General features: G+C 57.8%; 118 protein-coding genes, 1 tRNA gene, 3 pseudogenes and 1 riboswitch (1 of these 123 only partly in view). Of the genes and pseudogenes, 61 read left to right on the top strand and 61 right to left on the bottom strand.

The genetic code is table 11. The features are described from left to right. The first annotated feature begins 38 nt into the window (after positions 1–38). Positions 39–1,199 carry a tyrosine-type recombinase/integrase gene (locus ACZ1G7_RS16875; protein ID WP_472660542.1) on the top strand — a complete coding sequence of 387 codons (1,161 nt, stop codon included), beginning with the start codon at positions 39–41 and terminating at the stop codon, positions 1,197–1,199. A gap of 367 nt (positions 1,200–1,566) precedes the next feature. Here ACZ1G7_RS16875 and ACZ1G7_RS16870 read toward each other — a convergent pair whose 3' ends face one another. The 7 genes from ACZ1G7_RS16870 to ACZ1G7_RS16840 all read right to left on the bottom strand — a co-directional run bounded on the left by ACZ1G7_RS16870 (position 1,567) and on the right by ACZ1G7_RS16840 (position 9,522). After that, positions 1,567–2,493: an electron transfer flavoprotein subunit alpha/FixB family protein gene (locus ACZ1G7_RS16870; RefSeq protein WP_472660541.1), complete on the bottom strand. Its 927-nt coding sequence runs from the start codon at positions 2,491–2,493 to the stop codon at positions 1,567–1,569. Next, positions 2,493–3,251 (bottom strand): electron transfer flavoprotein subunit beta/FixA family protein, encoded by a 759-nt coding sequence (locus ACZ1G7_RS16865; protein WP_472660540.1) that lies wholly within the window; start codon positions 3,249–3,251, stop codon positions 2,493–2,495. Before ACZ1G7_RS16865 ends, ACZ1G7_RS16870 begins: the two co-directional genes overlap by 1 nt. A 168-nt stretch (positions 3,252–3,419) precedes the next feature. Further along, positions 3,420–4,448 (bottom strand): TAXI family TRAP transporter solute-binding subunit, encoded by a 1,029-nt coding sequence (locus tag ACZ1G7_RS16860; protein WP_472660539.1) that lies wholly within the window; start codon positions 4,446–4,448, stop codon positions 3,420–3,422. A gap of 3 nt (positions 4,449–4,451) precedes the next feature. Beyond that, a complete protein-coding gene (locus tag ACZ1G7_RS16855; protein WP_472660538.1) occupies positions 4,452–6,374 on the bottom strand; it encodes a TRAP transporter permease in 1,923 nt (640 codons plus the stop codon). 230 nt (positions 6,375–6,604) lie between these two features. Beyond that, the gene (locus ACZ1G7_RS16850) at positions 6,605–7,387 is read right to left on the bottom strand and encodes an enoyl-CoA hydratase/isomerase family protein (RefSeq protein ID WP_472660537.1); all 783 of its coding nucleotides are present in this window, start codon (positions 7,385–7,387) and stop codon (positions 6,605–6,607) included. Between the two features lie 99 nt (positions 7,388–7,486). Next, positions 7,487–8,317, bottom strand: coding sequence for an IclR family transcriptional regulator (locus tag ACZ1G7_RS16845; RefSeq protein WP_472660536.1), 831 nt, complete (start codon positions 8,315–8,317; stop codon positions 7,487–7,489). Next, on the bottom strand, positions 8,314–9,522 hold the full coding sequence (locus ACZ1G7_RS16840) for a CaiB/BaiF CoA transferase family protein (protein WP_472660535.1): 1,209 nt from the start codon (positions 9,520–9,522) through the stop codon (positions 8,314–8,316). Before ACZ1G7_RS16840 ends, ACZ1G7_RS16845 begins: the two co-directional genes overlap by 4 nt. Positions 9,523–9,654: 132 nt before the next feature. Between ACZ1G7_RS16840 and ACZ1G7_RS16835 the strand changes: the two genes are divergently transcribed. The 7 genes and pseudogenes from ACZ1G7_RS16835 to ACZ1G7_RS16805 form a co-directional block, all read left to right on the top strand. Further along, on the top strand, positions 9,655–10,827 hold the full coding sequence (locus tag ACZ1G7_RS16835) for an acyl-CoA dehydrogenase family protein (protein WP_472660534.1): 1,173 nt from the start codon (positions 9,655–9,657) through the stop codon (positions 10,825–10,827). Between the two features lie 9 nt (positions 10,828–10,836). After that, entirely contained in the window at positions 10,837–11,886 is a 1,050-nt protein-coding gene (locus tag ACZ1G7_RS16830) for an acyl-CoA dehydrogenase family protein (protein ID WP_472660533.1), read from the top strand. Further along, on the top strand, positions 11,883–12,665 hold the full coding sequence (locus ACZ1G7_RS16825; protein WP_472660532.1) for an oxepin-CoA hydrolase, alternative type: 783 nt from the start codon (positions 11,883–11,885) through the stop codon (positions 12,663–12,665). The genes ACZ1G7_RS16830 and ACZ1G7_RS16825 overlap by 4 nt, the downstream gene beginning before the upstream one ends. Positions 12,666–12,674: 9 nt before the next feature. Continuing rightward, complete coding sequence (locus tag ACZ1G7_RS16820) at positions 12,675–13,646, top strand: NAD(P)H-dependent flavin oxidoreductase (RefSeq protein ID WP_472660531.1); 972 nt, start codon at positions 12,675–12,677, stop codon at positions 13,644–13,646. A 56-nt stretch (positions 13,647–13,702) separates the two neighbouring features. After that, positions 13,703–14,881, top strand: a complete 1,179-nt coding sequence (gene bktB / locus ACZ1G7_RS16815) for a beta-ketothiolase BktB (RefSeq protein WP_472660530.1) — start codon at positions 13,703–13,705, stop codon at positions 14,879–14,881. A gap of 46 nt (positions 14,882–14,927) precedes the next feature. Further along, positions 14,928–15,377: a MaoC family dehydratase gene (locus tag ACZ1G7_RS16810; RefSeq protein WP_472660529.1), complete on the top strand. Its 450-nt coding sequence runs from the start codon at positions 14,928–14,930 to the stop codon at positions 15,375–15,377. 187 nt (positions 15,378–15,564) lie between these two features. Beyond that, positions 15,565–15,835: pseudogene (locus tag ACZ1G7_RS16805) on the top strand (tyrosine-type recombinase/integrase); the annotation flags it as partial. A 152-nt stretch (positions 15,836–15,987) separates the two neighbouring features. On the opposite strand, the gene ACZ1G7_RS16800 reads toward ACZ1G7_RS16805, so the two are convergent. Next, on the bottom strand, positions 15,988–16,776 hold the full coding sequence (locus ACZ1G7_RS16800) for a ChbG/HpnK family deacetylase (RefSeq protein WP_472660528.1): 789 nt from the start codon (positions 16,774–16,776) through the stop codon (positions 15,988–15,990). 428 nt (positions 16,777–17,204) lie between these two features. Between ACZ1G7_RS16800 and ACZ1G7_RS16795 the strand changes: the two genes are divergently transcribed. After that, complete coding sequence (locus ACZ1G7_RS16795; protein ID WP_472660527.1) at positions 17,205–19,313, top strand: hypothetical protein; 2,109 nt, start codon at positions 17,205–17,207, stop codon at positions 19,311–19,313. Here the strand turns inward: ACZ1G7_RS16795 and ACZ1G7_RS16790 are convergent. Continuing rightward, positions 19,310–19,882: an RloB domain-containing protein gene (locus tag ACZ1G7_RS16790; protein ID WP_472660526.1), complete on the bottom strand. Its 573-nt coding sequence runs from the start codon at positions 19,880–19,882 to the stop codon at positions 19,310–19,312. The two genes, ACZ1G7_RS16795 and ACZ1G7_RS16790, sit on opposite strands and share 4 nt — an antisense overlap. Then, positions 19,882–21,099: an AAA family ATPase gene (locus ACZ1G7_RS16785; RefSeq protein WP_472660525.1), complete on the bottom strand. Its 1,218-nt coding sequence runs from the start codon at positions 21,097–21,099 to the stop codon at positions 19,882–19,884. Before ACZ1G7_RS16785 ends, ACZ1G7_RS16790 begins: the two co-directional genes overlap by 1 nt. Before the next feature lie 259 nt (positions 21,100–21,358). Here ACZ1G7_RS16785 and ACZ1G7_RS16780 point away from each other — a divergent pair, with 259 nt between their 5' ends. The 7 genes from ACZ1G7_RS16780 (at position 21,359) to ACZ1G7_RS16750 (ending at position 26,788) form a co-directional block, all read left to right on the top strand. After that, positions 21,359–22,543, top strand: a complete 1,185-nt coding sequence (locus ACZ1G7_RS16780; protein ID WP_472660524.1) for a hypothetical protein — start codon at positions 21,359–21,361, stop codon at positions 22,541–22,543. 344 nt (positions 22,544–22,887) lie between these two features. Then, entirely contained in the window at positions 22,888–23,571 is a 684-nt protein-coding gene (locus ACZ1G7_RS16775) for a hypothetical protein (RefSeq protein WP_472660523.1), read from the top strand. Continuing rightward, positions 23,504–24,109: a hypothetical protein gene (locus ACZ1G7_RS16770; RefSeq protein WP_472660522.1), complete on the top strand. Its 606-nt coding sequence runs from the start codon at positions 23,504–23,506 to the stop codon at positions 24,107–24,109. Before ACZ1G7_RS16775 ends, ACZ1G7_RS16770 begins: the two co-directional genes overlap by 68 nt. Positions 24,110–24,268: 159 nt before the next feature. Further along, positions 24,269–24,928 (top strand): hypothetical protein, encoded by a 660-nt coding sequence (locus tag ACZ1G7_RS16765; protein ID WP_472660521.1) that lies wholly within the window; start codon positions 24,269–24,271, stop codon positions 24,926–24,928. An 81-nt stretch (positions 24,929–25,009) separates the two neighbouring features. After that, the gene (locus ACZ1G7_RS16760) at positions 25,010–25,222 is read left to right on the top strand and encodes a helix-turn-helix domain-containing protein (protein WP_472660520.1); all 213 of its coding nucleotides are present in this window, start codon (positions 25,010–25,012) and stop codon (positions 25,220–25,222) included. Positions 25,223–25,231: 9 nt separating this feature from the next. Further along, positions 25,232–25,657: a helix-turn-helix domain-containing protein gene (locus tag ACZ1G7_RS16755; RefSeq protein ID WP_472660519.1), complete on the top strand. Its 426-nt coding sequence runs from the start codon at positions 25,232–25,234 to the stop codon at positions 25,655–25,657. A gap of 93 nt (positions 25,658–25,750) precedes the next feature. Further along, a complete protein-coding gene (locus ACZ1G7_RS16750) occupies positions 25,751–26,788 on the top strand; it encodes a tyrosine-type recombinase/integrase (RefSeq protein ID WP_472660518.1) in 1,038 nt (345 codons plus the stop codon). Positions 26,789–26,952: 164 nt separating this feature from the next. Here the strand turns inward: ACZ1G7_RS16750 and ACZ1G7_RS16745 are convergent, their stop codons facing one another. Further along, positions 26,953–27,360 (bottom strand): response regulator, encoded by a 408-nt coding sequence (locus ACZ1G7_RS16745; protein WP_472660517.1) that lies wholly within the window; start codon positions 27,358–27,360, stop codon positions 26,953–26,955. Positions 27,361–27,564: 204 nt separating this feature from the next. On the opposite strand from ACZ1G7_RS16745, the gene ACZ1G7_RS16740 reads away from it, so the two are divergent. Next, positions 27,565–29,535, top strand: coding sequence for a sensor histidine kinase (locus ACZ1G7_RS16740; RefSeq protein WP_472660516.1), 1,971 nt, complete (start codon positions 27,565–27,567; stop codon positions 29,533–29,535). Positions 29,536–29,584: 49 nt separating this feature from the next. Beyond that, positions 29,585–29,950 carry a response regulator gene (locus ACZ1G7_RS16735; protein ID WP_472660515.1) on the top strand — a complete coding sequence of 122 codons (366 nt, stop codon included), beginning with the start codon at positions 29,585–29,587 and terminating at the stop codon, positions 29,948–29,950. A gap of 314 nt (positions 29,951–30,264) precedes the next feature. On the opposite strand, the gene ACZ1G7_RS16730 is transcribed toward ACZ1G7_RS16735, so the two are convergent. The 8 genes from ACZ1G7_RS16730 to ACZ1G7_RS16695 all read right to left on the bottom strand — a co-directional run bounded on the left by ACZ1G7_RS16730 (position 30,265) and on the right by ACZ1G7_RS16695 (position 40,049). Further along, positions 30,265–30,354 (bottom strand) — tRNA-Ser (locus ACZ1G7_RS16730). A 77-nt stretch (positions 30,355–30,431) separates the two neighbouring features. Continuing rightward, a complete protein-coding gene (locus tag ACZ1G7_RS16725; protein ID WP_472660514.1) occupies positions 30,432–32,753 on the bottom strand; it encodes a DUF3772 domain-containing protein in 2,322 nt (773 codons plus the stop codon). Positions 32,754–32,820: 67 nt separating this feature from the next. Then, positions 32,821–33,855 (bottom strand): cysteine synthase A, encoded by a 1,035-nt coding sequence (locus ACZ1G7_RS16720; protein ID WP_472660513.1) that lies wholly within the window; start codon positions 33,853–33,855, stop codon positions 32,821–32,823. Positions 33,856–33,940: 85 nt separating this feature from the next. Then, positions 33,941–35,071, bottom strand: a complete 1,131-nt coding sequence (locus ACZ1G7_RS16715; RefSeq protein ID WP_472660512.1) for a gamma-glutamylcyclotransferase — start codon at positions 35,069–35,071, stop codon at positions 33,941–33,943. After that, positions 35,062–35,502 carry a TrgA family protein gene (locus ACZ1G7_RS16710; protein WP_472660511.1) on the bottom strand — a complete coding sequence of 147 codons (441 nt, stop codon included), beginning with the start codon at positions 35,500–35,502 and terminating at the stop codon, positions 35,062–35,064. Before ACZ1G7_RS16710 ends, ACZ1G7_RS16715 begins: the two co-directional genes overlap by 10 nt. A gap of 34 nt (positions 35,503–35,536) precedes the next feature. Continuing rightward, complete coding sequence (locus tag ACZ1G7_RS16705; protein ID WP_472660510.1) at positions 35,537–36,757, bottom strand: class I SAM-dependent methyltransferase; 1,221 nt, start codon at positions 36,755–36,757, stop codon at positions 35,537–35,539. A 106-nt stretch (positions 36,758–36,863) separates the two neighbouring features. After that, the gene (locus tag ACZ1G7_RS16700; protein ID WP_472660509.1) at positions 36,864–38,276 is read right to left on the bottom strand and encodes a cryptochrome/photolyase family protein; all 1,413 of its coding nucleotides are present in this window, start codon (positions 38,274–38,276) and stop codon (positions 36,864–36,866) included. Positions 38,277–38,372: 96 nt separating this feature from the next. After that, a complete protein-coding gene (locus ACZ1G7_RS16695) occupies positions 38,373–40,049 on the bottom strand; it encodes a BCCT family transporter (RefSeq protein WP_472660508.1) in 1,677 nt (558 codons plus the stop codon). Between the two features lie 201 nt (positions 40,050–40,250). On the opposite strand from ACZ1G7_RS16695, the gene ACZ1G7_RS16690 reads away from it, so the two are divergent. Beyond that, the gene (locus tag ACZ1G7_RS16690) at positions 40,251–41,174 is read left to right on the top strand and encodes a LysR family transcriptional regulator (protein WP_472660507.1); all 924 of its coding nucleotides are present in this window, start codon (positions 40,251–40,253) and stop codon (positions 41,172–41,174) included. 118 nt (positions 41,175–41,292) lie between these two features. Here the strand turns inward: ACZ1G7_RS16690 and ACZ1G7_RS16685 are convergent, their stop codons facing one another. Then, positions 41,293–41,463, bottom strand: a complete 171-nt coding sequence (locus tag ACZ1G7_RS16685; protein ID WP_472660506.1) for an abscisic acid-deficient protein Aba4 family protein — start codon at positions 41,461–41,463, stop codon at positions 41,293–41,295. Between the two features lie 341 nt (positions 41,464–41,804). On the opposite strand from ACZ1G7_RS16685, the gene ACZ1G7_RS16680 reads away from it, so the two are divergent. Beyond that, positions 41,805–42,251 carry a MarR family winged helix-turn-helix transcriptional regulator gene (locus tag ACZ1G7_RS16680; protein ID WP_472660505.1) on the top strand — a complete coding sequence of 149 codons (447 nt, stop codon included), beginning with the start codon at positions 41,805–41,807 and terminating at the stop codon, positions 42,249–42,251. A gap of 148 nt (positions 42,252–42,399) precedes the next feature. Here ACZ1G7_RS16680 and ACZ1G7_RS16675 read toward each other — a convergent pair whose 3' ends face one another. The 5 genes from ACZ1G7_RS16675 to ACZ1G7_RS16655 form a co-directional block, all read right to left on the bottom strand. Further along, complete coding sequence (locus ACZ1G7_RS16675; protein WP_472660504.1) at positions 42,400–42,816, bottom strand: hypothetical protein; 417 nt, start codon at positions 42,814–42,816, stop codon at positions 42,400–42,402. 78 nt (positions 42,817–42,894) lie between these two features. Then, positions 42,895–43,302: a hypothetical protein gene (locus ACZ1G7_RS16670; RefSeq protein ID WP_472660503.1), complete on the bottom strand. Its 408-nt coding sequence runs from the start codon at positions 43,300–43,302 to the stop codon at positions 42,895–42,897. Further along, on the bottom strand, positions 43,299–43,784 hold the full coding sequence (locus ACZ1G7_RS16665; RefSeq protein ID WP_472660502.1) for an SRPBCC family protein: 486 nt from the start codon (positions 43,782–43,784) through the stop codon (positions 43,299–43,301). The genes ACZ1G7_RS16670 and ACZ1G7_RS16665 overlap by 4 nt, the downstream gene beginning before the upstream one ends. Continuing rightward, on the bottom strand, positions 43,777–44,115 hold the full coding sequence (locus ACZ1G7_RS16660) for an ArsR/SmtB family transcription factor (protein ID WP_472660501.1): 339 nt from the start codon (positions 44,113–44,115) through the stop codon (positions 43,777–43,779). The genes ACZ1G7_RS16665 and ACZ1G7_RS16660 overlap by 8 nt, the downstream gene beginning before the upstream one ends. A 235-nt stretch (positions 44,116–44,350) precedes the next feature. Next, positions 44,351–44,887, bottom strand: coding sequence for a winged helix-turn-helix transcriptional regulator (locus tag ACZ1G7_RS16655; RefSeq protein ID WP_472660500.1), 537 nt, complete (start codon positions 44,885–44,887; stop codon positions 44,351–44,353). Between ACZ1G7_RS16655 and ACZ1G7_RS16650 the strand changes: the two genes are divergently transcribed. Continuing rightward, complete coding sequence (locus ACZ1G7_RS16650; protein ID WP_472660499.1) at positions 44,886–45,236, top strand: VOC family protein; 351 nt, start codon at positions 44,886–44,888, stop codon at positions 45,234–45,236. The two genes, ACZ1G7_RS16655 and ACZ1G7_RS16650, sit on opposite strands and share 2 nt — an antisense overlap. A 10-nt stretch (positions 45,237–45,246) precedes the next feature. Then, positions 45,247–45,645 (top strand): hypothetical protein, encoded by a 399-nt coding sequence (locus ACZ1G7_RS16645; protein WP_472660498.1) that lies wholly within the window; start codon positions 45,247–45,249, stop codon positions 45,643–45,645. Positions 45,646–45,844: 199 nt separating this feature from the next. Here the strand turns inward: ACZ1G7_RS16645 and ACZ1G7_RS16640 are convergent, their stop codons facing one another. From ACZ1G7_RS16640 to ACZ1G7_RS16630, 3 genes are all read right to left on the bottom strand, one after another. Next, positions 45,845–47,776 (bottom strand): ATP-binding protein, encoded by a 1,932-nt coding sequence (locus tag ACZ1G7_RS16640; RefSeq protein ID WP_472660497.1) that lies wholly within the window; start codon positions 47,774–47,776, stop codon positions 45,845–45,847. A gap of 37 nt (positions 47,777–47,813) precedes the next feature. Beyond that, positions 47,814–48,944, bottom strand: coding sequence for a hypothetical protein (locus tag ACZ1G7_RS16635; RefSeq protein WP_472660496.1), 1,131 nt, complete (start codon positions 48,942–48,944; stop codon positions 47,814–47,816). Between the two features lie 292 nt (positions 48,945–49,236). Then, positions 49,237–50,313, bottom strand: a complete 1,077-nt coding sequence (locus tag ACZ1G7_RS16630) for a hypothetical protein (RefSeq protein ID WP_472660495.1) — start codon at positions 50,311–50,313, stop codon at positions 49,237–49,239. 182 nt (positions 50,314–50,495) lie between these two features. On the opposite strand from ACZ1G7_RS16630, the gene ACZ1G7_RS16625 reads away from it, so the two are divergent. The 3 genes from ACZ1G7_RS16625 (at position 50,496) to ACZ1G7_RS16615 (ending at position 54,095) form a co-directional block, all read left to right on the top strand. After that, positions 50,496–51,482 carry a P1 family peptidase gene (locus ACZ1G7_RS16625; protein ID WP_472663753.1) on the top strand — a complete coding sequence of 329 codons (987 nt, stop codon included), beginning with the start codon at positions 50,496–50,498 and terminating at the stop codon, positions 51,480–51,482. Positions 51,483–51,663: 181 nt separating this feature from the next. Beyond that, positions 51,664–52,203, top strand: coding sequence for an RNA polymerase sigma factor (locus tag ACZ1G7_RS16620; protein WP_472663752.1), 540 nt, complete (start codon positions 51,664–51,666; stop codon positions 52,201–52,203). After that, a complete protein-coding gene (locus tag ACZ1G7_RS16615; RefSeq protein ID WP_472660494.1) occupies positions 52,200–54,095 on the top strand; it encodes a vWA domain-containing protein in 1,896 nt (631 codons plus the stop codon). The genes ACZ1G7_RS16620 and ACZ1G7_RS16615 overlap by 4 nt, the downstream gene beginning before the upstream one ends. Before the next feature lie 104 nt (positions 54,096–54,199). On the opposite strand, the gene ACZ1G7_RS16610 is transcribed toward ACZ1G7_RS16615, so the two are convergent. The 5 genes from ACZ1G7_RS16610 to ACZ1G7_RS16590 all read right to left on the bottom strand — a co-directional run bounded on the left by ACZ1G7_RS16610 (position 54,200) and on the right by ACZ1G7_RS16590 (position 56,799). Next, positions 54,200–54,757, bottom strand: a complete 558-nt coding sequence (locus ACZ1G7_RS16610) for a F0F1 ATP synthase subunit B (protein WP_472660493.1) — start codon at positions 54,755–54,757, stop codon at positions 54,200–54,202. A gap of 4 nt (positions 54,758–54,761) precedes the next feature. Further along, on the bottom strand, positions 54,762–55,328 hold the full coding sequence (locus ACZ1G7_RS16605; protein ID WP_472660492.1) for a F0F1 ATP synthase subunit B': 567 nt from the start codon (positions 55,326–55,328) through the stop codon (positions 54,762–54,764). A gap of 80 nt (positions 55,329–55,408) precedes the next feature. Next, positions 55,409–55,645, bottom strand: coding sequence for a F0F1 ATP synthase subunit C (locus ACZ1G7_RS16600; protein ID WP_472660491.1), 237 nt, complete (start codon positions 55,643–55,645; stop codon positions 55,409–55,411). Positions 55,646–55,694: 49 nt separating this feature from the next. Further along, on the bottom strand, positions 55,695–56,402 hold the full coding sequence (locus ACZ1G7_RS16595; protein WP_472663751.1) for a F0F1 ATP synthase subunit A: 708 nt from the start codon (positions 56,400–56,402) through the stop codon (positions 55,695–55,697). 43 nt (positions 56,403–56,445) lie between these two features. Further along, the gene (locus tag ACZ1G7_RS16590) at positions 56,446–56,799 is read right to left on the bottom strand and encodes an AtpZ/AtpI family protein (RefSeq protein WP_472660490.1); all 354 of its coding nucleotides are present in this window, start codon (positions 56,797–56,799) and stop codon (positions 56,446–56,448) included. Positions 56,800–57,014: 215 nt separating this feature from the next. On the opposite strand from ACZ1G7_RS16590, the gene ACZ1G7_RS16585 reads away from it, so the two are divergent. After that, entirely contained in the window at positions 57,015–57,515 is a 501-nt protein-coding gene (locus ACZ1G7_RS16585) for a VOC family protein (protein ID WP_472660489.1), read from the top strand. Here the strand turns inward: ACZ1G7_RS16585 and ACZ1G7_RS16580 are convergent. Beyond that, entirely contained in the window at positions 57,512–58,408 is an 897-nt protein-coding gene (locus ACZ1G7_RS16580) for a LysR substrate-binding domain-containing protein (protein WP_472660488.1), read from the bottom strand. The genes ACZ1G7_RS16585 and ACZ1G7_RS16580 overlap by 4 nt on opposite strands. Before the next feature lie 105 nt (positions 58,409–58,513). On the opposite strand from ACZ1G7_RS16580, the gene ACZ1G7_RS16575 reads away from it, so the two are divergent. The 3 genes from ACZ1G7_RS16575 (at position 58,514) to ACZ1G7_RS16565 (ending at position 59,395) form a co-directional block, all read left to right on the top strand. Further along, complete coding sequence (locus ACZ1G7_RS16575; RefSeq protein ID WP_472660487.1) at positions 58,514–58,717, top strand: hypothetical protein; 204 nt, start codon at positions 58,514–58,516, stop codon at positions 58,715–58,717. 37 nt (positions 58,718–58,754) lie between these two features. Next, positions 58,755–59,081, top strand: coding sequence for an ArsR/SmtB family transcription factor (locus ACZ1G7_RS16570; RefSeq protein WP_472660486.1), 327 nt, complete (start codon positions 58,755–58,757; stop codon positions 59,079–59,081). A gap of 68 nt (positions 59,082–59,149) precedes the next feature. Beyond that, the gene (locus ACZ1G7_RS16565; RefSeq protein WP_472660485.1) at positions 59,150–59,395 is read left to right on the top strand and encodes a hypothetical protein; all 246 of its coding nucleotides are present in this window, start codon (positions 59,150–59,152) and stop codon (positions 59,393–59,395) included. Here the strand turns inward: ACZ1G7_RS16565 and ACZ1G7_RS16560 are convergent. The 4 genes from ACZ1G7_RS16560 to ACZ1G7_RS16545 are packed head-to-tail and all read right to left on the bottom strand — an operon-like array spanning position 59,373 to position 62,844. Further along, complete coding sequence (locus ACZ1G7_RS16560) at positions 59,373–60,272, bottom strand: DMT family transporter (protein WP_472660484.1); 900 nt, start codon at positions 60,270–60,272, stop codon at positions 59,373–59,375. The two genes, ACZ1G7_RS16565 and ACZ1G7_RS16560, sit on opposite strands and share 23 nt — an antisense overlap. Further along, positions 60,269–61,561, bottom strand: coding sequence for an NAD(P)/FAD-dependent oxidoreductase (locus ACZ1G7_RS16555; RefSeq protein WP_472660483.1), 1,293 nt, complete (start codon positions 61,559–61,561; stop codon positions 60,269–60,271). The genes ACZ1G7_RS16560 and ACZ1G7_RS16555 overlap by 4 nt, the downstream gene beginning before the upstream one ends. Next, positions 61,551–61,952 carry a VOC family protein gene (locus ACZ1G7_RS16550; protein ID WP_472660482.1) on the bottom strand — a complete coding sequence of 134 codons (402 nt, stop codon included), beginning with the start codon at positions 61,950–61,952 and terminating at the stop codon, positions 61,551–61,553. Before ACZ1G7_RS16550 ends, ACZ1G7_RS16555 begins: the two co-directional genes overlap by 11 nt. A 10-nt stretch (positions 61,953–61,962) precedes the next feature. Beyond that, positions 61,963–62,844, bottom strand: coding sequence for a LysR family transcriptional regulator (locus ACZ1G7_RS16545; protein ID WP_472660481.1), 882 nt, complete (start codon positions 62,842–62,844; stop codon positions 61,963–61,965). Between the two features lie 113 nt (positions 62,845–62,957). Here ACZ1G7_RS16545 and ACZ1G7_RS16540 point away from each other — a divergent pair, with 113 nt between their 5' ends. The 12 genes and pseudogenes from ACZ1G7_RS16540 to trmD all read left to right on the top strand — a co-directional run bounded on the left by ACZ1G7_RS16540 (position 62,958) and on the right by trmD (position 70,320). Continuing rightward, a complete protein-coding gene (locus ACZ1G7_RS16540) occupies positions 62,958–63,530 on the top strand; it encodes an FMN-dependent NADH-azoreductase (protein ID WP_472660480.1) in 573 nt (190 codons plus the stop codon). 41 nt (positions 63,531–63,571) lie between these two features. Then, positions 63,572–63,931, top strand: coding sequence for a DoxX family protein (locus ACZ1G7_RS16535; protein ID WP_472660479.1), 360 nt, complete (start codon positions 63,572–63,574; stop codon positions 63,929–63,931). Between the two features lie 171 nt (positions 63,932–64,102). After that, a pseudogene (ffh, locus tag ACZ1G7_RS16530) lies at positions 64,103–65,598 on the top strand (signal recognition particle protein). After that, positions 65,595–66,113 carry a GNAT family N-acetyltransferase gene (locus ACZ1G7_RS16525; RefSeq protein ID WP_472660478.1) on the top strand — a complete coding sequence of 173 codons (519 nt, stop codon included), beginning with the start codon at positions 65,595–65,597 and terminating at the stop codon, positions 66,111–66,113. The pseudogene ffh and the gene ACZ1G7_RS16525 overlap by 4 nt, the downstream one beginning before the upstream one ends. After that, positions 66,110–66,640: a GNAT family N-acetyltransferase gene (locus ACZ1G7_RS16520; protein WP_472660477.1), complete on the top strand. Its 531-nt coding sequence runs from the start codon at positions 66,110–66,112 to the stop codon at positions 66,638–66,640. Before ACZ1G7_RS16525 ends, ACZ1G7_RS16520 begins: the two co-directional genes overlap by 4 nt. Beyond that, positions 66,640–66,933 carry a chorismate mutase gene (locus ACZ1G7_RS16515; protein ID WP_472660476.1) on the top strand — a complete coding sequence of 98 codons (294 nt, stop codon included), beginning with the start codon at positions 66,640–66,642 and terminating at the stop codon, positions 66,931–66,933. Before ACZ1G7_RS16520 ends, ACZ1G7_RS16515 begins: the two co-directional genes overlap by 1 nt. A gap of 42 nt (positions 66,934–66,975) precedes the next feature. Continuing rightward, positions 66,976–67,404, top strand: coding sequence for a 30S ribosomal protein S16 (rpsP, locus tag ACZ1G7_RS16510; RefSeq protein ID WP_472660475.1), 429 nt, complete (start codon positions 66,976–66,978; stop codon positions 67,402–67,404). A gap of 3 nt (positions 67,405–67,407) precedes the next feature. Next, a complete protein-coding gene (gene bluB, locus ACZ1G7_RS16505; protein WP_472660474.1) occupies positions 67,408–68,037 on the top strand; it encodes a 5,6-dimethylbenzimidazole synthase in 630 nt (209 codons plus the stop codon). Positions 68,038–68,041: 4 nt separating this feature from the next. Then, positions 68,042–68,185 carry a hypothetical protein gene (locus ACZ1G7_RS16500; protein ID WP_472660473.1) on the top strand — a complete coding sequence of 48 codons (144 nt, stop codon included), beginning with the start codon at positions 68,042–68,044 and terminating at the stop codon, positions 68,183–68,185. Further along, the gene (gene rimM / locus ACZ1G7_RS16495) at positions 68,182–68,688 is read left to right on the top strand and encodes a ribosome maturation factor RimM (protein ID WP_472660472.1); all 507 of its coding nucleotides are present in this window, start codon (positions 68,182–68,184) and stop codon (positions 68,686–68,688) included. The genes ACZ1G7_RS16500 and rimM overlap by 4 nt, the downstream gene beginning before the upstream one ends. Before the next feature lie 66 nt (positions 68,689–68,754). Further along, positions 68,755–69,459, top strand: a complete 705-nt coding sequence (locus tag ACZ1G7_RS16490; protein ID WP_472660471.1) for a hypothetical protein — start codon at positions 68,755–68,757, stop codon at positions 69,457–69,459. A gap of 36 nt (positions 69,460–69,495) precedes the next feature. Next, positions 69,496–70,320 (top strand): tRNA (guanosine(37)-N1)-methyltransferase TrmD, encoded by an 825-nt coding sequence (gene trmD, locus ACZ1G7_RS16485; protein ID WP_472660470.1) that lies wholly within the window; start codon positions 69,496–69,498, stop codon positions 70,318–70,320. Positions 70,321–70,330: 10 nt separating this feature from the next. Here trmD and ACZ1G7_RS16480 read toward each other — a convergent pair whose 3' ends face one another. Beyond that, positions 70,331–71,134, bottom strand: coding sequence for a hypothetical protein (locus tag ACZ1G7_RS16480; RefSeq protein WP_472660469.1), 804 nt, complete (start codon positions 71,132–71,134; stop codon positions 70,331–70,333). A gap of 491 nt (positions 71,135–71,625) precedes the next feature. On the opposite strand from ACZ1G7_RS16480, the gene rplS reads away from it, so the two are divergent. The 6 genes from rplS (at position 71,626) to ACZ1G7_RS16450 (ending at position 76,161) form a co-directional block, all read left to right on the top strand. Continuing rightward, positions 71,626–72,012, top strand: coding sequence for a 50S ribosomal protein L19 (rplS, locus tag ACZ1G7_RS16475; RefSeq protein WP_472660468.1), 387 nt, complete (start codon positions 71,626–71,628; stop codon positions 72,010–72,012). Between the two features lie 11 nt (positions 72,013–72,023). Then, positions 72,024–72,245, top strand: coding sequence for a 50S ribosomal protein L31 (gene rpmE / locus ACZ1G7_RS16470; protein ID WP_472660467.1), 222 nt, complete (start codon positions 72,024–72,026; stop codon positions 72,243–72,245). 252 nt (positions 72,246–72,497) lie between these two features. Next, positions 72,498–73,193 (top strand): SMI1/KNR4 family protein, encoded by a 696-nt coding sequence (locus ACZ1G7_RS16465; protein ID WP_472660466.1) that lies wholly within the window; start codon positions 72,498–72,500, stop codon positions 73,191–73,193. 239 nt (positions 73,194–73,432) lie between these two features. After that, complete coding sequence (locus ACZ1G7_RS16460) at positions 73,433–73,813, top strand: hypothetical protein (protein WP_472660465.1); 381 nt, start codon at positions 73,433–73,435, stop codon at positions 73,811–73,813. 322 nt (positions 73,814–74,135) lie between these two features. Next, positions 74,136–74,903, top strand: a complete 768-nt coding sequence (locus tag ACZ1G7_RS16455) for a hypothetical protein (RefSeq protein ID WP_472660464.1) — start codon at positions 74,136–74,138, stop codon at positions 74,901–74,903. Between the two features lie 445 nt (positions 74,904–75,348). Further along, positions 75,349–76,161, top strand: a complete 813-nt coding sequence (locus ACZ1G7_RS16450; RefSeq protein ID WP_472660463.1) for a division plane positioning ATPase MipZ — start codon at positions 75,349–75,351, stop codon at positions 76,159–76,161. Here the strand turns inward: ACZ1G7_RS16450 and ACZ1G7_RS16445 are convergent. After that, positions 76,158–76,304: a hypothetical protein gene (locus ACZ1G7_RS16445; RefSeq protein WP_472660462.1), complete on the bottom strand. Its 147-nt coding sequence runs from the start codon at positions 76,302–76,304 to the stop codon at positions 76,158–76,160. The genes ACZ1G7_RS16450 and ACZ1G7_RS16445 overlap by 4 nt on opposite strands. Before the next feature lie 245 nt (positions 76,305–76,549). On the opposite strand from ACZ1G7_RS16445, the gene ACZ1G7_RS16440 reads away from it, so the two are divergent. The 3 genes and pseudogenes from ACZ1G7_RS16440 (at position 76,550) to ACZ1G7_RS16430 (ending at position 81,824) form a co-directional block, all read left to right on the top strand. After that, a complete protein-coding gene (locus ACZ1G7_RS16440) occupies positions 76,550–77,080 on the top strand; it encodes an ImuA family protein (RefSeq protein WP_472660461.1) in 531 nt (176 codons plus the stop codon). Further along, entirely contained in the window at positions 76,995–78,491 is a 1,497-nt protein-coding gene (locus ACZ1G7_RS16435; protein WP_472663750.1) for a Y-family DNA polymerase, read from the top strand. The genes ACZ1G7_RS16440 and ACZ1G7_RS16435 overlap by 86 nt, the downstream gene beginning before the upstream one ends. Next, a pseudogene (locus tag ACZ1G7_RS16430) lies at positions 78,488–81,824 on the top strand (error-prone DNA polymerase). The gene ACZ1G7_RS16435 and the pseudogene ACZ1G7_RS16430 overlap by 4 nt, the downstream one beginning before the upstream one ends. Positions 81,825–81,964: 140 nt before the next feature. Here the strand turns inward: ACZ1G7_RS16430 and ACZ1G7_RS16425 are convergent. The 15 genes from ACZ1G7_RS16425 to miaB form a co-directional block, all read right to left on the bottom strand. Next, the gene (locus tag ACZ1G7_RS16425) at positions 81,965–83,602 is read right to left on the bottom strand and encodes a calcium-binding protein (protein WP_472660460.1); all 1,638 of its coding nucleotides are present in this window, start codon (positions 83,600–83,602) and stop codon (positions 81,965–81,967) included. Between the two features lie 198 nt (positions 83,603–83,800). Then, positions 83,801–84,412, bottom strand: a complete 612-nt coding sequence (locus tag ACZ1G7_RS16420) for a (d)CMP kinase (RefSeq protein ID WP_472660459.1) — start codon at positions 84,410–84,412, stop codon at positions 83,801–83,803. Further along, entirely contained in the window at positions 84,409–84,813 is a 405-nt protein-coding gene (locus ACZ1G7_RS16415) for a GFA family protein (protein WP_472660458.1), read from the bottom strand. The genes ACZ1G7_RS16420 and ACZ1G7_RS16415 overlap by 4 nt, the downstream gene beginning before the upstream one ends. Next, positions 84,810–85,298 carry a hypothetical protein gene (locus tag ACZ1G7_RS16410; protein WP_472660457.1) on the bottom strand — a complete coding sequence of 163 codons (489 nt, stop codon included), beginning with the start codon at positions 85,296–85,298 and terminating at the stop codon, positions 84,810–84,812. Before ACZ1G7_RS16410 ends, ACZ1G7_RS16415 begins: the two co-directional genes overlap by 4 nt. After that, entirely contained in the window at positions 85,295–86,647 is a 1,353-nt protein-coding gene (gene aroA, locus ACZ1G7_RS16405; RefSeq protein ID WP_472663749.1) for a 3-phosphoshikimate 1-carboxyvinyltransferase, read from the bottom strand. Before aroA ends, ACZ1G7_RS16410 begins: the two co-directional genes overlap by 4 nt. A 192-nt stretch (positions 86,648–86,839) precedes the next feature. Next, entirely contained in the window at positions 86,840–87,550 is a 711-nt protein-coding gene (gene trmB / locus ACZ1G7_RS16400) for a tRNA (guanine(46)-N(7))-methyltransferase TrmB (RefSeq protein WP_472660456.1), read from the bottom strand. 64 nt (positions 87,551–87,614) lie between these two features. Beyond that, the gene (gene metK, locus ACZ1G7_RS16395) at positions 87,615–88,781 is read right to left on the bottom strand and encodes a methionine adenosyltransferase (RefSeq protein ID WP_472660455.1); all 1,167 of its coding nucleotides are present in this window, start codon (positions 88,779–88,781) and stop codon (positions 87,615–87,617) included. A gap of 6 nt (positions 88,782–88,787) precedes the next feature. After that, positions 88,788–88,837, bottom strand: a riboswitch (SAM-SAH riboswitch). A 35-nt stretch (positions 88,838–88,872) separates the two neighbouring features. Then, positions 88,873–90,366, bottom strand: coding sequence for an apolipoprotein N-acyltransferase (gene lnt / locus ACZ1G7_RS16390; RefSeq protein ID WP_472660454.1), 1,494 nt, complete (start codon positions 90,364–90,366; stop codon positions 88,873–88,875). Then, entirely contained in the window at positions 90,363–91,259 is an 897-nt protein-coding gene (locus tag ACZ1G7_RS16385; RefSeq protein ID WP_472660453.1) for a hemolysin family protein, read from the bottom strand. Before ACZ1G7_RS16385 ends, lnt begins: the two co-directional genes overlap by 4 nt. Positions 91,260–91,302: 43 nt before the next feature. Further along, a complete protein-coding gene (ybeY, locus tag ACZ1G7_RS16380) occupies positions 91,303–91,788 on the bottom strand; it encodes an rRNA maturation RNase YbeY (RefSeq protein ID WP_472660452.1) in 486 nt (161 codons plus the stop codon). Between the two features lie 52 nt (positions 91,789–91,840). Further along, positions 91,841–91,975, bottom strand: a complete 135-nt coding sequence (locus ACZ1G7_RS16375; protein WP_472660451.1) for a hypothetical protein — start codon at positions 91,973–91,975, stop codon at positions 91,841–91,843. 118 nt (positions 91,976–92,093) lie between these two features. Continuing rightward, positions 92,094–93,107 (bottom strand): PhoH family protein, encoded by a 1,014-nt coding sequence (locus ACZ1G7_RS16370; RefSeq protein WP_472660450.1) that lies wholly within the window; start codon positions 93,105–93,107, stop codon positions 92,094–92,096. A 142-nt stretch (positions 93,108–93,249) separates the two neighbouring features. Beyond that, on the bottom strand, positions 93,250–93,549 hold the full coding sequence (locus tag ACZ1G7_RS16365) for a hypothetical protein (protein WP_472660449.1): 300 nt from the start codon (positions 93,547–93,549) through the stop codon (positions 93,250–93,252). A gap of 13 nt (positions 93,550–93,562) precedes the next feature. Beyond that, the gene (locus ACZ1G7_RS16360; protein ID WP_472663748.1) at positions 93,563–94,123 is read right to left on the bottom strand and encodes an OmpA family protein; all 561 of its coding nucleotides are present in this window, start codon (positions 94,121–94,123) and stop codon (positions 93,563–93,565) included. Positions 94,124–94,269: 146 nt separating this feature from the next. After that, positions 94,270–95,583, bottom strand: a complete 1,314-nt coding sequence (gene miaB, locus ACZ1G7_RS16355) for a tRNA (N6-isopentenyl adenosine(37)-C2)-methylthiotransferase MiaB (RefSeq protein WP_472660448.1) — start codon at positions 95,581–95,583, stop codon at positions 94,270–94,272. A 111-nt stretch (positions 95,584–95,694) separates the two neighbouring features. Between miaB and ACZ1G7_RS16350 the strand changes: the two genes are divergently transcribed. Beyond that, a complete protein-coding gene (locus tag ACZ1G7_RS16350; RefSeq protein ID WP_472660447.1) occupies positions 95,695–96,552 on the top strand; it encodes a hypothetical protein in 858 nt (285 codons plus the stop codon). Positions 96,553–96,641: 89 nt separating this feature from the next. On the opposite strand, the gene ACZ1G7_RS16345 is transcribed toward ACZ1G7_RS16350, so the two are convergent. Further along, the gene (locus ACZ1G7_RS16345; protein ID WP_472660446.1) at positions 96,642–98,942 is read right to left on the bottom strand and encodes a polysaccharide lyase family 7 protein; all 2,301 of its coding nucleotides are present in this window, start codon (positions 98,940–98,942) and stop codon (positions 96,642–96,644) included. Positions 98,943–99,105: 163 nt separating this feature from the next. After that, the gene (locus ACZ1G7_RS16340; protein WP_472660445.1) at positions 99,106–99,774 is read right to left on the bottom strand and encodes a GntR family transcriptional regulator; all 669 of its coding nucleotides are present in this window, start codon (positions 99,772–99,774) and stop codon (positions 99,106–99,108) included. Between the two features lie 344 nt (positions 99,775–100,118). Here ACZ1G7_RS16340 and ACZ1G7_RS16335 point away from each other — a divergent pair, with 344 nt between their 5' ends. The 5 genes from ACZ1G7_RS16335 to ACZ1G7_RS16315 all read left to right on the top strand — a co-directional run bounded on the left by ACZ1G7_RS16335 (position 100,119) and on the right by ACZ1G7_RS16315 (position 104,331). After that, on the top strand, positions 100,119–101,093 hold the full coding sequence (locus ACZ1G7_RS16335; protein WP_472660444.1) for a TRAP transporter substrate-binding protein: 975 nt from the start codon (positions 100,119–100,121) through the stop codon (positions 101,091–101,093). Between the two features lie 76 nt (positions 101,094–101,169). Then, positions 101,170–101,703: a TRAP transporter small permease gene (locus tag ACZ1G7_RS16330; protein WP_472660443.1), complete on the top strand. Its 534-nt coding sequence runs from the start codon at positions 101,170–101,172 to the stop codon at positions 101,701–101,703. Positions 101,704–101,705: 2 nt separating this feature from the next. After that, positions 101,706–102,992 carry a TRAP transporter large permease gene (locus tag ACZ1G7_RS16325; RefSeq protein WP_472660442.1) on the top strand — a complete coding sequence of 429 codons (1,287 nt, stop codon included), beginning with the start codon at positions 101,706–101,708 and terminating at the stop codon, positions 102,990–102,992. A gap of 18 nt (positions 102,993–103,010) precedes the next feature. Further along, on the top strand, positions 103,011–103,436 hold the full coding sequence (locus tag ACZ1G7_RS16320; protein ID WP_472660441.1) for a GlcG/HbpS family heme-binding protein: 426 nt from the start codon (positions 103,011–103,013) through the stop codon (positions 103,434–103,436). Positions 103,437–103,452: 16 nt separating this feature from the next. Further along, positions 103,453–104,331: an NAD(P)-dependent oxidoreductase gene (locus tag ACZ1G7_RS16315; protein ID WP_472660440.1), complete on the top strand. Its 879-nt coding sequence runs from the start codon at positions 103,453–103,455 to the stop codon at positions 104,329–104,331. Between the two features lie 36 nt (positions 104,332–104,367). Here the strand turns inward: ACZ1G7_RS16315 and ACZ1G7_RS16310 are convergent, their stop codons facing one another. After that, complete coding sequence (locus ACZ1G7_RS16310; protein ID WP_472660439.1) at positions 104,368–104,997, bottom strand: LysE family translocator; 630 nt, start codon at positions 104,995–104,997, stop codon at positions 104,368–104,370. A gap of 293 nt (positions 104,998–105,290) precedes the next feature. Between ACZ1G7_RS16310 and ACZ1G7_RS16305 the strand changes: the two genes are divergently transcribed. After that, positions 105,291–107,024 (top strand): ankyrin repeat domain-containing protein, encoded by a 1,734-nt coding sequence (locus tag ACZ1G7_RS16305; protein WP_472660438.1) that lies wholly within the window; start codon positions 105,291–105,293, stop codon positions 107,022–107,024. A gap of 27 nt (positions 107,025–107,051) precedes the next feature. Here the strand turns inward: ACZ1G7_RS16305 and ACZ1G7_RS16300 are convergent, their stop codons facing one another. Then, complete coding sequence (locus tag ACZ1G7_RS16300) at positions 107,052–108,527, bottom strand: winged helix-turn-helix domain-containing protein (protein WP_472660437.1); 1,476 nt, start codon at positions 108,525–108,527, stop codon at positions 107,052–107,054. 185 nt (positions 108,528–108,712) lie between these two features. Here ACZ1G7_RS16300 and ACZ1G7_RS16295 point away from each other — a divergent pair, with 185 nt between their 5' ends. The 4 genes from ACZ1G7_RS16295 (at position 108,713) to ACZ1G7_RS16280 (ending at position 110,441) form a co-directional block, all read left to right on the top strand. Continuing rightward, positions 108,713–109,345: a hypothetical protein gene (locus tag ACZ1G7_RS16295; protein ID WP_472660436.1), complete on the top strand. Its 633-nt coding sequence runs from the start codon at positions 108,713–108,715 to the stop codon at positions 109,343–109,345. A gap of 26 nt (positions 109,346–109,371) precedes the next feature. Beyond that, positions 109,372–109,896, top strand: coding sequence for a class I SAM-dependent methyltransferase (locus ACZ1G7_RS16290; RefSeq protein ID WP_472660435.1), 525 nt, complete (start codon positions 109,372–109,374; stop codon positions 109,894–109,896). Beyond that, the gene (locus ACZ1G7_RS16285) at positions 109,893–110,189 is read left to right on the top strand and encodes a hypothetical protein (protein WP_472660434.1); all 297 of its coding nucleotides are present in this window, start codon (positions 109,893–109,895) and stop codon (positions 110,187–110,189) included. The genes ACZ1G7_RS16290 and ACZ1G7_RS16285 overlap by 4 nt, the downstream gene beginning before the upstream one ends. Before the next feature lie 84 nt (positions 110,190–110,273). Beyond that, entirely contained in the window at positions 110,274–110,441 is a 168-nt protein-coding gene (locus ACZ1G7_RS16280) for a hypothetical protein (protein ID WP_472660433.1), read from the top strand. Between the two features lie 158 nt (positions 110,442–110,599). On the opposite strand, the gene ACZ1G7_RS16275 is transcribed toward ACZ1G7_RS16280, so the two are convergent. Together ACZ1G7_RS16275 and ACZ1G7_RS16270 are read right to left on the bottom strand one after the other, a co-directional pair. Then, positions 110,600–111,412, bottom strand: coding sequence for a VPLPA-CTERM sorting domain-containing protein (locus ACZ1G7_RS16275; protein ID WP_472660432.1), 813 nt, complete (start codon positions 111,410–111,412; stop codon positions 110,600–110,602). 26 nt (positions 111,413–111,438) lie between these two features. Then, on the bottom strand, positions 111,439–111,606 hold the 3' portion of the coding sequence (locus ACZ1G7_RS16270; RefSeq protein ID WP_472660431.1) for a hypothetical protein. The gene runs 9 nt beyond the window's last position; the window shows 168 of its 177 coding nt (coding positions 10–177); the start codon falls outside the window, past its right edge — the gene reads right to left on this strand; it ends in the stop codon at positions 111,439–111,441.

The raw sequence follows: 111,606 nt of genomic DNA, 5'->3' as shown, positions 1-111,606 counted from the left end.
AAATCAGGAAAAAGTGTGGGAATAAATGTGGGAACGACATGACCTTGAGTGCGCAAAAAGTAAAGACGGTAGGACCCGGCCGCCACGGCGACGGGCGCGGGTTGTTCCTCTACGTCAAACCTTCTGGGGCGCGGTCGTGGGTGCTTCGGTATCAGGTCCGAGGGCGGCGACGGGATTTGGGTCTTGGCTCTTTTCCAGACGTGACACTTGCGATGGCTCGCGACCGTGCGACCGAAGCCCGCCGGATGATTGCCGAAGGCGAGGACCCGATTGCAAATAAACAGCAAGCCAAGCCCAAAACGTTCAAGGATGCGGCGCTCGAATTGATCGCAAGCAAGCGCCCCGGCTGGAGGAGCGTCAAACACGCTGCGCAATGGACATCGACACTCGAAACCTATGCTTTCCCCAAGTTAGGGCAGATTCAAGTCGCTAAGATTGAAACCGCTGACGTGATTTCCGCGCTTACTCCGATCTGGTCTGCCAAACCGGAGACAGCAAACCGTGTGCGGCAACGCATAGAAGCGGTGCTTGATTACGCCGCTGCGCTCGGCATCCGCACCGGTGACAACCCAGCCCGCTGGCGTGGGCATCTGGATCACCTATTGCCAAAACCCAAAAAGGTACGCGCGGTCAAACACCACCCCGCCTTGCCTCATGCGGAAGTAGCGGACTTCATGGCGCTACTGGAAACCCGAAAAGGTGTGGCGGCGCGGGCTTTGGGCTTCACCATCTTAACGGCGGCACGATCTGGAGAAACCCGTGGCACGACTTGGGCCGAGATCGACCTTGAGGCGAAGGTCTGGACAATCCCAGCAGATCGCATGAAGGCGGGCAAGGAACACCGCGTCCCGCTTTCCAACGAAGCACTTGCCAAGCTGGGTGACAAACGTGGAGACGACAAGCTGATCTTCGAAAGCGAAACCAAACCCGGCAAACAGATCTCCGACATGAGCATGACCGCCGTTTTGCGCCGCATGGAACGCAAGGACATCACCGTCCACGGCTTCCGCTCGACCTTCCGCGATTGGGCGGGCGAGACCACCGGTTTCCCACGCGAAGTGATCGAAGCGGCGCTGGCGCATGGCATCAAGGATAAGGCAGAGGCGGCCTATGCAAGGTCGGACCTGTTCGACAAGCGGCGTAACCTTATGGACGCTTGGGCGAACCGCACTGGAAACCGCAAATCTTCGCCAAACTAGTTAGCCTGAACTCGGAAAATCCGGCCCAGCTGGTATACTCTCACATCTGAATGGATCGAACCCAATCAAGTAGGGTATGCGACCTTGGATGCTGCGCGACATCAATTCAGTCCGGCCCATTGCGGACCTTCGCCCCCGGTTCAAGATGCTGCAATTGCAGCTCGCAAAGCGGACATAGCCCCGTGAGCACAGCATTTTGGTATGCTGCATGACTGCATCGCGAGACAAAGCGGGAATTTATTTGGTTCAATCCAACGTCCGCTATCAACACTTTGAAACAGCAACAAGCTCGCCAAAGCAGTACGAGAAAGAACAAACTTCCAGAAATTGATTCCAATTTCTTATTGGTGACACTTGGCGTCGGCGGTCAGAGCTTTTCGAGCAACTCAGGCACGGCCGTAAAGAGGTCCGCCACGAGGCCGAAGTCTGCCACCTGGAAGATCGGTGCTTCTTCATCCTTGTTGATCGCGACGATGACCTTGCTGTCCTTCATGCCCGCAAGGTGCTGAATTGCACCAGAAATTCCGACCGCGACATAGAGATCAGGTGCCACGACCTTGCCAGTCTGGCCCACCTGCCAGTCATTCGGGGCATAGCCCGAGTCGACGGCGGCGCGGGAGGCGCCCACGGCGGCGCCAAGTTTGTCGGCTAGTTTTTCGATCAGCGCAAAGTCTTCCTCAGAGCCGATACCTCGGCCGCCAGAGACCACAACGCCGGCCGAGGTCAGTTCGGGCCGATCGCTTTTAGCCACCTTGTCTTCCACCCAGGAAGACAGGCCCGGACCAACCGCCGCGCTCACGGTTTCCACCGCCGCGGAACCGCTTTCAACAGCCGCATCGAATGTTGCCGTACGGAAAGTGACCACCTTCTTGACGTCATTGGATTTGACCGTCTGGATTGCGTTGCCTGCGTAGATCGGACGCTCGAACGTGTTGCCGTCGACAACGGCAGACACGTCGGAGATCATCATCACGTCCAGCAGGGCGGCCACGCGGGGAATTACGTTCTTGGCGTCGGTGGTGGCGGGTGCCACGATGTGCTCATACTCATCGGCCAGCGATACGATGAGAGCAGCTGTGGATTCTGCAAGGCGGTGACCCAGCGAGGCGTCTTCAGCGACCAGCACCTTGGACACACCGTCTATCTTGGCGGCAGCCTCACCTGCCGCGGCGGCAGAGCGACCGGCGGCCAGAATGGTCACATCACCCAGTTCTTTGGCTGCGGTCACGGCCTTGGCAGTGGCATCCATCGCCAATTCGCCATCGTTTACTTCTGCGAGAAGAAGAACAGCCATTACACAGCCCCCGCTTCTTTGAGTTTCTCTACCAGCTCCTCAACAGAGCCGACCTTGATGCCAGCGGTGCGCGCCTCTGGCTCTTCGGTCTTCACGATTTCCAAACGGTTGGAAACGTCTACGCCGTAGTCTTCGGGCGTCTTTTCATCCAACAGCTTTTTCTTGGCCTTCATGATGTTGGGCAGCGAGGCATAGCGCGGCTCATTGAGGCGCAGGTCCACGGTGATGACGGTGGGCATGGAGACCTCAATGGTCTGCAGACCGCCGTCCACTTCGCGAGTGACCTTGGCCTTGTCGCCAGTGAATTCGACCTCAGAGGCGAAGGTGGCCTGGGACCAACCCATGAGCGCAGACAGCATCTGACCAGTGGCGTTCATGTCATTGTCGATGGCCTGCTTGCCGCAAAGCACGAGGCCCGGCTGCTCTTCTTCCACGACCTTGGCGAGGATCTTGGCCACGGCCAGCGGTTCGATGTCATTGTGCACGTCATCGGTCGCAACCACGAGGATCGCCCGGTCGGCACCCATCGCAAGTGCTGTGCGCAGAGTTTCCTGAGACTGCTTGGCGCCGATGGAAACAGCGACAACTTCGTCGGCCTGACCGGTTTCTTTCAGGCGGATCGCCTGTTCGACGGCAATCTCGTCAAACGGGTTCATCGACATTTTCACGTTGGCAAGATCGACTCCGGAACCATCCGCTTTCACGCGGACCTTCACGTTGTAGTCAATCACGCGTTTGACGGGAACAAGCACCTTCATTCATTGACTCCAATCTTTTTTGCGGGGTTGAATTGTCTGCTTCGGTCATAAGATCGGCTGGCGCTGGAATCTGCATGATCAGCCATTTAGGCGGTTAAAAGCCCCCCACCCGCAAGGTGGGGGGAAAGACCCCGTTGCCCCCGGGAATGAGAGCAACGGGTCGTCGCGTTACTTGGCTTCTGGTGGGATCAGCCCTTCTGGCACATCGATACCTGCTTCGACGTAGTACTTATATGCCCCAACATGCAGCGGTGCGTTCATCTGGGACAGGCCGTTCTCAGGGGTGATCACTTTCATCCACTGAGCGGCGGCAACCAGATCATCGCTGTTTTCAAAGATAGCTTTGGTGATGTTATAGCCGTCCTCTTCGGACAACCACTTATTGGTGCCCAAACCGACGATTGTGTTCACCAGGCGAACCGGCTCTTCGTTGACGAGACCGCTGTAAGAGCCCGGCTCGAGCATCGTGAACTCACGGCCCGGGATGTTGAAGGATTTCTGGATCGCTTCGCTTTCGACCTTGTCGTCAGGGATGCCCAGAACCCGGAACTTGCCAAGCGCGGAAAGCTGCTGCAGCTCGGCGCTCGGGATGGGAGCAGCTGTGAAATAGACGTCGATCTGACGGTCTTGGAACGCTTGTTCAGCGGAAGACCAGTCGACGCTGATCGCCTCAAAATCGCTCTCCGGGTCAAATCCGGTCACGCCGGTGATGATCGCACCGATCGTTGCGCGCGCGGCTCCGGAAGGTGGGCCGATGAAGACTTTCTTGCCTTTGATTTCAGCCAGCGAGGTGATGCCGGAATCTTCCCAGACGATTGCGTGATAGGCTCCAAACGGATAGTTCAGGATGCTGCGCAGGTTGCCGAAAAGCTCGGGCGCGTCGGCCATGTCTTTATACATGCGGGTACCGTCACGGAGGAAACCGTTGATCGAAACCGCCGTCACAAAGAGGTCAAGCTGTTGGTTTGCAGCCTCGACGGCCTGGCGCGTCGCGGCAGAGCCCGTTGAAAGCTGGGTCGCGTAGCCATGCTCCTCTTTCAGGATTTGCGTAACCGCGATGGAGAACACGGTGGTGGGCGATGATTGCCCCAGCGATGCCATCCGAAGATTTTTGTTCTGAGCTGTCGCAGTTGAGCCGAGCGATATGGCGATCGCCGCGGCCGCAATGACGCCTTTTTGCACGATACGTTGAAACATGGGTTAGGACTCCTCCAGTTGGTTATCAGTGGTTTTGGTAAGACTGGCCGTCGCGGCAAGCTGCGGGCTACGATGCACAGCGAGAAGCGCGATGGTCAGGACGATGAAAAGGTATTGCAGCTGCGGGATCTGGATGATCAGACCGATGGCAAGGCCAATACGGATCACGCGACCCAGAAGGCTCAGCCGCTGCCCGGCAAAGCCTGCCGCACCTGTGTTGAGCATCCAGATGGCTAAAGCAAGCGCCACGCAGACGCGGATGAAGCTTGCGAGATCGAAGTCGAGCACCAGCAACAGCGAGGGCTCGTAGATGAAAATGAATGGGATGATAAACCCGACAATCGCCAATCGGACCGAGACGAACGCCGTCCGCATCGGGTTCGATCCCGCGATTGGAGCAGCGGCAAAGGCACCGATGGCCACTGGCGGTGTGATGGCCGACAGCACGCCGAAGTAGAGCACGAACATATGCACCGCGATCAGCTCTGCGCCAAGATTGGTAACCACCGGGCCCAACACCAGCACGATGATGATATAAGCCGGTAGCGTGGGCATCCCCATGCCCAATACGAGGCAGGCGAAGGCGGTAATAATCAGCGACCAAAGCAGGGAGTCCTCGCTAAGCGATGAGATCATCGAGGCAAAGCTGAGCCCGATGCCTGTCAGGTTCATCACGCCGAGAATGATGCCGATGCAGCCGACAGCCACGAGGATTGAGGCGCAGGCGATACCGGCCTTGACCGCAATGTCCCAATACATTTTTAGGCTGGAGCGGTTCTTTCGCCGGAACAAGCCCAGGGCGAGCGCCAGCGTGACGGCGACAAGGCCTGCCATGGTCGGGGAACGGCCCATCAGCAGCACGGCGATGATCGACGCGATTGGCAATAGGAACTGCAGGGAAGCGATGTAGTCAGCCCGCGTCAGCTTTATCCGCTCGTTTTCTGGAACGGGTTGGATGCCTGCGGCTGTTGCATCGACTGAGACGGCAGCGAAGAGCGAGCCATAATAGAAGAGCGCAGGCACCAACGCTGCGAGCGCGATGGTCGTGTAGAGTTCACCCGTTAGGTCGGCCATCATGAAGGCTGCCGCGCCCATGACCGGGGGCATGATCTGCCCACCGGTGGAGGCTGCCGCTTCGATTCCGCCCGCGGTAGCCGCGGGAAAGCCGCGCCGTTTGATCATCGGAATAGTGAAGGACCCGGAACCCACAACGTTGGCGGTGACGCTGCCGGACATGGAGCCAAGCAGGGCGCTAGCGACCACCGCCGAGTGGGCGGGGCCGCCGCGTGTCTTGCCCGTTAGCGCGACAGAGACGCGGATCAGAGTGTCACTCGCTCCCGTGCCTTCCAGCACAATGCCAAACACCACAAAGATCAGCACAACCCGTATCACCACAGCGGTGGGCGATCCAAAGACGCCCTGGTAGCCGTACCAGATCGTGTCCATGGCCCGGTCAGGGCTGATGCTGGGTTGGTTGAGGAAGCCGGGGAGCGCATCCCCAAAGAAGCAGTAGATCAGTGTCAGCAGGGCGATCACGACAATGGGCAGGCCAAAGAGCCGTCGGGTCGCTTCAAGAACGACAGCAATGCCGCCGAGCGCCAGCCAGACGTCGTAGGTGCTGAAGAAGTAAAGCGTTTGCTCCATCAGATAGGCGACCTGCGTGAAGCGCAGGCAGGCGGCGACAATGAGCGCGATCAACGCCCAGTCGAGCGCCATTCCCGCCATCTTGATAAACGGAGAACGCTCGCCTGCGGGATCGGTAGTCGGCTTCGTGATCATGACGATGACCACGGCCGCGCCGACCAGCATGTTCAAACCATATGCGATGTCCCAGGGGCCGAAATAGGCCACATAGATCGACTGGATCGAGACAAAGGCCGCGATGAGGGAGGCGAGGAAGAGTGTGAGGTTTCTCAAAGACTGCATGAAGGACCATCCAATCCTGAGAGCGCTGCAGCCTTGGCCGCGCCATTTGGCTTCAGCAGGGCTGACGGCTGCCAGCGTTCTTGTTTCGGCATGCCAAAACGCTGCCGTCCTCCTCCATTGTAATTGGTCACGCCGCACCTCCCGATTGGCTATTTGTATTGATTTGTATCATCAGTTCTAATTATTGCAACATATTTATGATATGTTGTAAATAAAACCACAGTTCAGCACTACATTCCCGAAAAGCTCGGTGTGCGTTTGGCCAGGAATGCCGCGATTCCCCCTTGGGCATCCTGCGTGCGCATCATCGCTGCGATGGCGCGGGTTTCCTTGTCGAGCTGTGTTTCGAGGCTTTCGCTATAGGCCGTCTCAAGTAGCTGCTTAGCGCGACCAAAGGCCTTGGAGGGGCCAGCCGCGATTTGCGCCGCAAGCGTCCGGGCCTCCTCCAGCAGGTCTTCTGCCGCGACGACGCTGGTGACCATGCCCCAGTCCCGCGCTTCTTCGGCCGTCAGTACGCGATTGGTCAAAACTAGCTCTTTGGCGCGCAGCAGGCCGATGTGTTTGGCTAGGAAGTACGTCAGCGACCCATCGGGGGAGAGGCCTGAGGCGGTATAGGCGGACACGAATTTCGTCTTGTCCGAGGCAAGGACGATATCCCCCGCAAGCGCCATGGACAGGCCCGCGCCCCCGGCTGATCCGTTGACCGCGCAGATCAGCGGCGCATCCATGTGTGCAAACCGCGAGACGGTTGCATGCACCATCGTTGCCATGCGGGTCACATGGTCGGCCTTGTCGGCGGCGGCTGCGAATTCATCCAGGTCACCGCCGACGTTGAATGTCTTGCCTGTACCGGTCAGGATGACAGCCCTTGCGCCCATAGCGTTGCATTGGCAGGCCGCATCAAACAGCTCGTCACACATACGCGCGTTCAGCGCGGTCACCTGTGCGTTACGGTCCATGGTGATTTCGGCCACATCGTTTTCGCGCGACCAGCGAATAGTTTCGTATTGCATAGAAACTCCTTGAGAACACAGACAGCCATTAAGACAGCCGCAGTTCAGATTGTAAGAAAGAGGGGTGAGCGCGCCGTCAGGCAGCCCAACAGGAGGCCATCAGGTCTTTTGGAAAAGGCCTTTGGCGCGCAACGCGTCCGCGACGTTGGCAAGGCGAGGCCCGATACTTGTTTCGAACTTGTCCTCAACAACCCGGTAACTTGGCATGCCGCAGGCCATCGCAACAAGAAGACCGTCCTCGGTCCTGCCGAGTGGCGTTGCGGCGGCCACGATGTTCTGCCGCCATTCGCCGTACGACACACAGAAGCCTGCGGTTCTGCAGCGCGCGATGCCGTCCTTGGTGGATTTCAACCCGTCCGCATACTCCTGTGTGTTTTGCGTCTGGAGTTTCTGCAGTTTTTGCTTAAGCTCTTCATCGTCGAGCAAGGACAAAAGCGCCCGGCCCGTTGACGACATCAACAAGGGGCCGTTCAGACCAATCTCGGGGGTATGAGGATACTGATCCTTCACACCGACTGTCTTGATCTGAATGAAGCGATCCTCTGACATGATCGACAGCGTCATTGAACCGCCTGTCAGTGCGGCGACTTCCTCCATCATATCGGTTGCTTCATGCCGCCAGGGCATAACCGCGAGAAGGGGGTAGGTCAGCGAAAGCAAATGCGGGGCAAGCCGGAACATGCCCTTTTCATCACGCCGAATATACCCAACATGCATCAGTGTCTTACACAGCCGTGAAACCGCTGGGCGGTTCATGTCGAGACGCCTGGCGAGCTCCGCATTGCTTAGGGCGGCGTCCTTGTCAGTGAAGCACTGCAAAATCTCAAGCCCGCGGATCAGCGTCGTGGAGAGTGCAGATGCTTCGGTCGGCTTCAATTGTTTCGCTTTCAGATCGGTCGGCGCAGCCAATATGTCATTATATGAAATCATATGACACCCTTTTGCTTCAAAATGTTCAACGTGTCTTCGTCAAGCTCGGCAATCCTTCGGTAGATGTCGTCATTGTCCGCGCCCATGCTCTTGGCAGCCCACCTGATTTCGCCAGGGCTATTGCGGAAGCGCGGGACGAGGTTTTGCATTTTGACAGTGCCGAAGTCGTCGTCGGACACCTCAGTAATGGCCTCCCGCGCAATGAAATGCGGGTCTGCAAACATCTGGTCGATGGAATAAATCGGCGCGATGGTCCCGTTTGCAGCGCGGAAGGCTTCGACCACTTCATCTTGCGTATGTGATGCAATCCATCCGCCGAAAATGCGGTCCAGCTCGGCAGAGTTCTTGACCCGTGCCGGGTTGCTCGCAAAGCGCTCTTCCTCGACAAGCTCGGGTCTGCCGATGGCATTAGCGTTGTTCTTAAAGATGCGATTGGTGCTGCCGGCCAGAGAGACATAACGCTTGTCGCTGGTCAAGTAGACGCTCGCCGGAGCGGAATATTGATTGCGGTTGCCGCTGCGCGCATGCACGTCGCCCAATTGGTCGTATTGGATGGCCAAAAACTCGAGAATACGGAAGGTGGATTCGGTCAATGAGACGTCAATCTCCTCGCCCTTTCCGCCATTGCGGTCGCGATCCAGCAAGGCGGCGACGGCGGCAAAGGCACCGAACAGCCCTCCGATCGGGTCGCCCAGCGGGTAACCAGTGTGCATCGGCGGGCGATCCTCGTCGCCCGTGATATGGGTCAGCCCGCCCATGGCCTCAAAGATGCGCGCAAAACCGGGAAGCGAGGCATAGGGGCCATCCTGCCCGAAGCCGCTGATCCGCAAAACGATGAGATTGGGGTTCGCGCCCCAGAGCGTATCGATATCAAGCCCCCAGCGATCCAGCGTGCCAGGCCGGAAATTCTCGACCACGACATCGGCCTCGGCCACCATCTTGAGAAATAGCTCCTTTCCTTCCGGCTTTCGTAGATCGAGTGTAGCAAAGTATTTGCCCCGGTTTGTGACCTTCCACCAAAGCGGCTTGCCGTCTTTCAAAGGAGGGAAGCCCCGTAGGCCATCACCGATGCCGGGAAGTTCGAACTTGATCACCTCTGCACCGAAATCGGCCAGCATGGTGGCGGCCATCGGACCGGCGATCACGGTTGAGATATCCAGGACACGAATCCCCGAGAGCGGTCCCTTACCAGTTTTGTTCAACATCGTGAGAGCTCCTCAAAGCCAGACCAAATTAAATAGTTTCATTATTTGAAACGAAAACTATATTCATGTCAATAATTGTTGCGTAATCTGATTTAGGTTGTATATTTGGCCCTGATTTAAAGGGGGACCCTGATGAATTTCAGTTTCACAGCAGAAGAAGAGAGCTTTCGCGACGAGGTACGCAGCTTTCTTGCCGCCGAGCTGCCGCAGGACATTCGCGACACGCATTTTGGTTTTCGCCGCCATTCGTGGGAGCAGATGTTTCGCTGGCACAAGATCGTTGCCAAGAAAGGCTGGGTCGCCCCTTACTGGCAGGTGGAATACGGCGGCACGGGCTGGACCCCAGTGCAGCAATATATCTTTGACGTAGAAGCGATGATGGCCGGCGCCCCACGCTTGCGGCCTTTCGGACTGAAGATGATCGGGCCTGTGATCATCAAATACGGGTCCGACGCACAGAAGGCGCATTTCTTGCCGCGCATTTTGTCGGGCGAAGATTACTGGTGTCAGGGCTTTTCCGAACCCGGCGCGGGGTCTGACCTTGCCAGTCTAAAAACACGCGCAGAGCGCGAGGGCGACGTCTTTAAGGTCAACGGGCAGAAAACCTGGACCACCACCGGCCAGCACGCGAATTGGATGTTCACACTTGTCCGCACCGACCCGGATGCTGAGAAGCCGCAACAGGGCATTTCCCTATTGCTGATCGACATGAACCTACCGGGGGTCGAAGTGCGCCCGATCATCACCATCGACGGCGATCATCATGTGAACGAGGTCTGGCTCAACGATGTTGAGGTCCCCGCTGACATGCTGGTAGGCGAGGAAAACAAGGCTTGGACCTATGCGAAATTTCTGTTGGGGAACGAACGTGTGGGCATCGCCAATGTCGGGCAAAACAAGGCGGAGCTGCGGCTGCTCCGCAAGCTGGCTTTGAAGCAGGAACAGGGTGGCGCAGCATTGATCGACGATCCGGTCTTTGCCTCGAAACTGGCTGATCTGGAGGCCGACTTCATGGCCTTGGAGATCACCAATCTGCGGATGCTCTCCTCCATCAAGCGGGGGGACGCGGCGGAGCTTGCGCCGTTCCTGAAGCTGCGTGGCAGTGAAATTCAGCAACGCAGCAACGAGTTGGCGATGGAGGCCGCAGGCCCCCGTGCAGCCGTCTGGCAGAAGGACAGCTCTGATGATGCAATTCTGGACCGCTACGGCATCCATGGCTGGCTGCTGTCGCGCGCTTTCACAATATTTGGCGGCTCTAGCGAAGTGATGAAGAACATCATCTCCAAACAAACACTTAGGCTTTGAGGGGCGATCATGGATTTTGATCTGACAGACGAACAACGGATGATCGCGGATACGGTTGCGGACGTGATGCGTGATGCAAGTGACGGCGGCGCATGGGCCTCGCTAGTCGAGTCCGGCCTTCTTGGCATGACCTATTCCGAAGACGCAGGCGGCGCCGGGCTCGGCTTGCTGACGCTGGCCCCGGCATTGACGGCCATAGGCCATGGCAAGGACAGCCCGCCTCTGGTTGGTGCGGCTGTACTGCCCGGCCTGTTGAGCGCGCAATGCGAACTGCCGGATTTCGACGTCGATGGCGCGCTGGACGGGTCCAATGGGGTCGCCGTGGGGTTGCCCGAGAATGCGACAACGCTGAGCGCAGAAAACGGCACCTTGAACGGCACCGCCCAGATGGTTTTGGGCGGCGCGGAGGCCAAGACGCTGCTGCTGTGTTTGGAAGGGGCCAACGGGTCGTGCTGCGGGGCTGTTGATTTGACGGCGGAGGGCGTGACAATCACGCCTTTGCCCTTGCTCGACGGCCAGGTCGCGGCGGACATCACCTTTGACAATGTCCCCGTCTCACTGGCGCAAGCGGGCGAGGATTTGCCCGGTTGGATGAGCGATGTCGCTGCCGTTTGTCTCAGTGCCACGGCCCTGGGCGCGGCGCAGGCGATGCGTGATCTAACGCGCGACTACCTCACCACGCGCAAGCAATTCGGCAGGCCCATCAGCAGTTTCCAGGTGCTTCAACATGCCATGGTTGATGTATTTCACGAGACCGAACACTTCGAGTCCCTCGTTCTGGCTGCGGCCAGCGCTTGCGATGGCAAGGATGAAAGACACCGCCAACGATCTGTATCTGCGCTCAAGCGCTTTTGCGGCACCCGGATGCGCGCAGCTGCCGCGTCCTGTATCCAGATGCATGGCGGCATCGGGACGACCGAAGAATATGACCTCGACCGGCTGACCAAACGCATTTTGATGGCAGATATGCTCTATGGCACCTCCGATGCACATGCTGCCCGGCTCGGAAAACTGGTCGCCGAGGCCGCCCGAACAGAAGAAAAGGGATTTCCCGCATGACCCAAGTGCGCTCGCAGTCGCAGGACGGTATCCTGACCCTGACGCTCGATGGCCCCGAGAGCCGCAATTCGATCAACCCCGAGGTCTACCGCGCGGTGCGGGACGCCGTTGTCGACGCAGGCAATGACGCGGACATCCGTGCTATCGTCATCACCGGGGCGGGCGGCTTTTTCAGCTCGGGGGGAAATATCAACGCGCTCAAGAACAGCGCGAAGGGGCCTTTGTCGGCCGTCAATTCCAACACCGATTACCTCAATGCCATGATCCGGGCCATTGTCGATTGCCCCACGCCTGTGATCGCGGCCGTCGCAGGAGGCACGGCTGGCGCGGGCGTCGCGCTTGCGTTCAGCTGCGACATGATCGTTGCAGAGGCAGAGGCCATGTTCACCGCTGCCTATGTGCGTGTTGGGCTTAGCCCTGATGGTGGGTTGACCCATTTCCTGCGCGCAGGCATGCCCCGCCAATTGGTGAACGAACTCTGCATTCTTGGCCGCCCCGTCACAGCGGAACGTCTGGCGCAGTTCGGCATCGTGAACGAAGTCGCTGAGGCTGGTCAGACACTGGAATGCGCGATGATGCTGGCGGGCAAAGTGGCGGCGGGACCGCCGAATGCGATCCGGTCGATCAAACATCTGGTCAACATGGCACCCGATACGCAGCTGAGCAGCCATCTCTGGGCCGAAGCGGACCTGATCAATAAGGCGCGCTACGGCGTTGAAGCGGCAGAGGGGCTGTCTGCCTTCCTCGAAAAACGCAAACCCGATTTTTCCAAGACCTGAGGCGCAATCATGACACTTCCAACGCAACTGAAGTCGCTGCGGCTGCCCCTCATCGGCGCGCCCATGTATATCGTGTCGAACCCCGCTTTGGTGATTGCCCAATGTCAGGCGGGCATCGTCGGCAGCGTACCTTCCTTGAACGCGCGCGACAAGGACGGCGACGGCATCATGCTGGAGATCTGGCTGAAACAGATCACCGAAGCGCTGGATGCCTGGAACCAGTCCAACCCGGACAGGCCTGCCGCGCCTTATGCGGTCAACCAAATCGTGCACAAATCGAACGAAAGGCTGGAGCGCGACATTGAGATCTGCGCCCGTTGGAAGGTGCCGATTTGGATCACGTCGCTGGGTGCGCGGGAAGAAGTCAACGAGATGGCACATGGGGCGGGCGCGATCGTCTTGCATGATGTGATCAGCGACCGATTTGCTCGCAAGGCCATCGAAAAAGGTGCCGACGGTCTGATCGCCGTGGCCGCGGGGGCAGGTGGGCATACGGGGGCGCAATCGCCCTTCGCTTTGGTGCAGGAAATCCGCCAGTGGTTTGAGGGACCGCTCGCCTTATCCGGAGCAATTGCGTCGGGCGCGTCGCTTTTGGCCGCACAAGCCGCCGGCGCAGATTTCGGCTACATGGGAACGCCTTTTATTGCGACCAAGGAGGCCAACGCAGCCGCTGCCTATCAAGAGATGCTCTGCGAGGCCCATGCGCAGGACATCATTACAACCGCCGCCGTGACCGGAGTGAACGGCAACTACTTATCCCGCTCTCTTGAAGACACTGGTGTTGATCCCAGCACGACAGGTCAGTTGTCGCTTCTGGGTGACAAGAACAAACCCGGCCCGAAACCGTGGCGCGATATTTGGAGCGCTGGTCAGGGCGTGGGCTCCATCACCGAGGTGACCCCCGCCAAAGACCTGATCGGGCGCATCGCAGGGGAGTATGACGCCGCGAAGGCGCGGCTTTCACAGATCACCGGCAGCTAAACCCGAACCAAGAAAACGCACTGGCGCGCAATGGAATGGCGCCTGAAGGGAACAACATGAAAGACATCGTCATTGTATCTGCCGCGCGCACCGCCGTGGGGAGTTTTGGTGGATCTTTGAGAGGGCTCACACCAACGGAACTTGGCGTCATCTCAGCAAAAGAGGCGATTGGCCGGGCAGGTCTACAGCCGGAGGATGTGCAACAGTCTTTCTATGGCAATGTCATCCACACAGAGCCGCGCGACATGTATCTTGCGCGGACGATCTCTCTCGAAGCAGATTTGCCGAATAGTTCAGCTGCGCTTACGGTGAACCGCCTTTGCGGTAGCGGATTGCAAGCGATAGTCTCGGGTATTCAGACGCTTCAGCTCGGTGACGCGGTTATCGTGTTGGCTGGTGGTGCGGAGAGTATGAGCCGGGCCGGATACCTCGTGCAGACAGCACGATGGAGCCAAAAGATGGGAGACACAAAGGCCATCGACATGATGCTCTCCGTTCTCAATGACCCGTTTGGACATGGGCATATGGGGATCACGGCTGAGAACATCGCGGATCGCCTTAGCATCACACGCGAGACACAAGATGCGTTTGCCGTCGAAAGCCACCGGCGCGCATCTGCTGCGATTGAAGCGGGCTATTTCAACGATCAGATCGTCACGGTCTCGGTCAAATCCCGAAACGAAACGGTCGACTTCAAGACGGATGAACATGTGCGCGGTGATGCGTCTGCGGAAGGGATGGCCGCGCTGAGGCCGGCCTTCAAGAAAGACGGCACGGTCACTGCAGGCAATGCCTCAGGGATCAACGATGGTGCCGCGTCTTTGATCTTAATGAGTGCTGATGAGGCTGAAAAGCGCGGCCTTGAGCCGATGGCGCGTGTCGTGTCCTATGGACATGCCGGGGTCGATCCGGAGGTGATGGGCCTTGGCCCAATCCCCGCGATGAAAATCGCACTTGGCAAAGCTGGCCTGACGGTGGGCGATTTAGACGTCGTGGAATCCAACGAAGCTTTCGCAGCCCAAGCCTGCGCGGTGACCTCCGAACTTGATCTGGATCCTGCCATCGTGAACCCAAACGGCGGGGCCGTCGCCATCGGGCATCCTATCGGGGCGAGCGGTGCGATCATTACCACCAAGCTTGTCTACGAGTTGAAGCGGCGCGGGGCCAAAACAGGGGCGGCCACGATGTGTATCGGCGGCGGGCAAGGGATCGCATTGATCGTCGAGGCGGCATGACCAGCTACCTGCAAAACCCTGATCTGCCTCACCGAAGGATCGACTTATGAAACTAACAGACATGGCAGGGCAGATCGGCGAAGAGATCGCGGTGTCAGACTGGCTGCGTGTCGATCAAAGCCGCATCGATGCATTTGCCGACTGCGCCAATGATCATCAATGGCTTCACACCGACCCGGTGCGGGCTAAGGCCGAAAGCCCGTTTGGAACGACCATCGCGCATGGTTTTCTGACGCTGGCGATGCTGACCGAGTTGCAGCGGGACGCAGGGGCCTGGCCGGAAGATGTCGCGTCCACTGTCAATTACGGGCTGGAAAGGGTGCGGTTTATCAGTCCGGTCCTGTCGGGAGCGCGCATTCGCAACCGGGCGGTCTGCGGCGAGCTGAGCCAGAAGAAAGAAGGCGCTTGGCTGGTTAAGTTAGAGAACACGCTTGAGATCGAAGGGCAGGACAAACCGGCGCTTGTCGCCACGAACCTGCTGATGATGTTCAGGTAAAAAGGGAAATGCCGATGCAGGATACGCCGACAGAACATCCCTACGCGAGGCTCATCGCTTTCACGCAACGCGCCTCGATGCTGACGCCGAAGGTCGGCGCTGAAACAATGGCAAAAAGCAGTGTGAAAGAGTTCTCTATCGTCGACACGGCGTCTGTGGTTGAGTCGTTTGCAGTGTCAATGACCCATGGTCTGGCCGCTTCCACGAGCGTCTGCATATCTCGACACGCCAGTATTCGCGGATCGTCCGCGATTGGGTCAAATCGATCGGTCTAGAAGCCAACGCATATGGGCACGCATTCGGTGCGGCGAACGAAGGTGACACAGATCTACAAGAAGACCGGCAACTTGCGGGCGGTTCAACTTCTGCTTGGGCACACCAAGATGGATAGCAACCTCCGGTACTTAGGCGTCGAGCTGGAGGATGCGTTAGCTATCGCGGAGGCCATTGAAATCTAGCAAGTTCGGGTCGCTTTCGAGTGCGGCCCATTCCAGACATTGGGCACCCAGTCTGGATGCTGCAATTGCGCCCGCATTGCGGATCTTCGCTGCGGGCGCAAAATCAGGGGCTACTCGAATTCACAATTCGCGGGACTTTTCTGTCATTGGTTTCAAAGCTCTCGGTAGCTGATAATTGATATTCCAAGCTGTTTAATGCGCTCACTCAGCATTGGGCTTGTCAGCGTCTCCAAACAAGTCACCCGGTCTTCGGCTACGTCTTCGTAACCATCGTGTCCCGTTGCACCCAACTCCGGTGAAGCAACAGCCGGATGGTCGATGAAGATGTAGGTTCCAGTTTCAAGCTCGTCGAGTTGCCGCGCAAAGGCTTCGATCCTCTGGTCGGTTTCTCTCGGGAACTTTGGATAGCCTTCGATGCGGGGAAGACCGTGGCCAAAGGCGTCGTCTTGGAGTCCAAATTCTCTGCAAAGATCAGAGATAACCTCACCAAGCCGCGCGTCAAACTCTCTGAAGTGCTTCAGCATATGAGAGCTGACGTGAGATGCGTTTCGGAACTTTGAGATGCCAAGCGAAACTTGAGCCCTGAATTCATTCGCAATTTCGTCGAGCGACCAGTCCGCATTTGCCAGACAAAGCCTTCCATCACTGTCGCGAGGAGTCAGCAATGGCAAGAAATTTCCGCTTTCATCGGTTAGACTCTTGGCATGCGTAAGCGGTCGCCACTTCACCGCATCCCACTCGCTTGTCAGGGTCAAATGGATACCGACGTCTACTTCGGGATGTTTGTTTAAAATCTCCGCCGCATGCGAGGTCCATGCACATGGCATCATGACCTCAACACTCCGCGCGATACCCTCAGTGCAGGCGCGCAGACACCCGACGTTGGAAGACCAACTCGATCCAGCGTCATCCACTCTTACGAGTAATCGAACTTCACGCATCGCACTCCAATCCTACCAGTGTTTCAATCAACAGAATTACACCCGAAGGCCCAGGTTGAACACAACTCACCTGCCATGAAAGGTCGCGCCGCAGAAATTTGGAGGTTTGGGCTCTGTGCCGCCATTAGATCGACGGCAGCATGTCCGCCGGATCATTAGCACAACCTAGGCAAGGGCGGCCCATTGCGGCCATTGGCCAACGAAGCAAAGTGCTGTGGTTGCATCTCAATTAGCGGCCGTTTGCAAGACTACATCATTCTGAGTTCGAGGAAATTGAACGGCGCAGTTTTCTTCGATTTTGTGACCTAAGCCGGTACTACAAATCCAAGATGAGCTAATATAGTGATGGCACTTCCATGAACCGACGCTGAGTGCTTGGCGATCTGTTGTTACTGACTATGAAAAAACCAATCTGGAGAACGTGTCTAATGGCTGGAAGCGGGCAGCACTTCATTCCGCGACATTTCTTGAAACCTTTCGTCATTCAGGATGGGTCTGACAAGCTGTGGATGTATCGTCGTAACCTTGACCATCCCGTTCCGGTTGACCGCGGTGATGCGGCTAAACAGAAGCATTTCTATTCGAAGCCGTCAGAGGATGGGACGCCAACGCTTGACGATCTCATCACGGATTACGAAACGCACGTGTTCAAGCTGGTTGACGTGCTGCGCGCCCTCAACATCGGTGAGGAGGCAGACCCACTAATGGTTGGCGAAGTCGCCGCCCACTTGTCCATTCGCTCCGCGCATTCGAGAACGTTCATAATGGAGGGGGCGGCGAGTATGGCGCAACCCATAGGTAAGCTAGTCGAAAACCCAGCTGAGGTTTTCGGGATCGAAAGACTATCAGCCAACTGTATCCCCAATAAACTACAAGACATCATTTTGGACGGCATCATGAAAAATGGATATGATGTGCTGTCTGGCGTCAGCAAGGAAACACTTGCCCGTTTGCTCTATTTTCATTTCCGAGAGAACGGATCCTCAATGCTTGAAGAGGCGCAAAGCACTGTTCTGCCGCTCGTCGATCAGTTCTTGGGAAACACGAAGGCCTTAGCCACATCGGCACACATTGAAGCACTGTCCAGAACGCTCGCGCCTGAAGGCATCATCGAAAAACTCGCCGGATTGCAATGGACGGTAGAACCACACAAAGTGATGCCGGCAATTCTTCCGGATTGCGTTTGTATTTCCTTCGATGAAGTTGAAGGCTGGCAGCCACTTTTTCTGGGTGGAGAGAAACCGAGATATGTAGTTCTACCCGTTGCGCCGGATCGGATACTGGTGGGCACCCGCGCGGGTGCCGATACGTTTGTTGTCGAGGGCATCAATGAAATCGCAACGACCGTCTGCCTTGATTTTTTTCTATCGAGTCAACGTACCGATGCCTTGGCATTTCACCACGAAGGTTTGGGTGAACAGCTTCGCAGCAAGATCACAGGACTAATCGACGACGCTCTGGCCGGTGTTTCCGTCGACTTTCTTCCGCTAAGCGAAAACGCAGCCAACCTGAAGTCAATCTTCGACCTGGAACAAGGCGACAATGCGGACCAAAATCTGAGTTTTTCCATCGCGCTCAAAGACGCTGGCAATGAGGACTTTGCAAGACAGCTAGGCGACAATCTAAGCAAGTTGATCATACGACTGGTACCGACACATACGTTCTGCCGAATTGACGGATTCACAGTTGCTCATGATTATGAATCCGCCCTGAATGAGGTGGTTCGCGGCTTTGACACGGCACCGGTCAAATCCACGCCGCCCGAATTCGGTCTTGGCGTCGCAATGCCGCTTTGGGTGATGCGCGACGGTGTGATGAAGACACATTTCGTCTTGCGCGATAGTCTGGCTGCACAACTTATGTTTGGCGAAGAAGCCGAGCGGCTCGAAGCCGAAGACCTGTTAGCGCAAATGATTTCTGGCACTTATTTGGAATCGTTGATTTTCGGCAGGTTCCCGGAAGCAGCAAAGTTCGTTGCTTCCGATGGCGTTGAGCAATTGCTGAGCCAGCATTCTTACAATGCGTTCAGCGCTTACTTCTGCGCTCGAGTCTGCGCGCGCGACAACGTAAGAACTAATGCCGCTGAAGAACACCTCGTCGGTCAACTAGACGCGGCTAATCAAAGTATTGTTGCAAAACGCCAAGCCTATCGTGTGGATGGGAATTTGGACGAGTTCCTCGAATACACTTTTGAAGCGCTAAGCCTTCTTCTAAAAGCATGTGCCCGATTGATCGGCACTTACCATTCGTTTGAGCAACCACCAGAGTTGCCCGGTGATCTGCATGAAAAGCTCAAAGAACTTGAGATTATCGATTGGTTCGATCTGTTTGCGAAGGACTTGAACGGGTTCATGGAGAGCTTTGAGGAATGGGGCCGATTTGAAGACATTCTGTTCACCAACCGGCATCTAGAACGCTTACTCCTCCGTTATGGTATCCTCCTGGATACGCATGAAGCGGAGGGTGTGTACGCCCACATTCCTTTTGGTTCCGATGAAGCCTATTTGTTGGAGCTTGAAGCCAACCATTCGCACTAGTGAGGCTGCAGCGCCATTGCATCCAGCAAAGAACTAAAGTCAGCGTTACGTGGACTCTGTGCTGCACGCTGGACATCTTCAAGGGCTATTTGCTTTCGAAGCTCCTGAGCAGGAAGTCCTTTTTTGTATTGAGGCCAAACTGCCATCAGACGGGTGAGAGCGATCGCTGCAGTGGGTGGTTCATCGTTGGCATGACCAACAAAGTGCCTGAGCAAGAATGCTTCGAAGCAGCAATTCTGTCTCAGCAGGACGAAGTTGTGCCGTTCCACCAACCCGGCAATCTGGGCATCACGACCGGGATTATTCCCGAGTAGGTCTGTATCCAACATCAGAAAACGTACGCTGTAGGCTGGTTTAGATCCTCTTTCGCCTTGTGCTGCCATTTCAATTGCGCGCTCCAAAATGGCGAGAGGATCGCCCGCACGCGGTACCACTTTAGATTCCGCGTGAACGGCACAGCCTTGCTCGTCAGCAAAACGTTGCAGTAGCGCTGCGTAGCCCTGTTCACTCTCGCCCTCACAACCGACAAATAAGCGCCGGCGCCGTCTAACTTTTTGCCTTCGCACCATTAGCCAAGCACCGGTACGGCACCGTACTCGCCGCCCATATATTTGCCGTAAAAGTTCTCGTTTCGGCGTACCCGCTCAACATCGGCCAGGTTGAATACCGTTGTGTTGCCCTCAGCATCCTTCTCGCAAAAAAACACCTCCTCTTTGGTGAGTTCCGTAAGTAGGCTTGCAGAATGGCAAGTCGTCCACAGTTGCGCCCCATGCGGATTGCGCTTTGGGTCGCCAAACCAACGCAGGATCTCTGGTAGGATGAGAGGATGGATTGTCGTATCCAGCTCATCGATTATTGCCACACCGCCTCGATCCAGTGCCATCAAAATGTAGGGGAAGATTTTGATGAACTGCTGAGTACCATGACTTTCGCGGTTCAGCGAAATTATCTGATCCAAACCCGAGTGCCGAAAGAGCATCATCGGCTCGCTCGAAGATGAGTCGATTCCGATCTCATCAATCCCAAGATCAATGCGCCTTGCAATCCCTTGAAGCTCTTCAAGTGCATTGGGATTGTTATAGTACCATTTAGTCATCGTCCTTACATCATCTTCAACCCGGTCGATGAAGATGTTCGAGACCACGGATAAGGCCGCTTCGACAAACGCGGTGGCGATCGTGTGGTTCAACTGCGCCAACGTCGCGATCACGCTGGCCCTTGGTCGAAGAACTTCCTTCAGGGCTTTCTCCGTGCCGGAAGTTAGGAAGCCTTTTTCCGCCTTTACCGCATTGCTTTCGTTCCGTTCAAACAGTGTTCTGAACTTACCTTTCCCACGGGGCTGATAGCACATTTTTTCTAGAAGTACTTCATCAGCACGGCTATTGCCGCGAGGTGATAGGACGACTTCATAGGTGTAGGGGCACTGATCACTGTCTTCGGATATGGAAAGTGGGTTAACTGGTCCCGCAAATGAGAATGCCAATCTGGTCGTTTTCTTAATCCGCTCATCGCTGCCAAACTTTTCGTAGGGAAGGCTGAGGTCGGAACGGTGGCCGAAGCTATGCGCGACAAACCATGATCCGAACGCTATCGACCGTAATATGTTCGATTTTCCAGCTGCATTTGGACCAAAAAGTGCAACGACGGTCGGGGCTCTCTCATCAGCGCCCTTGTAAACCGGGGATAGTCGCCCCAGCGGATCGTCAACTGACTTCCGGGCGCGAAGGTCGAGAACTTGGCGTTCTCCAACTGAGAAGAAGTTTTCAATTTCGACACTGTAAAGCATAAGACTACTCCGTTAGGGTCCACATATGGCATCTATATTCGCATATTCAACAAAAAATTGCTAAAGATCGACGTATAAGGACAAAAATAGTGGTGTATTCGACGGACAAGCAATGTTGGGGTCTAGTTTGCTCTGGACTCTTTGCGGTCATCGGATGCGTAGCCCGGATATCATCATCCGTCACCGATGGTGAAAGCGTCGAGGGAGAGCTACAGTCTGGCAAAGCGACAGCAGTTTCAATGAATGGACCGGACTCACGATGGCGTACTATGAAGAGGATTTCAAAGAGGTTGCTCATTGCGGTGCCAACACGACCATCAATATCTATTGCGATGATGAAGGACGGAAGGGCGCAGCATTTGGAATTGTTGGACGTAGTCCGGGGCCAATGAGTGCCGTTGGAGTCTACATCTTGCTCCCCCATGGAATCCCAGTGTCTGACTTCAAATTGGGAGGAATCGGCCAACCGTTTGATCCACCGCCCCCGGAGGGCTGTGTTCCGGCAATCCTTGGGTCTGACTCATTAGGCTGCTGGGGTCATCAATGCCCACAATGTGGTGGCTATTTCCGCAATGGAAACCATGCGGCCATTTATCCCCAGACCTGCCCTTACTGCGGCTTGAGGACAGCGGCATTTCAATTTCTCACACCAGCACAAAGGATGTTCCTTGCTCACCTTGCTGAGAGGTTAGAGGAAGAGCTTGCTGTACCCGATGAAAAGGGGACAGAGCGGCAAGTAGAAATTGATATGGAAAGCCTCGTTAAGCAGGCAGCCGATGAACCAAAGCCGGACTTCTACTATTCGTCACAGACACAACAAACGCGATACAAGTGCAAACACTGTGGCGAGTTTAACGATATCAGAGGCCTCTATGGCTACTGCGCTGCCTGTGGATGGCGGAATAACGTCCAAATGCTCTCGGGTCGGCTTGAGGAAATCCGGCAGTCATTAAATGACGGACAAGCACAGCCAGAGGTAGCCATAAGCCAAAGCGTATCAGCATTCGATGCAGCGTGCCGTGACTTCGCTAGTCAACTCGTACGCCGAACTCCGATGAAAGCCGCACGGAAAGAAGCGCTTTCTAGGTTGGTCTTTCATGACATTGAGTCGGAAACCTTCAAACGCTTGAAGGACTTTTTTGATCTGAATCCACTTAAAGGGATTGCGGACAAAGATGCTCGGTTCATCCGGCTCATGATGGAGCGCAGGCACGTTTTTGAACACAATGCTGGCGTCATCGACCGTAGATACGTTGAGCGTAGCGGCGACGAAGAGGCCGTGGAGGGGAACCTATTGCGTGAGAACCGCGAAAATGCGCATCGCCTGATAGGCTTACTTGCACGAATGGCAAGCAATATCGACACGGATTTCCACGAGATATTCACTCCGACGGAGTGGCCAATTAAGTATTTCAAAGAACGGCAGGAAAGGGCGTCAGGGTAGCTGCGCGCAGGAATTTAAGTAGTTTCACCGAAACAGAACTGAGAAATTCCATTCGGAAAGCTGAAGGCCAACCAAGGTCCGCTTTGAAAATGCCCGATGAGCCCTCTCGCACCTGCAGCGAAGGTCCGCTTCCCGCCCTTTCTGTCAATTACAACGGGTTAATATTGCGATCCGCTCTGTGTCCCATTCATCGCTCGACGCGGAATACTGTTTGTTGGTACCCGCTTCGATCAGACCTGCATCAACAGTCAGCCGAGATTGCAACAATCAGCGAACAACCATGACTTGTGACGCAAAGCTTCGAACACTATCTACAGGGGATAAATTTCGATTAGGTTCAACATATGGCTTCATTCAGTGGCTTCATTCGCAAGTCTCCCGCCGAACGGCTGAAACGATATTTTGAATCCCGCAACGTGCCCGCACCTGATAATTTCGATTGGAGTAGCGACGGGCGGGGAACCGAATTGGTCCGCTCGATAGAGAAGTTGATCGCCGAACTTCCCGAGAAGCCGCAAGACGCAATGAAGGCCGAACTCGACTTACTGGCCACGCTTTCGGACGAGGTTGGGTTGATCGCAACAGATCAGGTTTGCAACGGCGAAGACGTCGACATTGAAGGGCTTCACGGCATTCAGGACATCTTGCTGTTTCTAGCGATAGAGCATCCGGTCCTGGTCAACCGCATTGAGGTACAGGCTTCTATGTCCCGCACGCATGGCGGGCAGAACTGGTCAACGTTCCGGTTTGATGACGATGGGAAGCCTTGGTCGTTGAACAACCAAGCCGCGCGTGATGCCTTTTTGGTCGATACTCTTTCGGTGCTTGAACTCCCCAAGCACCGAAAGCACGTTGCCGACTGGTATGAGACGGTCCGCAAGCACTCGTTCACCGGCGAGGACACGACCTTCACCCACGCGACGATCTATGTCGAAGAGCGGGCGGAAAGCGAGTTGGGATTTGGCGTTTCAGATCTCGCTGGAACGGCAGATCGTGGCGAAGGTGCTGGAGGTGGGTATTGCCTGTGACCCCAATTCACGCCTTCTCGAGATTTGTGCACGCGGCGGGAAAAAGGTGCGCGACAAGTTCTCGACCTTGTTTTCAAAGAACTTCGCCCCGAACTCGAAACTGCCACTCGAAGTCCCCCGCCGGGACGTTCTTCTGAAACTGTTGAAGAGCGAGCCTGAATTCAACATTTTGCCATCGGACGGCATTGAACGCATTGAAATCTCTTCGCTCGATTTTGGTGACACAAGTGGTGGCATCGCACGCTTTGAAAAGCGCGGTGAAGACGAGAGCATTTACGGATTGCTTGATCGCCGCTTTGGTGCGGTGTCTCCGCTCCGCGCGGGCGGTTGGACAATTCTTGCCGCAACCATCCGGATCATTCTTGCAGCGCAGGAAGGGAAACGGCGACGCACCCTGACCGTAACCTTGCGCCTGCCGAACACGACCACGTCACCGAACACAACCGAAAGCGACAGACAATTTATTTTCGGTCTGTTGGAACGCTGGGGCCTGCTTGCGCCGCCTATTGAAGACTTTGACGTTCTGGAGGCAGGGTAATTGCAACCGATTGAGTTGCTTTGCGAAATCGCGGCACAAAGGGGAAAGGTCGCAGCGTTTCAATACTCTCAAGAACCGTTCTTTCCTGTTCTACTGGCACATGGGTTTCTTGAAAAGGCTGGTGTTATCCAGTCGGTTACTTGCCTGAACTGTGACACCGTGCACGAATCCGAGATCGTGCATCACTCTGGGTGCGATGGGTACTTTTGTCGGGAAGCGGGCTTCGTTCCCGTCTCGGAAGGTGAGATCAGTGCGGTGCGCGCAAACGTCCCAAAGATGATCGCCGCATTGGCCAATGCCTTCGAGTGCCGCGCCCGCAAGACTTCGCCTATCACAGGCGAAACTTGGCGCGTCGGAAAGGTGGGCAGCGAAGCCGGGGACATTGCGATCTATTTCCATCCGACACTCCAGACCGAGGGGGAAGCAAGGGACCTGGCGACGGCTTTGGTACAAGAAACGAGATCGACATATCGGCTTGTCTTCACGGCGGCGGGCGCACTGAAGGTCGGGCGCGCGAATACCGTACCGTTGTCAGAGATTGTCGAATTCGATCTGCCCGGCCCTGAGTTTCGGGCGGTGGCCGATCTGCGCGACCTGGTGAGCGCACCGCGCAAAAATCTCGGCGGCGCACCGAACCGCTACGGCCAAGCGCTCTCTGCATTGATCGCGCAAAGGATTGCGGACGGCAAGGCCTTGGGAGGGCGCAATGAAGAGGCTCGCGCCGTCTTGGCAGACTTCAAGCAGTCCAACCCGCAACGACGCCCGCCGTCGCTGTCTTCCGTTCAGGACTACGTTAGCAAGGTACGTGCTGGGCAATAACTGGTCAGAAACCTCGCTTATGTTTCTGCCCGAGCCTCGTCTGTCAAGGTCCGCTTATGCTCTTACAAAGGAGAATGAGCCATGGCGAACCCGTTTGAACCTAACCGCCCGGTGCCCCCGATTGCAGTCTCGCCCGACGAGGCCGCGCGGCTTGCCGGTGTGGGCCGCACAACGTTCTACGCGGCCCTGTCCAAGGGCGATTTGCCCAGCATCAAGATCGGCACGCGCCGCTTGATCCGCGTGGACGCGATCCGCGAGTGGTTGGCGCAAAATGAAACTGGCACCAAAGCGTAGGAGCCGGTCATGCCGAAGAAAGCGCGACTGAACCGGATCAAGTCTCTTCACCCTTACACAATAGACGAGGCGGCGGAGGTTTCTGGCGTCTCGCCCCGCACAATCCGGACTTGGGCGGCGAATGGTTTACGTGTGATGGACGTAGGACGCCCAGCGCTGATACGAGGCGACGATCTGAAGGCATACATTCTGAACCAGCGAAAAGCCCGCAAATTCAAGAGCGCGCTGGACACCATATACTGCGTCAGTTGCAAGCAGCAGCGCAAGCCTGCTGGGGGCATGGCTGACTGCATCCTGAAGGGGAACCGCGCGGCACTCACGGCGCTCTGCGACGTCTGCGAACGAGTGATTTCAAAACCTATCGCCGCAGCAGGCATCCCCGACATTGCCCGGAAACTCGACCTCACAATAACGCGGCGTGAAACAACATTATAGTGGTGGACACGGCCCCCCTAGAATTTCCACTTCGCGCCCCCGTCAAAGGGCACAGTTTCTAACAGGCAAAATCGCAGCAGCAAGAGCACTCAAATGACCAAAAGACCGAACGAGAAAAACGAGCGCATCAAGCGCGACTTTTTGAACTACCGCAAGCACGCAAAGCAACTTTCCGAGAAGACGCTAGACCGTGAGATCGCCGCGCTGGAGCGCTTTGATGTTTGGAACGGGCGCAAAGACTTCGCGAAATTCCATATCGACTGGGCGATGGGATTCCGCGCGCATCTGGAAACGGAAAAGACCTCGAAAGGTACGCCGCTGAGCAAATCCAGCCGGCGCGCAATCATGGCCACTCTTCGCGAGTTTGTGATCTGGCTTTCTCAGCAGGACGGCTTCCGGCGGCGCGTGAAACTCGCCGATGCGGAGTACTTTCGCCTTTCCTTGAGGGACGAGGCAGAAGCGCGTGCAGCCCCAGAGCGCCCCGCGCCAAGTATCAAGCAGGCCAAGCGTGCTCTCGCGATGATGCCCGACGAAACGCCACGCGACTTGCGGGACAAAGCGATTTTCTCTCTATTGTGTCTCACGGGTATTCGCGTCGGCGCACTCGTCTCTCTTCGGATCAAGCATGTGGACCTGGAGGATAAGTCGATCACCCAGAACCCGCGCGAAGTCGCCACCAAGTTTGGCAAATCCATAGTCACGTTCTTTGCCAAGGACTTCAAAGAGGCCGAAGATGTGCTGGCCAAATGGCTGGCATATCTGGATGGAGTGGCACTCTACAGTCCCAATGATCCGCTCTTCCCGGCGACGGCGCTTGAAGCGGAAGGCACCAACGGTTTCAAAGCCAACGGGTTCCAAAGGCGAAACTGGAAGACGACAGAGCCGGTCCGCAAGGTTGTCAACGCTGCCTTCAAGAACGCGGGCTTACAAGCATTCGGTCCGCACTCCTTTCGGCACATGCTCTCACGGCACACTGCCCGAAATTGCAAATCAGTCGCCGAACTCGTCGCCACATCTCAAAATCTCGGCCATACCGACATTTTGACAACCCTCAGGACCTACGGGCAAATCAACCGTGATGACCAGCGGAGGCTTGTGACGGGTGAAAAACCAGATGACTTGATTGAATAGCTGGCGCATCGAACGTCGGCTCTGAGCCCACACCTACCGAATGCTGCAAACAGTGCGAATGGCAGATTATGTTGTTCATAGGCCAAGTCTTTGAAAATCTGTAACAGTCTTGCGAGGACACGTTTGAACAAGCAGTGCCTGTTTCAACATGTTGTGCTTGGCAATCAGAGATCAGCACCCATGCTCGTTGACCGAGGTGAAGAGTATTTCGTACGCGACCCCGCAAAGTGAGCAAGCATTGCCTTCAACTCCACAAAATCAATTGGCTTGCGCAAGACCCAAGACGCATTTTTGGACAGCTCGAACAGCTCACCATTGGGGTATTTGTTGCTGCCAGTCAGATAGATGATCTCGGCATCAGGAATGCGATATCCAGCGAGGTCGGCAACTTGAGTGGAGTCGACCGGGCCAATCATGAGGTCCAGAAGCAGAAGGTCGGGTGAAACCTTGTTCAGAATGTCACATGCAGCGGGGATGTTACTAGCTGCGTAAGCCAGATGCCCGCATTCCTCCAACACCTGAGTCAGTGCAAATCGCAGAGCAGGATCGTCTTCAAGAACTAGAACCTTCAACTTCCGCCCTCTAATCAAGAAAAAGTTGCCAAAGTATTAACAGCCAAAGTTAAGAAACCGTAAATGCGCCGAAGTTAAGATTAATCTCTGTCGCATTGAAATACTTAACAATGTGTTAACATGTTCACTCTACGGCCTTTTTTAACGGAAAATTTATTGCACGTGCGCGTGGACCGCGCCTACCGAGGGAAAGGTATATTCTTGATGGAACATTCCCTGGCTCAACTGTCGTTGGTCGATGGTCCTGCCACAGAGGACTTTGATCGCTTTACCCGTCTGGCGACCAAGATGCTTGGCGTGCCCGTGGCTCTCGTGTCGATTGTGGACTTTGATAAAGATAGGCAATTTTTCACAAGTGCGTGCGGCTTGGGTGAGCCATGGGCAAGTCAACGGCAAACACCACTGACACATTCATTTTGCCAGCACGTTGTTACCGCTAATGAACCTGTGGTGATCGAAGATGCCCGCACTCATCCACTTGTCCGCGACAACCTGGCCATACGTGACTTAGGCGTTGTAGCATATTTGGGCATTCCGGTAACAACACCAGATGGCAGGGCTGTCGGCGCTCTATGTGCGATTGATACCCAACCGCGCGCTTGGCAAGAAGACGATATTTCCGTTCTCACTGATCTGGGCGGTTCTGTGACAAGCCAGATTGGATTGCGCGCGGCACTTCTAACGAGCGAAAGGTCAAAAAAGGCGGCCACTCAGTTTGGGACTGCGGTCGAAAATTCGCACCATGAAGTGTTTATGTTCGAAGCCGACACTCTCAAGTTCACCACTGTGAACAAGGGGGCTCGCGAGAATCTCGGCTATAGTATGGAAGAACTCCGTGCTCTTACTCCTGTGGACATCAAACCTGATTTCAGCCCGCGTGACTTTGCCACACATATCCTACCGCTCAGAAATGGAAGCGCCCAAAGCCTCGAATTTGAGACCGTTCATAAGCGTAAAGATGGCAGCATTTATCCAGTTTCGATCCGGCTGGAACTCCACGGCGATAGCGAAATGTTTATTGCCTTTGTCGAGGACATTACGGAACGGCGAAAACTGGAACAGGCACTTGCGAAGGAGACCGAGAGTTTCCAGTCATTCTTCAAATATGCACCTGAACCCATGACAGTGTCGGCAATGGACACCACTATTTTGCAGGCAAATCCAGCCAGCGAACGTCTTTTCGGACTGTCGTCTGAAAACCTGTTGGGAACGCCATTTTTGCCTTACATCCCTGAAAATCGTAGGCCAGAAGTACATGCAGGTTTCTCGCGGACGACCCCTGAAAACCCGTTCTATTCTGTTTTGCTGGAACAGGTTATCAACGGAATTCCGAAGAGCTTGATATGGTCGAATGTCATACAATTTGAAAATGGTAAGCCGTCAAAGATATTTTCAATCGCGAATGACGTAACAGAGTTACACGACGCAAAAACACAGGCTGAAAGCAGCGCCAACGAAGCCAAGAAGGCAATGGAAATCCGCAAGGTGTTCTTGGCCAATATGAGCCATGAAGTCCGCACACCGCTCAATGCCATAATGGGGTTGTTCCAACTCATCCAGTTGGCAGACGTCCCCGAGCGCCAGAAGAAGCAGGCTGAGGTTGGCCTCAGTGCCTCACATCACCTTTTGGCGCAACTCGTGAATGTATTGGAATTGTCCCGTGTTGAGGCCAATGCCATTGAGATCGAAGTCAAACCAACGAACGTCCGGTCGTTGGCGGAACAGTGGCTTGAGACGGCGTCAGCGACAAATCACCGATTGGGAAAGCCTATCGAACTTTCGCTTGAGGTTGATGACACAGCACCAGAACTCGCTGATCTTGATGAACGACGGGTGACACAAATTGTAAATAACCTGACCGACAATGCTCTTAAATTCACCAAAGAAGGTCGCGTCACTATCCAGGTTCGACGGGGATCGAACATTGGTGTCTCTGCACCGGAACAATTGGAGGTTTCAGTATCCGATACTGGGTGTGGGATCGCTAGGAACAAACACGAAGCGGTTTTCGAGCGGTTTGTGCAGATTGACGATGCCCAGACAAGGGAGAATAGTGGCTCTGGGCTTGGGCTGGCCATTAGTCGAGAACTCGCTGTGCTCATGGGGGGAACGCTTGAGGTTGCATGCCCTTCACAGGGCGGTTGCTACGCAACTATCTTCTCGCTACGGTTGTGATCTTCCAAATGAACGGAACGTCCAAAATGGCAGCGGCAAAAAAATCCTTTTGATTGAAGATGACTATTTCACGCGTTTCATGATGAAGGAAATTATCGATACGTTGGGTGTCAAGGTTGATATCGCTGAAAACGGCCACGAAGGCTGTGAGCGGCTCGACAAAAGCCCTGAAGACTATGGTTTGGTCCTTATGGACATCCATATGCCCAAACTGTCTGGTGTCGATGCCACCCAGATTATTAGACAAAAGCCCAACGATCCGCCGCGCAATGTTGCCATTATCGCGGTTACAGCTGATGAGCAGTATCATGACAAATCGGTGGTGAGTAAGCATGGTATGGATGGATTTATCGCCAAGCCTGTAACAGCAGTCGAGCTAAATGACTTGTTTGACCGGTATTGCCGAGCAGCCTGACTTTTTTGGGAGGACTCGTTTCAGCCACCCAAACGAGCAGGCGACCCATAGCTTCCGTTTGAGCAGGCACATCAGAAGTCGGCTTTGTCCCGCAGACCGGACTTCGGGTCGCCTATGGTTACCGCACAAGGTAACCACCACTTCAGTCCGAGGCGCATTGTGCCTCGGCGATACTCCTAATCACACGGCATTGATTGTTCAAAAGCCCTCGCTCGCTTAAGAAGCTACACATTCTTAGCGTGGGAACAAGTGTGGGAACAAAGATTGTGTATTTGCTAAAATTAATTTATTATCAATGGCTTAATTGAAATCTGTGGCGGACAGACAGGGATTCGAACCCTGGAGACGGTCTCCCGCCTACACACTTTCCAGGCGTGCGCCTTCGACCACTCGGCCACCTGTCCGTGGCGCCGGGTGTACCCAAAGCAGGCGGGTCTGTGCAAGGGGTATTCTGCGCAAAAAGCCGCACTGTTCGGGGGCGTTACCCCTGCCCCACATCGCCCGGCTCTGAGCTGCCGCGCAGCGCCTCGGGGTTGCGCAGCCAAAGGTCGCGCTGGGCGAAGGGAATTTCGACGCCTTCCTCGGTGAAGCGGCGCGCAATCTCATGACGAATTTCAGACGGCGCCTGCATCACGTAATTCACATCCCGCAGGATCGCGCGGATCTCAAAATCCAAACTGTCGGCGCCGAAGCCCACGAAAAACACGTTTGGCGGCGGGTTCACGATGACCTGCGGATGCGCCTCCGCGATCTCCCTGAGCATCTTTTCCACCATGCGGGTATCGGTGCCGTAAGCCACGCCCACCGGCACGATGATGCGGCCCGTCAGGTTGCCCTTGGTCCAGTTCGTCACCGAGGTCGAGATCAGGTCCGCGTTGGGCACGATCACATCGCGCCGGTCGAATGTTTCGATCCGCGTGGCCCTAACGGAGATATCGCGCACCACCCCCATTGTGCCGCCCACCTCGATCCAGTCGCCTTCAGATATGGGGCGCTCCACCAGCAAGATGATGCCCGAGACGAAGTTTGACACGATGGTTTGCAGCCCGAACCCGATGCCCACCGACAAGGCCCCAGCCACAATCGCCAGTGAGCTGAGGTCGATCCCCGCCCCTGTTATGGCCAGCAACGCGGCCAGGAATATCCCCACATAGCCGACGCCCGAGACGACCGCGTTGCGCCCGCCGATATCGAGCTTGGTTTTGGGCAGCACCTGCGTTTTCAGCGTCGCCTGCGCGAAGCGGGTCACAAAATAGCCCAGCGCGAAAATCAGCGCGAAGGTCAGGAAATCGGTGGGGGAAATGCGCGTCTCCCCCAGCACGAACCCGGCAGAGATGACGGCGATTGTCTCGGTAATATCGGCAAACCGCGCGCCCCAGATCAGCGCCAGAACGGGGACCGCCAGCAGCGCAAGCGCGAAGCCGATCAGCACCGGCACCAGAGAATTCACGCTGTCTTCATTGCGCGTCATGGTGGCGTACAGATCGCTGACAAAGCGTTGCAGCACCGCCAAAAGCGCCAGCAGCGCCAGTGTCAGAACGGATGAAAACGCCAGCATCGCCCCGGCGGACACATAGCCAATCGCAGCCATCAGCGGCGCCGCGACGCCGACCAGCATCGTGGCGCGCGCCAGCGTGTTGGTCAAAAGATTGCTGCGTCCGGCGGCCTGAACCGCGTCCGGTTCGGCCTGCGCAATGGCTTGGCGCACGGATTTGCGCAGCAATTGCCCCATGCGAAACAGCATCAACCCGGCCACTGCGATCGCCGGGAACAGCAGCACCGACTGCACATCGCGCGTCATGATCTGCCCCAGAAACCCGGTATCCGACAGCAGAGTGATACCTTGTTGCACGGCCAGCAAAAGCGCGAGGATCAGGGCGTAGAACCGCCCTTCGGTCAAGTCATTGCCTTCCAGCGTCAACACCGGGCGCGGCGGGTAGGCGCGCGGGAACACTTGGTTGGACAACCATCGCGCCGCGGCAAGATAGGTCACCAGCAGCGCGCAAATCTGTAGCACCGTGTCGCCCACAACCGCCGTCATCTCGGTCGCTTCCACGGCAGAGATCAGCGCCAGAATGCCCGCGACCGGCAAGATCACCCCAAACAGAGAGGCCACAAATGTCGCCACCCGGAACCCCGCGCGCCCTTCGCTTTGATTGGCGCGCAGCCGCGCGAGCCCGCGTTCAATCCATGTGCTGGACCGGAACACCAGCACCAGACCGGCGGCGAACAACAGAAGCGACAGCGGCAATTCCCGGCGCAGCGTCGTGCGCCGCGAGGCGGAGGCGTAGTTATTCGCGACCTCCCCCGTTGCGGCCTCCCCGACCAGCCCCAAAGCGATCAGCGCATCGGGCCACAGGATCGGGTTCAGCGGCGTCGGGTCGAGACGCATTATCCGTTCCGCCTGCCGTTCACGCACCATCTGGTCAAGCTGGGCGACCAGACCGTTGGCGCGGGTATAGGCCTCCTCGGCGGTACGCACGGGCGCAAGCGCGCTTTGCAGCTGCGCGGCAAGATCGGCGCGGCGGTCGGCTATTTCGGCGGCTTCCGCCGCCTCCCCATCCGCAGGTGCGGGCCCAAGAGCGGTGATTTGTTCGCGCAAGGTCGCAATGCGCTGCGCGTTGATGTCCTGCGCGGCCAAGAACTGCTCGCGCCAATCAACGAGGTCCAAACGCAGCGTTTCCAACGCCTCGTTCGTGCTGTCCGCCGAGTCAAGCGCGTCTTCCGCGCTTCGGGCTTCGCGCTCCCAAAGCACGTAATTGGGCTGGTTGTCCTGCGCGGCCGCCTCCTGTGCAACGGCCAAGGACGGCGCAACAACGCTGCCCCCGCACACACACAAATCAGCAAAAAAAGGAGCCTGAACAGGCGCATCAAACCTCTTCAAACACGGTCGGAATGTCGTCGCGCATCGTTTCAAGCCAAGCCGGGAACGGCAGGCCTTTTTCGCGCAGGAAATCCGGGTTCCACAGCTTGGATTGATACCGCGTGCCATAGTCGCACAGGATCGTCACAATCGTATGCCCCGGCCCCATATCGCGCGCCATCCGGATCGCACCCGCCACGTTGACACCTGACGACGCCCCCATGCACAGGCCTTCATGTTCCAACAGGTCAAACACGATTGGCAGCGCCTCTTCGTCGGGCACTTGATAGGTGAAATCAGGCGTCAGCCCTTCAAGGTTCTTGGTGATGCGCACCTGACCGATCCCTTCAGCGATAGAGCCGCCTTCGGTCTTTAGCTCACCATTGGTGTACCAATCGTAAAGCGCGGCCCCCATCGGATCCGCCAGGCCGATTTTCACGCCCTTATGCTGCAACGCCATGGCCACGCCTGACAGCGTCCCACCCGAGCCCACGGCGCAGATAAACCCGTCAACCTTGCCGCCGGTTTGGTCCCAAATCTCTGGCCCCGTGGTTTCAATATGCGCTTGGCGGTTGGCCACATTGTCAAACTGATTGGCCCAGATCGCGCCATTCGGTTCGGTCTCGTTCAGCTTGTTGGCCAGCCGTTCGGAATAGCGCACGAAATTGTTTGGGTTGCGGTAGGGTGCGGCAGGCACCTGAACCAGCTCAGCGCCCGCAAGGCGCAACATGTCTTTCTTTTCCTGGCTCTGCGTCTCAGGGATCACGATAACCGTTTTATACCCCATCGAGGCGCCAACCAGCGCCAGCCCAATGCCAGTATTGCCCGCCGTGCCTTCGACAATTGTTCCACCGGGTTTCAACGCGCCGGTTTCAATTGCATTGCGGATGATGGTCAGCGCCGGGCGGTCCTTGACGGATTGGCCGGGGTTCATGAACTCCGCCTTGCCCAAAATCTCGCAGCCGGTCTCCTCAGAGGCCTTGTTCAGCCGGATCAGGGGCGTGTTGCCGATCAAATCGGCCAGGTTGCTTTTGATGGTCATGGAGGGCCCTTCCCGGCAGAAAATCTTGCTCCGTTAGGTGTAGGCCCGCGATGAGGCGAACTCAACCATCCAATCGCCCATCCAATCAGCCGCGCAGCCGGTCCCGATGCGCGGCAAGCCACAGTGCTGAAATCAGCAACGGGGCATTTTCAGCCTCACCCGCCTCTACCGCCTCCATCAGCGTTGAAAACGGCACCACCATCGAACGGATGTCTTCCGCTTCGCTGTCCAATCCGCCGACACCTGCGATGGTGTCCGGCAGGTCCGCGATCCCGATATAGGAGGTCAAATATTCCGTATTCGTGCCGGGCGAGCTGTAATAGCTGTTGGCCTTGTGCAGCGCGCCTAGCGTCAAACCGGTCTCTTCCATCGCTTCGCGGCGCGCTGTCTGTTCATGCGACTCGCCGGGGTCCTGCCGCCCGGCGATGACCTCCAATGACCATGGGTTCGGGTCGCCGCGCAGGTAGCATCCGGGGCGGAACTGTTCGATCAGCATCACCACGTCGCGCACAGGATCGTAGGGCAACACCGTCACCGCGTCGGCCGCCGCAAAGACGGCGCGTTCCATCACCTCTGACATGCCCCCGTCAAAACGCCGGGCGCGCAGTTCCAAATCTTCCATTGTGAAGAAGTGGTTGTAAGGTCTTCTTTTGTCGACAATTTCTACATCGCTGCGGGTATGTTCCTTGCGTAGCATTGTCGGGCTCGACATGTCCCGCGCATTCACACGCTGCTGCGCCCGGGTGCGGATCACGCCCATCCGCGCCCCGATCTGGGCGGGCGAGCTGTGTCCGAACTCTTCCATAATTTCAACCGCCGCTTCGCGCATCAACGGGCCATAGTCGCGCTGCCAGTCGTCCAGCGACCAATCCGCTGCGGGCTGCCATGTCTCCGCCTTCGGGCGGTAGACCTCCGCGTCTGTCAGCTTGCCATCCACATGGACGATCACCGGCATGCGCGTGTAAGCATAAGGGGCTTCATAGTAATCCAGCCGGGCCAGCTGATCCGGATCTGGCGCGTTCACCAAAAGCCCCTGCGCCTGCGCGCCCGCCTGTTTGGCAAGGATGGGAAAGGACTGGTCTTTGGCGGTTGCAACACGGTGGTCGGGCAAAACCGCGTCAGACACGCTCAACGCGCCGCCGGCCACGATATCCAAAAGCATGCGGTCGCGCAGGGTGCCAAACAGGAAAACGCGCGGCAGCAGCGCTACCCCCATTTCTTATGCGCCCATTCGGCGATCAACCCGGTCACAGCGCCGCCAACCAGCAAAATGCCAATGCCCATGGGTGTCGCCAGCAGCACCGCGTATTCCAGAAAAATCCCGAACATGCCGGTGATCGCATCCATCGGTCCGCCATACTGCAACCGCATGGAGCGCTTCAGCATTTCACCAATCGCGAATGCCAGAACCGTGAAAACCACTGAACAAACAACGCCGTAGACGCCGGTGTTGATCGCGTTCACGGCGCCGCGCCCGATCAGACGCCCAATCACCCGCCAAGCGCAAAGCGCCGGGATCAGCAGGCAAAGCGGGTAAAGATAGCGGATCGGCATGCCCTCGGGCAGTTGCGGCACAATCGTGCCCGCCACCAGAAACCCAATCAATGCAAAAAGGACGGCGGAGATAAGTCGCGCGGCGGTTGGCATGGCTCGGGCCTCATATTGGGGCCCGGCCCGTTTTTTACCGGGTCTGAATGGGCCGTGTCATTGTGATCTGCGTCACGTCGCAGTTTCCACTCCAAAATGTACTGGCGCAAGAGGTCAGATAAAAATTCCACATGCGTTGAAAACGTGCATCAAAACCCATCGCAGCGACCTCGTCCCAACGCTCGTTGAACGTGTCATGCCAGCGGCGCAGCGTGTCGGAATAGCTTTGGCCAAACTCAATCGAGCCTTTCAGCTGCAACCCCGCCTTAGCAATCTCGGCCCGCAGCACGGTGGGGCTGGGCAGCATGCCGCCCGGGAAGATGTATTTCTGAATGAAATCAACACTTTTGCGGTAAATCTCCCAGCGCGCATCTTTCACGGTGATGATCTGCAACGTTGCATGTTTGCCGGGCTTGAGCCTCTCGCGCACGGTGTCAAAATAGACAGGCCAGTATTTTTCGCCGACCGCCTCAAACATCTCGATGGAGGCGATCCCGTCATAAAGCCCCGTCTCGTCGCGGTAATCCTGCATCTTGATCTCGACCATATCGCTGAGGCCCAGCCGTTTCATCCGCGCGACCGCATAGTCATGCTGTTCCTTGCTGATCGTCAGCCCGGTCACCTTCAACCCGCGTTCCTTGGCGGCATATTCGGCAAACCCGCCCCAGCCGCAGCCGATCTCCAACACATGATCACCGGCGACCACGCCCATCTGATCGACCATGCTGGCGTATTTGTTTTCCTGAGCTTTCTCAAGATCTTCCTGACCATTCTTAAACAAGGCAGAGCTATAGGTCATGCTGTCATCAAGCCACAGCCCGTAGAATTCATTGCCCAGATCATAGTGGTAGCTGATGTTCTTTTTGGCCTGCGCCTTGGAATTCGACTGCATCCAAAACCGCATCTTTTCATAGGCGCGTACCAGCACCATGCCCGGGTAGCCGTCATAGACGTCGTCATTGTCGGCATGGACCAAATCCATGAAGGCCTGCAAATCCGGCGTCGACCACCAGTCATCAAGGTAAGCGTCGCAAAACCCCAGATCGCCCTCCCGCACGATGCGGGAAAACAGATCGGTGTTGTGCACGGTGAATTCGGCAACCGGGCCGGGTTTGGCGCCTTCCGCGCGGAACACGCGCCCATCGGGCAGTTTGATGTCCAGGCGCCCGCTTTCAAGCCGCATCGCGGTGTCAAAAGCTTGCTTGAAATAGCGCGGCAGGTCGGCCTGCCCGTCAGTCGTTGTCAGGACTTGCATCGCCCCACTCCCCCAAAATTCCGGCCTTATGTTAGACAGATACGCGCCATCCGCTCAAGAAGTTTCAAATAAACTCAGCGTCATAAGCAAGCTGACGCTAAGTCAGCTAGCGGTTTGCATAGGCTTCAAGCGCGCGGGCGCGACCTGCGTCCAGCGGCACAATCGGGCTGGGATAGCGATCCGCGATCGACAGCCCCCACGCTTTCGGGACCGCCTCATAGAACTGCGCAGCCGGGGGTTCATGGCTTTTGAACAGCTCACCCAGATAGCGCGCGCGGTAGGCGCGGTCCTTGTCGAACTTTTCGGCCTGCGTATCGGGGTTGAACACCCGAAAATACGGCGCCGCATCCGGGCCGGAGCCCGCAGCCCATTGCCAGCCCATCGCGTTGCTGGCAGGGTCCCAATCGATCAAACAGTCGTCAAACCACGCCTGACCATGCCGCCAATGCGTCATCAAATGCTTGGTCAGATAAGAGGCCACGATCATCCGCCCCCGGTTGTGCATATAGCCCGTCACATACATCTGCCGCATCGCCGCATCGACCAGTTGAATGCCCGTTCGGCCCTGCTGCCAGGCGCGCAGGTTTTTGGACTGCGCGTCATCTTCCCACGGAAACGCATCCCATTCCTCGCGCCAGCTGCGATCAACGATATGGGGCGTGTGATAGGCGAGATGATAGGCAAACTCGCGCCAGACCAGTTCCTTCAAAAACGTCTCGGCGCCGGACTTGCCCGCGTTCAGGGCGGCCCATCCGGCATGCCAGCAGGCGCGCGGCGAAATCTCCCCGTAGGTCAGGTTTTCCGACAGCATGGAGGTGCCGTCCATTGCCAAGATATCGCGCGCTTTTTGGTAGTCGTTGATCCGCTCAGAGATAAATTCAGACAGCCGCGCCTGCGCGCGGTCTTCCCCGACACAGACATATTGCCCGACGATACCCACGCCCCGTCGCATCGCATCACCCATGCCCCAATCGCTTAGATCATCGCTGTCGGGCCACGTATCGGGCGCGCGCAAGGTTGTCACCGCAGGCAAGGCGCGGTCCAGCTCCCTGCCCCGCACCGATTTCCACATCGGCGTGAAAACCTTGTAAAATCCAGCCGTCTTGGTCTCCACCGTCCAAGGTTCAAACAACAGATGCCCGGTGAAGCTGCGCGCCTCGATGCCGTCTGCTTTCAACCCCGCCTTGACGCCTGTGTCGCGTGCAATCGCGACCGGGTCATAGGCGCGCGACCAGTAGACCGCCTCCGCGCCTGTCTCCGCCGCCAACTCCCGCAGCACCTCCAACGCGTCCCCGCGCCGCAGGATCAGCTTGGACCCGATCCCCGCCAGCACTTCCGCAAAATGCGCGACCCCCAAGCCCAGCCGCCATTTTGGGCAGGCCCCATGGGTCTCAACAACTTCGTCATGGATGAAAACCGGGATCACAGGTCGGCCAGATGCGGCGGCGTCGGTCAGTCCGGGGTGGTCAGCCAGCCGCAGGTCGCGGCGCAGCCAAAACAAAATAGGTGCGTCAGTCATATCGCAAACCTAGCGCCACAGGGCCTGCGTCAACCACCGCAAAAGAAAAAGCCCCGATCCTACGACCGGGGCTTTTAAATCTACGAAATGCTTGGCCTATTCAGCCGGCATCCCTTCGATATTGTCGACCGTGGTCGGCACGCCAGCAGCCTCGCGGCGGCCATCGTTCCAGATCGCTTTGACAAGCGCGATGCACATCAAGGCCATCACGACCGAGAAGGGCAAGGCACCGATCACCATCGCGGTCTGGATCGCGCCCGTCCCGCCAGAGATGAGCAATCCGCCCACCACCAGCGCCAAGGCAGCGCCCCAGAACAGGATATGCGGACGCGCTTTCGGGCCCTCGTCGCCCGCCGCGTTGATCGTGTTCACGATCAGCACCGCACTATCGGCCGAGGTCACAAGGAACGTCATCAGCAACACAACGATCATCACAGCCATGGCCCAAGCCAAAGCTTCGGCAATCGGGGCCAGCATGAACTCGGTCATGGCGAAGATCTTGTCGCCATTAGCCGCGTCCAGGATCACCCCGTTGGCGTCGCCGTTCAGCTCCAGATCAATCGCAGTGCCACCGGCCCATGCGAACCAGACAAAGCACATCAGCGACGGCACGATCATCGCGCCCAGCACGAATTCGCGGATCGTCCGGCCGCGCGAAATACGCGCCAGGAACAGCCCCACGAAGGGTGCGAATGCGATCCACCAGGCCCAGTAGAACACCGGCCACCAGCCCTGCCATTGCGTCAGCAGGAATGCTTCTGAGCCCTCGACACCATCAGAGGAATAGACGTTGAAGCTCAGCCATGGCAGCGCCACGAGGTAGTCGAAAATGCCTACGAAGAAGGCTGACGCACCAAACCAGGTCGCCCCGAAGATGATGAAAAAGCCCAGCAGCACAATCGACAGCACCATGTTGATGTTCGACAGCCATTTGATGCCTTTACCAACACCGGACAGCGCAGACAGCGTCGACGCGCCCATGATCACCAGCAACGCCACAACGATACCAAGCGTCGTCGCCGAGCCGTCTTCCAGCACCAGGCCGCCAATGCCAATCCGCGTCAGACCGGCCACGAATTGCTCCACACCGAAGCCAAGGGTTTGCGCCACACCAAGGATGGTCGCAACCACGGCCACGATATCGATCAAGTGACCCAGATTACCGGACAAGGCCTTCCCAAACAAAGGCGTCAAAGATGACCGGATCGTCAGCGGCAACCCGCGACGGTAGCTGAAAAACGCCAAAGCCAGCCCGGCAATCGCGTAGCACGCCCATGCGCCCAAGCCCCAATGCAGGTAGGACCAGACATAGGCCTCGCGCACGTTATTGGCGTCGAGCCCCGTGGTGATGCCCTGAATAACGGCTGGGTTGTTTTTGAAATGCGCCACCGGCTCCGCCACGGCCCAGGTCAGCATGCCCACGCCGATACCGGCGCCAAACATCATCGAGAACCATGAGAAGTTGGAGAATTCAGGCACCTCGCCGTCCTGCCCCAAATTCAGCTTGCCGCCCGCAGGCCACAGCGCCAGACCGATGCAGACGATGACGAAGGCCGTCACAACCCAGATATACCACGCCGCAAATTGCGCCAGAATAGCTGTGTTCCAGTTCCCAAGGATGGTGCCGGCCTCGGTCGGCCAGACGATGCACCATACAACCAGACATGAGATGATGACCTTACTGATCACCGCCACGTTCACACTGAACCCCCGATAAAAACCGCTATCTGCGGTCTTGATCGGAAGATCTGTTAATGGAGGTTTTACAGACATTAAGAGTTTCCCTGTTGCTTTGCCCGGTTAGCCATGACGCACAGCGCCGCAGCCCGGGCCTTTTCATTTTGGGGCGTTAAGTCGCGATTGAGACCGTCTTGTCGGCACACCGCTCTCCCCCTGTTTACAGGAAAGCAGAAATAGTTACGTTTGATAAGTACGAACATTCTGATCCATGGTTTCATAAATTGGCAACATTCGGTGGTTAAACGCGCCCATCTCAAAAGCCTCGGGGATGTCGATATCCGGTTGGTCCGGGTTTTTGTGGCCGTGACCGAGTCCGGTGGGCTGGCCGCTGCGGAGCCTGAATTGAACATCGGCCGGTCCACGATTTCAAAGCATATTGCGGATCTTGAACTGAGGTTGGGTCTTAAGCTGTGCAACCGCGGGCCCGCCGGATTTTCGCTGACCACCGAAGGTGAACGGGTTCTAACATCAGCCCGCAAGCTACTGGCATCTATTGATGATTTTCAGTCTTCGGTCGACAACATCCACACCAATCTGGCCGGTACGTTGCGCCTTGGCCTGTTCGATCAATCCACCACAAATCCCAATGCCTTCATCCATTCCGCAATCCAGAAATTCGACCGGATGGCCCCGGATGTCTCGCTTGAAATATCGGTCGAACCGCCCAACGGGATCGAGGGCCGCGTCATCGATGGCTCCATGGATATCGGCATCGTACCGATCCATCGCCAGTCCATCTCGCTGACTTACGAGGTGATCTATGAAGAATGGATGACGCTCTATTGTGGCGCGGGGCACGCGCTTTTCGACTCGCCAGAAGGCAGTTTGGCCGGGATTGACCTGTCAAAGTACAAATATGCGGGCTTCGGCTTCAATTCTCCCAATATGAAAGCCGGTCAAGCCCTGGGCATGCGCCGCGCCGCCCGCGTCCAGGATGAAGAAGCGCTGTCGCTGCTGATCCAATCCGGCAGCTATCTGGGATTTCTCGCCGATCACGTGGCCGAAACCTTCCTGTCCAAAGGCAAGGTCCGCCCCGTCGACCCCGAGCGCACCCGCTACGTCTCCACCTTCGCCGCCATCACCCGCAAACAACCCGAACCCGACCGCAAGACGCTAACCTTTCTGAACTGCCTGAAAGAGGCGCATAATGCGGCGTAACAAGCGCTATTCGGTGTGAGCAAAAGCAGGGTTGAGGAATAATAGCGCAAGCACGAAAGTCCGCTTACAACCCATTTTGACCAATGCTGCGCGATGGATAATGGCTGCTATCCGGCGCTCATCCGTGTCTCAACCGGCTTCGAGCCGCTCTAATTGCCTGGAATGCGAGAAATCCTGCCGGACCAAACAGAAAGATGACGGGCAAACAAGGTAGGACCAGAATGAAATGAATGTCCTCCGACCTCGCTATTCGACAAGTCCAGGCACCAATGAAGAGGTCGAAGGCCAAGAAGTGGACCCAGCCAGCCAATGCGGCCTGTTCAAATGAAAAAGAGCAATAACTTCGGCTAGCGTTGCAAAGCCTCCGCCGCTTGCGGATGCGGGCACGATCAAGAGAACCACATAGCCCAATGAGAGTACGAGCGGCAATAAAACCCCTGCGATCCTGTCAGACCATATTGGCATCAACGGTGAGATCAGAAGCATCAGCCATCCGGTGATGGCGACGATTCCAGCGAGCGAGAACAAATTTTCAAAGAGCATTTTGGCACCAAATTAGTTTTGGGGAGGGTGAGTCATATTTCATGCAAATTGCTTGCATTCGCAAGTGATTCGCAATAATTTATTTGTATGACTGATTTATGTACCACCAACGCACTTCGTTTGATCCAAGTGGCTGAAGACTTCCGAGCGGGACTATCTGGCGAGTTCTCGGCCGTTCATGGAATATCTGTGAATGAGTTCCTGTTGCTGCTCCACCTTGAGCGCGCAACAGCAAACCGCCTTTCACGGGTCGATTTGGCAAAGCGCATGCATGTAAGCGCCTCCACTATCACCCGCATGGCTTCCCCAATGGAGAAAATCGGGCTCGTAGGTCGGGAGGTTGATGACCGGGACGCCAGACTGGTCTTCGTGGTTGCTACGGCGACAGGTAGAGAGAAATTGTCGCAGAGCCTTGCGACATTCTCGAAGCGCGCAGGTTATCTTTTTGGCGATCGATGGGAAGATGGAGAGTTGGATCAGTTCTCTGGAATGCTGCGCCGTATGATCGGGGGCACAGGGGATACCCTAGCCTAAGAAGGCTGACCATTGGTGCAATCGGAATGAACGGCAGCAGGCCAGTCCGCGTTAGCGTCATTGGTGTTTTGACCCGCTTAGGTCACCTCTTGCAGTTCCGATGGTCTCTGACCGGGCAATACTGAGCGTGTCTCAACGTATTGAAATATTAATCAGGTCCGGAAAAATATGATCGTTTCCAAAGGATGACGGCGAGGAATATCAAGCTGACGATGTTGGGTATCAAGATTTGTAGATAGCCAAGTCGATCGGCAACGGTAAATAGCGCCACACAACCGTTCGCAAGAAACAGCCCAATGTAGAAACACGCCCATCGGACGCCCCAAGGTTTTCTGTGCCACAGCGCATAGAAAAAGACCAAGGGTCCAATGAAATCCAGAAACAGGACGACGAGAAAGGCACCGATGCCAGTCACAAATGTGCCGAACACCGGCAACCCATTCGCCATCAGGTTTGGTAGGTTCATCGCCGATCCAACGGCCCACAAAGCCATTCCAATCGATAACCCTTTGAGGGCTCGCGGGATCGGGTTCCAACCCGTGGTTTTTGTGGATACGTCTGACATGTCGTGACTTTCGGGATTTTAGCAACGCAAAGCAGAGTGCCGTGTGTCTGGAATTTTGGGTGGCGTTTGTGACAGGTATCACCCGATTTTGCTGTGGATGATCCCCAGCAAAAGCCCAAAGACTGAGAACTGCAAAATTCCCACGATGCCTTCTACGCGGATCCAAGCGAGGATGTCAGGCACCTCGTACTTAGCAGGTTCAACCAACGCGATGTAGGCTATCAGGAACAGGCCAAAAGCCAGCGCGATTGTGACCCCATTTGCAATGGTAGCATCCCCACCACGCCAGGCGCGTAAGGCCATGGACACGATCAACCCTTGGACCACCATCGCGGAGAGCCCCATAGGAATGATGGGATTTTCGCGTAAATATGACACTGCCGCGAAATGGTCCTTGTTCACCAGAAAATGAGAAAGGCCCTGCGCCGCGAAGCTGACGACCATAAAACCAACCACTGAGGCTGAATGTAGAACGACCCCGGTCATGCGGTGGTCGCAACAAGGTCTGCCAGTTTGTCGATCGCCTGGTTCCATCCACCGTCTCCGGCTGTTCCTGCAATGACGCCAACATGAACCATCGTCATCACGGTTTTTCCGCCAGCTTCGCTCAGCTCGACGATAACTTCGGTGATATCAGGGTGGCCTTCAGGCATCCCCATGCTTTGAGGTGAAATGATCGTGCCGTCTTCGTCGCACATGCTTTCTGTATAGACGAGCCGTGAGGGGCGATTGACCTCCTTGTAGACGCCCGTGAACCACATTGACATCGTCCGTTCGGGCGACTTCATCTCCATACAAACCTTGCGGATACCGCCAACAACGACGTCCATTTCGGCCGTTGGAACGGACATGCCCATCGGGCCATACCACTGCTTGAACAAGTCTGGGTCAGTCCACATGTCCCAAATCGCGTCAATCGGCGCGGCAAATTCGCGGCGTACTTTGACCCAGTTGTGTTCGTCATTCATTGGTTTGTTCTTTCATTGTTTGGAGAAGTTCATCCATCACGTCAAAACGCGCGTCCCAGATATGGCGGTATTGATCGGTCCAGTTTGAAACAACCTGCAAAGGGTCTGCATTCAATGTGCAAGGCCGGAATTGTGCGTTCCGCCCGCGTGTGATCAGCCCAGCGTTTTCTAGGACTCGGATGTGTTTGGAAATTGCAGGCAGGCTCATATCAAATGGCTCTGCCAAGGCATTAACAGTGGCCTCACCTTGCGCCAGTTGAGCAAGGATCGCCCGTCGGGTCGGGTTGGCAAGCGCTGCAAATGCAGCGTCAAGTTGATCGGAAGCGTTCATGAGGATATGTATTAAACTAACTAGTTAATTAATCAATCGGAAAAATAAACACGCGCTCGAAATGCTGTCTCCCCCTGTCATAGGTTTCGCGCAGCGGTCTTCCATGCAAGGACAGTGAGCCTTCCGGGAGAGCCCAAGAAATTACGATTTCTACATTTTTTTTGAATGGCCGTTCTGACTTCAGCTGAGGCAAACGCCTGCCTTCTATCCGTGACGTCGAACGCCCACCCATTGCTTACGGTGCTTTACGGATCTCTTCATCTACTCGGTCAATTTCAGCCTCGTACCAAGCAATGGTCCCGTTGGGGTCGCTTTGAAAGGCCTTTGCAAATGTGTCTGGAGCTTCGGTCTTCTCGTCGTACTTAGTGGACCAAACCATCATGCTAATCAAAGAAGGGAGGACGTCGCGCGCCTTGCGGGTCGGGAAGTAGCAAATTCTGCTCGCTTTTCGCGGGTCGATTTGCCGATCCAACATTGCTGCAGCCTCAAGCCTTGATAGGCGGTCAGCGAGAATGTTTGTCGAAATACCCTCAGGTCCGTTCAAGAAGTCACTATAAGTCCGTTTTCCATGCAGCAATACATCCCGGAGCAAAATGAAACACCATTTGTCACCGAAAATTCCTGCTGCATAGCGGGTTGGGCAACCATGCCATATGGGAGATCGGGCTTTGTTCATAGGGACAATATAGTATGCGGCTTTCTGCTTGCAATATGCAAGTAAGTTGACTAACAGATCAAAACCACTTGCATTATAAAAGAGGAATTTGATCATGCCATCTCCCTTCGTCTGGTTCGACAACATCGGCGGAAATCGTCCCGCAACGACTGATTTTTTGCAAAACGCATTTGATTGGGCAGCCAATGACATCGGCTCCATGACGTTTTTGACCGCGGCAGGGCAGGAAATGCCTTTCGCTGCAACTGCCGATGCCATGAAGGACGTTTCAGGATGGGTTCCATATGTTGAAGTCGACGACCTGCCAGCCGCTGTTAAGAACGCGCGTAAACATGGTGCCGAAATCATAGCCGAAAACCTTAAAGGCCCTGCTGGTGATGCCAGCTTTATCCGCGATCCAGGCGGCGCGCCAATGGCGCTCTGGAAACGCGCGCCGGGCATGTAAGGAACGAACAATGACAAAGATCCTATTGGCTGCCACGGCATACATCGCAATCGTTTTTCCGCTGGCAGTCGGTTGGCACACAGGCCTATTCAAAGAGAAATATGAAGCGTTTGGTTATTTTACCGGAGAACCAAATATTCCCGTAGGCTTGTCGGTGATCGTCATTCAAGGTTTGGCGTTGGCGCTGATTTACCCGTTGTTCCATACATGCAGTGCCGGTTTTGTACGGGCATTTCAGTTCGCTGGTCTTATGGGTTTGTTTTTCTGGACTTCGCATGTTCTGGCGCTGGTCGCGAAGCAGAATGTGCCAAACGCCGGTAGGTTCGTTGTCATGGAAACCGGGTACCTTGTCTTGCAATTCGGACTGTTCGCATTGGCGCTGGGTGTGATCTATCGGGGCGTCAAATAATCAAGCCAGATAGTCTTGTGTCTCAAGTAGTCGAAGCGCCACTTGCAGCTGTTTGGGAAGGTTGGGCTGACTTATGCAGAGGCAAAACAAGGCGGGCGTTCTGAGCGCTTCTCGAACCAGTGGCGAAGCGTTCAGAACCTAACTCGGCGCCTTCGATTTGAGTCCGAGCCCAATGGCGCTTTCAACAGCCGTCAGCTTGTCATTCTTTTGAAGCCAAATACCGCCTCTTCGCTTCTTCCGTCAGCCCATACTCCCGAACCATATTCGCAATGGCGACCTCGTCGGACTTGTCGGCGTAGCGGAACTCGGAATCCGCGTAGCGGTTGATTTCCTGGATGACCATGTCGACCGTGATGGGTTGGCGGAGTTCCTCGATCATACCCTTTTTCTCGTCATAGCTTTTGAACAGGAACAGGTCGGGCTCTTCCATCCATTCATCCGGCAGTTCGAAATCCATGGCGCGGACTTTGACGGCGTCGGTGATGTTTTTGATCGCGCGGCCCGTGAAGCGGTGGTCGGCCTCCTGGATGCCTTTGAGATAGGTGCCGAGCTTGTTGATCGTGTTCAGCTCGCCGATCTCGGAGGAGACGCGGTCGAAAACGTTGAGCAAGCCTTCCTCATGCGGTTTGCCGTGGCTTTCAAAGCTGGCGGCGACGGCTTTCTTGATTTCCTGCGCGGCGAAGGGTTCAAAATCGCCCAAAGGGATGTCGTGGTTCTTGCCCATCAGCAGATTGAGGATGTCGACATAGTCGTCACGGGTTTGCGGCCCATCGACGAGGAAGCGCGCGCCGGCCCGCTGGCGCAGCGCGTCGTCGACATTTTCGGGGTAGTTGGAGAACATGCCAAAAGTGCAATTGCCACGCACGACGGTATTAGCGCCGGCGAAGCTTTCCATCAGCACGGCGGTGATTTCAAGCTGACCCGCAGAGGATTGCCGATCGCCACGCTTGCCCGCGAGCTGGTCGATATCGTCGATGGTGCCGAAGCCGATAACGTTCGGGTCGATGACATTGTTGATGAAGGCCTTGGCGTTTTGGCCGGACTTGCCCTGATAGCTGTCGATATTGTCGGTGGAGAGGTTCTGGTAGCGGAAGGCATAACCGGCAGTCTCGCAATAGCCCGAAATCAGCCCGGCCATCATCTGGATCAGCGTGGTTTTCCCGGTGCCCGGCGCGCCGTCGCCCATGAAGGTGAAGATGAAACCGCCGAGCTCTGCGAAAGGGTTGAGCTTGCGGTCGAAATCATAGGCCATCAGCATTTTGGCGAGCTTCATGGACTGGTATTTCGCGATGTGGTTGCCGACGACCTCATTCGGTTTCTTGAAGGTCATGGTCAGCTTGGATCCCTTGGCGGCGCGGGCGGGGGTGAAGCCGTTGATGGTCAGGTCATCCGCCTCAACCCGGTAGCTGGCCTGATTGAACGGCTCCAGACGTGGGGTGTTTTGGGCGCGCAGGGCGGCTTTTTCCATCAGCTGTTCGGTGAAGGCCAGCACGGTTGCGGTGGTCTTGGGATCACTGTCGGCGAAAAGCGCGAGGTCTTGGTCAAGCTCCCATAGCGCGCCGTGCAGGGCGAGCTGGGCGTTGTCGGTCAGGATTTCCTCAACGCCGCCTATTTCGACCGTGGTTTCCGTGGCTTGGGCCGACAAAAGGTAGGAGGCGGCATTGGCAAAACTGAACAATGTGGCGAGGGCTTCGGCCGCCAGAAGGTCGGTGAATTCAGCCTTTTTGGCATCAGAAAGCCGCCCTTCTAGGTTCTCGCGCTTCAGTTCCGCCAGCCCGGTGGCCTCAGCAAACTGATCGCCAACGGTGAGGCTGATCGCAAGCGCGCGGCGCAGGGATTGCAGCACCGTGGCTTGCAGGGCGGAGGGCAGCGCGTCATCGCCCACCCCTTCGATCCGGTCAATGAGTTTGACACCCTCCGGGCGCGCAGTGGTGCGGGTAACAAGGCCGGGCGTGGTAGACCGAAACCGGCGGCGCGTGCCGATGCCCGCGGAGCGTTCAGCGGCGGGCGCTTCCTTGGCCTTGGCGATGCGCGGGGTGTGGTCGAGTCCGTCCAGCATGGCCGTGGCCGCCGGGTAATGCGCGCGGATCGCATCTTCTTTCAGCTCCATAAAATCTGCGGATTGGCTCATATTTTATCCTCTTGATGGTGGGCAGATGTTGCCCACCCTATCTTTGCGAAACGACGCGGCCCGATGGGCTGACAACAAATTTGCGGATGCCCGAAAAGCCTGCCGGGTTTTTCTCGGCCAGCACTTGGTAGGGCTTTTGCGGCATGATGACGGACCGCTCCGTGCTGGTGGCGCCAGTTTCCGCGCCGCGCCCGGCGAAGGGGTCGAGGGCGAAAATCTCACGCTCGACCGAGCTGAACCAGCCTTTCTTCTCCAATTCGACACGTTCGGAATTCAGCGTCTCCAGCGTCCAGGCAAGGGTCCAGTCTTCGCCCGGCCCGCCTTGCGCCTCCGCCAGCACGTCACGGATCGGGCCGGATTGCTGGGTGAAGGCGTGGCTATACATCGGGCCCACATGGATGCGGCGCAGGCGCTTGGGGTGGATGTCATCAAAGTCACGATCAAAGCCCTGCGCGATGGTCAAAAGCTTCAGGCCGGAAGAGCCCTGCGCGGTCAGATGCGCCTGCACAGATGGCCAGCGGCGGGCGTCTTTTGGCAGGGCGACATCGCCAGTATCCTCGACTTCCATCAGGTAAATGGTGGGCACGTTTTGCTGGCTATCGTAAATGGCCCAATGCAGCAGGTAGCGGCGGCGTTCGCCCTCATTCCCGGCCCAGATGGCTTGCGGATCGTTGGTGGCCCAGAACAACTCTCCGCGTTCCAGCTGCTCATAATAGAGCCGCTGGGCAAGCGCATATTGCAGCTTGGTGGGGATGCTCAGGTCGCCCACGATCTGGCGGATCATCTCATCCTTCAGCTCGGATTTGGAGCGCATGCCGGCCAAATGCTTGCCCGCCTGCTGCGCGTCATTGGCCATCTTCATGATCTCGCCAAAGACCGGGAAGCCGGATTCGTTTTTGTCGATGGTGAGCGAACCAAAGAAGGTTCCCGTATCCCGGCCCGTCAGCAGATACTTGTGACTGAGCGCACGGAAAGTGAATGCGATTTGTTGCACATAAGCGCTGATGATTGAAACGTCACGCTTGTCGAAAGTGCGTTCCACCTCCATCTCCGCCGCGACGCGGGATAGGTGCCCGGTTATCCGCTCGAACTTCGCAAAATAGCGCCGCGCGGCGAGATCATCGGTCAGACCTTGGTGGTCGATTGTGAGGTTGAGGTCGTCAGTCATTTAAAGTTCTTTAGACATCCATAATTCGATCCGACCGTAGGGGCTGTCTGGGTCTATAGAGCGCGTAATCCCGAAGTCTCTCGCTAGCCTTGTCAGAACTAAAGCACCAATGATCCAAAAACACGAAAACAGCGACAGCCAAGTCAATTCCAAAACCAGCGCCGACATAGCACTCTCGTAGGTTTGGATCATGGCAGCAAAAATCACTATCAAGATCATGCAAGCCCATCCCAAGTAGATACGGCGTTCAATCCGCTTTAGCGGCCGTGGATCATGGTCTTTGAACCTCGGATCAAGCGCCATATAAGTTCTTGTCGTGCTTCTCGACGATCTTCTCAAACCGGCGGGCGAAGCGTTCGTCGGCTTTGGCTTTCTGCTCCAACACCTTGCGGGCGAAGACCATCTGATCCTCATGGGCTTCCATCATTTCGGCCATGCGGGCATTCGTCGCTGACCCGATGCCAGCCATGGCGGCCTGGGCCTCCTGGTCGGTTTTGACGCCGATTTCGTTGATCTGGTGGGCCACGTCCTGCTGCTGGGCGGTTTTCAAGGATTTGGTCAGCGCATCGTACAAAACAACGCGTTGCTTGGTGTCGGTTTCCAGCTTGTTGATCAGCACCATCTGGGTCGCGGCCTGATTTTGCAGGCTGTCGATCCAAGTTTTACCCTTCTCGATATAGCGTTCCAGCGTTTGGGATTTGGCCAGTTTGACCTGCTCTTGCTGGACCATCTCGTTGTACTTGGTGTTCAGGTCGGCGAGCTCCGTCTCCAGCTTGGTGCGGGCGGCGGCGTCTTGCTCAACGGAGATTTTATTCTCCATCTCGATGATCTTCGGGTCCATGCCGAGGATCTCAGAACGCAGGCTTTCCAATTCGCCCACGGTCATTTCGCGCTCGTCCAGCGTCTCCGTCAGGTTGCCTTCAACCTTGATTTTCTGCTCCTCCAGCACGGTAAGCTGGCCTTGCAGAAGGGCCACGATCTGGTCGGATTTGCCGATCAAATCCTGCAATTTGTCATCGATAGAGGCCGTGCGCATGCGTTCCTGACGCAGGGATTCTGATTTGCCCTTGGAGAAGATGCCAACAAAGCTTTCCCACCCGGTTTTGTCGCGCATCGCGTCAAAATCTTTGGAAAATCCGGAGGTTACGTCATCGAGCCCCATGATCAGCTCAGCGATATTGGCGTTCATCAGCTCGGTATGGGCATGCACATCTTCCAAAGAGGCGTTCTCGATATCAATCGAAATGTCATCGCCCGACTTTAGCTTGCTGCGCGCGGTTTCAATCCGGCTTGTCAGCTCTGAAATCTTGGCTTGTGCTTCTTCTACCTGCGCTTGGCTTTCGCGAACCTGAGCGTCAAAATCGGCCATATATCTACATCCCTCGTTTTAATGTTATTACCCATTACATAGGTATGAAATCGGCATTTATAAGAGTTTGCCATGGCATTTCGGTGGGCACCATAGAAAAAACGGACGGTTTTGGAACCTTCGTCACCCCCTTGTAGACAGGGCGCAAAACGCCATGATGCGCGGAAAGGAGAACGGCAATGATGGTCCCCGGGGCGCTGAATTTGATCACCGATGTGGCGGGGTTGCAGGTTGGCAACGCCGCCGATGCGGCGCTGAAATCGGGGGTGAGCGTGTTGACGGCTGACACGCCTTTCGTCGCGGGCGTCAACGTGATGGGCGGCGCGCCGGGCACGCGGGAGACGGAGCTTTTGGCACCTGACAAAACGGTGCAAGAGGTCAATGCGCTGGTCCTGTCGGGCGGGTCCGCCTTCGGGTTGGCGGCGGCAGATGGCGTGGCATCAGCCCTGCGGGCGGCGGGTCAAGGCTTTGCCGTTGGGCCGCATATCGTGCCGATTGTCCCTGCGGCGATCATCTTCGATTTGGCGGGCGGCGGTGATCATAGTTGGACCGATAACCCCTACCCCGCCTTGGGACGCACAGCGTTTGAGGCCCGGGGAGAGGCGTTCGATCTGGGCTCCGTTGGCGCGGGCACAGGGGCCACGACGGTGAATTTGAAGGGCGGGCTGGGCTCGGCCTCGCTGGTTTTGCCATCGGGACATACCGTTGGGGCTTTGGTTGCCGTCAACGCTTTGGGCAGCGCCACCGTCGATGACAGCCCGCATTTTCATGCGGCGCCTTGCGAGCTGGGCGCGGAATTTGGCGGGCTCGGCCCCAAAATCACGCATAACGCGGCGAAAACGCCCGCGACCAAGCTGGGCGGGGCCACGACGATTGCAATTGTCGCCACGGATGCAGCTTTAGACAAAGCGGGCTGCACGCGACTGGCCACGGCGGCGCAGGACGGCATGGCGCGCGCGCTGTGGCCGTCGCACACGCCGATGGACGGGGATTTGGTCTTTGGCGTCTCCACCGGCGCGCAGGCCGTGAAGGACCCAGTGCGCGACGTGTTGAACATCGGCCATGCGGCCGCGATTTGCCTGAGCCGCGCGATTGCGCGCGGGGTGTTTGAGGCGCAAGCGGCGGAGGGGGATGTGCTGCCGACATGGCAGGAGCGGTTTGGCGGGTAGAAACTTTGGTCGCACACCAAAAAACCAGGGCAGCCCCCGACCGCGGGCGTCGGGCTGAAAGCCCCCGCCCATGGGGGCGGTCGGGGGCTGCCCGGCGGTGCCGGGCGGAAGCACTCACTCAAAAAGTCAAAAAAAATTCCAAGGATTGACCGACCTCATTCGTCACACCCACATTATGCGTATGAAAACCAGTGATGAGGCCTTGGCGATTGCCGCCGGAGACGGGGACCGCGATGCGTTCGCGACCCTGATAAGGCGCCACTATGACACGATTTTTCGGATGGGCTGGCGGTTGAGCGGATCCAAATCTGACGCGGAGGATCTGGCCCATGACATCATGGCCGCCCTGCCCGCCAAGCTGCGCAGTTACCGCGAGGAGGCCAAATTCACGACATGGCTTTACCGCGTGGTGATGAACGCGGCCACAGACCGGGCCCGCAAATCACAGCGCCGCGCGCGTGCGCGGGATGGCTGGGGCGAGGATTTCAAGCGCCGTGAGGCAGAGGCCGCCGAGGCCCGCGAAAGCTACGATTGGCTGCAAACCGCCATGCGTGCCCTGCCCCCGGAACTGCGCGAAACCGTCGCCCTGACATTGGGCGAGGACTTGACGCAAAAGGAAGCCGCACAAGTGATGGGCGTGTCGGAAGGCACCATCGCCTGGCGCATGTCGGAGGTCAAAAAGCACCTGCGCGAGATGGCCGAAAAGGAGGCCAAGATATGAGCAACGAAGACCTCGAAAAGCTGCGCCGCCTGATGCAGGCCGCCCCCACGCCCGACCCTGCCAAGGTCGAGGCGGCTTTGAGCGTGGCAGAAGAAAATTTCGATACGCTCCAAGAAACCGCCGGCGTCGCGCGTCCTATCGAAACAGCCCCCGAACAGCGGGGCGTTTTGAAAGGATTTGTCGATATGTTTGCAAATGTTTCCCTGAAACCGTTGATGTTCGCGACATCCTCCCTCGTCATTGTCGGGGTCGGATTTGTGATGGTTCAGCGCAACCCGTTCCTGCTGCAGGACGCGCAGTACCTATTGGAAGACACTTTGGGTTTGGCCGAAGAGGAGGTCGTGGTCATCGAACCATTGGTGCTCGAAAGCGCCCCCGCACCCGCCATCCAGACGCGCCAGAAACGCGCCGAGTTGGGCGCAGTAGCGGGCGCTGTAAGCTCCTTTGCGGCCGATCAGGCCGTGACCCGTCCTGCCCCGACCGACGCCATAGTGGTGGAGCCTCAAAACCGCGACCGCTTCGCCAATGAAGAGCCCAACCCGCTGAAAATCACGTCTGAGGACCCGGTCTCCACTTTCTCCACCGATGTCGACACGGCCAGTTACGCCTGGGTTCGCAGGTCCTTGCAAAACGGCCAACTGCCCGCGCCGGAGGCCGTGCGCGTCGAGGAAATGATCAACTACTTTCCCTATGACTACGGCGCGCCCACGGGCGATGTGCCCTTTGCCACGCAGGTCACTGTCAGCGACACGCCGTGGAACGCGGGCACCAAATTGGTGCAGATTGGCCTGCAAGGTGCATTGCCCGAAGTGGCGGCGCGCCCGCCGCTGAACCTTGTCTTCCTGATCGACACGTCGGGGTCCATGCAATCAGCGGATAAGTTGCCGCTGTTGATCCAATCCTTCCGCCTGATGTTGGGCGAATTGCGGCCCGAGGATGAAGTGGCGATTGTGACCTATGCGGGCTCCGCCGGGCTGGTGTTGGAGCCGACCAAGGCGGCAGATGGCGCAACGATTGAGGCGGCTTTGAGCAACCTGAGCGCGGGCGGATCGACCGCTGGGGCGGCGGGATTGCAACAGGCCTACCAGGTGGCCGCGCAGATGTCTGACGAAGGTGACATCTCCCGCGTGATCCTGGCCACGGATGGCGATTTCAATGTCGGGCTCAACTCGGACGCCGAGATGAAAACCCTGATTGAGGCCAAGCGCGACACCGGCACCTACTTGTCGGTGCTGGGCTTCGGGCGCGGCAACCTGAATGATGCGTTGATGCAGACGCTGGCGCAAAACGGCAATGGTCAGGCTGCCTATATCGACACGCTGTCGGAGGCGCGCAAAGTGCTGGTCGACCAGCTGACCGGTGCCTTGTTCCCGATTGCGGGCGACGTGAAAGTTCAGGTCGAATGGAACCCCGCCGAGATCGCCGAATACCGTTTGATCGGCTATGAAACGCGCGCCCTGAAGCGGGAAGATTTCAACAATGACGCCGTCGATGCGGGCGATATCGGGGCCGGGCTACAGGTCACAGCGCTTTATGAGGTCACGCCGGTGGGCTCGTCTGCCGTGCTGAATGACGCCTTGCGGTACGGGACCGCGGCTGAGGTCGCGGATAGCGACGAGCTGGGCTTCCTGCGCCTGCGCTACAAAGCACCGGGGGAGGACACCAGCCAGTTGATCGAAACCCCGATCACGACGGGCACCGACGCGGCCAGCTTTGCGGCGGCGATTGCCGGGTTCGGCCAGCTCTTGCGCGGGACGGATTATCTGGGCGATTGGAGCTACGCCGACGCCATCAGCTTGGCCACCCAAACCAAAGACGATGACGTTTATGGCTACCGGGCGGAGGCGATCACCTTGATGCGTCTGGCTGAAAGCCTGTCAAAGGCGCAATAGCCAACATGGCGGGCTCACACCCGCCACAAGTACCCATCAAAAACGCAAAAGCCCCGGGGGTCGCGAGACCACCGGGGCTTTTTCATTTAGCTCACGCCACGCGGCTAGTGAAGTTTGGATTTCACTTGCTCAATTGCGTCCTCGATCAGGCTGTTCTGATCTGCGGCGGTCGTCTTGGAGCCGACCACGTCCGCAGCCGCCCCAATCGCGATCGCAATCGCACTGTCGCGGACTTGCTTGACGGCGGCAGCCTCGGCTGAGGCAATCTGCTCCTCAGCGCCGGCCAGGCGACGTTCAATCGACTGCTTCAGGTCTTCTTTCGCCTGCTCCGCTGCGGCCTCAGCTTCCTTCTTCGCATTCGCGATGATGCGCTCGGATTGCTCGGCCACTTCTTTGTGCTTGCGCTCGTAGGACGCCAAAATGGTTTGCGCTTCTTCGCGCAGGGCCTTGGCCTCGTCCAGCTCCGCCTTGATGGTCTCGGCGCGCTTGTCGAGCATGCCGCCCAGCATCGCAGGCACTTTGAAATAGAGCAGCACGCCAATGAAGACGAGGAAGCCCAGGAACACCACGAAATCGGTGTTCGCCAGCGAAAAGAACGGCTTGTCGCCAGCGGCCAAAGCCGGTGCCGGCAGGATCGCCAAGAGGGCAAATAGCTTTTTCATCTCTCTACCCTTTCGTCTTGGCGGTCACGGCCGCGGTGATGGATTTGGCGTCGATCTTGCCGGGGGCCACAGCCGCAACGATGTCTTTGGCGATGTCCTTGGCCACTTTCGCGGCGTCGTCCTTGGCGCTGTCGCGAATGGCTGCAATCGCTTTTTCGCTTTCCGCCGAGCGGGCCGCGATTTCGGCGTCGGCTTCCGCGATTGCGGTGTCCAGCTCGCCTTTGATCTGCGCCTTGGTCTCGTCGACGATGCGCGCGGCTTCGACCCGGGCATCAGCCAGCGCCTTGTTATAGGCTTCTTCCGCCTCAAGCGCCTTTTGCTTCAGGTCCTCGGCGGCGGCAATGTCATTGGTGATCGTACCGGAGCGTTCCGCCAGAACCGACCCGATGCGGGGCAGCGCGACGCGCGACAGCACGAAGTAGATCACGATCAACGTGACCACGAGCCAGAAAATCTGGTTCGGGAATGTTGAGAAGTCCAGCTGCGGCATACCGGGTGCTGTTGCAGCCCCGTCCACGCCGATGCTATCCGCGAGCCCTTGGTTTACTCCGCCGGAGTTTTCGTCCGCCATATTGGCCTCCAGTCCTTCAGTAGATGACGTTGGGCGGACCGCGTGACGGCCCGCCCTAGCGTAAGGATCTCAGGGCGTTCTTAGACGGCGAACATCAGCAGAAGCGCGACGAGGAACGAGAAGATCCCCAGAGCTTCCGCAAACGCGATGCCGATAAACAGAGTTGCCGTCTGGCCAGCAGCGGCGGATGGGTTGCGCAGGGCGCCCGACAAGAAGCTACCAGCAACGTTGCCCACGCCGACGGCTGCGCCGCCCATGCCAACAGATGCCAGGCCTGCGCCGATGAATTGACCCATTTGTGCGATATCGCCTTCCATGTCTTTATCTCCTTACGATGGAATTTCGGTGATCTTTTGTTCGTGACCGTTAGTGGTGAGGATGCAGCGCATCTTTCAGATACACACAGGTCAGAATGGTGAATACGTAGGCCTGAATGCCCGCAACGAGCATTTCCAGACCGTACATGGCCGTGATGGCCAGAATGGACAGTGGCGAGATCGCCAGGATCGCAGCGAAGGCCGCGAACACTTTGATAACGGCGTGGCCGGCCATCATGTTACCTGCCAAACGAATGGAGTGGCTGACCGGGCGCACGAAGTAGCTGATAACCTCGATCAGCGCCAAGATAGGACGCAGCGCCAGCGGGGCGGATGACACCCAGAACAAGCTCAGGAAGCCTGCGCCGTTTTTGACAAACCCAATGACAGTCACCGCCAGGAACACCGCGACGGCCAGAACACCCGTGACCGCGATATGCGATGTCGGCGTATAGGCCATTGGCAGCAGGCCAAGGTAGTTGGAAAACAGGATGAACATGAACAGCGTCATGATGTAGGGGAAGTATTTCACCCCATCTTTGCCGGTGATGTCTTCGACCATTTGGTAGACGAAACCGTAGGCCAGCTCAGCAATGGATTGGCTCCGCGACGGCACAATCGCCCGCGAGCGCGTGCCCAGAACCAGCAGCGCCACAACGGCGACGATCGACAATGCCATCCACATGGTCGAGTTGGTGATCGTGAACATCCCCACCGCGCCGTCGCCAAAAAGCGGCTTCACGATGAACTGATCCATTGGGTGAAATACGAGGCCACCGTCTTTTGCGTCGTCTGCCAACTCAATCGTCCTTCTTATCGTCTACCGCATCCGCGGCAGGTTTTCGCGCCGCATGCGCGGCTTGCTCTTCGCCGACCTCTTTCGCGGTGCGCATCATCACTTTGATGCCCGCGGCCAAGCCCAGCAGCGTAAATATCACCAGCATCAGAGGCAGCGTGCCAAACAAAACGTCCAACCCGTACCCGATGCCGAACCCGATCATCAGACCGGCCACCAGCTCCGTCACCATCCGCCAGCCCAGATTGGCCATCGAATAATGCTCATCCGCCCGCGCCTTGGGCCCTTGCGTTTTCTTCAGCGCTTCGAGCCGGTCGTTGAGCGCCTTGAGCTGCTCTGTGTCCGGTTCTGTCGCCACGAAAACACCCCTCAAAAGCGCATGCGGATCGTGAGGGTGTGATAGAACGCAGCCCCCACAGAGTCAATTCGGCAAAACTTAATCCAACTAACTGTTTTTATTGAATTTTTATGTCGCACAAAATCTGTGTTCATGCATAGATGGCCAAAGGGCAAGGTTGCCCATATATTCAACCAATCGGTTGATGATCGCCAATTCCTGAGGAGCAGGCACCTATGTCACAAGACACAATTGGCGTTCCAGGCGCCCATGTTGGGCACGGGCATTTGATGGTCGCCGACCTGGACCGTGCCATTACCTTCTACCGCGATATTGTCGGCATGCGCCTTGTCACAGTTTACGGGAAGCAGGCCGCCTTTCTGTCATTCGATGACTACCATCACCATCTGGGCCTGAACACGTGGCACAGCAAAGACGGCACGCCGCCGCCTCAAGGCCATACGGGCCTATATCACGTGGCTTTTGTGTATCCCGACCGCGCCAGCCTTGGTCAGGTGATCGACCGGGCGCAAAGCGCGGGCTACGTCTTGACCGGGGCCGCAGATCACGGCGTGAGCGAGGCCGTGTATCTGAATGATCCCGACGGGAACGGGTTGGAGCTTTACCGCGACAGACCGAAATCCGAATGGAATATGCTCGACGCCGACACGCCAGAGTTGGTCAATGAGCCGCTCGATGTCGATGCCTTGGTGGCGGAAGGTCGTGCCGCGGCCTAACGGAGCGCAGCGCTGCGAAATTCCACCGTCTCCGCCAGCAGCCAGTCGCGAAAGAGGCGCACCGGTTTGCGGCGCAGCACCCCTTCGCCAAACAGCATGTGGTAGGCCCCTTGCCGGAAGCCCTGGTCAAAGACCCGCACGAGGCGGCCCGCATCGACATCATGCTGCACATTGTCGGCGGATGACAGCAGCACGCCCTGCTCTGCGATCACCATCTCGATGGCCAGCATCGCACGCATCCGCCGCCCCTGCACCACACGCGCGGCCAGATCTGGGCGCGCGATCGTGTCGAACCAACGCGACCACGGCTCCCCGCCCCGGTCGCGCAACAGGGGGAAATCCAGCATCTTTTCGGGATCATCGCCGATTTGCGCGGCCACGCTTGGCGCCGCATGCGGGCAGATCGGCGCGTCGCTGATAAGGGCGGCGTTGCCGCCGGGCGTGCTGTCCAGAAAGAACCGGATGGCGACATCGGCCTCGTAGCGGTCAATATCGATCAGCGCCTCGCTAGCATCCAGGTCAATCGTGATCTCAGGATGCAGCGCATGAAAGGATTTGAGCTTCTGGATCAGCCACTTATAGGCAAACACCGTCTCGGAATTGACCGTCACGGTGCCGGTGGGTCGGTCGCTGAACTCCTCCGTCGCCTCGGCAATGGCGTCAAAGGCGGGCGTCAGCGCGGCCAAGTAAGCGCGACCCTGGGGGCTGAGCACGACGCCGCGTGATGCGTCCCGAAACAGCTGCGCGCCAAGGCGGTCTTCCAATCCACGCACATGTTTGGAGATCGCGGAATGGCTGACGCCCAGTTCATCCGCTGCGCGGGAGAAGCTTTCATGGCGACCGGCGGCCTCAAAGGCGCGCAGGGCGTTGAGCGGGGGCAATTGGCGGGGCATGGCAATATGTGAGATTTTCTCACAGGTACTGTCAAGCAAATGATTTTGTGCCAAAGCGCCAAACGACGCATAAAGTCCGCAGACCCCAAACATATAGGTGTATCAATGACCGCTCTCATCATGAACGCGCAATTGCGCGCCCGCTCCAACTTTGCCAAATGGTTCCAAAACCTCTGGTTTCGCGAACCCCGCTGCGCGCCATTGCCAGGCGCAATCACCGACAAGATTGCACGCGATATCGGGCTTGAGCCGCATCACTTAGAGCAGTTGCGCTTTGAATGGCCCTCGCAGCGCCGCACCGATATCTGACCTGTTCCTTTGCCCCCTTGAGCGCTATCAGGGGGGCATGAGCGACACAATCGACATGGTATTCGCGGCCCTGTCCGACGGCACACGGCGTCAAATTCTGACAATGCTGTTGGAGGACGACATGGCCGTCACCGACGTGGCCGAACCGTTCGAGATGTCGCTGGCTGCGATTTCCAAGCACCTGACGATCCTGACCAAGGCAGGCCTGATCAGCCAGGAAAAGCGCGGGCGCGTGAAATGGTGCAAGCTGGAGCCCGAAGCGATGCGGGACGCCATCGTCTGGATCGAAAGCTTTGGCCAGCTAGAGGCACTGAATTTCGATGCGTTCGAGGCGTTTTTGTCGCGCGAACTTGGGCAAAGCTGACCCGAAAGGCGCAAATTTTTGCCAAATTCGCGTGCTATCCCCCGCTCAACCATGAGTGGAGCTGAGCAATGAAATTTATCCCGGCCTTTCTATCGTTGTTTCTGTTTACGACCCTTGCCTATATGGTTTGGACCAACCAGTACCCGTATCACTGGCTGCCCGAAGACCCCGCCGACCCGAACCGCCTGGAACGCGCGGAACGGCTGATCACCCAAGGCGTGGGCTATCTGGGCACCCTGAAGACAAGCCTAATTTTGCTGGGCGTGGGCGCCGTGTCATCGCTGTTTTTCGTCATGACCCCGCGCGACCAGTAGGCCCCGCTTTCAGCAACATGGCCAAAGCCACCACGGTCAGCAAAACGCCCACGATCACCAATGTGGGCGGCGCCGGGTTGCCAAGCCCGATCTGCCACAAGATCACCCAGCTGGGCGTGAGATAGGTGTAGGCCATAACCTTAGCCGAGGGCAGCCGCATCGTAGCATATTGCACCAGCACGAAGGTCATCGCGGAGGCAAAGATCGCCACATAGAGGATCGTCGCCCAGACAAGCCACGACAGCGCGGCCCAATCCGTTGCAACGATATCGCGCGCGCCCCAGACCAGCAGAACCAACAACCCCGCGCAGATCGTCCCGAAGGAAAACACCAGCGGGCGCTCGCCCCGGTTCAGCTTGGCGATCATCGGCGTGTAGACCGCATGCGCCACGCAGCCCACGAAATAGATCAGCTCACCGCGCCCGATTTCAAACGCCAATAGCGCGGCAAGATCGGCGCGAAAGATCACCCAGAGCGCCCCTCCCCCACCAATCGCCAAAGCAAGCGCCATGCGCGGCGTGGTGATCTGGCGCAGCAGCACCCAGCCCGCCAGCCCCGACAGGATCGGCGTCAGCGTAAACACGGCGGCCGCAGACACGGGCGGCGCGGTTTTCAGCCCTTCAAACATCAGCACGAAATAGATCGCAAAGAGCCCGCCCAGCACCAGGTAGCGCCATGGCGCCACCCAGGATGTTCGCGGAATGCCCCCCGTAGCCATAGCCGCAACACCGATCAACAGCGCCGCAATCGCAAAACGAATGGCGTTCAACGCTGTCGGCGCGATCTCATTTGCGACCAACCCGCCAAGCGCGAAGGACCCCGCCACCAGAAGGGAGAACAGCAGCATCGCCGCATGACCGCGTGCCGCCGGGCTCATCCGCGCGCCATCTCAAGGCGATCGAGCATCTGCCACCAGCTGATCGCGAGCCCTTTGCCGATCATCTGCGTCCGCCGCAGAGGCTTGGGGCGCATCGCCGTCACCGGAAAATCCAGATCGCCTGCGTCTTTGCCCAAAGCGCGCTCCGCCAGAACGCGACCCATGACATGGCTCATCGCGACGCCGCGCCCGTTATAACCCAAACCCGCCAACAGCCCCGGCGCGGGTTCATGCAAATGCGGCAAGTGGTCTTCCGTCACCGCGATCTGCCCGCCCCATTTAAAGGTCCAATCCACATCGCGCAGTTGCGGGAAGACCCGGACCGCGTCGCGGATCAGTGCGGCGTGGCCGGTGATGTCGCCCGACAACGTCTTGCGCCCGATACCGCCAAACACCATGCGATTATCCGGCTCGCGGCGGGCATACATGATGACGCGGCGCGTGTCGGAAATGGTCGTCCCACCGGGCAAGACATCCGCGATCACCGCCTCTGGCAGTGGGTCGGTCGCGACCTGAATGGTGACCAGCGGCAGGATGGTTTTGGGCAGCGCGGGCAGCAGCCCGCCGGTATAGCCGTTGGTGGCCAGAATGACCCGCGCAGCTTTGATGCGGGCCTTGGGCGTCACTAGCTGCCAGCCACCGTCCGCGCGCGCCAGTGCTTGAACAGGCGATCCACCAAAAATCCGCGCACCTGCGCCTTCCGCCACACGGGCAAGCCCGCGCGCAAGCGACAGCGGCTGCACTGCGCCGCCCTGCGGGGTCAGAATGCCGCTATGATAGGTTTTGGTTCCGGTTTTGGCATAAAGTTCTGCGCCGCTAATCTGTTCCATCCGTGCGCCACGCGCGTTCCAGTCTTGCGCGTTTGACCACATCCGAGCGGCGACCGCGGCGCAATGGTTCACCCGCAGCCACCCGTTTTGGCGCGCGCCACATGAGATTTGGTATTTTTCGATGAAAGCGAACAGCGCGTCCGCCGACCCCAGGGAAACATCCGCCAAACGCGCCGCATGGGTGGCGCCCACAAGACGCACCAGATCCCCGAAGCTGTTATAGGGCAGCATCGGGTTCACCTGGCCGCCATTGCGCCCCGACGCGCCCCAGCCAACATAGCCCGCGTCGAGCACGACAACATCCCTGCCCGCCTCAGCCATTTGCAAACCCGCGCGCAGGCCAGTGAAGCCAGCGCCGACAATCGCAACATCGCATATGATATCGCCTTGGGCGTCCGGGCTGGCCGCGCGCGCAGGCGCGGTTGCGCGCCACAGCGATTGAGGATGATCAGGACGCATCAGCTGCGCGTTCGATCAGGTCCCATTGCGTGCCGTAGAGATCTTCAAACACAGCGACGGTCCCGTAAACCTCAGTCACGGGCGCGCGGACAAAACGCACGCCCGCCGCCTCATAGGCGTTGAAGTCACGCCAGAAATCGTCCGTTTCAAGAAACAGCGCGACCCGGCCGCCGGTCTGGTCGCCGATGCGCGCGCGTTGGGCATTCGTGCTGGCCTGTCCCAGGACCAAAGCGCAAGTGCTGCCAACGGGGCGCACAGTGACCCAGCGCTTGTCTTGTTCGGGTTGGTAGATGTCCTCCACCAGCTCAAAACCCAGCACGCCCACGTAAAACGCAATCGCCTCGTCATAGTCGCGCACAACCAGTGTCACCAGCGCGAGGCTTTGCGTCATCGCGGCAGTCCTACACCCAAGATTTGGCCTCTTCCCGCAGGAAGGTGACGAAGGAATGCACCTTGGCCGTGCGGTGCAAATCGACATGGGTGACGCACCAGAAGGTCGAGAACCAAGACTGGTCGGGCTCCATCATCTGCACCATATCGGGGTGTTCCTCGCCCATATAGGCGGGCAAAAACCCGATGCCTGCCCCGGCCATCACCGCGTCTTGCACGGTATTGGTGTCAGAGCATTTGTAGACCACGTTTTGCTCGGGCACATGGGTGCCGATCCACTTCATGAAGGGCGCACGCGGATCAAGATTGGCCACGCGGCAGAAGCGGTGGTTTGGGATGTCCTCAATCCCGTTGAGCGGGCCGTGGCGGAAGATGTAGTCGCGATGCGCAAACAGCCCCATAGGCAACGTGCCCAGTTCCGAGACGATATTGTCCAGATCATTGCCCGGCGCCCCCGCCCTGAGCGCGACATGCGCCTCGCCATATTCCAGCCGCAAGGGCCGGGTGTCGACGATCAGTTGCGCCCGCACTTCGGGGTGGGTGATTTGGTATTTGGTGATAGTGCGCGCCATCAACGGCGACATTTGCGGCAAACATGTCACGATCAGCTCGCCCGAAACCGACGCCCCGCGCCCATGAATACGGCCCGCCAGCTGGGTCAGCTGATCTTCGGTCGCGCCCGCCACGGTCAGCAAATCCTCCCCCGCCTCGGTCGGGGTATATCCGCGCGCATGTCGTTGAAACAGCTTAGCCCCAAGCTTTGATTCAAGCAGATCCACATGGCGGATCACGGTTGCATGGTGCACGCCAAGCGCTTCGGCGGCGGCAGAGACGGTGCGCAGCTTGGCCACCTGAAATGCCGTTCTAAATTCGTCCCAATTGTCAATATCCATAAGGTGCGTCAGTCCACAATTTCTGTTTTCGAATAATACTTGCGTTCAATTGTGCAGAAACCAAATGCTTATGCAATCGCAACTTTCCCTTATTTCCATCTCAGGATTCACAAATGACCCTTCTGCACATCGACAGCTCCGCCCGGGGCGAGGATTCCATCACCCGCGGCCTGACCAAAAGCATCATCGACACCCTTGGCGGGGATGTTATCCGCCGCGACCTGTCTGACGCTTTGCCACTGCTGACCTCTGACTGGGTCGCAGCCAACTTCACGCCCATCGACGCCCGCACCGACGCGCAAAAACAGGTTCTGGCGCTGTCTGACACGTTGGTGGAAGAGCTTGAGGCCGCCGACACGATCATCATCGGCATGCCGATCTACAACTTCTCAGTTCCCGCTGCGTTGAAAACCTGGATCGACCTGATTGCGCGCGCCGGACGTACGTTCAAATACACCGAAAACGGCCCCGTTGGCTTGTTGGAAGGCAAACGCGCGATCATCGCCATCGCCTCCGGCGGCGTCCCGATGGACAGCCCCGTTGATTTCGCAACGCCTTATATTCGGCAAGTCCTCAGCTTTGTCGGGATCACCGACGTCCAGGTTATCGCGGCCGACGGCCTGACATCAGATGCTGAGGCCAAAATCGGCAGCGCACATGCCGCTGTGGCGGCGCTCGCGGCATAAGGCCACTTGCCAGATCTGGCCCGCACTCTAGGTGGCGCAGCATGAAAGAAATGTTGCGCCACGCCCTGAAAATCGCCCTCTCTGCCGCCTTCGCCTTTTACGGGCTGCAAAAGCTGGGCGGATTTGCCCCTGGGGTTGAGATGTATGACCGCCTGGGCTTCGGCCAGACCCCGCGCTTCATGACCGGCAGCGCCGAGCTGCTGGGCGCAATCGGCCTTTGGTGGCGCGGGCGGGAGATCTACGCAGCCCTTTTGCTTCTGGGCACAATGTGCGTCGCAACCTTCGCCCTGCTCGTCTACCTCGGGCCACCCTACGCACCGGTCCCGCATCTGACAGCCGCACTTCTTGCCTTCATCTGGCTCAACCGGGCGCAGCTGCCCCGACACGCCTTGACTCGTTAGCCCACGAGACGTAAACGCCACCCAACACCCGGAAGCTTTAGCCTTCCGGTCCCGGCATAGGTCGGGATCGCCCCCCATCAGCGCGTTGCGCCCATGGGGGCGCTTGTCGTTTGAGCCGCTTCTCACCATATGGGGAAGCATGGTTGAGGAAAAAGGAGCCCGAGAGAGCTTATGTTTGAGAACCTGTCCGAACGCCTCTCCGGCGTCTTTGATAAACTCACCAAACAAGGCGCACTGTCTGAGGATGACGTCAAAACCGCGCTGCGCGAAGTGCGTGTGGCGCTGCTTGAGGCCGACGTCTCCCTGCCCGTCGCGCGCGATTTCGTCAAAGCGGTCGCCGAAAAGGCCACCGGCCAGAACGTCACCAAATCAGTCACGCCGGGCCAACAGGTCATCAAGATCGTACATGACGAGCTGAAACATGTGCTGGCGGGCGACAACGCCGAACCCGGCGAGCTGAAAATCGACAACCCGCCTGCGCCGATCCTGATGGTCGGCCTGCAGGGCGGCGGTAAGACCACTACGACCGGCAAGCTGGCTAAGCGGCTGAAAGACAAGAACAACAAGAAGGTTCTTCTGGCCTCCCTCGACGTCTACCGCCCCGCAGCGATGGATCAGCTGGCCATTCTGGGTATGCAAATCGGCGTCGACACGCTGCCGATTGTGAAGGGTGAAAAGCCCGTTGATATCGCCAAACGCGCCAAGCAGCAGGCCACTTTGGGCGGCTACGACGTCTACATGCTCGACACGGCTGGCCGTTTGCAGATCGACGAAGTCTTGATGCAGGAAGTCGAAGACGTTCGCGACGCGGTCAACCCGCGTGAGACGCTTCTGGTGGTCGATGGGTTGACCGGTCAGGTCGCCGTCGAGGTCGCGGAAGAATTTGACGCTAAAATCGGCATCTCCGGCGTGGTGCTGACCCGGATGGATGGCGACGGGCGCGGCGGTGCGGCGCTCTCGATGCGGGCGGTCACGGGCAAGCCGATCAAATTCGTAGGTCTTGGCGAAAAGATGGACGCGCTTGAGACGTTCGAGCCGGACCGCATTGCAGGCCGCATCCTTGGCATGGGCGACATCGTCTCCCTTGTTGAAAAGGCGCAGGAAACCATCGAGGCCGAACAGGCCGAAAAGATGATGAAGCGCTTCCAGAAGGGTCAGTTCAACATGAACGACCTGAAAATGCAGCTGGAACAAATGCTCAAGATGGGCGGCATGGAAGGGCTGATGGGCATGATGCCCGGCATGAAAAAGATGGCCGCCCAAGCCGACGCTGCTGGCCTTGATGACAAAGTGCTCAAGCAGCAGATCGCGCTGATCCAGTCGATGACCAAGAAAGAACGCGCCAACCCACAGCTGCTGCAAGCCAGCCGCAAAAAGCGCATTGCCGCGGGGTCTGGGATGGAAGTTTCTGATCTCAACAAGCTGCTGAAAATGCAGCGCCAGATGTCCGACATGATGAAGAAAATGGGCAAGATGGGCAAAGGCGGCATGCTGAAACAGGCCATGAAAGGCATGTTCGGCAAGGGAGGTATGCCCGACATGAATGATCCCGCCGCGATGGAAGCCGCAGCCAAAAAAATGGGTATGGGCATGCCCGGCGGCGGACTGCCCGGGCTTGGCGGCGGCCAGCTGCCCCCGGATTGTCAGGGTTCGGCAAAAAGAAATGATCGCCCCCACCCTCCATACCAAGCAGCTGACGCTGCGCATGCCCGTGCTGGATGATTTCGACGCTTATGCGGAGATCATGGCCGGTGACGTGCAAGGGTACATGGGCGGACCGTTCAGCCGCGCGGACGCATGGGATGACTATTGCGTCGGCATCGCGGGCTGGGCCTTGCATGGCCACGGCACGTGGAGCGCTGACAAATCGGACGAAGAAACCCTGCTGGGCTTTGTCGGCCTGAACCTTGAATTTTCCGACCCGGAGCGGGAACTGGGCTGGATGTTCTTGGCCGAAGCGCGCGGCAAAGGCTACGCGTTTGAAGCCGCCACGGCCATTCGCGACTACGCGTTCGCCACACTCGGCTGGTCGGATTTCGTCAGCTATGTCGACCCCGCCAACACCAAATCGCGCGCTCTCGCCGAACGGCTGGGCGCCACAATCGACCCCGACGCGCCGCTGCCCGAGGGCGAGACACCGGACGACGTGGTGGTTTACCGCCACCGGAAGATCGCGGCATGAGCGTCACCTTTCAAACCCCCACGCTTGAAACAGAGCGCCTGATCCTGCGCGGCCCAAAACCGTCGGACGCGGACGCCTTTGTCGCGGCCTATGCCCAGGAGCGGATGCAATATGCGGGCGGGCCGAAAGGCAAACGCGACGCTTGGGATTTTTTCGGCACCGAGATCGGCCATTGGGTGATGCGCGGCTTCGGCATGTTTGTCGTCACGGTGAAGGGCTGCGACACCCCGCTTGGCATCGTGGGCCATTGGCACCCCAACACCTGGCCCGAAACGGAAGTGGGTTGGGTGCTGTTCTCAGACACATATGAGGGCAAAGGCTACGTCTCTGAGGCCGCCAGCGCCTGCGTGGACCACGCCTGGCACGTGCTGAAATGGGACACTGTCGTCAGCTATATCGACCACGAAAACGCGGGCTCAATCAAAGTGGCGGAACGGCTGGGCGCTGTTGTCGACCCTGAGGCGCCGCAACCCAAACCCGACGATCCCTGCCTCGTCTATCGCCACCCAAAACCGGAGACCCTGTGATGTCCGACGCCGTCCAAAAAGCCGCCGAGGTTCTGAAAGAACATCGCGCCTCCATCGACCGCTTGGACGCGATCCTCGTCTACACGCTGGGCGAGCGGTTCAAGCACACGCAGGCCGTGGGCAAGCTGAAGGCAGAGCACGACCTGCCGCCAAGCGACCCGGCCCGCGAGGCCACGCAAATAGAACGACTTGAGGATCTGGCAAAACGTGCCGACCTCGACCCCGAATTCGCCAAATCCTTCCTAAATTTCATCATCCGGGAAGTCATCCAAAACCACAGAAAGTTTCAATAATTTCAGGCAGCTGCCTGACACGCCATCTAAGGAGAAAACACAATGGCAATGAAAATCCGTCTGGCCCGTGGTGGGTCCAAAAAACGCCCCTTCTACCGCGTCGTTGCATCCGACTCGCGCATGCCGCGTGACGGCCGCTACGTCGAGAAATTGGGCACATATAACCCGCTTCTGCCAAAAGACAGCGAAGAGCGTGTGAAGCTGAACATGGAACGCGTCCAGTACTGGTTGGGTGAAGGCGCGCAGCCAACAGACCGCGTATCGCGTTTCCTGGAAGCCGCTGGCGTTCTTGAGAAAAAAGAGCGTGCGAACCTGAAAAAAGGTGAGCCTGGCAAGAAAGCGCAAGACCGCGTGGAAGAAAAAGCGGCCAAGGCGCAAGCCGCCAAGGAAGCCGCTGAAGAGGCTGCTGCCGTTCCTGCTGAGGAAGCACCAGCCGAAGAAGCTGCTGCGGAAGAAGCTGCGGCTGAGTAAGCTGTGCGCGACTTTTCCCGGGGTTTTCGGGACGAGCTGTTTGAGCTGATGAGGTGGCGGCGCGACGTGCGCCGCTTCCAAACAGCTGACGTGGATGAGGCAGTGCTTGCGCGCTGCCTCGACGCATTTTCGCTGGCCCCATCGGTGGGCCTGTCGGAGCCGTGGCGCATCCTGCGCGTCCAAAGCGCAGGCCTTCGCGCTAAGGCGCGGGCCAACTTTTCCGACACCAATGCCGACGCTTTGGCCAACTACACGAGCGAGGCCGCGGACAGCTATGCGGCGTTGAAACTGGCCGGGATGGACCGCGCGCCGGTGCATCTGGCAATTTTTTGCGACGACGCGACCGAAAAGGGCAAGGGCCTCGGTGCGGCCACCATGCCTGAGATGCGGCGCTATTCAGTGGTCTCCGCCGTGACGCTGTTTTGGCTCGCCTGCCGCGCCGAAGGGCTGGGGATGGGCTGGGTGTCGATCCTGGACGCGGAGCGTTTGAAACACGATTTGGGCGTGTCCAAGGACTGGTCGTTGATCGGCTATTTCTGCCTGGGCCACCCGGAACAAGAAGACGACACGCCCGAGCTGGAACGCCAGAACTGGGAAACCCGCGCCGCCAAGCTGCACCTGCAAGAGGTATGATATCATGCGCAAATTGATCACGCTTGCTTTGATGGGGCTGGCCTTTTACGGCGGGCTCAAGCTGGAACGGCTGCGCGCCGACGATCTGTGCCTTGATGCGGGGGGCAAAATTGGCCCGCGTGGGGTCTGCGTGGGGGTGAACCAATGAGCGACGACAAAGTGGTTGTGGGCGTGATCGCGGGCGCTTTTGGCGTCAAAGGTGAGGTGCGCCTGAAATCCTTCTGCGCGGAACCCGAAGACATCGCCAGTTACGCCCCGCTTCAAACCGAAAAGGGCGCTGAATTCACGATCAAAATCACCCGCGCCGTCAAAGGCGGGTTCGCCGCACGCCTGTCCGGCATCCGCTTCAAGGACGAGGCCGACGCGCTGAAAGGCACCAAACTTTACGCTGACCGCGTTTTGCTGCCCGCCCTGCCGGACGACGAATACTATTACGCCGACCTGATCGGGTTGGAGGTCGCAGATACCGGCGGCGTGGTCTTGGGCAAGATCGCCGCCGTGCAAAACCACGGCGCCGGCGACATTTTGGAGGTGCGCGGCCCCAAGCTGAAATCCGACCTGCTGCTGCCCTTCACGCAAGAGGTCGTGCCGACGGTCGATCTGTCATCAGGCCGCGTCATCGTCGACCCACCCGAGGACGCCGCGAGCTGAATTTTGAAACGCCCCCGGGACTGTGCTAAAAGCCCGTTATTATTTTAGCCATTTCTGGAGTGTTTCATGCGTATTTTCGACGCCTATCCCACCATTTTTGTCATCATCGCCGTCGCCATTTTCGCGACCATCCAATTCGATTTCACCGAAATTTCACTGACCGGGCTCGGCGCGCAAGACCTGGGCACCAAGTTCTTGAGCCTGATATTCATGGCGCTGGTGATCGAGCGCGCGGTCGAAATCTACGTCAAAAACCGGTTCTCGGATGAAGAGGCTGACCTGCTGCAGACCTCCCGGATCGCGGCGACCTCTGTGCGGGCCTATTCGGACGCGCTGAACACCACCTCCGCCGCCATCGTGCCCGCGATCACGTCCGAGGTCGAAACCACCGCCGCCGTAACCGCCAAATACACGCATGTCACGACCTTGCAGGACAAGCTTGAAGACGCCCGCAAGCACCTGATCGACGTCAAAACCAAAGCGCAACCGGGTCTGCAGGACCTCGCCGCCCGCAAGAAACGCGCCGCCACCATCGCCGCACTTGCGCTTAGCCTTGCCGTTGCTGTGGTTGGCCTGCGTATCCTTGCGCAATTCGTTCCAGAAGACGCCTTGCCGCTCGATAAAACGGTCAAGGGTCTTTACCAAGTGCAGGCCTTTCACGCCATCGACATCATCCTGACGGCACTTTTGCTGTCGGGCGGGGCGGATGGCATGCACCAATTGGTCAAGGGATTCCTGACCGACCGGGACGAGCTGCTCAACGCCACCTGATTGCAAAATGCCCGCAGGCCGCGTACCCAAGCGGGCATGACGCAAACGCCTTCAAACCCCACCTCCAAGTCACATGGTCGCAAGTCGATCAGCACCTCTTTTCAGCCCCGCGATCTGATGGCGGAAACCAAGCTGGTGGGCGCCTGGACCGCCAAGATCATCACCCTGTTCCCGGAGGTGTTTCCCGGCGTTTTGGGCGCATCCTTGACCGGCAAAGCCCTTAAGGAAGGGCTTTGGGCGCTGGAGACGATAGACCTGCGCATCTTCGGCGAAGGCAAGCACCGCAACGTGGATGACACGCCCTATGGCGGCGGCGCGGGCATGGTGTTGCGCGCCGATATCGTCGAAAAAGCGCTGAAATTTGCGGCCCAACGCACGCCGGATGACCGCGCCAAATGGCCGATCATCTACCTGTCCCCGCGCGGCAAACCTTTCACCCAGGCCAAGGCGCAGGAATGGAGCCAGACCGAGGGCATCACCATGCTCTGCGGCCGGTTTGAGGGCGTCGATCAGCGGGTGCTGGACCATTACAACATCGAGGAGGTCTCCCTTGGTGATTTCGTCATGACCGGCGGCGAGATCGCGGCCCAAGCCATGCTCGACGCTACAGTGCGGCTACGCCCCGACGTTTTGGGCAACGCCGAAAGCACCGAAGAGGAAAGCCATTCCAACGGGTTGCTGGAACACCCCCAATACACCCGCCCCGCCGATTTTCGCGGGATCGGCGTGCCGGAGGTTCTGACCTCAGGCGATCACGGCAAGGTCGCGGACTGGCGCCGCGCGCAATCTGAGGCGTTGACGCAAGACCGCAGGCCGGACCTATGGGCGCTGCGTCTGTCGGAAAAACACAGCACCGATTAGCGGGCAGCGCTCACCCCTCTGGCAGCTTTGATAGATCAAACTGCGCCAAAAGCGCTTCGATCTCACGCGCCGACGCGGTCCCTTGGGCGGCGACAAGCGCGCGCGGCGTCAGCGCGACCCTGAAATCCACGCCTGTCGGTGCCTTGCGGTCATCAGCCAAGGGCCGCGTGGTTGGGCTGTCCCCCGACGCAACCGTCTCGTTAATTGCGGAAAACGCGCCCAACTGGACCTGCTCGACAATGTGGCTGTCATCAAGCTGTGCGCGTGCCTCTGAGTCTAGCGTTTCGGCCCAGCTTTGCGGCGCGTCCGCAGCGCCCAAAAGCCGCTCCTTGCTGCGGTAAATCAAGGCCACACTCAGATAGCTGCCCGACTTGGCCAGATACAAAGCGGCGGTTTTGCGATTGGCCGTCATACGCGTTTCCACGTCCTCACGGCCATAGATCCGGGCATAGGTCTGAAGCCGTCGGTACCCGGCATTTTCGGTCAGCGCAGTGCCATCCGCCGGCCAATTTTGCGCGACATGGTCAATCATCTGCCCGGCAAGCGCGTCGCGTTGCGTGACCCGCACCCACCCGTCTGGCGCGTCGGGAAGCGCCTCTATCGGTGTGACCACCCCGGTCGCAGAACCGCGCGCCGCGTCATCCAATTTGCGCGGCTGGCCGTCAACTGTCAGCATGTGGCTGCCCGTCATGACCCCGAACAAGCCGGTAAGATGATGGGTCAGCGACAAAATCCCAAAAGCCGCAATCCCGAAGAACACCATGCCGATGATCAGTGTCGGGCTGATTATGCTGGGCCGGCGGCGCTCATCCATCTCCGACCCGCCCACCATCCAAAGCCTGCACAGGTGCCGTCAGCCGCGCGTCAAGATCATCTTGTGTCATTGCATCCACCGCTCACATTTTGTGAACAGCAAGAAACCGCAAAAATGCGGCCAAAGCGGGGCGCCAGACGGGTGAAGCAGGCTCAAACACGCTTGGCGGCGGTGGATCGCGTCAGGCCCCGCCTGACAGGGGTATCGCCCGCGTTTTCACATCCGCCAGGGCGCAAACCGCTTGATCCGTAAAGCCAATCCCCCTATACCCCCGAAATCTGGAATCAGAATACTGACCGGAGCCGTTATTTTATTGGCCCTTGCCGCGTTTTCTTCGGCGCAAATTCAGGGGGCACAAACTTCGGCATTTAGAAAACAATGACGACCTGATCTGTGGCGGGCACTTTGGTGGACCCGGAAGAAGACCAACAGCTCTTGGGACGCGAGACATATTCTCCGGGCAAACCGGGATCAAAATAGGAGCGTTTCAGATGGACCTGATCGCACAATTGGAAGCGGAACAAATCGCTTCGCTGGGCAAAGACATCCCAGACTTCAAGGCGGGTGACACCATCCGCGTCGGTTACAAAGTGACCGAGGGTACACGTACCCGTGTTCAGAATTACGAAGGCGTTTGTATCGCCCGCAACAACGGTTCCGGCATCGCGGGCTCGTTCTGCGTGCGCAAAATCTCCTTCGGTGAAGGCGTCGAGCGGGTCTTCCCGCTGCACTCCACCAATATCGACAGCATCACCGTGGTCCGCCGCGGCCGCGTGCGTCGCGCGAAACTGTACTACTTGCGCACACGCCGTGGTAAATCCGCGCGTATCGCCGAGCAAACCAACTACAAGCCGCTCTCCAGCGGCGCAGACGCATAAGGGGTCGCGAGATGAAAAAAGATACACATCCCGAGTACCACACAATCAACGTCAAAATGACCGACGGCTCGATCGTGGAAATGAAATCCACCTGGGGCGCCGAGGGCGACCAGCTGGCGCTCGACATCGACCCATCCTCCCACCCAGCGTGGACCGGCGGCAACCAGCGCCTGATGGACACCGGCGGTCGGGTTTCCAAGTTCAAGAACAAATACGAAGGTCTGGGGTTCTAAAACCCTTCTCCCGTTCGCGAATATTGAAAGCGCTCCCACCCGGGGGCGCTTTTTTTGTGTCCCGCTCATATCAAGCGGTGCCCGGACCTTCTATATAGAACGCACATAGGTCCGCTAAGCGGACGGAGCTGCCGTTCGCCGCCTTGTCATGAATGTCTGCTTGCAGGAGACACGTGGTAGTCAGCAGCGGTGTTGAAGACACAGCTATGGGTGTTAGACAAGTTGCATTGGCAATAATCGCGAGACCACTTAATGACGAAATCTGTTTCCGAAACGCTCATACGGCTCGATGAGCAACTTCGAGAGCGCTACGATCCACTCGGTTTGGTTGAAGGCGAAAATGGCGCGTACCAGACCGGACATGTGCCCCACGTCGCTCCCTACGCGTATCTTTGCTCACGTTATGCCGGGTTGAATGACCACGGAGTGCGCGGCGCTGAAAATGAAGCACAGAGGTACATACCCGAGCCGTATAAAGAGCTTCTTCGCCACATGAACGGAGCAAGGATTTTGGGCGTCTCGTTGCACGGCGGGATTGGCGGATCAGTCGATAGATCAGGGGTTGGGATTGGGCAACCAATAAGCATTTGGTATCAGAACGCAGTTGAACGTCCGGACTATATCCCGGATGGGCATCTGGGTATTGGCGCAATCAATGGCGAGTGGTCGTCTCAAGGGCACCTTTATCTGGCTTCGACCGGCGAAGTGGAGTTGTACAACGCTAAGTTCGACATGATCGGAGCGCGTTGGTCTTCACTGTCGGATTTTCTGGAAGATGAAATTCCTCGACGCTTTTCAATTTACGACGACGAAGGGCGTGAAATCGAAAAATCAAAACGCCTTCCGGGCGACACAGAAGACTGGGAACGTCTTGCTCAAGAAGCAAAAGGAGAAGGTGCAAGTGACGGCTTTCTGAAACGCATGCTCAGAAAGCTTCACCGCGAATAAGCAGACATCCGATGCTCTCTACCTGGTTTTCAAGCCTTCAGGCGGCAGCCAATGTCAGCAATGCGGACAAACCGGGCATTGCCAAGGCCCCAACGAAGGTCCGCTTCAAATTCGATCCGGAAACCCTGTTGGCTAGCATGAAAACTCTCAATGAGTATTCTTAATTTTGCATCGTCGTACAGTTAAAGGTAGCGTCTGCGGATTGTTGATGAATTCGAAAACAACGGGATCAACTTGCGATGAAAAAACTAGAAGCATTTGAACGTATGGTTGTGATCCTTGCTGCAATTTTGGCGATTTTTCCGCTATGGCAGTACTATTCTGAAAGCGATGATCGCAGGTTAGACCGAACGGCAAATTTTGTCTTAGCCTATTTAGCTTGTGCAGAATTCAGGCGCGAAGCAGAGAAACTTCAGCTGGCGTCAGAAGAGGCGTTGGATTCATTCCCAGATATGGAGTTTAAAACGATCGAGCAGTTCTTTGAAGAACGAAGAGCGAATGGCCTTGATTTGGAAGCGATGCTTGATGGCGCAGCAAGGACCTATTGGCTGAAGGCAAGGATGGAGTTTTCTTCTCAAACGATTGCAAGGGAGTGCAATTCGCTCGAACGGATGAACTAACGGGATGTATCCTGTTTCCAATGCTTTTTGCATCCGCCAAACGACTAAACCAGACGTTGAAAACTAGTACAGCATCAGTCGCTAAGGGCTCAAACCGGACCTTAACCGCAAGACGTTCGGATGGCGGTTTGGCGGACGGAGTTGCCATTAAAGATGTTCAATCAAATAGCGGCTTTCAGCTATCGGGCGATTGCGCCGTCAGCTTCGCCCTTTTGCTTTTGTCGGGAACGCAGGCCAATGCCTAACGTTGAGAAGAGACGGTGCGAAGGCTATTTAAGTTTGGACCGGTTAAGCAAGCTGCGCTTAAATTAAGCAAAATTAGGTGAGGCAAGATTTGAAGGTCAGATTTTTCAGGAACCGCTATTTGCTGAGTTTGGCGACGTCCATTCTTCTGATCCTCGGCCCAGTTTTATTTGCGCTTTTGTTGAACATTCCAAGACTTCTCTATCCTAACGATTGCGACATCACGGGCCGGTGTGAGCATGCGATTGTTGAGATTGCGAATTCACTTGGGTTTGGACTGATCTTCCTCGGCCCCATATTGATGTTGCTCGGAGCGATGATACTGGTTGTGACTGGCTTCGCTTGGGGCGTAGGCGCGTTCAAAAGAAACAGTTCAGGCGACCCTTCGCCCCAGTATTTCAACAAGATAGTAGGTTTAGCATGCGCTGGAATATTGCTCTTTCTCTTGTACATCCCAAGTGGTCCAGATCGGTGTTCCAGGGTGGTAACAGACACTCAGTATGAGGTTTGTTTGGAGGGCATATTTGCAGACATGACGACCGCTGAGGCGCGGCAATGGTTGGAAGACAATGGCTTCAAAGTAGGTAGGATCTTGGAATCAAGCTCCAGTTATTCAACGGCGCGCGACGCACGTCATGCTGAAAATTCCACCTTTTCCTACGACTTTCATTTTCAGGCATTTCGGGATCATGGTAAATTCAAAAGTGTGCCCTACGGCACGAACTTTAACCGGTTTTTTGCGCGAATTGGACCGGCCCCTGACCGATTTGAACTCAACATCTATGGGAATGCCGCAGATGCCAAAGTTGTTGCAGTGAACGTCTGGTGGGCATTTTCATTTTTGTGACATTGATAGCCATGGGGACAAAGCCGCCATTTGTTGATCGTGCAGCATCCGTGTCTTTTGGGCTCTTTGAGGCCTTCGCTGCGATCTAAGCGCAGGTCAGCCAAGCTATGTTCGGAGAATTGGGGCAGTTGTTGATCTAAAGATCAAACTCATCTGACGGTCTACAATTGCCGAGGCCGACCAGACTTCGAAAAGCTGAGCGCCAAAATCCAGACATAATTCACCTCTCAAAAGCAAACCTTTCCAAACCCTTAATATTTTTAAAAAAGCATTTTAAATCAATTGACTACAAGATTCCCCGCATGCGGGGCGGGTCCAAAAATGTGACTCCAATGAATCATCCCCAATATTCTTGCCGGCCCAAGGCGGGTTCCGCTTCCCAGAACTCCCCCGCCCGCCTATAACGCCGAAAACCCGAGGAACGGGCGAGGGACAGGAGCAGGCCATGGCTGCGCATATTATCGTATTCGGCAATGAAAAGGGCGGCTCCGGCAAGTCCACCAATTGCATGCATATCACCACCGCCCTGACCCGGATGGGCTTCACAGTGGGCGCGCTCGACCTTGATCTGCGGCAGCGCAGTTTCGGGCGCTACATCGAAAACCGCGCCCGGACCTCCGAAAAAGACGGGCTGAACCTGGCCCTGCCAGAAATGGTCGAACTGCCCAATATCGACCCCGCCACCTTGGGCCCGGGCGAAAACATCTATGACCGCCGCCTGACCGAGGCCGTTGCGGGCATGGAAGGCCGGTTTGATTTCATCGTCATCGACTGCCCCGGCTCCCACACGCGCCTCAGTCAGGTGGCCCATTCGCTGGCCGACACGCTGGTCACGCCTTTGAATGACAGCTTCATCGACTTCGACCTGCTGGCCCGCGTCGACCCGGAAACCCACAAGGTTCTGGGCCCATCGGTCTACGCCGAGATGGTCTGGCAAGCCCGCCAACTGCGCGCGCAAGCTGGCCTGAACCCGATTGACTGGGTCGTCGTACGGAACCGCGTCGGCACCCAGCGGATGCACAACAAGAAGAAGATCACCGACGCCGTTGAAGGCCTCGCAAAACGCGTGGGCTTCCGCGTGGCTCCGGGTTTCTCCGAACGGGTGATTTTTCGGGAGCTGTTCCCACGCGGCCTGACCTTGCTGGATTTGGCCGATATCGGGATCAAGAACCTCAACATTTCCAACGTCGCCGCCCGTCAGGAGCTGCGCGAGCTGGTCAAATCCCTGAACCTGCCCGGCGTTGAGGTGGATTTCTAGTCGCCAAGCGCGACCTGTTGAACGCCCCGATTTTCGCGCTCCTGCTCAGCAATGAGCAGGCCCGTGGCTGACAGGCTTGCCGCCGCGACCGCGAAAGCAAAACAAAACATCTGGATGCGTTTTAGAACGCTCAGCAGCAGCATGCGAATTTCCCCCTTCGCATTTTCCCTTTCTGGCCCCCATCTGGCAGTTTCGGCAGAAATTGCGGCGAAGTGATGGCGGCCCCCTCGGCCAAGCTATCTCTTTCGCATTGAGGTCCCGTTAAGCTTTCCGCGCCAATTTGCGCCAAAGCGACCCCATTTCCTTTACTCCTTTCCGGTGTATATCTTTGCTTCATGACGCTTGAGCTGACAGATCACTTCCCCCCCGAACGGGCCGCACCCATGAGGTGAGCGGCCCCGCTTCGCTGAGCTTTGCTTTGGCGCTTGCGGGCCAGCGGGGCGGCACGGTGATGTGGGTGCGCGAAGCTTGGGCCGCGGATCGGTTGAACCCGGTGGGCATCAGCCCCTATCTCGACCCGGCCAAGTTGCTGGTGGCCAAGGGCCGCGACCAGTTGGAGATCCTGGCCGTTTCAGAGGAAGCCCTACGCTCCGGCGCCGTTACATTGGTGGTGATGGAGCTGACCAAACCGCTGGACCTGACCGCCGGGCGGCGCCTGCAACTGGCTGCAGAGGCTGGAAAGGCGACGGGGCTTTGTATCCTGCCCGAAGGCCTTGGCAGCAACGCCGCGGAGACCCGCTGGCATTGCGCGCCGGTTTTTGATGCGGATGGAGACTCGACTCGTCAGGTTTGGGAACTTAAAAAGAACAAATCAGGAACATTATCTGTCTGGGATATCCGCTGGGATGCAGAAACGCGTCGTGTCCATATGGTTTCCAACCCTGCCCAGCGACAGGGCGTTGCGCGCGCGGCCCACTGACAGTGACGCGCCCTTCGCGCTGACCCATCGGCACAAAAGCGCCAACCGATTGTACTGCCTGAACCGCGCCGCCCGGGCGGAAGGCCTGCATCCCGGCATGCCCCATGCCGACGCGCATGCGTTTTGCCCCGACCTGATCAGCGCGCCTGCCGATATCAAAGGTGACGCGCGATTCCAGCAGATGCTGGCCCGCTGGGCGACGCGTTACTGCCCTTGGGTTGGGCTGCAGGGGCCGCATGGGTTGGTGCTGGATGTGACCGGCGCCACCCATCTATGGCCGGATGAGGCGACCATGCTGGGCGACATGAAACAGCGCCTTGCCCGCGCCGGGCTGACCGCGTTGATCGGGCTGGCGGATACCCGCGGGGCATCTTGGGCCTTGGCTCTGCATGGCGGTGGGATTGCGCAGCCGGGGCAAACTGAGGCGCGGATCGCGCGGCTGCCCGTCTCTGCCTTGCGGCTGGAGGAGAAGACCTGCATTTCGCTGGAACGGCTTGGCCTGCGCCGCATTGCCGACTTGACCGACCTGCCGCGCGCCACGCTGACGCGGCGATTTGGGGCTGAGGTCTTGCTGCGACTTGATCAAGCCTTGGGCGCGCAGCCGGAAAGCATCTCGCCCCTGTCTGATCCGCCCCATTACGGCGTGCGCCTGACCCTGCCCGAACCCATCGGGCTGACGGGTGATGTGATGGCCGGCACGCAGCGCTTGCTGACCCGGCTTTGTGAGACGCTGAAAGATCAGGAGGCCGGCGCGCGGGTGTTACAACTGACGCTCCGCCGGGTCGACCAAGACAGCCAACAGGTGGAGCTGCGCCTGGCCCGCCCCTTGCGCGACGCGGGCCGCATCCTACCGCTCTTTGAGCGCGGCGTGGGGGAGGTGGAGGCCGGTTTCGGCATCGACATGATGCGGCTGGAGGCCACCCAGGTCGAGCCCCTGCCCGTCAAGCAAATCACCCATATCGCAGGGCGCGACAAGGACAAGCTGGACGATTTGATCACCCGCATCGGCACGCGGATCGGGCTGGAGAATGTGCAGCGTTTTTTGCCCGCCGACAGCCATATCCCGGAGCGCAGCTTTAGCGTCGCCGCCGCCGCGTTTAGCGAGCCGGAGGGCGCGTGGGTCGCGCTGCACCCGCGCCCTTTGCGGCTGTTTTCGCCAGAGCCTATTGCCGGGCCCATTACCGAACGCGGCACCCGCCCGCCCAAGACGTTCCGCTGGCGCAACATGTCGCTGAGCACGGGCCGTGCGACCGGGCCAGAACGGATCGCGCCCGAATGGTGGATGGCGGATGAAAACTGGCGCGCAGGCCTGCGTGATTACTGGCGGGTGGAAACGCGGCAGGGGCGCAGGCTATGGCTGTTTCACACCCCGCAAACCCCCGGCTGGTTTGTGCAAGGCGAATTCGCATGAGCCCCAACATGCACCCTTCCGGCGACTATGCCGAGTTGGCCGTGACCAGCAATTTCACCTTCCTGACCGGTGCCTCCCACCCAGAAGAGATGGTGACGCGCGCGGCGCAGCTGGGCCTCAAGGCAATCGCGATCACCGACCGCAACTCGCTGGCTGGCGTGGTGCGCGCCTATGCGGCGCTGAAAACCCTGCGGGAGGAAATGGAGGAAGCGGTCAAAATCCGTTCCCACAACCAGCTGGACCATTCCAGCCGCCAGCCCGTGGGGGAGCGCGCGATTGCGGCGCCTGAGGTGGCGGAGCTGCCCCGGCTGATCGTGGGCGCCCGGCTGGTGTTGCGCGACAGCCCCGTGGATTGGATCGCCCTGCCCCGTGACCGAGCCGCCTATCAACGACTGACAAGGCTGCTGACCCTTGGCAAACGGCGCGCTGAAAAGGGCGATTGTCATTTGGACTTGCATGACGTGGCCGAGGGTGCGGCGGGCATGATCCTGATCGCCCTGCCCCGGCGCGGCGCGCCTGCACGTCAGGTCGCCGCGCATATCGCCAAGCTGCGCAAACGCTACCCCGGCCATGTGTTTCTGGGCGCGGCCCCGCGCTATGACGGCACCGATCAGGCTTACCTGGATGCCTGCGCGCGGATGGCGCAGAAGACCTCCGCCCCCATGGTGGCGGTTGGGGATGTGCTGATGCACCATGCCTCCCGCCGCCAACTGGCTGATGTGCTGACTTGCATGCGCGAACATATCACCATCGACCAGATCGGCATCCGCGCCCTGCCCAATGCGGAGCGGCGTTTGAAGGGGGCCGAGGACATGGCGCGGCTCTTCCGCAACCACCCGTCCGCCCTGCGCCGCACCATGGAGATCGCGGCGCTGTGCAGCTTTTGCCTGAGCGAGTTGAGCTATGAATACCCCGATGAAATCACCAACGGGGAGGCCCCAATCAAGCGGCTGGAACGGCTGGTCGCGCAGGGCATCAAGACCCGCTACCCCTACGGCGCGCCGCGCAAGGTGCATGACATGGCCAGCAAGGAGCTGTTTCTGGTCAAGAAGCTCAACTTTCCGGCCTATTTTCTGACCGTCTACGACATCGTCCAATTCGCGCGCAGCCAGGGGATTCTATGCCAGGGGCGTGGCTCATCTGCCAATTCTATTCTGTGCTACCTGCTGGGCATCACTGATGTGGGGCCTGAGGTCATCACCATGGTGTTCGCGCGGTTTGTGTCCGAGCACCGGGGCGAACCGCCTGATATTGACGTGGATTTCGAGCATGAGCGGCGCGAGGAAGTCATCCAGCATATCTATAAAAAATACGGCCGCCACCGGGCGGGGCTATGTGCAACGGTGATCCATTTCCGATCCCGCGCGGCCATCCGGGAGGTGGGCAAGGTAATGGGGCTCAGTCAGGACGTCACCGCCAGCCTGTCGGGCCAGATTTGGGGCATGTCCAACGCGGGCGCGGACCCGGAACGAGATCAAGGAGGCAGGGCTGGACCTGTCAGACCGCAGGCTGGCGCAAACCATTCGGCTGATCGGGGAGATTATCGGCTTCCCGCGCCATCTGTCCCAGCATGTGGGCGGTTTCGTGATCACCAAAGGGCGGCTGGATGAGCTGTGCCCGATTGAGAACGCCGCGATGGAGGACCGCACGGTCATCGAATGGGACAAGGATGATATCGACACGCTGGGCATCCTGAAGGTCGATGTGCTGGGGCTGGGCATGCTCAGCTGCATCCACAAGGCGTTTGACCTGCTCAGCGAGCATGAGAAACAGGATTTCACCATCGCCACCGTGCCGCAAAAGGACCCTGAGACCTATGATATGCTCTGCAAGGCCGATGCAGTCGGGGTGTTTCAGGTCGAAAGCCGGGCGCAGATGAATTTCCTGCCACGCATGTTGCCACGCGTGTTTTACGATCTGGTGATCGAGGTCGCCATCGTCCGACCCGGCCCCATTCAGGGCGGCATGGTGCAGCCTTATGTGAAGCGGCGGCAGGGGTTGGAGACGGTTGATTACCCCTCGAAAGAGCTGGAAGGAGTCTTAGGCAAAACCCTTGGCGTGCCGCTGTTTCAGGAACAGGCCATGCAGATCGCCGTGGTCGCGGCGGGCTTCACCCCGGAGGAGGCGGATAAGCTACGCCGATCGCTATCGACCTTCCGCCGCATGGGCACGATCAGCGTGTTTCGCGACAAGTTCATCGCGGGAATGCTGCGAAACGGCTACTCCCCCGAATTCTCTGAGCGGTGCTTCAGCCAGATCGAAGGGTTTGCCGATTACGGCTTCCCCGAAAGCCACGCGGCAGCTTTTGCGATGCTGGTCTATGTCTCCGCCTGGATTAAACGCCACCATCCGGCGGTATTTGCCTGCGCGCTTCTCAATTCCCAACCTATGGGCTTCTACGCCCCCGCCCAGATCGTGCGCGACGCGCGGGAGCATCAGGTGGAAACCCGCCCGATCTGCGTCAACAACAGCGCCTGGGACAACACGTTGGAGCGCCGCGCCGATGGCGCTTTGGCGTTACGGCTGGGGTTTCGCCAGATCAAAGGGTTTAAGGAGGAAGACGCGGGCTGGATCATCGCCGCGCGCGGTAATGGCTACCCCGACCCGGAATCGGTGTGGCTGCGCGCAGGTCTGAACCCCGCGCCGTTGGAACGGCTGGCCGAGGCCGACGCATTCACCGAAATGGGCCTCACCCGGCGCGACGCGCTATGGCAGGTCAAAGCGATCACCGCCAAAGCGCCCTTGCCTTTGTTTGCCAACCCAATCGACGGCGAAGGCGGCGGGGAGCCGCAGGTGACGCTGCCCGCGATGCATCTGGGCGAGGAAGTCGTCGAAGATTACCTGTCCATGCGCCTGTCGCTGCGCGCCCACCCGATGGAGCTGTTACGCCCTGTGATCCCGGGCCTTTTGGCCCATTCGGAGCTAACAACGACGCCCATAGGCCGGGTCTGCGTCTGCGGGCTGGTGATCACCCGACAGCGGCCCGGCACCGCGTCGGGGGTGATTTTCCTGACACTGGAGGATGAAACCGGCGTGTCCAACGTGGTGGTCTGGCCCAAACTTTACGAGGCCAACCGGCGGGAGGTGATGGGCGGCAGGCTGTTGAAAATCACGGGCTATCTGCAGCGCGAAGGCGTGGTCGTGCATGTGATTGCGCAGAAGGTGGAGGACCTGTCCTACAAACTGTCCGAACTGGGCCACCCGATGGAGGAAGCCATCGGCGTCACCCAGCCCCAAGCCGACGACGCGCCGCGCCGCACCCGCATGACGCCCCGCGCCATGCACCCGCGCGATCAGGCGAAGAAGCTCTTTCCAAGCCGGGATTTTCACTAAACGCCGTGGCCGGATTAAGCAGCCATCCAAACGCAGCACGAAGACCGGTGCGGCGCGCGCCGGGCCGCTTGCTCTAGCTAGGTGCGTTTTTGGGGACGAGGACCCCCTGCATACAAGGGGTCCCTAATTTTTTGACAGGCCTAAAGGACGAAGTCGCCAGCGTTCATTTCGCTGATCCACTTAACCTCGATCCCGGCGTCAAAACGGCCATCACCATCGGCATCAATCCGAACATAGTCGCCGTCAAACAGGACCTCACCGCCCCCGCCGCCCGAAAAACTTTCCACGAAGCTGAGCGAGCCAAACCCGGTGAGGTCGATTTTGTCCTGATCCACATCGAACCCCTCGATCACATCCATTGTGCTTTTCGTGGCCCCGGTATCACCTTCGGAGAACACAAAGGTGTCCTTGGCATTGACCGACTCCCAGTCGCGCAAAATATCGCGCCCTGTGCCGCCTACGATCACATCCTCACCATCGCCACCGATGATGATGTCTTTCCCATCGCCACCTTTCAACAGATCGTCGCCGTCATGGCCAAAGATTTTGTCATTGCCCGCACCACCGATGACACTGTCCTTCCCGGCACCGGCATAAACCACATCATTGCCCTCGCCTGCGTCGATCTCATCGTCGCCATCATCGCCACCGATAGTATCGTTCCCGACGCCACCACGGACCGTATCGTCACCATCGCCTGCCCATAGCTTATCCTTGCCGTCGCCACCATCGATCTTGTCCACGCCAGTGCCACCGGAAATGATGTCATGCCCCGCGCCGCCGCTCAGGTCATCGTCACCATCCGCACCACCGATGTGGTCGTTGCCGTCACCGCCCGAAATCGTATCGTTCCCCGCCTCGCCCCACAATTTGTCGTTGCCGGCGCCGCCGTCGATCTCATCATCACCGGACCCACCACCGACGGTGTCGCGTCCGGAGCCTGCATCGACCTTGTCATCGCCCTCGCCCGCCCAGATCTTATCGTTCCCTTGGCCGCCGGTCAGATTGTCATCGCCTTCGTGCCCCCCCAGCACATCATTGCCCTTGCCGCCGTCTATCGTGTCATTGCCAACATTGCCCCAGAGCTTGTCATTTCCGCCCTCGCCCATGATCGTGTCATCACCATCACCACCGCCTGCATTGTCATGACCGCCGCCTGCCCAGATTTCATCGTTGCCGTCGCCTGCCCAGACATCGTCGTTGCCGTTCCCAGCGATGAAAATCTCGTCCTTCGCAGCCTCAAACCCGTCGCTGTAGTCGCCGGAATAGAGCACCTCCCGTTTATTGGTCCCATAGACCACATTTTCACCGTTCAGGAAGTAATTCAGCCAGCCCGCAATATCATCGACGGTTTCATTGGCATTGCCATCCTCGTTGCGAAATCGGCCGTTCTTGTAGGTGAAGCCTATGTGGTAGATCGCGTCGGCAACCGTGTCGACATAGTCGCGACCCTGAAACTTGAGCGTACCCCCATCGCCCTGGACGAGGTGAAATCCGGTCTCATCATTCCCGTCATCATCGCCATGACCTTCGACAAATTTTTCATAAAGCCCTGCATCGGCGCGGATATAGTCGCTGATTTTGCGTGCATCGTCAGGGCTTATACGGCCATCCGAATTCACGCCCGTGGCCTCAACGGCCTTCAGGATGACCTCATTCATCAAAAGCGCCGCCGACGCGCCACCGTTGATGTCAGATTGCGGGATACTCGCGACAAGGCCGGGGTCTTTCTTGACGAAGCGCGCGATGGTATCGAGGGATTGGCTAGGCTTTGGCATGGCGTGTCCTTTCAAATGTCATGCGTGGCCGGGCTAGGATGATCTGCACGATGCGTCCTACCAAAGGAGTGCCAAAAGCCCCGAGCGCGGAACTTTGCTCAAGGCAATGATTTGCCAATCAATACGTTTGGTTTGGCAATAGGCTGCTTTTTCAGCCAGGCATTCCGGCGTATCGGGCAAAAAACTGCCAGAGTGTGCTTAGCCCGCGCGCTTTGCTGCAATCGCCGCAATTGCCAATTCTACGGCCTGGTCGATGCTCAGCTCGGACGTATCCAACAAAATTGCATCATCGGCCGGTTTGAGCGGCGCCGTTGCACGCGCGCTGTCACGTTCATCCCGAATGCGCAGATCGGTCAGAACGCCGTCGCGGGTGACGTCGTGGCCTTTGCCTGACAGTTCAAGAAAGCGCCGCTCCGCACGCACCGTGTCGGACGCAGTGACGTAGAGCTTCACATCGGCATCGGGGCAGATCACTGTGCCGATATCCCGCCCGTCGAGCACCGCGCCACCTTCCTTGCGCGCAAAGTCTTTTTGGAATTGCACCAAGGCGGCGCGCACGTCCGGCAGGGCTGCTGTTTTGGATGCCGCCTGGGCAACCTCCGTGCTGCGCAAATCGTGCCTTTCCAGGTCTTCCGGGCGCAGAGACTGCGCCGCGGCCAGCGGGTCCTCCCCCGCCAAAACACGCGCGCCAGTCGCCCGGTAGATCAGCCCGGTATCAAGATGGGCAAATCCAAAATGCTGCGCGACCGCTTTCGAGAGTGTCCCCTTACCGGCGGCGGCGGGGCCATCGATGGCGACTGTGAAGCTCATGGCACCATCGTCGTTAAGTCGGCATTAGCCTGCTGGGCTTGCGGCACACCATCTGCGATCTGATAATAGTCTCCTTTGTCGGCGCAAAAAATATGGCCCTTCAGCTTAAGGCCCGTAGCACCATCGAACGTCCCAGCAAAAATAGACAAGTTCGCACCCGCGCCGTCCCAGAACAGGTTTGATCCGCAGGTGCCACAAAACCCACGCCGCGCCGTGTCAGAGGAAACATACCAAACCGGCTCCCCCGTGATTGTTATCTGGTCGCGCGCGACTGACGTTGCCGCCACGTGATGCCCGCTGGTTTTGCGGCATTGCGCGCAGTGGCACGCGATCACTGGGCGCAACGCGCCCTGCGTTACGTAAGTGATTGCGCCGCACAGGCAACTCCCTTGGTGGGTCATCGCGAAAACTCCTTTGAGCGCCAGACATTGGCAATCAATAGCGCGGCTGCGAGCAGGCTTGCAAATTTGATCTGAGTCATCAGCGAGCTTATCTCCGTCACAACGAAATTGCCGCCAACGATGTCTTTAACCAACGCATTTTCTGTCAGATCGGAGGCCGCGAATATAAACGTAGCCGCTAGGATCACATACCGCTTCCAATTGATGACCACCGCACCCGAGATGGCATACAGCAATGCGCTGACAAAACCGATGAACACATAGTCTAGGATAAGATACGCCTCCCGGTATGCGGCTTTCTGTTCAAAGCTCAGCGCCCCGGCAAACATCTCAGCGTCCTGTACGCTGTATCCAAGAAACCGCAGGTCCAACAGCTGGCGCGCGAACGACCCGCCTTGCACATCGGAGAAAGCAACCCAGTTGAGCGCCAGCAGCAAAACCAGCGTCACAACCGCAAGGCGTTTGACAATGCCCCAGCGGGTCAATCGGCCTCGCTATGCAACTGGGCACCAAGGGCCCCCATCAGGCCTTTGAAAATCGGGAAGGAGGTCGCAATCGCGCCGCCATCGTCAATGGACACCGGCTGTTGCGCAGCCATGCCAAGACACATGAAAGACATTGCGATCCGGTGATCAAGATGGGTCGCACATGTGGCGCCGCCTGCAACGCCCTTAGCGCCACGCCCATGCACGGTCCAGCTGTCTTCTGTCTCATCCACCTCGACGCCATTGGCGCGCAGGCCAACGGCCATAGCGTCAATGCGGTCGCTTTCCTTGACGCGCAGCTCTTTCACACCCGCCATATAGGTCTTTCCCTCTGCAAAAGAGGCCACAACCGACAGAACCGGATATTCATCGATCATGGACGCCGCACGGTCCGGGGGCACATCAATGCCTTTCATTTCTGGCGAGAATTTAGCGCGTAGATCGGCCACCGGCTCGCCGCCTTCCTCACGCTCATTCTCATAGGTCAGGTCCGCGCCCATCTCACGCAGCGTGGTGAACAGACCAGCACGAGTCGGGTTCAAACCAATATTTGGGACCAATACATCCGACCCCTCAACGATAAGCGCCGCACAAACCGGAAAGGCCGCCGAGCTGGGATCGCGCGGCACAGTGATGGATTGCGACTTCAACTCAGGCTGACCGGTCAAAGTGATTACCCGGCCTTCATTCGTAACCTCCGTGCTCACCTGAGCGCCGAAGCCCATTAGCATGCGTTCGCTGTGATCGCGTGTGGCTTCCTTCTCTATCAAAACAGTTTCGCCCGGTGCGTTCAGCCCTGCCAGCAAAACAGCCGACTTCACCTGTGCTGATGGCACGGGGGAGCTATAGCGCGCAGGCACCGGATCGCGGCTACCGATCAAGGTCATAGGCAAGCGTCCGCCCTGACGTCCGAAAGCCTGCGTTCCAAACAAGGCCAACGGGTCGGTAATCCGCCCCATCGGTCGACCATTCAGAGAGGCATCGCCCGTGAACGTCGCCGTGATCGGCGTGGTGGCCATGGCCCCCATGATCAAGCGCACGCCGGTGCCGGAATTGCCACAATCGATCACCTGGTCGGGCTCTGCAAAGCCTCCGACGCCAACCCCATGTACCGACCAGTTTCCGGCCCCATGATTGACCACCTCGGCCCCAAACGCCTGCATCGCGCGGCCGGTGTCCAAGACATCTTGGCCTTCGAGCAGACCTGAAACCTTTGTCTCGCCGACGCTCAACGCCCCAAGGATCAGTGACCGATGTGAAATAGACTTATCCCCCGGCACGTCCGCCGTGCCGGTCAACGGCCCACAAGGCTTGGAGGTCATTGGGATCGGATCACCGTGGCTGGACATCGAAAAGGCCTTCACTTCGCAAGAGTTACCCGCCTGATAAACGAGCACACAGAGCAGGTCCATCGCTCTTCATTGTTTTGGAAATATTCGGGGGAGTTTGAGGGATCGTCTTTGTCCGCCATTGGTCCGAGGACAATGGACGATGCCCCTCATTCCCAAAATAATAGCGCGCGCCGCAGGCGCACATTTAGATCAGCTGCGGCGGAAGGTCATGTAATGTGGGACGCGCCCTTCACGTAGCGCTTTCTGCTCATAGCGTGTCGAAAGCCAGTCGCCCCACGGGTCGCGCCAATCTTCAGGACGCTCTGCAAGCCACTCGAATCCCGCGCGCGGAACTTCTTGCATGGTTTGGCGCACATAATCGGGAATATCAGTGGCCACGCGGAATTCTGCACCGGGTTTCAATACGCGCTGCAGCGGCTCCAAATGTTCAGGCGTCACGAAACGCCTGCGGTGATGGCGCGCTTTGGGCCACGGGTCGGGGTACAGCAGAAATGCCTTGTCGATGCTGGTAGCAGGCAACACGTCGAACAGGTCCCGCGCGTCACCTGCATGGACGGCGATATTGGGGCGCGGTTCGCGGCGCAACTTGCCCAGCAACATCGCGACGCCGTTCAGATAAGGCTCGCATCCGATAAAAGCGACATCCGGGTTTAGCCCAGCCATATGGTACATGTGCTCGCCTGCGCCGAACCCCACTTCCAACCAGACAGGTTTGCCATCAAATCGCGCGCTCAAATCAAGCGGTTTGCGGTCAGGGTTCTCCTCCCATGACACAGCACCAGGTGTCAGCGCGCCGAGATCTTCGTCAAGCCACGCTTGCTGATGCGGCTTCAGGTTATGGCCTTTCAATCGGCCATAAAAATTGCGCCATGGGGCGCCGGAGGCGTGAGTATCGCTCATGACGTTTCAAAAACGGGCAAGGCTTTGGCCTGACCCGATCCTTTTTTCAATCAGCCGCTCTGGTTCAGACCGCTTTGTTCAGCCCTTCGACTAGGTCGACACGTTCCCACGAAAACCCGCCATCATTGGCTGGCGTACGGCCAAAATGCCCATAGGCAGCAGTGCGCTCATAGACAGGGCGACGCAGGTCCAAATGCTCAATAATTCCGCGCGGCGTCAGGTCCATACAATCGGCAACTGCAGCCTCGATGGCAGCCTCATCGACTTTGCCAGTCCCGTGAGTGTTGCAATAAATTGAAAGCGGCTTTGCGACGCCAATGGCGTAGCTCAGCTGGATGGTGCAGCGGTCTGCCAGACCTGCCGCGACAACGTTTTTCGCAAGATACCGCGCCGCATAGGCCGCTGAACGATCCACTTTGGTCGGGTCTTTGCCTGAGAATGCGCCACCACCATGGGGCGCAGCACCACCATAGGTATCAACGATGATCTTGCGACCGGTTAGCCCGGCGTCACCATCCGGGCCGCCGATAACGAATTTGCCAGTCGGGTTCACATGCCATTCCGTGTCGGCAGAAATCCATCCGTCGGGCAGCGTTTTGCGAATGTAGGGTTCAACCACGTCGCGCACATCGTCGGAGCTCATATCCTCATCAAGGTGTTGGGTCGACAAGACGATCGAGCTTACGCCAACCGGCATGCCACCTTCATATTGCACCGAAAGCTGGGATTTCGCGTCTGGCCCCAGCTGGGGCACTTCACCTGCATGGCGCGCCTCCGCCAAAGCGCGCAGAATTGCGTGCGAATATTGGATTGGCGCCGGCATCAATTCAGGTGTCTCAGAGCAGGCGTAACCGAACATGATCCCCTGATCGCCAGCACCGTCCTTGTCCACGCCCTGCGCAATATGAGCCGATTGCGGATGCAGAAAATTGTCGAATTTCAGGTTCTGCCAGTGGAACCCCTCCTGCTCGTAGCCAATGGCTTTTACGACGCCGCGCACGATGTCTTCAATACCGCCCATGAAGCTGTCGAGCTTGTCGCGAGACGACAGCCCGACTTCACCGCCCACAACGACGCGGTCGGTCGTCGCAAAGGTTTCGCACGCGACGCGCGCCATGGATTCTTCTGCCAGGAATGCATCCAGAATAGCGTCTGAAATGCGGTCACAAATTTTGTCTGGATGCCCCTCGGAAACGGATTCCGAGGTGAAAAGGTAGCTGTCGCGTGCCATGAAAAGCGCTCCGATATGATGTCGTCTGACCCGTCAGGAAGCCGTTGGGCCAGCAATGGTTAAACTGGCCTAAACCCCGACCCGTGCTGCGTCAATCCACATTTCGGCGGCGCAACACAAAGACGGCGCACAGTAGGAGCAGACACACACCCGTTGCCGGTCCGTCACCGGTGCGCGCGTAAGGCGTCGGCGGAAGTGCAATCGGCAGCGGTTCATCAAAAAAACCAGCCTTGTTTAATGGCGCTTGCGCGGTGACTTCGCCCGACGGGTCAATCATAGCGCTGATCCCGGTATTGGCGGAGCGCACCACCCCCAAACCTTGTTCAATCGCGCGTAGTCGCGCTTGGGCCAGATGTTGGTAAGGCCCCGAAATATTGCCAAACCAAGCATCATTGGTGATCTGCAGAATAAAGTCTGGACGCGTATCCGTGCGCAGGTGGCGCGGGAAAATCAGCTCATAACAAATGAGCGGCAAGGCCGTTCCAAGCCCTTCTATTTGCAGCAAGCTGGGACCGGGACCGGCAGCAAATCCGCCACCCTCGCGCGCGGCCAGCCCGCGAATACCAATCTGAGCGGCCAGCTCACCAAGGGGGATGTATTCTCCAAATGGCACAAGATGGTGCTTGTAATAGGTTTGCGCGATCTCGCCCTGGGCGCCCATCAGGACCAGCGTATTGCGATAGCTGCCATCAACAAGATCATTTGCGCCGAAGACAAGCGGTACGCCCGCGGCACCATCAGCCATCACCGGCAGTATTTGCTGTGCCTGATCAAGGCGCGCAGCAAGCGAAGTTTCGGGCCAAACGATCATCGAAAGCGGCGCATCCGCGACCGCCTCGGTCATAGCCAGCTGACGGCGAAAAATGGTTGGGATATGCTCCGGGTCCCATTTCAGGTGCTGCGCCGCATTTGGTTGAACAACGCGCACAACTTTGTCGCTCAGAGCAAGATCAAGGGACGTAAGCCGCGCGGTCCCCGCCCCCCAAAAACACGCCAGAATGGCGACGCCAGCCATGAGGCCGAACACCCTGCGCGCAAAAACGTGCGGTGCGGCGGCGACACAAAGCAAAGAAAAACTAAGCAACCCGGCCCCGCCGAAAGCCGCCAATTGCGAGACTGGATGGCCGATCCATGCATGCCCAATAGTCGCCCATGGAAACCCTGTCAAAACGACGCCACGCGCCGTTTCTGCCAATGTGAGCGTCATTACCGCCGCTATGACCTGGCCTTTTTTGCCCCCTATTACATGCGCAAATGCACAGGCGGCGGCCCAAAACAGCGCAAACCCGGTTGCCATAAACAACAAAGCGAAAGGCGCCATCCAGCCATGGCGAGCAATATCGACCAGAAAGGGTTCAACGATCCAGAACAGCGCCAAGGCAAAGTAGCCGGTGCCGCCCGTCCAGCCGATCCAAGCGGCTTGTTTGCTGGTCGCGGCGTCTTTAAACACCCAAAACAGACCGCAAAACCCAAGCAGCGCCAGCGGCCAAAGCGACCAAGGGGCTTGCCCCAGTGCCGCGATGCCGCCGAAGGCCGTTGAAATTGCCGCGATCCCCCATTTAGTCTGGGGTGGGTGGGGTGTCATTCGGCGGCGTGCCCCGGCATGCGCACCCGAATACGCTTGATCCGGCGTGGGTCGGCATCGATGATTTCAAACTCCGCCCCCGTTGGGTGTTTGACCACTTCGCCGCGCGCCGGCACACGGCCCGTCAGCAAAAACACTAAGCCACCAAGCGTGTCGATTTCTTCGTCCATATCGGCGTCAGACAGGCGCAGGCCGATTTGGGATTCAAACGCATCAAGCGGCGCGCGCGATTGTGCGATATACACACCTGGCTTTTCTTCGCGCCATGTGTCGGCCTCATCAATGTCGTGCTCATCTTCAATTTCGCCAATGACCTGTTCGATTAGGTCTTCAATCGTCACCAGACCGTCAACGCCGCCATATTCATCGATGACCAGCGCCATATGCTTCCGGTCCGATTGCATTTTCTGCAACAGCACCCCAATGGGCATGGAAGGTGGAACGAACAACACTTCGCGCACCAGCCGTTTCAGGCTGAATTTGGCGCGACTGCTGCCTTTGCCACCGAACCCGTGCTTCAAAGCGAGGTCCTTTAGATGCACCAACCCAATGGGCGTGTCGAGCGTGTCTTGATACACTGGCAGCCGGGTCAGGCCGCTTTCGCGAAACACCTGGATAAGGCCAGCAAGTTCGATATCGACGGGAACAGACACCATGTCTGCGCGCGGAATGGCCACGTCTTCAACCCGTTTGGCGTGCAAATTGCCTAAACCGATGCCGGGCGTCGCTGCGCGCGCTATCGCTTCGGGTGCCAGCCCCAATTGCGGGCTGCGGTTTGGGGACAGCGCCCCAGTCAATCGTTCAAACAAACCCGGCCTGCGGGTTGTCGCGTCCGATGTGTCTTTCAGCGCGCTATGCGCTGCGCTAGACGATGCGTCGTTGTCTGGGCCCATTGGTCCTTTTCCGTGTTTGGCCCCGTTCTGGCAGCCGTATGATCTAATATGGGTCTGGAATATCCAGTTTTGCAAGTATGCGCCGCTCAAGCCCCTCCATACGGGCCGCATCAGCCTCATTTACGTGGTCATAGCCCAGAAGATGCAGCAAACCATGAACAAGAAGATGGCATACGTGGTTTTCGAAAGGTTTGTGTTGTGCATGTGCCTCGGACTGGCAGGTCTCAAAAGCAATCGCGATGTCGCCAAGCTCTGGGTCGGTCAATGACGGCGCGTGCGGCGCGGCACCGGGCATGTCTGCGGACAGGTCGACCGATGGCCAGCTTAGCACATTTGTCGCCGCCTCTTTGGCGCGAAACGTTTCGTTGAGCGCGGCGATGCGGGCGTCGTCGCAGGCCAAAAGGCTAATTTCAAAAGAGGTGTCGAGCCCCAGCTCTTCGAAAACGGCCGCAAAGGCGCGCTCAGCAAGCGGCGCCAGTTCGGCGTCAGCCCAGCGCGTATCCTCGGTGATGATGTCAATTTGTGGCATAAGCCCCGCTGTGACGCCAACAGCAACGCCGGTCAAGCGCGATATGAGGGAGTCAGTTGTTCGCCGCCTTGGCTTTCTGACGATGTCGCAAGGTACGCACCATCACGAGGTAGAAAACGCTGACGCCGCCCGTGAAGGACGCGCCAATGAACATCGGTATGGCGTTTGATGCGATATAGTCGAACACGGGATTTGTCCCCAACAGCACTTCGTAGGTTGCAGGTTTTGCAAAGGATTGAGGCTAAATTTCGGCATCCACACGCTTTTTTCCCATGTTTTGAAACGCTGCCTCGGCCCGACGAAAATTAGTCTTGCTTTGCCTCAAAGCTTTCATAAGCCTCAATAATCCGCGCAACCAACGGGTGGCGCACGACATCTTTTGAGGTGAAATAGCTGAACGCAACGCCGTCCACGCCTTTGAGCAGGTCTTCCGCGTCGCGCAGACCGGATTTGACGCCACGCGGCAGGTCAACCTGGCTGCGGTCGCCCGTGATCACCATGCGGGACCCCTGCCCCAGACGGGTCAAAAACATCTTCATTTGCATCGTCGTCGCGTTCTGCGCCTCATCAAGCACAATGAACGCGTTAGACAGCGTGCGCCCGCGCATAAAGGCCAGCGGCGCGATCTCGATGCGCTTTTCTTCGATCAGCTTGGCAGCTTGCTTGCCAGGCAAAAAGTCGTTCAGCGCGTCATAAAGCGGCTGCATATAGGGGTCGACCTTGTCCTTCATGTCGCCGGGCAGATAGCCAAGCTTTTCGCCCGCCTCGACCGCGGGGCGGGACAGGATGATCCGGTCAACTTCGCCATTCAGAAACTTCGAAACGCCGACGGCCACAGCCAGATAGGTTTTGCCGGTACCAGCGGGCCCGATGCCGAAGCCCAGCTCATTGTTCATGAGCGACAGCACATAGTCCTTTTGCGCCTGCGTGCGTGGTTCAATGGTCTTTTTGCGGGTCTTGATCTCAACCGGGGCGCCTTTGAACATCTCAATCTGGTCGCCGTCGCGGGTGCCGGTGCCCTCGTCCGAGCCGCCCATGCGGATTTCGGCGGTGATCTCAGCGGGGCTGACGTCTTTGCCGGTCTCTAGCCGAACATAAAGCGCGTTCAGAACTCGCCCGGCCTCATCCCGCGCCTCGCCCATGACGGCAAGCTGATTGCCACGGCGCACGATTTGCACACCGAGCGTCGATTCAATCTGGGTCAGGTGACTGTCAAATTCCCCGCAAAGATCAATCAGCAGCCTGTTGTCTGGATATTCGAGCAGAAGTTCGTGATCCGGGGCATCCGCCTTGGGCGGATTTGGCGCGCTGAAAGTCAATCGGGTCTCCTAATGTTGGCTGATTTAATGCTGCCAAGTCCTGCCGAGCCGCGCAAGCCGTTTGGGGCAGGTTTCATCGAATTGATACAAAAAATGGGCCGCAGGAAGGTCCCACGGCCCTTTTTCGCTTATCTCATAGCCATCAAATCGAGTCGCCGATATCCGCGCCACCTTTGAAGTCGCCCACCGCATAGCCCGGAGGTGCAGCGCCCGAACAAACCGGTTTGCCGTCGCGATCCAGACGCGCAGACAAATAGCCCTCAACGCCATCATCAATCAACCAATGGTCGCAGCCGCGCGGGTCGACCCAAATACCAGGTTGCAGATCCGCCAAATCGCCGCGCCCAAGACCATAGTCACGGGTCTTGTCGCCATTGTTGCTTTCACACGCTGCGACGACCAGTACCGTGCAGATTGCCAGTATGGTTTTACCTTTGGTCATGCTCCGGCCCTCCTCAGCGCAAACATTGAATTTCGACGCGGCGGTTGGCGGCTTGGCCACGTGCACTCGCATTGGACGCTTTTGGATCGCTTTCACCGTAGCCGCGCACCGATGCCACTTTGACGCCCGCTTGCTGCGCAATGGCGGCGACGGCATTTGCCCGGCGCTTTGACAGATCCAAATTATATGCCTCAGATCCGCGACTATCGGTGTGCCCCGCGATCGCGAAAGCGCTTGCGCCGTTGCTTTTGAAGAACTGCGCCAGGCGTTGACGGCTCGCGGCGCCAATGCGCGCTGACCCCGTGGCAAACAGCCCGTCCGAGCCGACCACGGCACAGATGTTGCCTCCATTTTCACGGCAGACGGGTTTTCCCGCACGCGTCAGGTGAGGCGTCATAAAGCCTTCGAACCCATCATCCATGACCCAATGCTCGCACCCGTCCGGGTCGACCCAAATTGTCGGCACGTAGCGCTCGGCCACGACCGTTTTTTGTTGCGCCTGCGCGCCGCTGACGATGCCAGCGGCCAACAAGGCGGCAAGCACGCTCGTCAACTTTGGCTGGCCTGTTTTCATGTGTGATGCCACGTCACTCTTCCTCTACTTCGCCGGCTAAAACCCGCTTTGCTCAACGAGAAAGCAAAAAAATCCATCAAAAATTAGTGGAAACTATGGCAAATTTTCGGCGATATAGTCGCCAAATGGGAAACAACCAAAGCGCGTTAACCGGTCCAGAGTGACCCAAAGAGCGAATTCCGGCCCGTTCGAGTGACTTTGACGCGCTGAACTGTACCAATCATCTCAACAGGCGCATCGACATGAACCGCATGCAAGTATTGTGATTTCCCGACAAGCTGACCTGGATCACGACCTTGCTTTTCAAACAAGACATCGACCTCGCGCTGGATCATGTCTTTTTGCGTTTGATACTGCTGTTCCGTCAGCAGGGCTTGTAACCGATGCAACCGGTTCAGCGCTATATCTTCGGGGACGTCTTCTTTCTCCGCCGCAGGCGTGCCGGGCCGCGCGGAATATTTAAAGGAATAGGCCTGACCATAATGCACGTCACGCACCAGCTGCATCGTCGCCTCGAAATCCTCCTCCGTCTCCCCAGGGAAACCAACAATAAAGTCGCCTGACAGCAGCAAATCCGGCTTGGCGTCACGAATGCGCGCAATCAGGGCACGATACTGGTCAGCCGTGTGCTTGCGGTTCATCGCCTTCAGGATCCGGTCGGACCCCGATTGCACCGGCAAATGCAGGTAAGGCATCAGTTTGTCGCAGGTGCCATGCGCTTCGATCAGCGCATCATCCATGTCATTGGGATGCGAGGTCGTGAAGCGAATGCGCTTGAGCCCTTCAATCTCAGACAGGTCCCAGATCAACCCGGCCAGCCCGCCTTTGTGACCATGATAGGCGTTGACGTTTTGGCCCAACAACGTGATCTCGCGCACCCCGCGGTCGACCAGCGCCTGCGCTTCCTTCATGAGCCGGGCGGCTGGGCGGGAAACCTCGGCGCCCCGCGTGTACGGCACAACACAAAAGGCGCAGAACTTGTCGCAGCCTTCCTGCACCGTCAAAAAAGCCGACGGGTTGCGCGCAGGAAGGTCGCGTTTTGGCAGGTGATCAAATTTGTCCTCTTCCGGGAAATCCGTATCGAGCGCTTGCCGGCCTTGATCGACCTCTTTCATCAGCTCAGGAAGCCGGTGATATGTCTGCGGACCCACGACCAGATCGACCATGGGCTGGCGGCGCATAATCTCTTGCCCCTCCGCCTGCGCGACGCAGCCCGCGACGCCAATCTTCAGGTCCGGTTTCTCGTCATGCAGCGGCTTGAGGCGGCCCAGATCGGAATAGACTTTTTCAGCGGCTTTCTCGCGTATGTGACAGGTGTTCAGAAGCACCATGTCTGCCTCGTCGATCTGTTGAGTTTGCTCGTAACCTTCACCTTCAAGCGCTTCGGCCATGCGCTCGCTGTCATAGACGTTCATCTGACATCCATAGGTTTTGATGTAGAGCTTCTTCGCGCCGGCCATGAGATCACCTGTCAACGGGGGTTGAGGGGGCCACTTACAACAGTGGCAGAGCTCTTGCAATTGACGGCTTGATGCAGGACTCTGCGACGAAAAGGACCGCCGCGGGCAGATATGCGTCACAGCTCACTTGCACAATTTCTGGCCAATGCGCCGCGGAATTTGGACCCGGAGGGGCCCTACGCGATTGTTTTGCTGGAAGACGCCAGCGAGGTGGCGGGCACGCTGGCACATTGCAGGGCGTTGGGGTTCGCGGAAGTGCTGGCGTTTGGCGACCCGGAACTATTCCCGAACGAGCCGGATGGCGCGCATTTTGTGGAGCATGACCTGCATGACGCGGGCGCAGTCACGGATGTTGTGAACGGGATGATTGCGGCCTGTCCGGGGGTGTGGCTGCACTACTGCTTCAACGCCGAATATCTGTTCTTCCCGTTTTGTGAGAGCCGAACCGTGGGGGAGCTGGCGCGGTTCACGACGGAAGAGCGGCGAGATACGGTGCTGTGCTATGTGATCGATTTGTATTCCAATGATCTGGGGCAGCACCCCGATGCGGTGTCGCGTGAGCAGGCGCATTTTGATCGGAGCGGGTATTATGCCTTGCAACGATTTGAAGATGGGACGCCGTTGGAGCGGCAGCTGGACTACTTTGGTGGGCTCAGGTGGCGGTTTGAGGAACATGTTCCCTATGAGAAGCGCCGGATTGATCGGGTTGGGTTGTTCCGCGCTCAGAAAGGGTTGAGGCTGCGTGAAGATCATACGTTCAACTTGCCCGAATATAATACCTATGCCTGCGAGTGGCATCACAATATTTCGGCCACGATTTGTTCGTTTCGGACGGCGAAGGCTTTGATGAGCAATCCGGGCTCAAAATATGCGATTTCGCATTTCTGGTGGAAGAATTCCGAAAAATTCGGCTGGAATTCGCGGCAGCTGATGGAGCTGGGTTTGATGGAGCCCGGGCAGTGGTTTTGAATTCCCCGCATGCGGGGAATCTTGTAACACATTGACTTCATTGTATATCTGAAATTTATTAACCAATTAGAAACCTCATCTCACCGCCCTTATTCGCCAAGGATTTCGAGTGTCACCTGGCTGAAATCCAACCCGTTATCGGGCGTATCCGGTGAGCTGGATGACCCGAAAGTTTTGCTGTTCACATGGAATGCCAGCATCCCAAAATTGTTGACGGTGCTGGCTTCATCAAAATGGCTGAACTCTGTCATGAGCCCGGACGCATCGCTGAGCGCGCCATAAAGTTCTAGGCCCGTTTCTGTTTTGGTAACGGTCACGATGCCGGAATAGGTCGTCTCTGGCTCGAATGTGAAGCTGTCGCCCCCTTCGCTGAGCAGCTCATACCCTTTGTAGGTGCCCATCAAACGCCCGAGCCGCTTTTTGCGAATATGACGACGGACTTCGACATTGTTGAGCGCCGGGTCTTCGCGATTGACATCAAAGGTAAGCATATAGCCGGGCAAGCCGTTGTAGATCTCGTTTGGTGATCCTGATGAGGCGCTTAAATCTGCCTCCAGCTCTGGCCGCTCCAACCGATCATGCAGCCCCACCCGCAGCGCGTCCTGGCGATCAAAGCCTACGGTCTTTGGCGTTTGAAAATTGAACGTCACTTTCAGGGTCTGTCCACTGGACAGGGTTTGCGGCTCAAATGTCGTGCGAATGCCACGTCCCGAGCCGCCGGATACCAGACCCAACATGCCTGGCGCCACTTCGATGGCCGAGCTGGCGCTGGTCGTCCACCATGTACCACCTGCGGGATCGGCCCCGCCTGAGCGATCACCGTCGGCAAATTGGTCATCGATGACAATGCCGGGAACCGCTGGATTGGGGGGTGTCCCTTCTGCCGCCAAAGCCTCAGCCCGCGCTTTTTCTTCGGCTATGATCTTTTCGTAAAACACGCCTTTTGGCGCCGGGTCATGCGAGGAGTCCAGCTTGTAAAAGGTCACCATATCGAAATCGCGTTCGGGGTAAGGGCTGGAATTATTGCCCGTATACGCACCCGCTTTGAAGAACATGAATTCATCATCGACGCTGAACCCACTGTCGCGCATATCGAACGGGTCTATTGCGACCTCTGACCCATCTTCGCGAATGATTTTCAGATGGAGGTAAGGGATGATCTTATCCCCTTCGATCTGGCCATCCACCTTGATTTCATAGCTAAAAATCTCATCGAGCGCGATGCCATCAGCCGGGCTAAGCGCCCGGTCGGACCGGTTGCCGATCACATTGACCGTGCTTTCTTTTCCGACCGCAGGAGCATGCACGAAATAGATCGACCCGTTCTTATTGCCGGGCAGTTTGCGGTAATAAAGACGGATCGGTTCATCATCTTTGGCATGGATTTGGCCGATGACCACACGACCGATCTGATTGGATTTTCCCTGACGTGTCACCTGATTGACGGCCAAAGTGGCCGTCATGACGCCGTTCACCCCGGCCGCGTTAAATTTCGCCTCCAAAGGCGCGGAGGAAAACACCCAGTTGTTTTTGTTGGGATAGTCATTTGCACCACGGGTCGAGATCGTTTCATCACCACGCCGCAACATGCCGCGCAGTTCGGTACGCGTGTAATTTGTATTCTTGGACGTTTTTGCCCCAGCCGGTGTGACCCGAAAAACCATACCGCCGGTGACTGGATCGGTGTAAAAATAACGCTCGTCAGTCCAGCCCGCAGCAAGTTCATTTTCATAGACGCTGTCAGACTTGCCGTCGTCATTATCGTCAGCGGGCGTCGTGACATACCAACCCAAAAGATCGAAATTTTCGCCCGGCGATTTTGTTGGGTCCAGACCAAACAAGCCAGTGCTTTGGCGCGGCGTCAAAACCGCGGTTTTGGGTTTTTCAACCTCAACGCCGCAGCCAAAGGCCGACACCTCAACAATACTGTTCCATTCGTTGGAGGAATTTCCTTCCGATGCGATGCGAATGAACTTCGTCTCAACAGGATCGAATTCGATCATTTCAAGCTGCGTCGTCAAACCGCCGGACTGGCCAACCGGGATAAGCGGTTCAAAGGACACACCATCCTCGGAGGTTTCGACACCGAAAGTCGCCTGTCGTTCATTGCCTTTATACCACGCGATCCCGAGCGATTTGACCGTTTGCGTGGCACCCAGATCGAGGAGCAAATTTTTCGGCTCACCCTGCCCCAGATTTGACCAGCGGCTTTCCGGGTCCAAGCTTTCGTCGATGGAATTATGCGGCCCATGCGTTTCCTCATAGAGGCCGTCATCCGTCGCTGAGACAATCGTGAGTGGCCCATGATCCGAACACGCCGCGATCACGCTTGTCGGAAGCCCCGCCAAACAGAAAAGTCCAAATCCTACACAGAGTGAATTAATACGCATGCGCGCCGCTCCCGAATAATTCTGGCCTCACAAGGCTGTTTAAGGGTCCTTCGATTTATTTGCGGCGGCCCCTGTCACACCTTTTGGTGGGCATTGGTTTCAACGTCGTCACCGACCGAAACGCGGAACCGCCTGATCACACACCGCTATTAAAAAGCCTAAACTATTCAAAATAGTCTGGATGCGTTTTGTGGATAAATTCGATTGTCTGGTCGAGCCGTGACAGATGTTTTCGCGTGGTCTTTTGTGCCTTCTTCAAATTGCCAGAGGCCAATCCATCCGCGATATCGCGATGATCGTCCAAGATTGATTTCGCTTCGCTTTGTTTTTCCAGGCTAAGCATGCAGAGCCGGTCAACCTTCTGCTTGCATTCAAGACTGACCTCAAAGGCCAACGGATTTCCGCCCAATTCATAGATCAGCTTGTGAAAATCATAGTCCAGCTCGTGGAATTTGGTCAGGTCGCCGTCGCGAATGGCCTGTTCCTGCAGCTCTATGTTTGCGGCCAGTTTTTCGGCGCGCGATGCATCCCAGACATCAATCGCGCGGTGAATGATTTCAAGCTCAACCGCCATGCGCACCAACCGCGCGAGCGCCACGCGCTCCATCGAGAACCCGCGCACCTCGGTCGCTTTTTGCGGCCTGATGACCAACAGCTCGTCATTGCCCAGCCGGGTGAACGCGTTCCGCACGGGCTGGCGTGAGACCCCAAAACGCCGCGCAACTTCGGTCTCGGACAGCTTAGTTCCGGGGAGAATTTCGAGAGAGACAATCTCTTCATGCAGCGTGCGATAGACGGCGTCCGTCGTGGTTGCTTTAGCAAAATCTTCCACAGAATCTTTCCAACTGCCTTCGAGTCTTGTTTAGCTTGGCGCCTGACCCCTTCGGTATAAGAAATTGATTTAGCTAGGTAAATCAGACTTCTAACCGGGGTGGCACGCTCGCCAGTGTTGGAAAACATACAGAATACGGGTCTGGCCTTATGTCAAGCCGCTTGGGTTTGAGACGCGCTTTCTTGCTCATCTTGGATACTAGTATTGACAAAACTTGGATACTAGACCCTGATGAGGGCCAACAGCGAATCCGGCTCTGGGAGGATGTGGGATATCTTGTGTCCGTTGTCCTCCGACAAAGAAGAAGGCCTGGTCCTGTCGAACCACAACGGGGAGGAGAACCCATGACTTTCACTAAATCACTTTTCGCGGCAGCGACTGCGATTGCCCTTGTCGCAACGTCGGCCTCTGCAGAAGGCTGGCGCGCGTGGAACATCCACAACGATGGCCACCCAAATACGGCGGCGATGGACAAGTTTTCCGAGCTGGTCGACGCGGCCACCGGCGGCGAAATCACGGTCGACGTGTTCCATGGCGGTGTTCTTGGCTCACAGCCTGATGCGCTGGAGCAGGTCCGTATTGGCGCCATTGAGATCGGCAACTTCAACCTTGGTCCAATCGGTCCGATGGTGAAAGAAGCCAACCTTGTCTCGTTGCCTTTCATCTTCAAAAGCGTGCCACATATGTTCCGCGTCCTTGAAGGTGAGGCCGGTGAGGTCGTCGCAAGTGCGATGGGCGATGCAGGTGTTCTGCCGCTTGCATGGTTCGACGCTGGTGCGCGGTCCTTCTACAGCCAGAAGCCGATCAATACCCCGGCGGATGTTGAAGGCCTGAAGATCCGCGTCATGAACAACGATCTCTACACATCGATGATTTCCGCAATGGGCGGCAACCCGTCGCCGATGGCATTCTCCGAAGTTCAGCAAGCGCTGAAAACCGGTGTTGTGGATGGCGCGGAAAACAACTTCCCGTCCTTCAAAAACGTGGGTCACTTCGAGGTGACAACCCACTATTCGCTGTCTGAGCACCTGATCATCCCAGAATGCATCTGCGTGAACACGGCGAAATTCAACGCGCTGTCGCCAGAGATGCAAGAAGCGGTTCGCGGCGCTGCGCAAGAGGCTGCTTTGTTCCAGCGCGAGCAATGGGCGATTGGGTCCGAGCAGGCGCGCAAAGACGTTGAAGCTGCGGGTATCGCCGTCAACGAAATCGCTGACAAAGGCCCGTTCCAGTCCGCGATGGACTCTGTCTATGCTGACTATCTGGAAGCGAACCCAGACATGAAAGCGCTCGTTGAGATGGCTCAGGCGACTGAATAAGCCTTGCTGAAATGCAAAACGAAGAGCGCCCGGCTCCGTACAGGATGCCGGGCGCTTTTGTCTCAGAGGAACGCCCATGCCTGACCCCAAAACGCCACCGTCCTTCCTGCGGCCAATGGACAAGTTCTGCGACCTGCTGGCCCGAACTTGCGTCCTGATCGCAGGCATCGCCATTGTTGTGATGACCGGGATATTCGCCTGGTTGGTGTTTGGCAGGTACGTGCTGAACGACACGCCGACATGGGTCGAGCAAGTCTCACTTCTTCTTGTGATGGTGATCGCCTTTTTGGGGGCTGCGGCAGGCGTTCATAACCATACGCATCTGTCGGTTGTGATCTTCCGCAATATCGTCCCATCCTATGTCAGAACGATCTTCGTCATCATCTCAGACGTCTTGATGGCCGGGTTTGGCGGCATGATGTTTTGGTACGGGATTGAGCTGACAAAGTTCAAATGGAACACACTCATACCCCTTATCCAATGGTCAGAGGGCTTGCGATCCCTGCCCCTGACCATCAGCGGAGCCTTGTTGTTCCTTTTTTCCATCGGCCATTTGATCCGCCTGTTTCTGGGGCAGGACAAACGCCAAGATAATATAGATCAGGGCTAATTATGGGACTTATGGTTCTTTTGGGCGTGTTCGCCCTTTGCGTCTTTATCGGGACGCCAGTTGCCTACGCGCTTGGCATCGCCGCCTTATCGGCGTTCTGGTTCGAAGGACTGCCGCTTTTCGTTGGCTTCCAGCGTATCGTTTCGGGCATCAATGTCTTCTCGCTCATGGCGATCCCGTTCTTCATTTTCGCGGGAGAGCTGATGTTTCATGGCGGCATCGCGATACGGTTGGTGCGCTTTGCGCAAGCGGCGGTGGGTGCGGTGCGTGGCGGTCTTGGCATCGTCAATGTTTTCTCATCCATGCTGTTTGGCGGCATCTCAGGGTCTGCGATTGCTGATATTTCGGCACTGGGGTCGATCTTGATCCCGGTCATGAAAGACAAGGGCTATGACGCGGACTACGCCGTCAACGTCACCGTCACGTCGTCGATCGCAGGGATCATCATCCCGCCCAGCCACAACATGATCATCTTCGCATTGGCGACAGGTGGGGCTGTGTCGATCTCCAAACTGTTTCTCGCGGGCGTGGTTCCGGGTGTCTTGATGTGTTGCTGCCTTGCGATTGCCGCCTATGTCGTGGCCGTCAAGCGCGGCTATCAGGCCGAGCAGTTCCCCGGTTGGACCGCATTGGCAATCGCGTTTGTCGGCTCAATTCCGGGCCTTTTGACCGCTGTGATCATCGTGGGCGGCGTTCTGTCCGGCATCTTCACTGTGACGGAATCTGGTGCATTCGGGGCGATGTACGCCTTCATCGTGACCCTAGTCGTCTACCGCAGCTTGTCTTGGGAAGGTTTCAAGACAGCCGTGATTTCGTCGGTGCGCACAACATCGATGGTGATGATCCTGATCGCCTGCGCGGGCGCTTTCGCCTATATGCTGACCTTTAACCGGGTGCCGACCAAGACCGTCGAATTCCTGCTGGGCATCACGGAAAACCCGATCCTGATCTTGTTGATGATCAACGCGGTTTTGCTGCTGCTTGGCATGATCATGGACATGGCGGCGCTGATCTTGATCTGCACGCCGATCTTCATGCCGGTCATGACCATGCTGGGCATCGATCCGTTGCAGTTTGGTATGATCTTGTTGGTCAATCTTGGGCTGGGCTTGTGCACACCGCCTGTCGGCACGTGCCTGTTTGTCGGCTGCGCCGTAGGCAAGCTGCCAATGGAAAAAGCCATTCGGACAATCTGGCCCTTCTACCTCGCAATATTTGCGGCGTTAATGCTGATCACTTTTGTGCCCGCAATTTCGCTGACGCTGCCCAATCTGATTATTGGGCCTTAAAGGACGGAGAAACACCGCATGCTGACAGTGAAGCGTCTCGACATAGAGGATGCATCCGTTTTGATTGCCGGGGCCCGCGCCAAGGCCAAGGAGATAGGCGTGCCCATGTGCATTGCCGTGACCGATGAAAGCGGCAACCTGATTGCCTTTGAGCGGATGGATGGCGGCAAAATGACCAGTATCAATCTGGCCATCGACAAAAGCTTCACGGCCGTTGGCATCCAAAAGAGTACGCAAGCGCTTGGAGAGGTCAACCAGCCGGGGATGGCGGCGCATGGCATTGCCTCGGCTTTGGGCGGGCGCATGGTCGCGGTCGGTGGCGGCATACCGGTCGACGTGGACGGCATTGTGGTGGGCGGCATCGGCGTCAGCTCCGGCTCACCGGCGCAAGATCATGACGTGGCACAAGCCGGCATCGACGCGTTTTCCCGAAATCTATCGTGACCCCCAGGAGACCATCATGACAAAACCCAGAATTGGCTTTATCGGCCTTGGCCTCATGGGCGGCAACATGGCCGCGTGTTTGCAAAGCAATGGCTTTGAGCTTGTCGTTTTCGGGCGCAACAAGGAGGCCATTGCGGCGACAGTTGCCCGCGGCGCCAAAGAAGCCAGCACCCCCAAGGAACTTGCCGCGGCCTGTGAGATCATCATGCTTTGCGTGACCACATCCGACGTTGTCGAAAGCCTGATCTATGGCGATGACGGCATTCTGGCGGGCGTAAAGGCGGGCGCGGTGGTGATCGACTATGGCACCTCCATCCCGGCATCGACGCAAAAGATTGGCGCGGATTTGGCGGCGAAAGGCGCGGGCATGATCGACGCCCCGCTAGGGCGCACCCCGGCGCATGCGAAAGACGGGCTGCTCAACATCATGGCCGCGGGCGACAAAGCGACCTACGACAAGGTCAAGCCGGTGCTCGACGTTCAGGGCGAAAACGTCTTCTACCTGGGCGCATTGGGAGCCGGGCACACCACCAAACTTATCAACAATTTCATGGGCATGACGACCGTATGCACCATGAGCCAGGCCTTCGCCGTTGCCGACAGAGCGGGCGTTGACCGCCAGCAGCTGTTTGACATCATGTCTGCCGGGCCGTCGAACTCCCCCTTCATGCAGTTTTGCAAGAACTACGCAGTTGATGGGGTCAGCGACCTGGGGTTTTCTATCGCGAATGCGAACAAGGATGTGGCCTATTTCTTGCAACTGGCCAGTGATTTGGGGACGCGCGCCGAAATTGCAGAAGGCACGTCCGCCAACCTTCAATCCGCGATGGATGCGGGGATGGGCGGCGGGAATGTTCCGGAAATTTTTGACTATTTTCTGAAGCTGGGAAAGTAAGCAGAGCCGGACGATCCGCAGGCTCTGGCACCAGATTTATCGTTGACCGTCGAAGATCAACCGGGCCGCAAGCCCGCCGAAAATGACGCCTAGAAAGTAGCGCGACCAGTTCGCAAATCGAACGCTGTGCGTTGACAGCGACCGCATGCTGCCAGCGAGCCAAATGACGACCAGATGAACCGCGAAATCGATGACCAGAAACAGGCTGGCCAGCACCATGATCTGCAGGCCGACAGAGCCTATTTCCGGGTCCAGAAACTGCGGAAACAGGGCGAGATAAAAGAGAGCGACCTTCGGGTTCAGCACATTCGAGAAGAACCCCTGCCTGAAAATGACCATCAAAGAATGTTGCTTGCCGGAAGAAGGCTGCGCCGAAAAGCTGTCGCGTGCGGTGAAAGCTTGCCACGCAAGATATAGCAGATAGGCCGCGCCCAAATATCTGACGAGATCGTAGGCATAGGGAACGGCCAGGAACAATTGTGAAAGCCCCAGCGCGAGAATAATCGCGTGAAATGCCGATCCAGCAGAAACACCGAATTGCGTCACCAACCCGGCGGTCCGCCCTTGGGCGGCGCTTCTTGCAGCGACAAGGATCATATCGGGGCCGGGCGTGACGGCGAGCGCAAGACTGGCCGCGCTGAAAAGGAGGATGACTTGAATATCCATTGTCTGAATGCCTCGTTTGCAAATGTATCAACACCCTTGCTGAACCTGCGGTCCAGCACAAGTTTTCTTGGCTTTCGGTCCACTGCGGCGGAGGAAAGTCTTGGTGTCGCGGGCGCGCCGCCTGTGCACTGGCTGGCCGAACCGCCCTAATGACGCTATAAACGTGCCGCGCGTCAGGGCGCATCCGATCCGCGGGAAGGGCCAAGCCCATCTGAGAACCAAAATGACATTCCATCGCTGACCTTCTTTCAGGTCCGAGGGCGCGGATACCGGACGATAGAAAGGAGGCCTTTATGCCCACCCTTCCCGCACGCCCGTCGCTTGAGCATCTCAAAAAGCAGGCCAAACGTTTGCTGAAATCCGCCCGGGCCCATGACCCGGATGCGCTGATGCAGGTCGGTCCTTATTTTGGCGATCCATCGAAAATCTCCCTTCAGCAGGCGCAGCTGGTCATCGCCCGCGATCATGGGTTCTCTAGCTGGACCAAGCTCAACAGGCACATCGCCTCAGGCGCAGGCACCGAAGAAACGCTTGAGCAGCGGGCGAACCGGTTTCTTGAGCTTGCCTGCATTCACTATGCACCCGACCCGAACAACAGGAGTGCAGCGGAATTTGAACAGGCCGCGACATTGCTGGACGCGCATCCCGACATCGCGCGCCATAGTTTGCATGCTGCGGCGGCCGCTGGCGATGTGGCAGCCGTACAGGGTCTGTTGACCGACGGGCAAGACGCTGTGGACGAAAAGGGCGGGCCGTTTCATTGGACGCCATTGATGTACGCGGCCTATGCACGGCTTCCCGGCGTGTCGACCTTGGCTGCGGGCAAGGCCCTGATCGAGGCCGGGGCCGATCCCAACGCGCATTTCATGTCCTATGGAACTTACCGTTTCTCGGTTTTGACGGGCGTTTTTGGGGATGGCGAAGGTGGGCTGGTGCGCCAGCCGCCGCATCCCGACATGGTGCCCTTCGCCCGCGCGTTGCTGGGGGCTGGGGCCAATCCCAACGACAGCCAAGGCGCCTATAACCGATGTTTCAGCCCCGACAACACGCATCTGGAATTAATGCTGGAATACGGGCTGAAGGACAGCGACCCCTCTGACTGGTGGCTAACCGAACCCGACCGGGATCCGGCAGACCATCGGACCATGCATTTTCAGCTGATCATCGCATTGCGGTGGGGGTTTGCGGACCGCGCACGCCTGCTGATCGAACATGGCGTGGATATTAACACCCCCGACAACAACTATTATCCGACCTACACCGTTGGCTACACGCCTTATCAGGTCGCCCTAATGCGCGGCATGCCCGAGATTGCCGAGCTTATTCAGGCAAAAGGCGGACGCGCTGACCCGTTGCAACCCAGAGAGGCCTTTCAGGCGGCCTGCATGCGCGGCGATCTTGAGGTCGCGCGCCCCCTTGCCGAAACGCAGCAAGGCGCAGAACCGGAAAAAGACCGTGAATTGCTGCTTGAGGCGGCGGGCAACGGAAACCTTGCGGCGGTCGAGACGATGATCGGCCTTGGGTTCGAGCTGAGCCGAAGCGGGACACGCACCGCGTTGCACGCGGCAGCTTATAAGGGGCATATGGACGTCATTCGCGCATTGATCGATGCGGGTGCCGATACCGCGCTGCGCGATCCAGACTACCACACGCCGCCCTTCGTGCATGCGATGCATAGTTTTCAGAACGAGGCGGCAGAGGTCTTATTGGCCTGCCCAATGGACATCTTTGCTTTGGCCGCGATGGGTTTGACGGACCGCGTCAAGGCCGCTGTGTCGGACGATGAGACCCTTGTGCATGCGCGCTTCCGGTCTGTTCGGACCGGCCCGCAGGACCATCATGAACGGGACTGGACCACCCCGCTTTGGTACGCCGCAATGAACAACCGGGCCGAGACAGTGCGCGTGCTGCTTGAGCATGGGGCTGATCCCCAGGTCGCAGATGCGGATGGCCGCACGATTGCTGATTATGTCACGGGTGCCGGGCTTGAAGAGGTGTCCGCCCTGCTTCGAATGGCGCCGGGCTAAGTGCGCCAGTTTGGCCAGGGTTATTGCTTAAACTTGAGCTGCGGTAATTGCTGGCCAGATGATGTCTTTTGCCTCAGGCCCGACGAAGTATTTCACTTCGTTTGACGTGATCTTCGGGTGAACACGGAGCAGTTCTTTGATTGCCAGTTTGAAGTCCTGTGTGTCGCCACTGGCAAGATGTATCGCGACCGACGCAAGCCGTGGCAGGTAGTTGCAGTCATCGCGTGACATGGCCTTTTCCGCGCTTTGGCGGGCCTTGTCAGGCTCACCGCATTTCAGCTCTGCCATGGCAAGTATTGCGCCCCAGACGGCAAGCCGCCCATCTGCCGGGCTGATCCGTATGCTTGTGCGCAAAGGCTCGACCGCATTGGCGAAATCACCGCGCATCATCTGCGCGGCGCCTTTCGCGGCATGCGCGTGGCCATTCATGGGATCGATGTCCAGCGACCGATCAATTATCGGCTCGCCCCGCGCGAGTTGCCCCACATCGCAGAGCGCACAGCCAGCGAGGCCCAAAACGGTGGAGTTCTGGTTTTCGAGCGACAGGGCCAATTCAGCGTTCTCGATCGCGCGTTTCACAACGCCTTCGTCGTGGCGCAGCATGCCGACACGGTACCCGATGGCGTTCAGCAGCGACAGGATGGCATAGGCAATCGCTTGGTCCTTGTCCTTGGAGATTGCCCGGTCAAGCAGTTCACTTGCCTGCGTGATGGATGCCGGGTTCCATCCCCGTTCCGCAATGACCAGCATGGCCTGCAAGATGAGCCCCCTTGGCGCCTGCGCATCCTGAGCAACGTAGAAATCAGACATTGCCCTGAGAATTTGCGGCTCGGCCTTGGAGCCGACATCGGCCAGCAGCTTCGTGACACCGTCCGCCGCGGGGGCCGCGAAATGTCGGGCCCAGCTTTGCAAGCCGCGCGCGCAATCGGACAGGCTGGCATCAGCGTAGAGCGTGGCGTCTATGGAGGAGAGCGCGACCTCGATCAGATGGGTTGACCTGAGACCCGCCGCGTCGCTGTCAACCTGGGCGGCGGCGACAATATCGAGAAAAGGGACCCTGCCGAAGACCGCGCGGAGACGGGTTTCAAGAGCTTGGGAGGTGGCTTTGGGAACGGTTTCGTCCAACGCGACCACCCGAACGCTGAGCGTTGGGGTTTCGTTCGTGTCGGCCTGATTGCCGTCGGACGGGGCCGCTGCGCCGTTGACATCCCCCAGAAACTGAAAGCCGCGTCCGCGAACGGTGCGGATGAAGCGTTGGGTCGTGCCTGTATCGCCCAACACCCGGCGCGCGGATTTGATCGCTGTGGAAATGGTTGTGTCCGAAACGATGCGGCCCTTCCACACGGTGTCGATCAGATCATCGCGCGTACGCAGGGTGCCGGGATGGCGCGACATCTCGATGATCAGATCAAGAACCAGCGGTTCGACCGGGACCGGAACGCCATCGGCGCGCAATTCAAACGCATCCATGTCGATTGAGAAATTATCAAAGCTGATCGTCACATTCCGTCCCCCCTTATCGAAGCAAAATGCACAAAAAGCCTGCGTTTGACAATTCTGATGCTGCGCAACGCATCCCCAGGCAATCCCCATGAACTCCCCCAGCAGCGCTCAAGCAGCGCGCGGCCCGACCTGCGATCCAAGACGCATCGGCAATTCTGCCAAATCCAAGAAAAGGACACGAGACCATGAAAAATCTACTGATCACCACAACTGCCCTGATCACGAGCGCTGCGGCGGCTTTTGGCGGGGACTTCACATCCACCGAAGTTCTGACCCACCCGTCGCAAGGCGACGTGACGGTCGTCGAAAATGCGATCTCGCATTTGTCGGCCAGCGAAGACGGTGTTTTTGCAAGCATTGAAACGCAGTCACTGGAGGCCGGATCGGCCCATACGCTTTGGTTCGTAACAATCGCAAACCCGGCTGCCTGCGCGACCACACCGTGTTCCGGCAAGGACGTCTTGAAGAATGCTGACGGCATTCTGGCCGATGTAACTTTTGCCGGTGGGCTTGTCGCTGACGAGACCGGTTTCGGCAAATTTGCGACGCATCAAGATGTCGGCGCATTGAAAAACGGCTGGTTTGGACACGGCTTTGCGGGCGCAGAGACCTCTGAGATCCACCTGATCATCAAGAACCACGGCCCTGTCATCGAAGGTCGCGGGGCCGAGATGCTGGGCACGTTCCGCGATGCCTGCACAGAGGAAAGCATCCCAAAAGCCTTCCCAGAGGTTGCACGTGCCGATGGCACCCCGGGTCCAAACACCTGCACGATGGTGCAGTTCGCCGTCTTCACTGCGGCGCAACCCGACAGCTAAGCGCCCCGGCGCAGAAAGGAAAAATCATGACTGTTCAAACTGACATTCAACCCGATTTCGAGATGATCAAATCCAAGCAAAACGCGGCTTGGGCCTCGGGCGATTACGCGGTCGTTGGAACGACGGTGCAAATCGTGGGCGAAAGCCTGGCCGAGGCGCTTGATCTAGCCCCCGATTCCGCCGTTTTGGATGTGGCAGCTGGCAACGGCAACGCCACGCTTGCAATGGCACGCCGCTGGCACCGTGTGACCTCCACCGACTATGTCGGCTCCCTTTTGGAAAAGGGTCGGGCGCGGGCGGAGGCTGAAAACCTGATGGTTGCGTTTGAGGTGGCAGATGCGGAAGCGCTGCCCTACCCGGCTGATGCATTCGACGGTGTCGTGTCGACCTTCGGTGTGATGTTCGCCCCGAACCAAAAACAAGCGGCGTCTGAGCTGCTGCGCGTGTGCAAAACCGGCGGCTCCATCGGCATGGCCAACTGGACGCCTGCGGGGTTCATTGGCCAGTTGTTCAAGACCTTGGGCGGTTATGTCGCCCCCCGCCGGGCGTGAAGTCACCTGCGCTTTGGGGGGATACGGACTGGCTGCATGACAGCTTCGCACAAGCCGCACATATCGACATCCAGCCACGCCAGTTCATGTTCCGTTACCGCGATGCGCAGCATTTCATTGACGTGTTTCGCACGCTCTACGGCCCTGTTCACAAAGCGTTTCTTGCGCTGAACGAGGACGGCCGCGTGGCGCTTGAGCGCGATATCACGGCACTCATCGACAAGATGAATGTGGCCACTGACGGCACGCTCAAAATCCCGGGCGACTACCTTGAAGTGGTGGTCACGAAGTAACCCCTGACACCAACACGCGCGGCAGCCTGGACTGCGGTTGCCGCGCGCCACACCCAGACAATTGAAACACGAAAGGAAAGACCAATGTTTAGCAATGTTAAGAAAATGATCGACTACGCGCGGATCCGCAAAGAAGCACGCCGGGCGCATCAAGACATCACCCGCAGCCTTGATGCTATGGCTTTGACAGAGCTTGGATACCCGCCCAAGACCATCGATGCGAAGCAACGTGGTTGGTTTCTTTACCTTTGATGAGACACACCAGAGCTGACACACCAAGCATCGCCTCATGGCCTATCCGGGCCATGGGGCTTTTTTCTGTCCGGGTGTCAGGCAGACCCAAAAGCGAAGGGCCCGAGAGGTGATCTACCTCTCAGGCCCTTCCCAGTGTTTGGAAAGCGCAGTTTGATTTAGCGTGCGACTTTCTTGCGGCGACGCATCACAAGAAGACCGGCAATAGGGGTGCCCAGAAACAGCATCGACGCTGGAAGCGGTACGGGCGACGGCATATCCGGCGTGATCGTCACACCATCAGAGCCGTAGACCCGCAAACCGGATTTGACGTCGACATCGAAAGCAAATCCCGCCGAAATCAAGTCGGGAAACTTCATCTGCGCTTTGATCATGGTCGAGATATCGAACATGTCGCCGTCTAGCACGTCGAAGGAGATCAGCAGCTTGCGGTTGAAGCTGCCATTCGCCAGTTCGAAATAAGGATCGCTCACCGATTGGGTTGAGAAGTTGCCCAGAAAGGTATCGCCATCGTGATTGATGCTGAGCGCACCAAAGGCCTCAAGATATTGGCCGGGATTGGCCAGATCAGTCGTCGACAAGATGTCACCATAGACGGTGAAGGCAGCAAAAGCTTTCCCGCTGCCGCTGACATGGTAGGTCTCATCCACGCGCGTGGTTGCGGTGATTTTTGCGCCTGTTTCGCCGCTTGCCGGCGCTTTCGTGCCGCGCACGCGGGCGCGTGAGGCCTCAAGCGCGAGATCGACGCCGGAGGCCGCATACCCATCGACATCTTGATGGGGAAGCGCTGCGGTATCGCTGATAAATTGCAGCTCGCCATCTGTGACGCTGTCAAAGACCTCTGAGCGGCCCGCCGTGGCGTTGCCGTTTGGGGCCTGAAGGAAGACCGCCGTGTCGAGCTCGATCGTGGCGGAATGGGATGCGGTCGCCAGCATGGTCGCTGTGAACGCGGCTCCGATAGAATGTTTCATCTTGGATGCTCCAATATTCATCTGCGTCATTTGCGATCATCCGCAGAGCCGATGACGTCAGCCAAAGCCATGCGTTTGAACCAACGGAAGCCGGTGTCAGACGGCACGAGGCCGGAGATACCCGTGAAACCAGCCCCATAACTAGGCCGGACGGGCAAGATGGGTGTTGCAGTATGTTGGGAGATTGTTTGTGC

This window comes from Litoreibacter sp. JB4-2 (genome assembly GCF_055693445.1).
The sequence above is the reverse complement of the archived record's forward strand: the minus strand, read 5'-3'. Positions and strand labels throughout refer to the sequence as shown.

Coding starts and splice junctions, on each gene's coding strand:
- ACZ1G7_RS16715 (WP_472660512.1), bottom strand. CDS start 35,071: ATGGGGGTAGCGCTGCTGCCGCGCGTTTTCCTGTTTGGCACCCTGCGC.
- lnt (WP_472660454.1), bottom strand. CDS start 90,366: ATGACACCCCACCCACCCCAGACTAAATGGGGGATCGCGGCAATTTCA.
- ACZ1G7_RS16835 (WP_472660534.1), top strand. CDS start 9,655: ATGAATTTCAGTTTCACAGCAGAAGAAGAGAGCTTTCGCGACGAGGTA.
- miaB (WP_472660448.1), bottom strand. CDS start 95,583: ATGGCCGGCGCGAAGAAGCTCTACATCAAAACCTATGGATGTCAGATG.
- ACZ1G7_RS16460 (WP_472660465.1), top strand. CDS start 73,433: ATGAAAAAACTAGAAGCATTTGAACGTATGGTTGTGATCCTTGCTGCA.
- ACZ1G7_RS16515 (WP_472660476.1), top strand. CDS start 66,640: ATGTCCGACGCCGTCCAAAAAGCCGCCGAGGTTCTGAAAGAACATCGC.
- ACZ1G7_RS16870 (WP_472660541.1), bottom strand. CDS start 2,493: ATGGCTGTTCTTCTTCTCGCAGAAGTAAACGATGGCGAATTGGCGATG.
- ACZ1G7_RS16360 (WP_472663748.1), bottom strand. CDS start 94,123: ATGAAAACAGGCCAGCCAAAGTTGACGAGCGTGCTTGCCGCCTTGTTG.
- ACZ1G7_RS16555 (WP_472660483.1), bottom strand. CDS start 61,561: ATGCGTCCTGATCATCCTCAATCGCTGTGGCGCGCAACCGCGCCTGCG.
- ybeY (WP_472660452.1), bottom strand. CDS start 91,788: ATGCCACAAATTGACATCATCACCGAGGATACGCGCTGGGCTGACGCC.
- ACZ1G7_RS16415 (WP_472660458.1), bottom strand. CDS start 84,813: ATGACCCACCAAGGGAGTTGCCTGTGCGGCGCAATCACTTACGTAACG.
- ACZ1G7_RS16875 (WP_472660542.1), top strand. CDS start 39: ATGACCTTGAGTGCGCAAAAAGTAAAGACGGTAGGACCCGGCCGCCAC.
- bktB (WP_472660530.1), top strand. CDS start 13,703: ATGAAAGACATCGTCATTGTATCTGCCGCGCGCACCGCCGTGGGGAGT.
- ACZ1G7_RS16680 (WP_472660505.1), top strand. CDS start 41,805: ATGACTGATTTATGTACCACCAACGCACTTCGTTTGATCCAAGTGGCT.
- metK (WP_472660455.1), bottom strand. CDS start 88,781: ATGGCACGCGACAGCTACCTTTTCACCTCGGAATCCGTTTCCGAGGGG.
- ACZ1G7_RS16675 (WP_472660504.1), bottom strand. CDS start 42,816: ATGTCAGACGTATCCACAAAAACCACGGGTTGGAACCCGATCCCGCGA.
- ACZ1G7_RS16720 (WP_472660513.1), bottom strand. CDS start 33,855: ATGACCATCAAAAGCAACCTGGCCGATTTGATCGGCAACACGCCCCTG.
- ACZ1G7_RS16320 (WP_472660441.1), top strand. CDS start 103,011: ATGCTGACAGTGAAGCGTCTCGACATAGAGGATGCATCCGTTTTGATT.
- ACZ1G7_RS16365 (WP_472660449.1), bottom strand. CDS start 93,549: ATGACCAAAGGTAAAACCATACTGGCAATCTGCACGGTACTGGTCGTC.
- rimM (WP_472660472.1), top strand. CDS start 68,182: ATGAGCGACGACAAAGTGGTTGTGGGCGTGATCGCGGGCGCTTTTGGC.
- ACZ1G7_RS16795 (WP_472660527.1), top strand. CDS start 17,205: ATGGCTGGAAGCGGGCAGCACTTCATTCCGCGACATTTCTTGAAACCT.
- ACZ1G7_RS16605 (WP_472660492.1), bottom strand. CDS start 55,328: ATGGCGGACGAAAACTCCGGCGGAGTAAACCAAGGGCTCGCGGATAGC.
- ACZ1G7_RS16600 (WP_472660491.1), bottom strand. CDS start 55,645: ATGGAAGGCGATATCGCACAAATGGGTCAATTCATCGGCGCAGGCCTG.
- ACZ1G7_RS16855 (WP_472660538.1), bottom strand. CDS start 6,374: ATGCAGTCTTTGAGAAACCTCACACTCTTCCTCGCCTCCCTCATCGCG.
- ACZ1G7_RS16785 (WP_472660525.1), bottom strand. CDS start 21,099: ATGCTTTACAGTGTCGAAATTGAAAACTTCTTCTCAGTTGGAGAACGC.
- ACZ1G7_RS16760 (WP_472660520.1), top strand. CDS start 25,010: ATGGCGAACCCGTTTGAACCTAACCGCCCGGTGCCCCCGATTGCAGTC.
- ACZ1G7_RS16480 (WP_472660469.1), bottom strand. CDS start 71,134: ATGGATGAGCGCCGCCGGCCCAGCATAATCAGCCCGACACTGATCATC.
- trmD (WP_472660470.1), top strand. CDS start 69,496: ATGACGCAAACGCCTTCAAACCCCACCTCCAAGTCACATGGTCGCAAG.
- ACZ1G7_RS16665 (WP_472660502.1), bottom strand. CDS start 43,784: ATGAATGACGAACACAACTGGGTCAAAGTACGCCGCGAATTTGCCGCG.
- ACZ1G7_RS16520 (WP_472660477.1), top strand. CDS start 66,110: ATGAGCGTCACCTTTCAAACCCCCACGCTTGAAACAGAGCGCCTGATC.
- ACZ1G7_RS16810 (WP_472660529.1), top strand. CDS start 14,928: ATGAAACTAACAGACATGGCAGGGCAGATCGGCGAAGAGATCGCGGTG.
- ACZ1G7_RS16740 (WP_472660516.1), top strand. CDS start 27,565: ATGGAACATTCCCTGGCTCAACTGTCGTTGGTCGATGGTCCTGCCACA.
- rpsP (WP_472660475.1), top strand. CDS start 66,976: ATGGCAATGAAAATCCGTCTGGCCCGTGGTGGGTCCAAAAAACGCCCC.
- ACZ1G7_RS16465 (WP_472660466.1), top strand. CDS start 72,498: ATGACGAAATCTGTTTCCGAAACGCTCATACGGCTCGATGAGCAACTT.
- ACZ1G7_RS16295 (WP_472660436.1), top strand. CDS start 108,713: ATGAAAAATCTACTGATCACCACAACTGCCCTGATCACGAGCGCTGCG.
- ACZ1G7_RS16385 (WP_472660453.1), bottom strand. CDS start 91,259: ATGGGCCCAGACAACGACGCATCGTCTAGCGCAGCGCATAGCGCGCTG.
- ACZ1G7_RS16635 (WP_472660496.1), bottom strand. CDS start 48,944: ATGACTGACGACCTCAACCTCACAATCGACCACCAAGGTCTGACCGAT.
- ACZ1G7_RS16450 (WP_472660463.1), top strand. CDS start 75,349: ATGGCTGCGCATATTATCGTATTCGGCAATGAAAAGGGCGGCTCCGGC.
- ACZ1G7_RS16800 (WP_472660528.1), bottom strand. CDS start 16,776: ATGCGTGAAGTTCGATTACTCGTAAGAGTGGATGACGCTGGATCGAGT.
- ACZ1G7_RS16840 (WP_472660535.1), bottom strand. CDS start 9,522: ATGTTGAACAAAACTGGTAAGGGACCGCTCTCGGGGATTCGTGTCCTG.
- ACZ1G7_RS16420 (WP_472660459.1), bottom strand. CDS start 84,412: ATGAGCTTCACAGTCGCCATCGATGGCCCCGCCGCCGCCGGTAAGGGG.
- ACZ1G7_RS16445 (WP_472660462.1), bottom strand. CDS start 76,304: ATGCTGCTGCTGAGCGTTCTAAAACGCATCCAGATGTTTTGTTTTGCT.
- ACZ1G7_RS16580 (WP_472660488.1), bottom strand. CDS start 58,408: ATGCCCCGCCAATTGCCCCCGCTCAACGCCCTGCGCGCCTTTGAGGCC.
- ACZ1G7_RS16710 (WP_472660511.1), bottom strand. CDS start 35,502: ATGCCAACCGCCGCGCGACTTATCTCCGCCGTCCTTTTTGCATTGATT.
- ACZ1G7_RS16655 (WP_472660500.1), bottom strand. CDS start 44,887: ATGATCAAATTCCTCTTTTATAATGCAAGTGGTTTTGATCTGTTAGTC.
- ACZ1G7_RS16780 (WP_472660524.1), top strand. CDS start 21,359: ATGGCGTACTATGAAGAGGATTTCAAAGAGGTTGCTCATTGCGGTGCC.
- ACZ1G7_RS16315 (WP_472660440.1), top strand. CDS start 103,453: ATGACAAAACCCAGAATTGGCTTTATCGGCCTTGGCCTCATGGGCGGC.
- ACZ1G7_RS16425 (WP_472660460.1), bottom strand. CDS start 83,602: ATGCCAAAGCCTAGCCAATCCCTCGATACCATCGCGCGCTTCGTCAAG.
- ACZ1G7_RS16620 (WP_472663752.1), top strand. CDS start 51,664: ATGAAAACCAGTGATGAGGCCTTGGCGATTGCCGCCGGAGACGGGGAC.
- ACZ1G7_RS16490 (WP_472660471.1), top strand. CDS start 68,755: ATGCGTATTTTCGACGCCTATCCCACCATTTTTGTCATCATCGCCGTC.
- ACZ1G7_RS16540 (WP_472660480.1), top strand. CDS start 62,958: ATGACCCTTCTGCACATCGACAGCTCCGCCCGGGGCGAGGATTCCATC.
- ACZ1G7_RS16305 (WP_472660438.1), top strand. CDS start 105,291: ATGCCCACCCTTCCCGCACGCCCGTCGCTTGAGCATCTCAAAAAGCAG.
- ACZ1G7_RS16615 (WP_472660494.1), top strand. CDS start 52,200: ATGAGCAACGAAGACCTCGAAAAGCTGCGCCGCCTGATGCAGGCCGCC.
- ACZ1G7_RS16825 (WP_472660532.1), top strand. CDS start 11,883: ATGACCCAAGTGCGCTCGCAGTCGCAGGACGGTATCCTGACCCTGACG.
- ACZ1G7_RS16625 (WP_472663753.1), top strand. CDS start 50,496: ATGGTCCCCGGGGCGCTGAATTTGATCACCGATGTGGCGGGGTTGCAG.
- ACZ1G7_RS16640 (WP_472660497.1), bottom strand. CDS start 47,776: ATGAGCCAATCCGCAGATTTTATGGAGCTGAAAGAAGATGCGATCCGC.
- ACZ1G7_RS16820 (WP_472660531.1), top strand. CDS start 12,675: ATGACACTTCCAACGCAACTGAAGTCGCTGCGGCTGCCCCTCATCGGC.
- ACZ1G7_RS16560 (WP_472660484.1), bottom strand. CDS start 60,272: ATGAGCCCGGCGGCACGCGGTCATGCGGCGATGCTGCTGTTCTCCCTT.
- ACZ1G7_RS16290 (WP_472660435.1), top strand. CDS start 109,372: ATGACTGTTCAAACTGACATTCAACCCGATTTCGAGATGATCAAATCC.
- ACZ1G7_RS16280 (WP_472660433.1), top strand. CDS start 110,274: ATGTTTAGCAATGTTAAGAAAATGATCGACTACGCGCGGATCCGCAAA.
- ACZ1G7_RS16275 (WP_472660432.1), bottom strand. CDS start 111,412: ATGAAACATTCTATCGGAGCCGCGTTCACAGCGACCATGCTGGCGACC.
- ACZ1G7_RS16310 (WP_472660439.1), bottom strand. CDS start 104,997: ATGGATATTCAAGTCATCCTCCTTTTCAGCGCGGCCAGTCTTGCGCTC.
- ACZ1G7_RS16325 (WP_472660442.1), top strand. CDS start 101,706: ATGGGACTTATGGTTCTTTTGGGCGTGTTCGCCCTTTGCGTCTTTATC.
- ACZ1G7_RS16330 (WP_472660443.1), top strand. CDS start 101,170: ATGCCTGACCCCAAAACGCCACCGTCCTTCCTGCGGCCAATGGACAAG.
- ACZ1G7_RS16335 (WP_472660444.1), top strand. CDS start 100,119: ATGACTTTCACTAAATCACTTTTCGCGGCAGCGACTGCGATTGCCCTT.
- ACZ1G7_RS16670 (WP_472660503.1), bottom strand. CDS start 43,302: ATGACCGGGGTCGTTCTACATTCAGCCTCAGTGGTTGGTTTTATGGTC.
- ACZ1G7_RS16345 (WP_472660446.1), bottom strand. CDS start 98,942: ATGCGTATTAATTCACTCTGTGTAGGATTTGGACTTTTCTGTTTGGCG.
- ACZ1G7_RS16755 (WP_472660519.1), top strand. CDS start 25,232: ATGCCGAAGAAAGCGCGACTGAACCGGATCAAGTCTCTTCACCCTTAC.
- trmB (WP_472660456.1), bottom strand. CDS start 87,550: ATGAGCGATACTCACGCCTCCGGCGCCCCATGGCGCAATTTTTATGGC.
- ACZ1G7_RS16595 (WP_472663751.1), bottom strand. CDS start 56,402: ATGGATCAGTTCATCGTGAAGCCGCTTTTTGGCGACGGCGCGGTGGGG.
- ACZ1G7_RS16570 (WP_472660486.1), top strand. CDS start 58,755: ATGAGCGACACAATCGACATGGTATTCGCGGCCCTGTCCGACGGCACA.
- ACZ1G7_RS16865 (WP_472660540.1), bottom strand. CDS start 3,251: ATGAAGGTGCTTGTTCCCGTCAAACGCGTGATTGACTACAACGTGAAG.
- ACZ1G7_RS16790 (WP_472660526.1), bottom strand. CDS start 19,882: ATGGTGCGAAGGCAAAAAGTTAGACGGCGCCGGCGCTTATTTGTCGGT.
- ACZ1G7_RS16565 (WP_472660485.1), top strand. CDS start 59,150: ATGAAATTTATCCCGGCCTTTCTATCGTTGTTTCTGTTTACGACCCTT.
- ACZ1G7_RS16845 (WP_472660536.1), bottom strand. CDS start 8,317: ATGATTTCATATAATGACATATTGGCTGCGCCGACCGATCTGAAAGCG.
- ACZ1G7_RS16705 (WP_472660510.1), bottom strand. CDS start 36,757: ATGCAAGTCCTGACAACGACTGACGGGCAGGCCGACCTGCCGCGCTAT.
- ACZ1G7_RS16545 (WP_472660481.1), bottom strand. CDS start 62,844: ATGGATATTGACAATTGGGACGAATTTAGAACGGCATTTCAGGTGGCC.
- ACZ1G7_RS16645 (WP_472660498.1), top strand. CDS start 45,247: ATGACAAAGATCCTATTGGCTGCCACGGCATACATCGCAATCGTTTTT.
- rplS (WP_472660468.1), top strand. CDS start 71,626: ATGGACCTGATCGCACAATTGGAAGCGGAACAAATCGCTTCGCTGGGC.
- ACZ1G7_RS16535 (WP_472660479.1), top strand. CDS start 63,572: ATGAAAGAAATGTTGCGCCACGCCCTGAAAATCGCCCTCTCTGCCGCC.
- ACZ1G7_RS16830 (WP_472660533.1), top strand. CDS start 10,837: ATGGATTTTGATCTGACAGACGAACAACGGATGATCGCGGATACGGTT.
- ACZ1G7_RS16775 (WP_472660523.1), top strand. CDS start 22,888: ATGGCTTCATTCAGTGGCTTCATTCGCAAGTCTCCCGCCGAACGGCTG.
- ACZ1G7_RS16695 (WP_472660508.1), bottom strand. CDS start 40,049: ATGTCTGTAAAACCTCCATTAACAGATCTTCCGATCAAGACCGCAGAT.
- ACZ1G7_RS16500 (WP_472660473.1), top strand. CDS start 68,042: ATGCGCAAATTGATCACGCTTGCTTTGATGGGGCTGGCCTTTTACGGC.
- rpmE (WP_472660467.1), top strand. CDS start 72,024: ATGAAAAAAGATACACATCCCGAGTACCACACAATCAACGTCAAAATG.
- aroA (WP_472663749.1), bottom strand. CDS start 86,647: ATGTCCAGCCACGGTGATCCGATCCCAATGACCTCCAAGCCTTGTGGG.
- ACZ1G7_RS16650 (WP_472660499.1), top strand. CDS start 44,886: ATGCCATCTCCCTTCGTCTGGTTCGACAACATCGGCGGAAATCGTCCC.
- ACZ1G7_RS16350 (WP_472660447.1), top strand. CDS start 95,695: ATGCGTCACAGCTCACTTGCACAATTTCTGGCCAATGCGCCGCGGAAT.
- ACZ1G7_RS16610 (WP_472660493.1), bottom strand. CDS start 54,757: ATGAAAAAGCTATTTGCCCTCTTGGCGATCCTGCCGGCACCGGCTTTG.
- ACZ1G7_RS16630 (WP_472660495.1), bottom strand. CDS start 50,313: ATGGCCGATTTTGACGCTCAGGTTCGCGAAAGCCAAGCGCAGGTAGAA.
- ACZ1G7_RS16700 (WP_472660509.1), bottom strand. CDS start 38,276: ATGACTGACGCACCTATTTTGTTTTGGCTGCGCCGCGACCTGCGGCTG.
- ACZ1G7_RS16550 (WP_472660482.1), bottom strand. CDS start 61,952: ATGACGCAAAGCCTCGCGCTGGTGACACTGGTTGTGCGCGACTATGAC.
- ACZ1G7_RS16575 (WP_472660487.1), top strand. CDS start 58,514: ATGACCGCTCTCATCATGAACGCGCAATTGCGCGCCCGCTCCAACTTT.
- ACZ1G7_RS16660 (WP_472660501.1), bottom strand. CDS start 44,115: ATGAACGCTTCCGATCAACTTGACGCTGCATTTGCAGCGCTTGCCAAC.
- ACZ1G7_RS16860 (WP_472660539.1), bottom strand. CDS start 4,448: ATGTTTCAACGTATCGTGCAAAAAGGCGTCATTGCGGCCGCGGCGATC.
- ACZ1G7_RS16750 (WP_472660518.1), top strand. CDS start 25,751: ATGACCAAAAGACCGAACGAGAAAAACGAGCGCATCAAGCGCGACTTT.
- ACZ1G7_RS16585 (WP_472660489.1), top strand. CDS start 57,015: ATGTCACAAGACACAATTGGCGTTCCAGGCGCCCATGTTGGGCACGGG.
- ACZ1G7_RS16850 (WP_472660537.1), bottom strand. CDS start 7,387: ATGCAATACGAAACTATTCGCTGGTCGCGCGAAAACGATGTGGCCGAA.
- ACZ1G7_RS16525 (WP_472660478.1), top strand. CDS start 65,595: ATGATCGCCCCCACCCTCCATACCAAGCAGCTGACGCTGCGCATGCCC.